This is a genomic window from Bradyrhizobium sp. 197 (assembly GCF_023073375.1).
GTDB lineage: Bacteria > Pseudomonadota > Alphaproteobacteria > Rhizobiales > Xanthobacteraceae > Bradyrhizobium.
In genome coordinates this window covers 57,672-172,111 of record NZ_JADPJJ010000186.1, presented here as the reverse complement: position 1 = coordinate 172,111, position 114,440 = coordinate 57,672, and the positions used below count along the sequence as shown (strand labels likewise).

General features: G+C 62.1%; 111 protein-coding genes and 4 pseudogenes (1 of these 115 only partly in view). 42 read left to right on the top strand and 73 right to left on the bottom strand.

Annotated elements, in window-relative coordinates; translation table 11 throughout:
• From IVB27_RS41020 to IVB27_RS41005, 4 genes and pseudogenes are all read right to left on the bottom strand, one after another.
• Positions 1–720, bottom strand: a 720-nt coding sequence (locus tag IVB27_RS41020; RefSeq protein WP_524536565.1) for an ABC transporter ATP-binding protein, incomplete at its 3' end; no start/stop codon positions are given.
• A 212-nt stretch (positions 721–932) separates the two neighbouring features.
• A complete protein-coding gene (locus tag IVB27_RS41015; RefSeq protein WP_247448214.1) occupies positions 933–1,598 on the bottom strand; it encodes a nitroreductase in 666 nt (221 codons plus the stop codon).
• Positions 1,599–1,798: 200 nt separating this feature from the next.
• A pseudogene (locus IVB27_RS41010) lies at positions 1,799–1,996 on the bottom strand (NmrA/HSCARG family protein); the annotation flags it as partial.
• Positions 1,997–2,292: 296 nt separating this feature from the next.
• On the bottom strand, positions 2,293–3,174 hold the full coding sequence (locus IVB27_RS41005; RefSeq protein ID WP_247448210.1) for an SDR family oxidoreductase: 882 nt from the start codon (positions 3,172–3,174) through the stop codon (positions 2,293–2,295).
• Positions 3,175–3,285: 111 nt separating this feature from the next.
• Between IVB27_RS41005 and IVB27_RS41000 the strand changes: the two genes are divergently transcribed.
• Positions 3,286–3,906 (top strand): TetR/AcrR family transcriptional regulator, encoded by a 621-nt coding sequence (locus IVB27_RS41000; protein ID WP_247448209.1) that lies wholly within the window; start codon positions 3,286–3,288, stop codon positions 3,904–3,906.
• A 72-nt stretch (positions 3,907–3,978) separates the two neighbouring features.
• Here the strand turns inward: IVB27_RS41000 and IVB27_RS40995 are convergent, their stop codons facing one another.
• The gene (locus IVB27_RS40995) at positions 3,979–5,406 is read right to left on the bottom strand and encodes an aminotransferase-like domain-containing protein (protein WP_247448208.1); all 1,428 of its coding nucleotides are present in this window, start codon (positions 5,404–5,406) and stop codon (positions 3,979–3,981) included.
• Between the two features lie 79 nt (positions 5,407–5,485).
• Between IVB27_RS40995 and IVB27_RS40990 the strand changes: the two genes are divergently transcribed.
• Both IVB27_RS40990 and IVB27_RS40985 read left to right on the top strand, forming a co-directional pair.
• Positions 5,486–6,766 (top strand): hydroxymethylglutaryl-CoA reductase, degradative, encoded by a 1,281-nt coding sequence (locus IVB27_RS40990; RefSeq protein WP_247448206.1) that lies wholly within the window; start codon positions 5,486–5,488, stop codon positions 6,764–6,766.
• Between the two features lie 47 nt (positions 6,767–6,813).
• Positions 6,814–8,031, top strand: a complete 1,218-nt coding sequence (locus tag IVB27_RS40985; RefSeq protein WP_247448205.1) for an ABC transporter substrate-binding protein — start codon at positions 6,814–6,816, stop codon at positions 8,029–8,031.
• 399 nt (positions 8,032–8,430) lie between these two features.
• Here IVB27_RS40985 and IVB27_RS40980 read toward each other — a convergent pair whose 3' ends face one another.
• The 12 genes from IVB27_RS40980 to IVB27_RS40925 form a co-directional block, all read right to left on the bottom strand.
• Positions 8,431–9,327, bottom strand: a complete 897-nt coding sequence (locus IVB27_RS40980) for an HpcH/HpaI aldolase/citrate lyase family protein (protein WP_247448204.1) — start codon at positions 9,325–9,327, stop codon at positions 8,431–8,433.
• Positions 9,324–9,776, bottom strand: a complete 453-nt coding sequence (locus tag IVB27_RS40975; RefSeq protein WP_247448203.1) for a MaoC family dehydratase — start codon at positions 9,774–9,776, stop codon at positions 9,324–9,326. The genes IVB27_RS40980 and IVB27_RS40975 overlap by 4 nt, the downstream gene beginning before the upstream one ends.
• A gap of 429 nt (positions 9,777–10,205) precedes the next feature.
• The gene (locus IVB27_RS40970) at positions 10,206–11,261 is read right to left on the bottom strand and encodes an ABC transporter ATP-binding protein (RefSeq protein ID WP_247448202.1); all 1,056 of its coding nucleotides are present in this window, start codon (positions 11,259–11,261) and stop codon (positions 10,206–10,208) included.
• Between the two features lie 41 nt (positions 11,262–11,302).
• Positions 11,303–12,151: a fumarylacetoacetate hydrolase family protein gene (locus IVB27_RS40965; protein WP_247448201.1), complete on the bottom strand. Its 849-nt coding sequence runs from the start codon at positions 12,149–12,151 to the stop codon at positions 11,303–11,305.
• A 22-nt stretch (positions 12,152–12,173) separates the two neighbouring features.
• Complete coding sequence (locus tag IVB27_RS40960) at positions 12,174–12,845, bottom strand: DUF4286 family protein (RefSeq protein WP_247448200.1); 672 nt, start codon at positions 12,843–12,845, stop codon at positions 12,174–12,176.
• Positions 12,846–12,850: 5 nt separating this feature from the next.
• Positions 12,851–13,615, bottom strand: a complete 765-nt coding sequence (locus tag IVB27_RS40955) for a 2-keto-4-pentenoate hydratase (protein WP_247448199.1) — start codon at positions 13,613–13,615, stop codon at positions 12,851–12,853.
• Complete coding sequence (locus IVB27_RS40950; protein ID WP_247448198.1) at positions 13,612–14,619, bottom strand: Gfo/Idh/MocA family protein; 1,008 nt, start codon at positions 14,617–14,619, stop codon at positions 13,612–13,614. The genes IVB27_RS40955 and IVB27_RS40950 overlap by 4 nt, the downstream gene beginning before the upstream one ends.
• A complete protein-coding gene (locus tag IVB27_RS40945) occupies positions 14,619–15,269 on the bottom strand; it encodes a Gfo/Idh/MocA family protein (protein WP_247448197.1) in 651 nt (216 codons plus the stop codon). The genes IVB27_RS40950 and IVB27_RS40945 overlap by 1 nt, the downstream gene beginning before the upstream one ends.
• Complete coding sequence (locus IVB27_RS40940; protein WP_247448196.1) at positions 15,266–15,691, bottom strand: Gfo/Idh/MocA family protein; 426 nt, start codon at positions 15,689–15,691, stop codon at positions 15,266–15,268. Before IVB27_RS40940 ends, IVB27_RS40945 begins: the two co-directional genes overlap by 4 nt.
• On the bottom strand, positions 15,684–16,478 hold the full coding sequence (locus IVB27_RS40935) for an SDR family NAD(P)-dependent oxidoreductase (RefSeq protein WP_345947004.1): 795 nt from the start codon (positions 16,476–16,478) through the stop codon (positions 15,684–15,686). The genes IVB27_RS40940 and IVB27_RS40935 overlap by 8 nt, the downstream gene beginning before the upstream one ends.
• 30 nt (positions 16,479–16,508) lie before the next feature.
• Complete coding sequence (locus IVB27_RS40930) at positions 16,509–17,285, bottom strand: SDR family NAD(P)-dependent oxidoreductase (protein ID WP_247448194.1); 777 nt, start codon at positions 17,283–17,285, stop codon at positions 16,509–16,511.
• Positions 17,278–18,066 (bottom strand): IclR family transcriptional regulator, encoded by a 789-nt coding sequence (locus IVB27_RS40925; RefSeq protein WP_247448193.1) that lies wholly within the window; start codon positions 18,064–18,066, stop codon positions 17,278–17,280. Before IVB27_RS40925 ends, IVB27_RS40930 begins: the two co-directional genes overlap by 8 nt.
• Positions 18,067–18,255: 189 nt before the next feature.
• Between IVB27_RS40925 and IVB27_RS40920 the strand changes: the two genes are divergently transcribed.
• The 4 genes from IVB27_RS40920 (at position 18,256) to IVB27_RS40905 (ending at position 22,154) form a co-directional block, all read left to right on the top strand.
• Positions 18,256–19,149 (top strand): carbohydrate ABC transporter permease, encoded by an 894-nt coding sequence (locus tag IVB27_RS40920; RefSeq protein WP_247345739.1) that lies wholly within the window; start codon positions 18,256–18,258, stop codon positions 19,147–19,149.
• A gap of 82 nt (positions 19,150–19,231) precedes the next feature.
• Entirely contained in the window at positions 19,232–19,990 is a 759-nt protein-coding gene (locus IVB27_RS40915; RefSeq protein ID WP_247448192.1) for a carbohydrate ABC transporter permease, read from the top strand.
• A 30-nt stretch (positions 19,991–20,020) separates the two neighbouring features.
• Positions 20,021–21,331 (top strand): extracellular solute-binding protein, encoded by a 1,311-nt coding sequence (locus tag IVB27_RS40910; RefSeq protein WP_247448191.1) that lies wholly within the window; start codon positions 20,021–20,023, stop codon positions 21,329–21,331.
• Positions 21,332–21,482: 151 nt separating this feature from the next.
• Complete coding sequence (locus IVB27_RS40905) at positions 21,483–22,154, top strand: GDSL-type esterase/lipase family protein (protein WP_247448190.1); 672 nt, start codon at positions 21,483–21,485, stop codon at positions 22,152–22,154.
• Positions 22,155–22,260: 106 nt separating this feature from the next.
• On the opposite strand, the gene IVB27_RS40900 is transcribed toward IVB27_RS40905, so the two are convergent.
• The 10 genes from IVB27_RS40900 to IVB27_RS40855 form a co-directional block, all read right to left on the bottom strand.
• Entirely contained in the window at positions 22,261–23,760 is a 1,500-nt protein-coding gene (locus IVB27_RS40900; protein ID WP_247448189.1) for a tripartite tricarboxylate transporter permease, read from the bottom strand.
• A 12-nt stretch (positions 23,761–23,772) separates the two neighbouring features.
• On the bottom strand, positions 23,773–24,240 hold the full coding sequence (locus IVB27_RS40895) for a tripartite tricarboxylate transporter TctB family protein (RefSeq protein ID WP_247448188.1): 468 nt from the start codon (positions 24,238–24,240) through the stop codon (positions 23,773–23,775).
• A 2-nt stretch (positions 24,241–24,242) separates the two neighbouring features.
• On the bottom strand, positions 24,243–25,043 hold the full coding sequence (locus tag IVB27_RS40890) for a carboxymuconolactone decarboxylase family protein (protein WP_247448187.1): 801 nt from the start codon (positions 25,041–25,043) through the stop codon (positions 24,243–24,245).
• Positions 25,040–26,560, bottom strand: a complete 1,521-nt coding sequence (locus tag IVB27_RS40885) for an SDR family oxidoreductase (RefSeq protein WP_247448186.1) — start codon at positions 26,558–26,560, stop codon at positions 25,040–25,042. The genes IVB27_RS40890 and IVB27_RS40885 overlap by 4 nt, the downstream gene beginning before the upstream one ends.
• A gap of 35 nt (positions 26,561–26,595) precedes the next feature.
• Complete coding sequence (locus IVB27_RS40880; protein WP_247448185.1) at positions 26,596–27,369, bottom strand: SDR family NAD(P)-dependent oxidoreductase; 774 nt, start codon at positions 27,367–27,369, stop codon at positions 26,596–26,598.
• Between the two features lie 15 nt (positions 27,370–27,384).
• A complete protein-coding gene (locus tag IVB27_RS40875; RefSeq protein ID WP_247448184.1) occupies positions 27,385–28,341 on the bottom strand; it encodes an acyl-CoA dehydrogenase family protein in 957 nt (318 codons plus the stop codon).
• Positions 28,342–28,418: 77 nt separating this feature from the next.
• The gene (locus IVB27_RS40870) at positions 28,419–29,630 is read right to left on the bottom strand and encodes an acyl-CoA dehydrogenase family protein (RefSeq protein ID WP_247448183.1); all 1,212 of its coding nucleotides are present in this window, start codon (positions 29,628–29,630) and stop codon (positions 28,419–28,421) included.
• 79 nt (positions 29,631–29,709) lie between these two features.
• Positions 29,710–30,939, bottom strand: coding sequence for an ABC transporter substrate-binding protein (locus IVB27_RS40865; RefSeq protein WP_247448182.1), 1,230 nt, complete (start codon positions 30,937–30,939; stop codon positions 29,710–29,712).
• A 55-nt stretch (positions 30,940–30,994) separates the two neighbouring features.
• Complete coding sequence (locus IVB27_RS40860; protein ID WP_247448181.1) at positions 30,995–33,127, bottom strand: acetate--CoA ligase family protein; 2,133 nt, start codon at positions 33,125–33,127, stop codon at positions 30,995–30,997.
• A gap of 2 nt (positions 33,128–33,129) precedes the next feature.
• Positions 33,130–33,963 (bottom strand): enoyl-CoA hydratase/isomerase family protein, encoded by an 834-nt coding sequence (locus IVB27_RS40855; RefSeq protein WP_247448180.1) that lies wholly within the window; start codon positions 33,961–33,963, stop codon positions 33,130–33,132.
• A gap of 144 nt (positions 33,964–34,107) precedes the next feature.
• Between IVB27_RS40855 and IVB27_RS40850 the strand changes: the two genes are divergently transcribed.
• On the top strand, positions 34,108–35,088 hold the full coding sequence (locus tag IVB27_RS40850) for a tripartite tricarboxylate transporter substrate binding protein (RefSeq protein WP_247448179.1): 981 nt from the start codon (positions 34,108–34,110) through the stop codon (positions 35,086–35,088).
• A gap of 36 nt (positions 35,089–35,124) precedes the next feature.
• Here IVB27_RS40850 and IVB27_RS40845 read toward each other — a convergent pair whose 3' ends face one another.
• Positions 35,125–35,805 carry a TetR/AcrR family transcriptional regulator gene (locus IVB27_RS40845; RefSeq protein ID WP_247448178.1) on the bottom strand — a complete coding sequence of 227 codons (681 nt, stop codon included), beginning with the start codon at positions 35,803–35,805 and terminating at the stop codon, positions 35,125–35,127.
• 125 nt (positions 35,806–35,930) lie between these two features.
• Between IVB27_RS40845 and IVB27_RS40840 the strand changes: the two genes are divergently transcribed.
• Positions 35,931–36,818 (top strand): SMP-30/gluconolactonase/LRE family protein, encoded by an 888-nt coding sequence (locus IVB27_RS40840; protein WP_247448177.1) that lies wholly within the window; start codon positions 35,931–35,933, stop codon positions 36,816–36,818.
• On the opposite strand, the gene IVB27_RS40835 is transcribed toward IVB27_RS40840, so the two are convergent.
• A complete protein-coding gene (locus tag IVB27_RS40835; protein ID WP_247448176.1) occupies positions 36,815–37,729 on the bottom strand; it encodes a LysR family transcriptional regulator in 915 nt (304 codons plus the stop codon). The genes IVB27_RS40840 and IVB27_RS40835 overlap by 4 nt on opposite strands.
• 127 nt (positions 37,730–37,856) lie before the next feature.
• Here IVB27_RS40835 and IVB27_RS40830 point away from each other — a divergent pair, with 127 nt between their 5' ends.
• From IVB27_RS40830 to IVB27_RS40815, 4 genes are all read left to right on the top strand, one after another.
• On the top strand, positions 37,857–38,948 hold the full coding sequence (locus IVB27_RS40830; RefSeq protein ID WP_247448175.1) for an LLM class flavin-dependent oxidoreductase: 1,092 nt from the start codon (positions 37,857–37,859) through the stop codon (positions 38,946–38,948).
• A gap of 42 nt (positions 38,949–38,990) precedes the next feature.
• A complete protein-coding gene (locus IVB27_RS40825; protein WP_247448174.1) occupies positions 38,991–39,497 on the top strand; it encodes a flavin reductase family protein in 507 nt (168 codons plus the stop codon).
• Between the two features lie 56 nt (positions 39,498–39,553).
• Complete coding sequence (locus IVB27_RS40820; RefSeq protein ID WP_247448173.1) at positions 39,554–39,871, top strand: hypothetical protein; 318 nt, start codon at positions 39,554–39,556, stop codon at positions 39,869–39,871.
• Between the two features lie 177 nt (positions 39,872–40,048).
• The gene (locus IVB27_RS40815; protein WP_247448172.1) at positions 40,049–41,245 is read left to right on the top strand and encodes a Bug family tripartite tricarboxylate transporter substrate binding protein; all 1,197 of its coding nucleotides are present in this window, start codon (positions 40,049–40,051) and stop codon (positions 41,243–41,245) included.
• A 530-nt stretch (positions 41,246–41,775) separates the two neighbouring features.
• Here the strand turns inward: IVB27_RS40815 and IVB27_RS40810 are convergent.
• The 8 genes and pseudogenes from IVB27_RS40810 to IVB27_RS40775 all read right to left on the bottom strand — a co-directional run.
• Positions 41,776–42,042 (bottom strand): annotated as a pseudogene (locus tag IVB27_RS40810) (aldehyde dehydrogenase family protein); the annotation flags it as partial.
• A gap of 627 nt (positions 42,043–42,669) precedes the next feature.
• On the bottom strand, positions 42,670–43,125 hold the full coding sequence (locus IVB27_RS40805) for a Zn-ribbon domain-containing OB-fold protein (protein ID WP_247448171.1): 456 nt from the start codon (positions 43,123–43,125) through the stop codon (positions 42,670–42,672).
• Positions 43,122–44,060 carry a thiolase C-terminal domain-containing protein gene (locus tag IVB27_RS40800; protein WP_247448170.1) on the bottom strand — a complete coding sequence of 313 codons (939 nt, stop codon included), beginning with the start codon at positions 44,058–44,060 and terminating at the stop codon, positions 43,122–43,124. The genes IVB27_RS40805 and IVB27_RS40800 overlap by 4 nt, the downstream gene beginning before the upstream one ends.
• A gap of 254 nt (positions 44,061–44,314) precedes the next feature.
• Complete coding sequence (locus IVB27_RS40795; protein WP_247448169.1) at positions 44,315–45,607, bottom strand: CaiB/BaiF CoA transferase family protein; 1,293 nt, start codon at positions 45,605–45,607, stop codon at positions 44,315–44,317.
• Between the two features lie 68 nt (positions 45,608–45,675).
• Entirely contained in the window at positions 45,676–46,899 is a 1,224-nt protein-coding gene (locus IVB27_RS40790; protein WP_247448168.1) for an ABC transporter substrate-binding protein, read from the bottom strand.
• A gap of 34 nt (positions 46,900–46,933) precedes the next feature.
• Positions 46,934–47,947: a PDR/VanB family oxidoreductase gene (locus tag IVB27_RS40785; RefSeq protein ID WP_247448167.1), complete on the bottom strand. Its 1,014-nt coding sequence runs from the start codon at positions 47,945–47,947 to the stop codon at positions 46,934–46,936.
• A gap of 3 nt (positions 47,948–47,950) precedes the next feature.
• Positions 47,951–49,270, bottom strand: coding sequence for a Rieske 2Fe-2S domain-containing protein (locus IVB27_RS40780; protein ID WP_247448166.1), 1,320 nt, complete (start codon positions 49,268–49,270; stop codon positions 47,951–47,953).
• A gap of 39 nt (positions 49,271–49,309) precedes the next feature.
• The gene (locus IVB27_RS40775) at positions 49,310–49,642 is read right to left on the bottom strand and encodes a hypothetical protein (protein WP_247448165.1); all 333 of its coding nucleotides are present in this window, start codon (positions 49,640–49,642) and stop codon (positions 49,310–49,312) included.
• A gap of 115 nt (positions 49,643–49,757) precedes the next feature.
• On the opposite strand from IVB27_RS40775, the gene IVB27_RS40770 reads away from it, so the two are divergent.
• A complete protein-coding gene (locus tag IVB27_RS40770; protein ID WP_247448164.1) occupies positions 49,758–50,324 on the top strand; it encodes a MarR family winged helix-turn-helix transcriptional regulator in 567 nt (188 codons plus the stop codon).
• Positions 50,325–50,354: 30 nt separating this feature from the next.
• On the opposite strand, the gene IVB27_RS40765 is transcribed toward IVB27_RS40770, so the two are convergent.
• The 6 genes from IVB27_RS40765 to IVB27_RS40740 all read right to left on the bottom strand — a co-directional run bounded on the left by IVB27_RS40765 (position 50,355) and on the right by IVB27_RS40740 (position 57,019).
• Entirely contained in the window at positions 50,355–51,170 is an 816-nt protein-coding gene (locus IVB27_RS40765; RefSeq protein WP_247448163.1) for a cytochrome P450, read from the bottom strand.
• A gap of 87 nt (positions 51,171–51,257) precedes the next feature.
• The gene (locus tag IVB27_RS40760) at positions 51,258–51,587 is read right to left on the bottom strand and encodes a cytochrome P450 family protein (RefSeq protein WP_247448162.1); all 330 of its coding nucleotides are present in this window, start codon (positions 51,585–51,587) and stop codon (positions 51,258–51,260) included.
• A gap of 90 nt (positions 51,588–51,677) precedes the next feature.
• Positions 51,678–52,877, bottom strand: coding sequence for a CaiB/BaiF CoA transferase family protein (locus IVB27_RS40755; protein ID WP_247448161.1), 1,200 nt, complete (start codon positions 52,875–52,877; stop codon positions 51,678–51,680).
• 11 nt (positions 52,878–52,888) lie between these two features.
• Positions 52,889–54,919 (bottom strand): acyl-CoA dehydrogenase family protein, encoded by a 2,031-nt coding sequence (locus IVB27_RS40750; protein WP_247448160.1) that lies wholly within the window; start codon positions 54,917–54,919, stop codon positions 52,889–52,891.
• A 218-nt stretch (positions 54,920–55,137) separates the two neighbouring features.
• A complete protein-coding gene (locus IVB27_RS40745) occupies positions 55,138–55,950 on the bottom strand; it encodes an enoyl-CoA hydratase/isomerase family protein (RefSeq protein WP_524536564.1) in 813 nt (270 codons plus the stop codon).
• Between the two features lie 58 nt (positions 55,951–56,008).
• Positions 56,009–57,019 (bottom strand): FadR/GntR family transcriptional regulator, encoded by a 1,011-nt coding sequence (locus IVB27_RS40740; RefSeq protein ID WP_247448158.1) that lies wholly within the window; start codon positions 57,017–57,019, stop codon positions 56,009–56,011.
• Here IVB27_RS40740 and IVB27_RS40735 point away from each other — a divergent pair.
• Both IVB27_RS40735 and IVB27_RS40730 read left to right on the top strand, forming a co-directional pair.
• Positions 56,957–58,096: an acyl-CoA dehydrogenase family protein gene (locus IVB27_RS40735; protein WP_247448157.1), complete on the top strand. Its 1,140-nt coding sequence runs from the start codon at positions 56,957–56,959 to the stop codon at positions 58,094–58,096. The genes IVB27_RS40740 and IVB27_RS40735 overlap by 63 nt on opposite strands.
• A gap of 96 nt (positions 58,097–58,192) precedes the next feature.
• Positions 58,193–59,347, top strand: coding sequence for an ABC transporter substrate-binding protein (locus IVB27_RS40730; protein ID WP_247448213.1), 1,155 nt, complete (start codon positions 58,193–58,195; stop codon positions 59,345–59,347).
• 29 nt (positions 59,348–59,376) lie between these two features.
• Here the strand turns inward: IVB27_RS40730 and IVB27_RS40725 are convergent, their stop codons facing one another.
• From IVB27_RS40725 to IVB27_RS40695, 7 genes are all read right to left on the bottom strand, one after another.
• Positions 59,377–60,528 carry a CaiB/BaiF CoA transferase family protein gene (locus tag IVB27_RS40725; RefSeq protein ID WP_247448156.1) on the bottom strand — a complete coding sequence of 384 codons (1,152 nt, stop codon included), beginning with the start codon at positions 60,526–60,528 and terminating at the stop codon, positions 59,377–59,379.
• Positions 60,529–60,603: 75 nt separating this feature from the next.
• On the bottom strand, positions 60,604–61,266 hold the full coding sequence (locus IVB27_RS40720) for a nitroreductase (RefSeq protein WP_247448155.1): 663 nt from the start codon (positions 61,264–61,266) through the stop codon (positions 60,604–60,606).
• A gap of 14 nt (positions 61,267–61,280) precedes the next feature.
• On the bottom strand, positions 61,281–62,327 hold the full coding sequence (locus IVB27_RS40715; RefSeq protein ID WP_247448154.1) for a phosphotransferase family protein: 1,047 nt from the start codon (positions 62,325–62,327) through the stop codon (positions 61,281–61,283).
• 5 nt (positions 62,328–62,332) lie between these two features.
• Entirely contained in the window at positions 62,333–63,577 is a 1,245-nt protein-coding gene (locus IVB27_RS40710) for an acyl-CoA dehydrogenase family protein (RefSeq protein WP_247448153.1), read from the bottom strand.
• A gap of 41 nt (positions 63,578–63,618) precedes the next feature.
• On the bottom strand, positions 63,619–64,404 hold the full coding sequence (locus tag IVB27_RS40705) for an SDR family NAD(P)-dependent oxidoreductase (RefSeq protein ID WP_247448151.1): 786 nt from the start codon (positions 64,402–64,404) through the stop codon (positions 63,619–63,621).
• A gap of 10 nt (positions 64,405–64,414) precedes the next feature.
• Positions 64,415–65,176 (bottom strand): SDR family NAD(P)-dependent oxidoreductase, encoded by a 762-nt coding sequence (locus IVB27_RS40700; protein ID WP_247448149.1) that lies wholly within the window; start codon positions 65,174–65,176, stop codon positions 64,415–64,417.
• Positions 65,173–66,831 (bottom strand): AMP-binding protein, encoded by a 1,659-nt coding sequence (locus IVB27_RS40695; protein ID WP_247448148.1) that lies wholly within the window; start codon positions 66,829–66,831, stop codon positions 65,173–65,175. The genes IVB27_RS40700 and IVB27_RS40695 overlap by 4 nt, the downstream gene beginning before the upstream one ends.
• Positions 66,832–67,011: 180 nt before the next feature.
• Between IVB27_RS40695 and IVB27_RS40690 the strand changes: the two genes are divergently transcribed.
• Entirely contained in the window at positions 67,012–68,031 is a 1,020-nt protein-coding gene (locus tag IVB27_RS40690; RefSeq protein WP_247448147.1) for a zinc-binding dehydrogenase, read from the top strand.
• 77 nt (positions 68,032–68,108) lie between these two features.
• Here IVB27_RS40690 and IVB27_RS40685 read toward each other — a convergent pair whose 3' ends face one another.
• The 5 genes from IVB27_RS40685 to IVB27_RS40665 are packed head-to-tail and all read right to left on the bottom strand — an operon-like array spanning position 68,109 to position 72,642.
• Positions 68,109–69,326: an ABC transporter substrate-binding protein gene (locus IVB27_RS40685; protein ID WP_247448146.1), complete on the bottom strand. Its 1,218-nt coding sequence runs from the start codon at positions 69,324–69,326 to the stop codon at positions 68,109–68,111.
• A gap of 35 nt (positions 69,327–69,361) precedes the next feature.
• On the bottom strand, positions 69,362–70,057 hold the full coding sequence (locus IVB27_RS40680; protein WP_247448145.1) for an ABC transporter ATP-binding protein: 696 nt from the start codon (positions 70,055–70,057) through the stop codon (positions 69,362–69,364).
• The gene (locus IVB27_RS40675) at positions 70,054–70,752 is read right to left on the bottom strand and encodes an ABC transporter ATP-binding protein (protein ID WP_247448144.1); all 699 of its coding nucleotides are present in this window, start codon (positions 70,750–70,752) and stop codon (positions 70,054–70,056) included. The genes IVB27_RS40680 and IVB27_RS40675 overlap by 4 nt, the downstream gene beginning before the upstream one ends.
• 1 nt (position 70,753) lies before the next feature.
• Complete coding sequence (locus IVB27_RS40670) at positions 70,754–71,788, bottom strand: branched-chain amino acid ABC transporter permease (protein WP_247448143.1); 1,035 nt, start codon at positions 71,786–71,788, stop codon at positions 70,754–70,756.
• Entirely contained in the window at positions 71,785–72,642 is an 858-nt protein-coding gene (locus IVB27_RS40665) for a branched-chain amino acid ABC transporter permease (protein WP_247448142.1), read from the bottom strand. The genes IVB27_RS40670 and IVB27_RS40665 overlap by 4 nt, the downstream gene beginning before the upstream one ends.
• Before the next feature lie 389 nt (positions 72,643–73,031).
• Here IVB27_RS40665 and IVB27_RS40660 point away from each other — a divergent pair, with 389 nt between their 5' ends.
• Complete coding sequence (locus tag IVB27_RS40660) at positions 73,032–73,898, top strand: MaoC/PaaZ C-terminal domain-containing protein (RefSeq protein WP_247448141.1); 867 nt, start codon at positions 73,032–73,034, stop codon at positions 73,896–73,898.
• 26 nt (positions 73,899–73,924) lie between these two features.
• On the opposite strand, the gene IVB27_RS40655 is transcribed toward IVB27_RS40660, so the two are convergent.
• Complete coding sequence (locus IVB27_RS40655; protein WP_247448140.1) at positions 73,925–75,097, bottom strand: phosphotransferase; 1,173 nt, start codon at positions 75,095–75,097, stop codon at positions 73,925–73,927.
• Between the two features lie 260 nt (positions 75,098–75,357).
• Here IVB27_RS40655 and IVB27_RS40650 point away from each other — a divergent pair, with 260 nt between their 5' ends.
• The 3 genes from IVB27_RS40650 (at position 75,358) to IVB27_RS40640 (ending at position 78,177) form a co-directional block, all read left to right on the top strand.
• Complete coding sequence (locus tag IVB27_RS40650) at positions 75,358–76,554, top strand: ABC transporter substrate-binding protein (RefSeq protein ID WP_247448139.1); 1,197 nt, start codon at positions 75,358–75,360, stop codon at positions 76,552–76,554.
• A 76-nt stretch (positions 76,555–76,630) separates the two neighbouring features.
• Positions 76,631–77,788, top strand: coding sequence for a thiolase family protein (locus tag IVB27_RS40645; RefSeq protein WP_247448138.1), 1,158 nt, complete (start codon positions 76,631–76,633; stop codon positions 77,786–77,788).
• Positions 77,788–78,177, top strand: coding sequence for a Zn-ribbon domain-containing OB-fold protein (locus IVB27_RS40640; protein ID WP_247448137.1), 390 nt, complete (start codon positions 77,788–77,790; stop codon positions 78,175–78,177). The genes IVB27_RS40645 and IVB27_RS40640 overlap by 1 nt, the downstream gene beginning before the upstream one ends.
• A 39-nt stretch (positions 78,178–78,216) precedes the next feature.
• Here the strand turns inward: IVB27_RS40640 and IVB27_RS40635 are convergent, their stop codons facing one another.
• Together IVB27_RS40635 and IVB27_RS40630 are read right to left on the bottom strand one after the other, a co-directional pair.
• Positions 78,217–79,407 carry a CaiB/BaiF CoA transferase family protein gene (locus tag IVB27_RS40635; protein WP_247448136.1) on the bottom strand — a complete coding sequence of 397 codons (1,191 nt, stop codon included), beginning with the start codon at positions 79,405–79,407 and terminating at the stop codon, positions 78,217–78,219.
• A 26-nt stretch (positions 79,408–79,433) separates the two neighbouring features.
• Entirely contained in the window at positions 79,434–80,732 is a 1,299-nt protein-coding gene (locus tag IVB27_RS40630) for an enoyl-CoA hydratase-related protein (protein WP_247448135.1), read from the bottom strand.
• Positions 80,733–80,857: 125 nt separating this feature from the next.
• On the opposite strand from IVB27_RS40630, the gene IVB27_RS40625 reads away from it, so the two are divergent.
• From IVB27_RS40625 to IVB27_RS40605, 5 genes are all read left to right on the top strand, one after another.
• A complete protein-coding gene (locus IVB27_RS40625) occupies positions 80,858–82,039 on the top strand; it encodes an acyl-CoA dehydrogenase family protein (RefSeq protein ID WP_247448134.1) in 1,182 nt (393 codons plus the stop codon).
• 65 nt (positions 82,040–82,104) lie between these two features.
• Positions 82,105–82,863 carry an SDR family oxidoreductase gene (locus IVB27_RS40620; RefSeq protein ID WP_247448133.1) on the top strand — a complete coding sequence of 253 codons (759 nt, stop codon included), beginning with the start codon at positions 82,105–82,107 and terminating at the stop codon, positions 82,861–82,863.
• 29 nt (positions 82,864–82,892) lie between these two features.
• Complete coding sequence (locus IVB27_RS40615; RefSeq protein ID WP_247448132.1) at positions 82,893–83,684, top strand: enoyl-CoA hydratase-related protein; 792 nt, start codon at positions 82,893–82,895, stop codon at positions 83,682–83,684.
• Positions 83,685–83,727: 43 nt separating this feature from the next.
• A complete protein-coding gene (kce, locus tag IVB27_RS40610) occupies positions 83,728–84,657 on the top strand; it encodes a 3,5-dioxohexanoate:acetyl-CoA acetone transferase (protein WP_247448130.1) in 930 nt (309 codons plus the stop codon).
• Positions 84,658–84,680: 23 nt separating this feature from the next.
• Positions 84,681–85,826 carry an acyl-CoA dehydrogenase family protein gene (locus IVB27_RS40605; RefSeq protein ID WP_247448129.1) on the top strand — a complete coding sequence of 382 codons (1,146 nt, stop codon included), beginning with the start codon at positions 84,681–84,683 and terminating at the stop codon, positions 85,824–85,826.
• 17 nt (positions 85,827–85,843) lie between these two features.
• Here IVB27_RS40605 and IVB27_RS40600 read toward each other — a convergent pair whose 3' ends face one another.
• The 3 genes from IVB27_RS40600 to IVB27_RS40590 are packed head-to-tail and all read right to left on the bottom strand — an operon-like array spanning position 85,844 to position 88,351.
• The gene (locus IVB27_RS40600) at positions 85,844–87,028 is read right to left on the bottom strand and encodes an acyl-CoA dehydrogenase family protein (RefSeq protein WP_247448128.1); all 1,185 of its coding nucleotides are present in this window, start codon (positions 87,026–87,028) and stop codon (positions 85,844–85,846) included.
• Positions 87,021–87,902, bottom strand: a complete 882-nt coding sequence (locus tag IVB27_RS40595) for an HpcH/HpaI aldolase/citrate lyase family protein (protein ID WP_247448126.1) — start codon at positions 87,900–87,902, stop codon at positions 87,021–87,023. The genes IVB27_RS40600 and IVB27_RS40595 overlap by 8 nt, the downstream gene beginning before the upstream one ends.
• Positions 87,899–88,351, bottom strand: a complete 453-nt coding sequence (locus IVB27_RS40590; RefSeq protein WP_247448125.1) for a MaoC family dehydratase — start codon at positions 88,349–88,351, stop codon at positions 87,899–87,901. Before IVB27_RS40590 ends, IVB27_RS40595 begins: the two co-directional genes overlap by 4 nt.
• A gap of 127 nt (positions 88,352–88,478) precedes the next feature.
• On the opposite strand from IVB27_RS40590, the gene IVB27_RS40585 reads away from it, so the two are divergent.
• Entirely contained in the window at positions 88,479–89,492 is a 1,014-nt protein-coding gene (locus IVB27_RS40585; protein ID WP_247448124.1) for an NADP-dependent oxidoreductase, read from the top strand.
• Between the two features lie 11 nt (positions 89,493–89,503).
• On the opposite strand, the gene IVB27_RS40580 is transcribed toward IVB27_RS40585, so the two are convergent.
• Positions 89,504–90,379, bottom strand: coding sequence for an SDR family oxidoreductase (locus tag IVB27_RS40580; protein WP_247448123.1), 876 nt, complete (start codon positions 90,377–90,379; stop codon positions 89,504–89,506).
• Between the two features lie 138 nt (positions 90,380–90,517).
• On the opposite strand from IVB27_RS40580, the gene IVB27_RS40575 reads away from it, so the two are divergent.
• Positions 90,518–91,321: an enoyl-CoA hydratase/isomerase family protein gene (locus IVB27_RS40575; protein WP_247448122.1), complete on the top strand. Its 804-nt coding sequence runs from the start codon at positions 90,518–90,520 to the stop codon at positions 91,319–91,321.
• Here IVB27_RS40575 and IVB27_RS40570 read toward each other — a convergent pair whose 3' ends face one another.
• The 3 genes from IVB27_RS40570 to IVB27_RS40560 form a co-directional block, all read right to left on the bottom strand.
• Positions 91,322–92,947 (bottom strand): AMP-binding protein, encoded by a 1,626-nt coding sequence (locus IVB27_RS40570; RefSeq protein WP_247448121.1) that lies wholly within the window; start codon positions 92,945–92,947, stop codon positions 91,322–91,324.
• A gap of 126 nt (positions 92,948–93,073) precedes the next feature.
• Positions 93,074–93,874, bottom strand: coding sequence for an enoyl-CoA hydratase/isomerase family protein (locus IVB27_RS40565; RefSeq protein WP_247448120.1), 801 nt, complete (start codon positions 93,872–93,874; stop codon positions 93,074–93,076).
• Between the two features lie 52 nt (positions 93,875–93,926).
• A complete protein-coding gene (locus IVB27_RS40560; RefSeq protein WP_247448119.1) occupies positions 93,927–94,808 on the bottom strand; it encodes an SDR family oxidoreductase in 882 nt (293 codons plus the stop codon).
• Between the two features lie 307 nt (positions 94,809–95,115).
• Between IVB27_RS40560 and IVB27_RS40555 the strand changes: the two genes are divergently transcribed.
• Entirely contained in the window at positions 95,116–95,568 is a 453-nt protein-coding gene (locus IVB27_RS40555; protein WP_247448118.1) for a MarR family winged helix-turn-helix transcriptional regulator, read from the top strand.
• A 46-nt stretch (positions 95,569–95,614) separates the two neighbouring features.
• Here the strand turns inward: IVB27_RS40555 and IVB27_RS40550 are convergent, their stop codons facing one another.
• Positions 95,615–96,517 (bottom strand): SDR family oxidoreductase, encoded by a 903-nt coding sequence (locus IVB27_RS40550; RefSeq protein ID WP_247448117.1) that lies wholly within the window; start codon positions 96,515–96,517, stop codon positions 95,615–95,617.
• A 25-nt stretch (positions 96,518–96,542) separates the two neighbouring features.
• Positions 96,543–97,721, bottom strand: a pseudogene (locus tag IVB27_RS40545) (ABC transporter substrate-binding protein); the annotation flags it as partial.
• Between the two features lie 215 nt (positions 97,722–97,936).
• On the opposite strand from IVB27_RS40545, the pseudogene IVB27_RS42920 reads away from it, so the two are divergent.
• Together IVB27_RS42920 and IVB27_RS42915 are read left to right on the top strand one after the other, a co-directional pair.
• Positions 97,937–98,560 (top strand): annotated as a pseudogene (locus IVB27_RS42920) (FAS1-like dehydratase domain-containing protein); the annotation flags it as partial.
• A 115-nt stretch (positions 98,561–98,675) separates the two neighbouring features.
• Positions 98,676–98,801, top strand: a complete 126-nt coding sequence (locus tag IVB27_RS42915) for a hotdog family protein (RefSeq protein WP_345947002.1) — start codon at positions 98,676–98,678, stop codon at positions 98,799–98,801.
• A gap of 1 nt (position 98,802) precedes the next feature.
• Here IVB27_RS42915 and IVB27_RS40535 read toward each other — a convergent pair whose 3' ends face one another.
• The 3 genes from IVB27_RS40535 to IVB27_RS43495 form a co-directional block, all read right to left on the bottom strand.
• Positions 98,803–99,777: a Bug family tripartite tricarboxylate transporter substrate binding protein gene (locus IVB27_RS40535; protein ID WP_247448116.1), complete on the bottom strand. Its 975-nt coding sequence runs from the start codon at positions 99,775–99,777 to the stop codon at positions 98,803–98,805.
• 173 nt (positions 99,778–99,950) lie between these two features.
• Positions 99,951–100,349: a hypothetical protein gene (locus IVB27_RS40530; RefSeq protein WP_247448115.1), complete on the bottom strand. Its 399-nt coding sequence runs from the start codon at positions 100,347–100,349 to the stop codon at positions 99,951–99,953.
• A 93-nt stretch (positions 100,350–100,442) separates the two neighbouring features.
• A complete protein-coding gene (locus IVB27_RS43495; protein ID WP_345947001.1) occupies positions 100,443–101,075 on the bottom strand; it encodes an amidohydrolase family protein in 633 nt (210 codons plus the stop codon).
• A gap of 32 nt (positions 101,076–101,107) precedes the next feature.
• On the opposite strand from IVB27_RS43495, the gene IVB27_RS43490 reads away from it, so the two are divergent.
• From IVB27_RS43490 to IVB27_RS40475, 11 genes are all read left to right on the top strand, one after another.
• Positions 101,108–101,491, top strand: a complete 384-nt coding sequence (locus IVB27_RS43490) for a hypothetical protein (protein ID WP_345947000.1) — start codon at positions 101,108–101,110, stop codon at positions 101,489–101,491.
• 107 nt (positions 101,492–101,598) lie between these two features.
• On the top strand, positions 101,599–102,843 hold the full coding sequence (locus IVB27_RS40520) for an NAD(P)/FAD-dependent oxidoreductase (protein WP_247448114.1): 1,245 nt from the start codon (positions 101,599–101,601) through the stop codon (positions 102,841–102,843).
• Entirely contained in the window at positions 102,840–104,111 is a 1,272-nt protein-coding gene (locus IVB27_RS40515) for an aromatic ring-hydroxylating oxygenase subunit alpha (RefSeq protein ID WP_247448113.1), read from the top strand. Before IVB27_RS40520 ends, IVB27_RS40515 begins: the two co-directional genes overlap by 4 nt.
• Before the next feature lie 14 nt (positions 104,112–104,125).
• Positions 104,126–104,611, top strand: a complete 486-nt coding sequence (locus IVB27_RS40510) for an aromatic-ring-hydroxylating dioxygenase subunit beta (protein WP_247448112.1) — start codon at positions 104,126–104,128, stop codon at positions 104,609–104,611.
• 11 nt (positions 104,612–104,622) lie between these two features.
• On the top strand, positions 104,623–105,384 hold the full coding sequence (locus tag IVB27_RS40505) for an SDR family oxidoreductase (protein WP_247448111.1): 762 nt from the start codon (positions 104,623–104,625) through the stop codon (positions 105,382–105,384).
• A gap of 10 nt (positions 105,385–105,394) precedes the next feature.
• Positions 105,395–105,709, top strand: coding sequence for a non-heme iron oxygenase ferredoxin subunit (locus IVB27_RS40500; RefSeq protein WP_247448110.1), 315 nt, complete (start codon positions 105,395–105,397; stop codon positions 105,707–105,709).
• Between the two features lies 1 nt (position 105,710).
• On the top strand, positions 105,711–106,394 hold the full coding sequence (locus IVB27_RS40495; RefSeq protein WP_247448109.1) for a TetR/AcrR family transcriptional regulator: 684 nt from the start codon (positions 105,711–105,713) through the stop codon (positions 106,392–106,394).
• Entirely contained in the window at positions 106,391–107,299 is a 909-nt protein-coding gene (locus IVB27_RS40490) for a VOC family protein (protein ID WP_247448108.1), read from the top strand. Before IVB27_RS40495 ends, IVB27_RS40490 begins: the two co-directional genes overlap by 4 nt.
• Positions 107,296–108,156: a VOC family protein gene (locus IVB27_RS40485; RefSeq protein ID WP_247448107.1), complete on the top strand. Its 861-nt coding sequence runs from the start codon at positions 107,296–107,298 to the stop codon at positions 108,154–108,156. Before IVB27_RS40490 ends, IVB27_RS40485 begins: the two co-directional genes overlap by 4 nt.
• 46 nt (positions 108,157–108,202) lie before the next feature.
• The gene (locus IVB27_RS40480) at positions 108,203–108,982 is read left to right on the top strand and encodes an SDR family oxidoreductase (protein WP_247448106.1); all 780 of its coding nucleotides are present in this window, start codon (positions 108,203–108,205) and stop codon (positions 108,980–108,982) included.
• An 837-nt stretch (positions 108,983–109,819) separates the two neighbouring features.
• A complete protein-coding gene (locus tag IVB27_RS40475) occupies positions 109,820–110,056 on the top strand; it encodes a hypothetical protein (RefSeq protein ID WP_247448105.1) in 237 nt (78 codons plus the stop codon).
• 470 nt (positions 110,057–110,526) lie between these two features.
• Here the strand turns inward: IVB27_RS40475 and IVB27_RS40470 are convergent, their stop codons facing one another.
• The 3 genes from IVB27_RS40470 to IVB27_RS40460 all read right to left on the bottom strand — a co-directional run.
• Complete coding sequence (locus IVB27_RS40470; RefSeq protein WP_247448104.1) at positions 110,527–110,724, bottom strand: hypothetical protein; 198 nt, start codon at positions 110,722–110,724, stop codon at positions 110,527–110,529.
• Between the two features lie 320 nt (positions 110,725–111,044).
• Positions 111,045–113,456: an ATP-binding protein gene (locus IVB27_RS43485; RefSeq protein ID WP_247448103.1), complete on the bottom strand. Its 2,412-nt coding sequence runs from the start codon at positions 113,454–113,456 to the stop codon at positions 111,045–111,047.
• Positions 113,457–113,484: 28 nt separating this feature from the next.
• Positions 113,485–114,440, bottom strand: the 3' portion of a protein-coding gene (locus IVB27_RS40460) for an esterase/lipase family protein (protein ID WP_247448102.1). It continues 529 nt past the right edge of the window; only the last 956 of its 1,485 coding nucleotides appear in the window; its start codon lies off the right edge, out of view; its stop codon occupies positions 113,485–113,487.

Below are 114,440 nucleotides of genomic sequence, written 5' to 3'. Positions count from 1 at the left end.
TTCCGCGAGCTTCTTGCCGAAATTCAGCGCGACGACGTGGTCGGCGATCGACATCACGAGGCCCATGTGGTGCTCCACCAGCAGCACGGTCATGTGGCGGTCGTCGCGGATGCGGCGAATGAGATCGCCGAGAACGTGGACTTCCTCGTGGTTGAGGCCGCCGGCGGGCTCGTCGAGCAGCAGGATCTTCGGATCTGCAGCGAGCGCGCGTGCCAGCTCGACGCGCTTCTGCGTGCCGAAGGGCAGGCCCGAGACAACGGTGTGGGCGACGTCCTCGAGGTCGAGATAGGCGAGGATCTCGTGCACCTTCTTGTTGACGTCGGCCTCACTGCGCCGAACCCAGGCGAGTTTCAAGGAGTCGCTGATGATGTCGCTGGAGGTCTTCGAATGGGCGCCGACGCGGACGTTGTCCATCACCGACAGGTTCGGAAACAGCGCCACGTTCTGGAAGGTGCGGCCGATGCCGATCTCGGCGATCCGGTGCGGCGGCCGCGACAGGATGCTTACGCCATCCATCAGGATATCGCCGGCCGACGGCTGGTAGAGTCGCGACAGGCAGTTGAAGAGCGTGGTCTTGCCGGCGCCGTTAGGGCCGATCAAGCCGAGGATCTGGCCCTTGTGCATGTCAAAGGACACGCCGTTGAGCGCGACGATGCCGCCGAACACGACGCTGACGTCGCGAACCGCGAGCAGGATATTCACGGTTGCGGATGCGCGCAAAGTGGCTAACCTCATTCGATAGCAGACAGTATCTTTATGCGCGGTCGGGCCCTTATCAGCGGGCGAGCTCGTGGCTGAGCTGGGAGACCGCCGAACCAACGAAGTATGGACGTCGACAATCCAGCCCGCAGACGGGATCTCCCTCGCCCGGTTATCCGATCGGGATGAACCCTTTCCCGTCGAATCGCGTCACTGGCCAGATGCCCCGGCGATCAAAATCCGCGAAAAGTTGCGAGTTCTTCCAGCGGCACGCGATCGGTCATGAACTTGTTGATGGGGTGAGCCAGATCCGCATAGCCCAGGGACATTCCGCAATAGACGACGAGGTTTGAAGGCAATCCCAAATGCGCAGATACGGTTTTCGGCCAAGCGGACCATGCCTCCTGCGCGCACGTACCGAGGCCAGCTTCTTCCGCAAGCAGCATCACGGTCTGAATGAACATTCCGAGGTGCACCCACTGCGGCTTGTCAAAACAACGATCGATCGCAAAAATCAGCCCTACGGGAGCACCGAAAAACTCGTAATTCCGTGCGAACTGCTGCAGACGTCCTGCCTTGTCTTCGCGCGGCACCTCTATCGACGCGTAAAGATCTTCGCCATTTTTCTTGCGCCGGGCATTGAACGTGTCCGGCAACTGGTCCGGATACACCTTGAACTCCCCACCCTCTCTTTCTCCTTTGAGGCTTTCGCGAGTTTTCCTCTTCAGTTCAGCCAGATCGTGACCGGCCATCACGTAAACGTTCCATGGCTGCAGATTGCCCCCTGACGGGGACCTAGCCGCAGTTTCCAATATGCTTCGCAATAGATCTGCGCTCACTGGCTTATCAATGAACGCCCTCGTCGATCTCCTCGCCCGCACGGCTTCGCTCACAGACATCATTCCGTCTCCTCCCCGAATGCGCAGCGCCCGAGCGACGCGGGTCTGCTTCATAATTTTCAATAATGGCGCCGCCGGTTGCAATCAGGTCGGTCCCAGGCTCATTTCCGCTCCTACTAAGATACATCTTTTTCCTACTTGATCAACCAGCTTCTTTTGTTGATCATGGCGACCGTTCAGCGCGCAATTGATAGACCTGATCAGGCCGAGGCCGCAATTTCGGCCGCAAAGTCGCGATAGGAGCGCAGCGGGCGGCTAAGCAGGGTCGCTAAACGCTCGACGTCGCCCTCCTCGGGAATTATTCCATCGCTCAGAAAGCGCTCACTCATCAGGCGCATGTCGAAGGCCATCCGGTGCGGCATGAAGTTTCTGAGATTCTGCTCGAACGCTGGGGTCTCCGCCACTGCGGCCGAAGCCGCGATGATCATGCAGCAGGATGACAAAAAGCCCACCTCTGCGAAAACGACGGCGAACGGCTCCAGCCCGTGGTGGATAGAGCCGCCGAAGCCGTGGGCCATCGTTCATTGCCGGATGAGGCCCCTTCCTATCGGGCGCGAACGGCCAACCGTGAAGGGAAATGCCGCCCTCCGCCGGAATGAAGACATCGAGTTTGCTAGTCATGGAGCACCACTCGTGTCATAGATCTTGCAACATCATATGGGGCCCTCCCCCAAACTGGCGCCTTCTCTTTGATCTACTTCTGAAACTTCGAGATGTTTTCGCTCAGCCAGCCCGCGACAGACCGCGGTGCGTGGCCCGTCAAGTTTTCAACCGTTGACGTCGTTTCAGCGAGCGCCGAATCGTGGAAAAGACGATCAAGTCCGACCAGCAAGTCCGCCACAAATTCATTCAGCCCCGAGGCGAGCAGTTTGTCGCGTTGCTCCGCGGCGCTTCGCTGCTGATATGTGACCGTCCGACCAAGGAGTTTCGAGATTTCTTCGGCGATCTCAGCCATGCTCACCGCGCGTGGCCCGGTCAAGTGATAGGTGCGCTGAGCAGTCGGGTGCGCGTCGTCCAGAAGAGCAACGCGCGCGGCATCGGCGACATCGCGGGTGTCGATCAGGTTCACCACTCCGTCGCCCGCCGCGCCACCCCAGGAGCCATCGGCAACTTGAGTGCCGGCCCGCGCCAGGATGTCGACGAAGGTCGATGGCCGCAAAACCGTGTAGCCGATGTCGAAGGTCGCAAGATGCGCCTCGATTTGCATGTGCCAGTCCATCGGGTGCAACCGTGAGGGCGGCCCCATCGCCGACAATTTCACGAGCTGGCCGACGCCTGCGGCGACAGCCGCGTCGATCAGTGCAATCTCGTTGGCAACCTGACGAGGCGACGTGCCATGGGCCAAAAAAAGCCGATCGGCACCGCGCAAGGCGTCCTCGAGACTGGACCGCACATCGAAGTCTACCCTCGCGAGAGAAACACCGGAGGGGACGCGTTGGGCGCTCGGATTTCGGGTCAACGCCACCAAATCGAAAGGTTCAGATACTAGGCTCGCGAGGAGCGCGGATCCAACGCGGCCTGTTGCGCCGGCGACGGCGATCCGGGGGCGGCTGTCGGGCCGTGAGGACTTGAACATTGAGGATCTCCGAGTATCTTGGAACGATCAGTTCAAGATAGTTGGAACGATTGTTCCAAGGAGTCAAGCGGGAATTCAATGAGCGGAAAGCCCCAATTCGATGACGACACCGTGATCAATTCCGCGATGGAGATCTTCTGGCGCCACGGCTACGCAGCATCGTCGATCGATCAACTCACGACGGCGATGGGTCTGTCACGCTCCAGCATGTACAAACGGTTTCGGGACAAGGACGGTTTGTTCCAGGAGGTTCTTTCGACTTACGCCCAACGTGTCCTGAAGCGGATGAATGCGGTTCAAGCCGGTACGAAGCGCGAGCAGCTTGAATCTCTCTTTTACGAGTTCTTGCCGCGAGACGGCAAGACGGCGCGCCCCCCCGGCTGCATGCTCGCTCGATCCTGCATGGAAATGGCCGGTCTGCCACCCGCGAGCCAGGCGGTCGCGCGGGAGGGTGTCTCAGGCCAGCGCGCCATCATCAGCAAGATCTTGCACGATGCGGTCGCCAGCGGAGAATTGGCCCCCGCGTCCGACATCGACGGTCTGTCATGGCACTTCCTCGGCGTGCTGCAGGCCATGATGAACTTGCCGCAGGCCGGCGCCACGTCGGGAGAGCTTCGCCGAGTTGTCGAACTTGCAATGCTGGCGTGGCCATCGGTGCCAGCCGCTGCGGCACCTCAACGGTCTGGCAAACGGAGATCGTCCAGCGCAGGGCCTGGCGAGAAATTACGGTGACAGTCCTGGACTGTCACCGTATTTCCGAAGCGGATGTCATCTTGGTGCAGTATCTGCTGCACTTTAACTCTCCTATTGAGAATTCATCTTTGAAATAAAATCGGCGAAGCGCGGGTCGCCGACATAGGCGATGTTGACACGCATGCCAGGCCACGGCCGCGAATCGGGGATGAAGGTCGATCCGGGCGCCAGCAGGATGCTTTGCTCGGCGGCGCGGCGCGACAAATCCTTGTCGTCCGTGTCGCCCGGCAAGCTACACCACATGTAGAAGCCGCCCAGCGGCCGGCCGAAGACTGGCAGGCCGAGTTGCGCCAGAGTGTCGAACGCCTCGCCGGCGGCGGTCTCGATGCGTCGGATCAGCCGCTTGAGATGGCCGCGATAACGCCCGCTGGTGATCAAATCGTAGATGATCTGCTCGACATAGCCCGAGGAATTGCCCCTCGTGATCATCTTCAGGTCGACCAATGCGCCGATCGTGTCAGCATTGGCAGCGACGAAGCCTGATCGTAGGCTTGCCGACAACGTCTTCGCGAACGTGCCGACATAGATCACGCGCTCGAGCTGGTCGAGCGCGGCAAGGCGCGTACTGCCCGGCGGCATCACATCCGCAAAGGGATCGCTATCGACCACGCGGATGTTGTGCTCGGCAGCGATCCGCATCACACGATGGGCGATCGGCAGTGTGACCGAACAGCCAGTCGGATTGTGGGCCAGCGACTGGGTAAAGAAGACTCGCGCGCCGGTGCGCGCTGCCTGGGCGGCGAGATCGTCTGGATCCGGACCGTCGGCGTTGCGCCGCACGCCGACAAGCTCTGCGCGCGCCAGCCGCAACTTCCCGAACAGCGGATAATAGCCGGGACTGTCGACCAGGACCGGATCGCCCGGAGCGATGAAATGGCGGACAATGATGTCGAGGGCGTCGTTGGCGCCCTGCGTCAGCAGAACTTGCGAAGGCTCGGCGTTGATCGAGCGCTCGGCCAGCATGCCGGCAATGCGCTCGCGCAATGGCAGCAGCCCGTAGGGGCTGCCATAGCTCTCCGGCAAGATACGCTTGCCCGGCTGGCTGACCGGTCGCAGATAGCGCCCGACCTCGGAGCCCTCCATCCAGGCTGCGGGCGGCCGTCCGTCGCCGACGCGCACCTCATAGCGTTTCTCGAGCTGCTCGCGCAGCAACCAAACGTGATCGAACGTTTCGATCTTCGCCGCGTCCGGCTGCTCGGCTGTATTTGGGCGATGCAATGAGACATAGAAGCCGGAGCCAGGCCGGCTCTCGACGCGGCCGGTCGCCACCAGCCGCTCATAGGCCTCGACGATGGTGTTCTTTGAGGCCGCGAATGTCTCGGACGCGGTGCGGATCGACGGCAGACGCTCGCCGGGACGCAAATGGTTGCGGTCGAGCCGCGCCACGATGGCCGCGACAATGGTTTCGACGCGCGATCGCGCGCCGTTCGATTGCGATTTTGGCCCAACTGTACCCATCGAACGGATGGTACGGGTCACGTCCAGATTATGCAAACCGTTCCTTGTCGGCACCGCTGTCTGGGTACAGTTTCCGCCGAAAGGCTCGACGGGAGGCGACATGACGGTTCGGCACGGCGCAAATCGCACATCGCGTATCAGTGGATTCCACCTCAAATCCCCGCATGCACGGCTCAACCAGGTCGCTTCCTTTGCGGAGCTCGATCCGGCTACCGTGGCGCATCTTGCGAACACGGGCAATCTTTCGCCTGAACTCGCCGACAGGATGATCGAGAACGTCATCGCCACGATGAACGTGCCGATCGGCATTGCCACCAACATGAAGATCGATGGCGAGGATGTCCTCGTCCCAATGGCGACCGAGGAATCCTCCGTGGTCGCCGCGGTCTGCAATGCCGGTCGCCAGACCTACGAGTCCGGCTTTACGACCTCGGTCTCGGGTACGCTGATGATCGCGCAAGTGCAGGCCGTCGATGTGCCCGATCCGCACGCGGCCCGTCTGCGTCTTCTCGAAAAGCGGGACGAGATCAAGGCCATCTGCGATAGCTGCGATCCACTGCTGGTCAAGCTTGGCGGCGGCTGTCGCGACGTCGAGATTCGCGTTCTCGATACGCTCGGCGGCACCATGGTGATCACGCATCTGATCGTCGACACGCGCGACGCAATGGGCGCCAACGCCGTCAACACGATGGCGGAAAAGATTGCACCGCAGATCGCGGCCTGGAGCGGCGGTCGCGTGTTCCTGCGAATCCTGTCGAATCTGGCGGATCGGCGGCTGGCCCGCGCGCATGCGGTCTGGAAGCTCGAGCAGATCGGCGGCGCCTCGGTTCGCGACGGCATGCTCAGCGCCTACCATTTCGCCGAGGCCGATCCGTACCGCGCCGCCACCCACAACAAGGGCATCATGAATGGCATCAGCGCCGTCGTGCTGGCGACCGGCAACGATACCCGCGCGGTCGAGGCCGGCGCTCATGCCTTCGCTGCGCGGAGCGGGCGTTACACCAGTCTGACCCGCTACGAAATCAACAAGGATGGCGATCTCAGCGGCTCAATTGAATTGCCGCTGGCGGTCGGGCTGATTGGCGGCGCGACCAAGATCCACCCAACCGCACAGGCCTGCCTGAAGATCCTCGGCGTCACGACAGCCGAGAGGCTGGCGCGAATCATCGCCGCCGTCGGTCTCGCCCAGAACTTCTCCGCCCTGAAGGCGCTGGCGACCGTTGGGGTGCAATCCGGACACATGGCGCTTCACGCTCAGAACGTAGCAATCATGGCCGGCGCGATCGGCAACGAGATCGACATGGTTGCGCGCGCGCTGGTCGAGAGCGGCACGGTCCGCATCGACGTGGCGCAGGCAGAACTCGCGAAAATCCGGACCTGACCGCCGTCAAGTATGGATAGAAAGCAAAAAGCAACAGGGAGGACTTCATGTTCAAATCAAGCCGCGGGCTGCTCGCCGGTGTCGCGATATTGGCGCTGCTGTCGGGTCCGGCGACGGCCGAGATCGCCAACAACACGCTAAAGCTCGGCGTGCTGACCGATCTCAGTGGCCTGGCCGCCGACTCTGCCGGGCCCGGTTCGGTCGTCGCGGCAAAACTCGCGATCGAGGACTTCAAGGCCGAGAAGCCTGACCTGAAGATCGAACTGATGCAGGCCGACCATCAGAACAAGGCGGACATCGGCGCATCGCTGGCGCGCCGCTGGATTGATGTCGATAAGGTGGATGCCATCCTCGACGTGCCGTTCTCCTCCGTTGCGCTGGCAGTGCAAGAAGTGGTCCGCGGCACCAAAACGGCGTTCATCGCCTCGGGCCCCGGCACGTCACTTCTCACCGGCGGGAAATGTTCGCCTAATACCGTGCATTGGACCTACGACACCTGGGCCTTGGCGCACGGCACGGCGCTGGCTCTGCTACGCGCCAAGAAGGATACCTGGTTCTTCGTCACGGCCGACTACGCCTTCGGTCATGCGCTCGAAAGCGACGCATCCGAGGTGGTGAAGAGCCAAGGCGGCAGGATTCTGGGCTCCGTCCGCCATCCGACCGACGCATCCGACTTCTCGTCGTTCCTGCTGCAGGCGCAGGCCAGCAAGGCGAAGATCGTCGCCCTCGCGAACGCCGCCGGCGATACCGTCAATTCGGTCAAGCAGGCCTCCGAGTTCGGCCTGCAGGCCGGCGGACAGGAGTTGGCGGCTCTGCTGATGCAAGTGACCGACGTCAATGCCATCGGTCTCTCGATCGCAAAAGGCCTGTATCTCACCGAAGGCTTTTATTGGGACGCCAATGACGGCACCCGGAAATTTGCTGATCGCTTTGCCGCGCAGATGAAGGGCAAGCGGCCGACGGCGATCCAGGCCGGCGTCTATGCCGGTACCCTGCATTATCTGCGAGCAGCCGCAGCTGCGGATTCTTCGGACGCGCAGACCGTCGTCGCAAAGATGAAGGAGTTGCCGTCGAAGGATCCATTGTTTGGCGAAGGAAAGGTGCGCCGAGACGGCCGCCACGTCCATAACATGTACCTTTTCCAGGTGAAGACGCCGGCCGAATCTAAAGCGCCTTGGGACTTCTATAAGTTGGTCGAAACAATTCCGGCGGCGGAAGCGTTCCGTCCGATCGAGCTGGGCGGCTGCCCAATGGTCAACAACTAAGGGCCGAGGCCTGGCGAGGTCAGCATGCCGAGGCGCGCCAGCAGGAACGAAAAACGCACATAACAGAACCCTCCACATCCGACTAGAAACGTCCGCCAAGCCCAAGCCCCAGGCGAGACCAACTTGGATGGGCGGTCGCTCCCAGGAAGCCCTGTCACGCCTCACTTGCTGGCAACGATCCAGCAAGCGTCTGCGCCTCTGACTTGATGCCGCCCTCTGCGCCTGCCCGTCGAAGCCCGTTCTGATGGTTGAAGCCAACAGCCCGCCGTGCAATTTGCCCTGATCCTCAATGAAGGGAACCGCGACGGCCGCGGCCTCCGGATCGTGCTCGCCGAGCGAAACGCAATAACTCTGCGCCATCACCTGCAGAAGCACAGATCGGCTGCCGCACACACCAGTTCAGCCGCTGGCCGCTGGTTCATGAGAGAGGCCTTCCCCGATCGACGCCAAGGTTCGTCGTGCTGCAATCAGATGCGGCATGTCGTACATCTTGCCGTCAATGCCGACGGTCCCGACATCCGGATCCGCCGCGAACGCAGCCACGACTTGGCGAGCATGTTCGATATCAGCGTCCAACGGCGTGAAACATGCATTAATGGTTGCGACCTGATCAGGGTGGATGGCGATTCGGCCGACAAATCCGTCCCGTCGCGCGATCTTGCAGCTCTCGGCCAGCCCCTGCTGATCCCTGAAGTCGACGTACAGGGTTTCGAGCGCCGCAGCATTGGCAGCGCCGGCGGCAAACAGGCACTGCGCACGCGCCACCTGATAGGGAAAGGTCCAGCTTCCATCGGCTTCTCGCGGCGTCAGCGCCCCTAGCTCCGCGCTCAAATCCTCGCCGCCCCAAGTCATCGCCACGAGGCGCTTGTTCTTGCGGGCATAGCCATTGAAGCCGATCATCGCGGCCGGCGTCTCGGTTGCCACGACCAGCAGCTTCACGTGACCAGGCACGACGCCGGTCGCGACCTCCAGCACGTCGACATAATGCGAGACCAGATCGACATCCTCGATGCCGTTGACCTTGGGAATCAAAATGCCGTCGAGCCCCGGACGAACCACGGCGGCCAGATCTTCCAGCGTCAACCCCGTGCCGAACGGGTTGATGCGGACCAGGAACGACCAATTCCGCGTCCCTCCGCCCAGCAACACCTTGACGGCATCACGGGCAAAGGCCTTACGGCCGGGCGCAACGGAGTCCTCGAGATCGAGGATCAGCGCATCGGCACCGACGCCGCCTGCCTTTGCGAATTTGCGTTCGCTGTCGGCCGGCACGAAGAGGAGCGAACGTAGTTTCATGCCGGCCTCCGCATCATCAATCCGTTCCTGCGGCAGTAGACCACCTCCTCGTCGCGCTGATTGAAGCCGCGATGCTCGAAAGTGACGATGCCCTGCGTCGGACGCGACTTGCTCTCCCTGACCGCGACGACCTTAGTCTCGGCGCGCAGCGTGTCGCCGGCAAACACCGGACGCGGGAATCGCGTGTCTTCCATGCCAAGATTGCCGACGGTGGTTCCCAGCGTCGTATCCTGGACCGACAGGCCGATGATGAGGCCGAGCGTGAAGATCGAATTCATCAGCGGCTTTCCGAACTCGGTACTCGCAGCATAGTGATGGTCGATATGAACCGCCGCCGGATTGTAGGTCAGCGACGAGAACAGGATGTTGTCCATGTCGGTCACAGTGCGTCGGATCTCATGGACAAAGGTTTGCCCAACCGAAAATTGCTCGAAGTAGAGCCCCGCCATTTTGCTTGCCTCTTTATGTCTTGCCGGGATCCCGAGGCTTTCAGCCGGCCGGGACGTCCTTGTCTCCCGCCCGATTTCTACCGTCTAGGCGTATCGTTCACAAGCGTACGAACGAGCGTTGGTCCATCCGAGTCTCGATGAGGCATTCAAACACGGTCTGCGAGAGGCCTACCGCTCTCTTGATCCGCTCGCATTGCTGGCGCAGATGGGGATGCCCAAAATGAGTTCGGAATGGGGTCGATCGGCGTAGCTAGAATCTCAGGAATGACGGTCGCGCCGGTGCGGATTGACGTGGTGGCTTTTGCCCGGGAGCTCTGCGATGGTTGGAACGCGGGCGAGCAGCGGATCATTCATCGACGCCGCTCTGTGCGGCGCAGGCCTGTGCCGCATCGGCAATGATCCCTCGCGAAGACGTGCGCGGCATAGCCATCAGTTCAGCCGCTGACCACTGGCCGAATCAAAAAGGTGGAGCGCTTGCGCATCAAAGCCGATGCCGATCTCCTCCCCGGGCTTCGCCGCAACACGCTCCCTGAACACACAGGTGAGCAACGTCCCTCCCAAGTCGACGACTACCTGCGTTTCGGAGCCAGTCGGTTCCACCACATGGACATTTGCCTTGAGGCCCGCATTCTCGATACGCACGTGCTCCGGCCGAATGCCGATCGTCACCTCGCGCCCACTTGCGATCGCGGGCGTACCCGCAAGGCTCCATCCCACACCATGGCCATCGATCAGCTTTCCACCATCGATCCTTCCCTTGACGAAGTTCATAGACGGAGAACCGATAAAGCCCGCGACGAACAGGTTCTGCGGCCTGTCGTATAGTTCAAGCGGCGCGCCCATTTGCTCGACCACGCCATCATGCATCACGACGATCTTGTCAGCCATGGTCATAGCCTCGATCTGGTCATGTGTGACGTAGACGGTGGTAGTCTTGAGCCGCTGATGCAGCTCCTTTATCTCTGTGCGCATTTGCACACGCAATTTAGCGTCGAGATTTGACAATGGCTCATCAAACAAGAACACCTGCGGATCGCGCACAATCGCGCGGCCCATGGCGACGCGTTGCCGCTGACCACCGGAAAGCTGACGCGGGTACCGATCAAGCAGTTTTGTCAGACCGAGGATTTCGGCCGCCGGTTGGACACGCGCATGGATCTCGCTTTTCGAGGCGCGGCGAAGCTTTAACGAGAACCCCATGTTCTCCTCGACCGTCATATGCGGATAAAGCGCGTAATTCTGGAGAACCATCGCAATGTCGCGCTCTTTTGGCGGCATGTCGTTGACAATCTTGTTCCCAATACGGATTTGACCGGTGGTGATGCCCTCCAGCCCTGCGATCATGCGCAACAGCGTCGACTTGCCACAACCTGACGGGCCAACGAGAATCACAAATTCACCGTCCTTGATGTCGATATCGACGCCATGAATAACCTTCACGGTACCGAACGCCTTCGCGATGTCCTTGATTTCAACCGACGCCATGGAGTTCTCCCTTTTCCGCGCTCTTTCGCGTCAAACAGCAGTTACGACGCCCGTGCAGCGACACGCTGCGTCTGCTTGCCGAGACCGGACACGCCAAGCGTAACGACGTCTCCAGCCTTCAGAAACATCGGTGGTTTCATGCCGAGCCCGACACCGGGCGGCGTGCCCGTCGTAATGACATCGCCCGCTTCTAGCGCCATGAAGCAGGAAATGTAGGAGACCAGCATCTTTACGCCGAATATCATGGTCCTGGTGTTCCCGGTTTGCCGGCGCACGCCGTTAACGTCGAGGAATAGGTCAAGATTCTGAACGTCCGCGATTTCTTCCTTGGTCACGAGCCACGGTCCCAAAGGGCCGAAGCCGGGCGCAGACTTGCCCTTCATCCATTGCCCACCGCGCTCGACCTGGTGGGCACGCTCCGAAACGTCGTGGCAGACGCAATAACCGGCAACATGATTAAAGGCTTGATCCTCGGGAATCTCGTAACCGCCCTCGCCGATCACGATCGCAAGCTCAACTTCCCAATCGGTCTTCGCCGAGCCCTTTGGCAGCATGAAGCCGTCATCCGGCCCGCTGATAGAAGAGACCGCCTTGTTGAACAGGATTGGCTCGCCCGGAATCGGCGAATTCGTCTCATGCGCATGGTCAATGTAATTCAGGCCGACAGCGATGAAATGACCAACGCGCCCCACCGGCGGGCCGATGCGCGGCGCCCCCGGAACGATATCGAGTTGCGACACCTGCAGGCTTGAGATTCGCGACAAACCTTCACGCGAAAGATGCTCACCCGACAGATCCGCAACGATGCCGGAAAGATCGCGGATACATCCAGCATCGTCCAGCAGGCCGGGCTTTTCGCCGCCCGGCGGACCATAACGCAACAGTTTCATTATTCGTCCTTCGAAGAAGCCGTCAGCCGGCCGCCCAGGCCGTCTTCAGCCGGGTATATTCATGAAGATAAAGACCAGCGCTTGCTGCGCGCAGGGTGGGATGATCGTTCAGCGAGGCACGTGCGCCCGCCAACGCTTCGACCGAACACGCTTCGACGAGCATGACCCAGCGGGCGGGTTGCTCGATATCCTTGCGATCCTTGCTCTCGGCAGTCTTGGTGCCGGAGGCTTCGTCATCCCCCTTGAGAAGGTGCGCACCCGTAACCTCTGGAAGCGCCGCGATCTTCATCACGATTGATGCCAGTGTCTCTCGCTCGCCTTCCTCAACAGGAACGTCGAACCGCAAGGTGAGAAGCACGCCGCCCGAGCCGACTCCGAAGCTCGCGATCACACGTGCCAGCGAGCGGGATGTTGTCTTGAAATGAGCAGTGGCGCGCTTCGTCCATGACGTCGGCGCGTTCAGCCGATTGAAATAGTCCACACTTTGCGTGACTTCGAAGGTTTGCGTTTCGTACAACGTGAAGAATTCGGGATGCGTCTTCTCGTCGGCGGCGCGATAACGCCGTCCCCGCAGGAAGCCGGGTATGCCCACCCTCTCGGGCATGTGCTCGGACAGATGCCACGCGTAGAAATCCGCGCGGCCCTCATCCGAGATTCCATTCCAGATCGCGATCGCTCCCTCACCGGCCAGCATGTGCATCATTCCTGGTTTACGTGTTGAACTGCTACGGCAAACATTGCGACGGGCGCGAAGCCTTCAAAGCGGGCTTCGACGCGTTGTCCGGCGTTGGCGTGATGAACACCGGCGAAGGCGCCGGTCATAACAATCTGACCCGGCTCCCAAGAGCGCCCACGCCGCGCGAGATGGTTAGCGAGGAGGACAATTGCTTGCAGCGGATTTCCAATCGGATTTCCGCCGCGCGTTTCGAGAATTGATTCACTGCCGATGCTAAGAGAAACCCCGATGTTCCCAAGTTCGAGGCCGTGCCAATCGTCGCGTGACGTTCCGAGAACGACGCCGCCATTTCCGAGATTGTCGGCAACAAGCAACGGGCGCGGGGACTGAAATCCCTGCTCGGTCCTGCACGACAGCAGTTCGAATGCCGCCATGGCCTCACCGATTGCCGGCAGGACATCGTCGATAGCGTATTCCGTTCGAGAAACGACGGGCAGCCGATGCTTCACTCTGAACGCCAATTCGCACTCAAAGCCGTGTGACATCCGGACTTCCAGCGGCACATTGGCCCCCGATCGGAACACGCCATCGTCAAGGATTGGGGCGGAGATCACCTCGCCCTCGGGTGTCCGGGCGACCTTCCATCCGGCAATCGGTCTGCAGAGCAGAGCCTGGACGAGATCCTGAACGGCATAGCCCTGCTCGGGGCTCGGCACTTCCGCAAACCCGGCAGTCAGCCATTGCCCGCAACGTCGTGCCGTAACGAGCGCTTCAGCCAACTCTTTCATGGCAGAGTACTCAATTGTACGGGCATGCCCTGGCGTGATGCTGACAAGTAGGCTGCCTCAACGACCCTAAGAGCACGCGACACATCGCGGAGCCCGGCGACAGGCGCCGATCCCGCTCGGACTTCCTCGAGAACGCGGCGAACAAAAGCCGGATAATAGACATCGGTCTCGAGACGTGCAGGAAGTCTTCGCGTTTCAATCGGTCCATCGACCGACTTCGATCGGACAAGGATTTGATCATCGGCGGATGTGTAATAGGCATCCGGCGACCTGATCGAGAAGGCAAACTCCCGCTGAATTGTCTTGTCGCTCGGGAAGATGTAGCCGCATTCGATGGTGCAGATGCGGTTCTGCTTCGTCACCATTCGCACGCTGATGACGTCTTCGATGGAATGGCCGTTGATTTCCGACGATGACACCGCGGAAACCGACTCGATATCGTCCTGCGCGAGAACAGAAAACAAATCGATGAAATGAACCCCAAGGTTGATCAGCGGGCCGCCGCCGGCCAGTTCCCGCCGCAGCATCCACGGTGTTCCCGCGGCTTCGTAGCGCGAAGGTGGGCCAGCCATGAAGCGGAAGCTGGCGAAATCCGGGCGGGTATTCGTGTGTCCGACGATGTCCAGGGTATCGCTCAGGCGGAAGATCAGGGGTACGGCGACATAGAGCTTTTTTGCTTCCGCGCTAGCTACAAGACGATCGACGTCGATCGCTCGGACACCACAGGGCTTCTCGATCGCAAACGCGATGCCGCGCGCAATCAGTTTTCCTGCCAGTTTCGGCATATCGATATGGCGACCAAACACGAATGCAAAATCGACCGTCTGCGCATCCAGAAGGCCGTCCAGATCGCGATAAGCCTCGCAGCCGAGTCGCTTCGCCAAAGCTGCGCCGGTTTTTTGGGCGCTGTCCGTGACGCCGACCACGCGCAAGCCCGGGGCCTCGAGTGCATCTAGATACAGCGGCACGTGCCAATGCGTCGATTCGACGATCGCAATCCTCATTATGCTGCCTCTCGAATTTCGGAGGGATTGATCGGCTGGCCTGTTGCGGCCGACTTCAGGATTGCAGCGGTTACCTGCAGACTGCGACGTGCATCCTCTGCGTCGACCAGTGGCTCTTCATATCCGTCGATGTCCCGGCAGAAATGTCGCAATTGGCAACGATAGGCATCCTGGGGCATCACTACGCGCCCTTCCCGACTGATCGGCTGCGTCCAACCAGCCTCTCCGTCGACGCGATATCGCCATAGATGCAGGTCTGGAAACTCGAGCGAACCATCACTGCCAAGAAAGTGGTAAGAGTTTTCCCGGCTCACCGGGATCGCAGGGTTCTCGCCGCTATTCGCATCCCAGGACCAGGGCGATGGGCTGGCGTCACAACCAGTGATCGTGCCGAGCGCTCCGCTTTCAAAGTGCAGCAGGACCGCAACGGTGTCCTCGACTTCGTGCCCACGCGCTGACCGACTGGCAGCCGCCATAACGTTCACGATCTCCCCGCACATGAAACGCAGCAGATCAACGTCATGAACAAGATTGGTCAGGACGGGCCCAGCACCAGCAGTCCGCCGCCACCGCGGCTCAAAATAGCTTCGGGGCTTCAAGACAGCCCACAACACGTTCACCGCCAGTAACCGGCCAAGTTCGCTTCTCATAATCTCGCGCGCTTGCTGAACGACCGGGTTATGTCGCCGATGATGCCAACCAAAATCTTTGCGCCTGTTGAATTGGCTGTTGCAATCAACTCCGTCACTTCGGCCGGGAGCTCGGCAATCGGCTTCTCGATCAACACGGCGATTCCACGTCGAATTGCAGTCAGCGCCACCTTGCAATGCAGCGGCGTCGGAACCGCGACGATAATCCCGTCGACGCGCTGAGCATCCAGCATGTTTTCCAGAGACCGATAGTGAGCTACGCCAGACTCGTGGGCGAGGGCCGCGGCCTCTTTTGCCGAATCAGCAATGCCAATGAGAACCGTTGCGGGCTCTTCGATGCAGTACTGCACGTGGCGGCGGCCGATCGCGCCCGCTCCTACGACACCGATGCGCACGGCCGTCTCGGTTGCGCGATCAACCACCGGCGGCCTCCATCGGCAACGCATCCGCCTTGCGGGGCGCGACGCCCGGGATCCGGTCGAGCACCGAAAGCGTGAGACCGCCGTCGACCATGATGTTTTCGCCCGTGATATAGTAATTTGTTCGATCGATCAGAAACGAGACCGTCCGCGCCACGTCTTCGGGCGTGCCGATCCGCCGCAACGGCACGATGGCTTCGCGCTGCCGGGCCACAGAATCGTCGAGGTACATGGCTTGGGTCATCGGCGTCATGATCATGCCGGGCGAAACGCTGTTGACCCGGATCCCATGCTCGCCCCACTCGAGCGCCATTTGCTTGCACAGCATGATGAGCGCCGCCTTGGCGGCGCTATACGCTCCGGTTTGCCGGTGCGGATACACGCCGGATTGCGACGAGATGCGGACAAAGGCGCCTCGGCTAGCCTTCAAATGCGAGAATCCGGCTTTGGCCAGTAGCCAGCTTGCGCGGCATGTCAGCGCAAACATCTCATCCCAAACCTGAAGCGACATCGATTCAAGGGAAGTCGGATCAACCGCACCTGCATTCGATACAATTGCATCGAGTCCCTTGAACTGCGCAGCGGCCGTCTCCACGAAGCGCTCAGGCACCGACACATCTCGCAGGTCGCCCTCCATCACAAGTATCTTGCATCCGCGACTCTGGAGTTCGGCGGCAAGCGGGTCAACTTCCGCGCGCTTCCGACGTACGCACATCGCAATTGCGGAATCCGGCACGCCGGCGATCTGGCGGCAGATGGCGCCGCCGATACCCTCGCTCACTCCTGTCACAAGTACACGCACTATCGATTATCCTTCTGGCTAATCGAGATAGGAGCCGCCATTGACGTTGATGGTTTCGCCGATGACGTAGCTCGATGCATCGGACAACAGAAACAAAACAACCGAAGCAATCTCATCCGGTCGAGCAAAGCGACCCAGCGGAATTCGCGAAATGGTCGTCGTTTGATGCGACTGACTCATCTCTCGCGTCAGCTCCGTGTCGACGATCCCGGGCGCAATGGCATTGACACGCACATCGCAAGGAGCAGCCCAGGCCGCAAGGGACTTTGTCAGCCCGATCAAGCCGGCTTTTGCCGCGGTGTAATGCGCGTTTCCGATGAAATCGCCTCGCTTTCCAGCGACCGAGGAAACATTAACGACGCGGCCAAAGCGGCGTTTCAGCATGTCCGGCATCACGGCATGGCAGCAGTTGTATGCACCTGTGAGGTGGACATTGAGCATGCGATCCCAGCGCTCACGGGAGATTTGCGGAAACGACACGAAATCGCCGATGCCGGCGTTGTTCACCAATAGATCGATCGCACCAAGCTCGCTTCCGATCTTCCTGACCGCGGCCGTTACCGCCGCGGTATCGCCGACATCGCATGAGATGGCGGTCGCGTCGGCTCCGGTGGAGCGAAGGCTCGCGGCGAGGTTATCGGCGGCCTCCTCGTCGCGGTCGGCGACTACAACATGCGCGCCGGCCGCAGAAAGCACCCGCGAAATGCCCTCGCCGATACCTTTGGCGCCTCCCGTGACAACGGCGATTCGACCGTTGATGCTCGGATCGATCTGAATGGCGCGCGATTCAGGCATTCGAGGTCCTCTTGAGCGCACGGCTGGAAACAAAATCCATCACGCGACGCGCTGGCCAAAGGTCTGCGATCTCGCTGACCGTCGCTGCGAGATCCGGCGCCACATCTTTCATGCGCTCCGGCGTGAAGCGCGAGGCTGGACCGGCGATGCTGACGGTGCCAACCGCAATCCCATCACGGCCGAGAATTGCCTGCGCCATGGCGCAAGTACCGGGCTCGCCTTCTTCTATCGCCATGCCATAACCACGGGCGCGGGTTGCGGCGAGCTCATTGATCAGGGTCGCCTCATCGCGAACAAAGGGTTTGCCGAAACGTACTGGGACCACATATCCACGCCTCTTGACGAGGCTGGCTGCGGCTTCATCGTTCATCGTGGACAGCCACGCCTTGCCGGTCGCGGTGGCATGCAACACGACAGCCTGTCCGAGATCGGCGTCATATCTCAGGCCGGACAGGGCGCCTTGCGATTTGGCAATCCAGTACAGCGTATCGCCTTCGGCGAGCGCGAGACGGACGAGCTCGCCCGTCCGAATGGCCAGCCTGTCCAATGACGGTTGGCAGATGTCAGAGGTGCCGGCCCCCGAAAGCACGCGAAAACCAACTGCAGCAAGCTTGACGGTCAGCCGATAGCGCTGACTGGCATCGTCCTGCACCGCAAAGCGGCGATTGACCAAGGACGAAAGCAGCCGATGCGCAGCACTTTTTGGCATATCGAGGCCACGCGCGATCTCGCTCAGCGGCAAACCATTCGGCTCGTCCGCAAGGAGCTCGATGATGTCCATCACCCGATCGACGAAGTCACCCAGAGCCATTCTCATATCCTATAGAACAGCGTTCTATTCGCAAAATGCCATCTCGTTGTCAAGCGCCGGTTTTTGGGGCCAAAACCTTCTGATGTCCGCGGAACTCGGCTCTGTTGACACGACGATCGGAAAGGAAATGGAACATCGTTCCAACAAATAGGAGGAAACATGGGACCATCGACCAAGGCTGATACAAGGTCGATCGGCCGTGATTGGGCCACGCCGATCATTTGGTTCGGTCCTGCGCTGGTCCTGCTACTGGCTGTAACTCTCTATCCGACAGCCTTGGTGTTGTGGCTCAGTCTCAGCCGCACGCGTTTCTACGACGTCACCGGCTGGGCTGGCCTGGGCAACTACACTGCCGTGCTGACCTCCAGCGCATTTTGGGATCTCACCTTCAACTCCCTCGTCTATGTGACGGGGTCGCTCGCCATCGTGTTGCCGGTCGGGCTGCTCTGCGCCCTTGCGTTGCAAACGATGAAGCGCGGCGCCTCGTCTTTTCGGGCAGTGCTGCTGCTGCCTTGGACGCTATCCATGGCGGTCGTCGGCTGCTTTTGGCTATGGCTGCTGAATCCATCTTACGGCCCGATTAGCTACGCGATGAAATCCGTTGGACTGACGCCCGGCTTGATGCTTGGCGATCCAGGCATCGCACTATTGTTGCTGATCGTGGTGACGGCTTGGTGGTCGTTTCCTTACGTCATGGTGATGATGAGCGCCGCCCTGCAAAGCATTCCGGGCGAACTCTATGAGGCCCTCGATATCGACGGCGGTGGATTTTGGTCGCGCCTGCGTCACGTGGTCTGGCCTCATGTCAATGCTACGCTCGGCAGCACCGCGCTGGCCCTGAGCATCCTGTATCTCACGCTCGTCACGCTCATTCTCGTTCTGACGGGGGGCGGGCCGCTCGGCGCGACGGGCACGTGGAGCTTCGAGGTTTTCGTCACCGCCTTCAGGTCGGTCGACGTCTCTCCATCGGCGGTGATCTCGATCATCGTCCTCATCGTCAATCTACTGCTCGGCCTCGTCTATACGCGGCTGACAGGCCGCGTTTCAGGATAGGTTCACTATGCGCAAAACACCGGCCGAACGCCTGCTCTCGCCCTTGACGATCGGCGTTCTGGTCGCGGCCGTTGTCGGTCCCATGGCATGGGCGCTGGTGACGTCGCTCAAGACCGAAGCGAACGTCATCACATTCCCTCCCTCCTTGCTGCCGTCACCTGCGACGCTTGCCAGCTATGTGGCCGTCTTCCGGCAGCAGAATTTTGTGATCGAGCTTTTCAACTCCGTCTTCTACGCAATCGCGTCGATCGCGCTGACGCTGGCCGTTTCAGTGCCAGCCGGCTATGCCGCATCAAGGCTGACGTTCCCGGCCAAGCGCGCGGTCATGCTTCTCATATTGGCAACGTCGATGATTCCCGGCGTCGCGCTGCTGATACCGACATATTTCGTCCTCGACGCAATCGGGCTTCTAAACAATCCTATCGCAATCATCGTTCTCCAGGCCGCGCGACTTGTGCCCCAGACGATCTGGTTCATGCAGAACTTTGTGGACGCGGTGCCGATCGAGCTCGACGAAGCTACCGAGGTCGACGGCGCCACGCGCTGGCAGACTTTTGCGCAGGTCATATTGCCGCTGATCAAGCCAGGCATCGCGGCGACCGCAGTGCTCGGCATCATCACAACATGGAATGACTACATCACGGTTGCTGCTTTCGCGCCCGACGTCGCCCGCCGTACACTTCAGGTTGCGCTGGTGAACCAGGTCTTCGACAGCATTGGCGTCACCTGGTCGTATGTCATGGCGTTCGCAATCATCTCGTCGATCCCAATGGTTGCACTCTTTATCGTCGCGCAGCGCTGGTTCATCGCCGGTCTGACAGCCGGCGCTATCAAAGGTTAGTTTCACAATTAGTGCAATTGGGAGGAGAACATGTCTGACAAAAAACATTTGAAGCTGTCTCGCCGTTCGGTCGTCGCCGGCCTTGCCACCGCAGGGGCCGCAACGACGCTTGGGCTTCGGCAATCATCTGCGCAATCCGCCACCGAAGTCAGCTACAATAGCTTCCTCGATCCCGCCAATGCGAACGATCCGCGCTCGGCCGCGCAGAGTCGTATGATCGAAGCTTTTGAGAAGGCAAACCCGAGCATTAAGATCAAAGTCGTCGTGGATCCGGCCGGCGCCAATGGCATTCGCGCCGCGCGCACCAAATCGGGTTCACCCGACGTCATCCGCGTCTCGAACTTCCAGCTGGCAGAGTTTGCCGCGACTGGTTCCATCCTGCCGCTCGATGAGCTCGTCGTCCGCGACAAGATCGATGCCAACGACTGGCTGATTCCACTAGAGCAGACCAAGGTCAACGGCAGACTGTTAGGACTGCAGCAGGATTACCGGATTCCGATCCTGATCTATCGCAAGAGCCGCTTCGCCGATGCTCAGGTGACGACACCGCCGCGTACCTATGACGAGGTCGGTGCTCTCGGCGCCCGGCTCACCAAGAACAACACCATTGGCTACGCCATCCCGATCGGCCTCACCGGGGGCATCGGAGGTGCCCAGGCCTTCGTCGAATTCATATTGAGTTCGATCGTCGCCGGCAATACAGATCCATTTTTTGCGCCCGACGGCCGCAACATCGGCTTCTCAGATGAACGTCTATTGCTTGCCGCCACGGCGGTTCGCGACCTTTTCGGCAAGTACAAGGCGTCAACGCCCGTCACGCTACAGTTCGGCTACAACGAATTGCAGGACGGGTTGCGCGCCGGCACCGTAGCATCGGCCTCGTTCGGCCTCTATCGCTACAAGGGCCTGGAGCGCCAGGTTGCCGACAACGATCTGGCATGGGCGGCAGCGCCGTCGATGAGCCCGGCCGACAAGCACGCCGTTTACGGTTTCCAGCTCAGCATCAATGCAAATTCGCCGCGCAAGGACGCCGCCTGGGAATTCGTCAAATACATGACCAGCCCGGCCGCGCAAATGATTGCCGCGCGCGGCGGTGAAGTCGTTGCCCGGGCAAGCGCCTACGATGATGCCTACTTCGTGTCGCCCGAGGCTGCCGATCAGCAGGGCTGGAAGCAACTCGTGCAGCAGCGCGGACGTGTCGTCACCTACTCCGTGATTCAATCAACTTTCAACCAGATTGCCGGAGAGGCCTTCCAGCGCATGATCCTGCGCAGCGGCACTCCGGAAAGCGTGGTTACGGAAATCAAGACCCGTTACGCCGAAGCTCTCGCCAAGGCCTGATACGCCGCAGTGCGTCGCGTCCCCGATTGGGACGCGACGACGCGCGCCCGAACGGCACATTCCTACCGCTCAGCGCCTTGTAAACCGACCACCGTGACGTCGCTGTCAAACATGAGCTACCGGCGTCATTGCAAGCAATGGGAAGGGCTATATGGAAAAGACGCCAGACGCATATCCACCGGATTGTCGTCTTTTTCGAATTATGGCATTTGGTGACTCGAACACCTTCGGCACAGGGTCGGTTGCTGTCCCGCCAAGCTTGCGCCTGGCACCTGAAGATCGCTGGCCACGGGTGATGCAATCTTGTCTCATTTCCGCAGAAGTAATGGAGGAAGGCCTGCCCGGCCGCACGACCGATTTGGAGGATCTTGGAGAACCCGTCCAAGGCGGCGTGACCTATAGCGGCCTGCAGCATCTTCCAACAGCGCTAGCTTCTCATCAGCCCTTGGATCTGGTTATCCTCATGCTTGGCACCAACGATGCCAAGACGCGCTTCGAACGCGACGCCCACGATATCGCCGCGGGCATGAGACGCTTGGTATCCACCGTTAAGTCATTCCAATCAATTGTGGGCTACACGGCGCCAAGCGTACTCGTCATCAGTCCCCCGGCCATTGCGTCCTCGGTCGTCAACGGCCGCCTCGGAGAGATGTTTGCGTGCGGATCACAGCTCACCGCAGCACTGCCCGATCTCTACCGAGCGATTGCCTGGGCGGAGCCACGATCTGCGTGCTGCTGCCGGTCACGATTCAGAATCAACCCGTTGCCTTGGGGCTCGGCGGCGTTACCGAGCGGATCAAGCGGAACGCCAATCACTACCTGAGCGTTCTGCAACAGGCCGCCAGATCGGTCAAAGCAAACGACGTGTCCGGTCGGTCGGCCGATACCAGCGCTTGATCTTGTGTCGGCCCAGCCGACGCGCGACGCCTTCACTCCTGTAACGCCTCCTCCCGCCGCGTGCGGATCGTGGGCAGCATGATCAGGATGACCGCGATCGCGGCTGCGGCCAGCAGCGCGGCCGACAATGGCGATGTCAAGAACACGGTCGCATCGCCGCGCGAGAGCACCATCGCACGGCGGAAATTCTCCTCAATGGCGGGCCCGAGCACCAATCCCAGCAACAGTGGTGCCGCCGGCAGCTGCAGCTTGATCAGCAGATAGCCGAAGACGCAGAACACGGCGGCCTCATAGACCTCGAAGGTCCCGCTGTTGATCGAGTAGACGCCGATCGAGCAGAACACCATGATCGCCGGAAACAGGTAACGATAGGGAATGGTGAGCAGCTTCACCCACAATCCGACCAAAGGAAGATTGAGGATCAACAGCATCAGATTGCCGACCCACATCGAGGCGATCAGGCCCCAGAACAAGGTCGGGTTCTTGGTCATGACTTGCGGACCGGGCTGGATGTTGTGAATGTTCATGGCGCCGACCATCAGCGCCATCACGACGTTCGAGGGCACGCCGAGTGTCAACAGCGGAATGAAGGAGGTCTGGGCTCCCGCATTGTTGGCCGATTCCGGACCGGCGACGCCTTCGATCGCGCCCTTGCCGAACTGCTCGGGGTACTTCGACAGCTTCTTCTCCAGCGTGTAGGAGGCGAACGACGACAGCACCGCGCCGCCCCCCGGCAGCACGCCGAGCAGCGTGCCGAGCGCGGTGCCACGCAGAATGGCCGGAATCATGCGCCGGAAATCCTCCCGCGTCGGAAACAGATTGGTGATCTTCTGCGTCACCAGCGACAGCTTGTCGTCCTGCTCGAGGTTCTTCACGATCTCGGCAAAGCCGAAGATGCCCATCGCCAGCGGCACGAAATCCAGCCCGTCGAACAGCTGCGGAATGCCGAAGGCAAAGCGCTGCGTTCCCGAGCTAAGGTCGGTGCCAACAAGGCTCAAAAGCATGCCGAGCACGACCATCCCGATGCCTTCGATGAAGGGACCGCTCGAGAGCACCGACGCCAGGATCAGGCCGAGGATCATCAGGGCGAAGAATTCCTTGGGACCAAACAACAGGGCCGCCGCCGTAAGCGGCCCAGCCAGCGCGGCAAGCGCCAGCGTCGCCACGCAGCCCGCGAAAAACGAACCGATGGCAGCCGTCGAGAGCGCGACGCCGGCCCTGCCCTGCTTTGCCATCTGATACCCGTCGATGGTGGTGACGACAGACGACGACTCCCCGGGCAGATTGACCACGATGGCCGTGGTCGAGCCGCCATATTGCGCACCGTAATAGATCCCCGCCAGCATGATCAGCGCCGCGTCCGGCGGCAGCGAATAAGTGATGGGCAGCAGCATCGCGATGGTGGCGAGCGGACCAAGGCCCGGTAGCACCCCGATCAGCGTGCCCAGCAGACATCCAAAGAAGGCGTAGAGCAGATTGGCCGGCTGGGCCGCGGTGGAGAAGCCGAGCGCCAGATTATGAAAGAGATCCATCAGGCTCCGCCTTCAATTGAACAGCGCCGGCCACACCGGCAGTTGCAGCCCGAGGCCATAGACGAACACCGCGAGGCACAGCGCAATCAGGAGGGCCGCGTTCGCCAGCGCGCCCTTCCAGGTGAACTCGGAACTGGCCCTGCTCGACACCAGGATCAGGACGAAAAGCGCGCCCACGAGGCCGAGTGGAAACAACAGGAGTGCAAACAGGGCAACCGAACCCGTGACCCAGGCGAGGCCTTTCATGTCCCATTTCAGCAAGGCCTGCCGTTCGGCGGTCCGCCTCACGGCTCCCATCATCACGACCAGCCCGATGGCCGCGAGCACGATCGCAAGTAGCCGGGGGAAATAGCCCGGCCCCATCCGCGCCGCGGTGCCCGCCGGATAGTTCAGCGCGGTCACAAAGAAGAAAACAGCAAAGGCGAGAAACAATGCACCCGAAGCGAAGGCGCGCTGGTCGCGGATGATCGGCCCGGTCATCTTCATCCTCCCACTGTTGTTTTGTACGCGCCGACAGCCGGCGACTTGCTCGCCGTCTGACCAATCGCATCCATCAGGAGCGGCACGCCCATGGCGCAGGCATGTACGCCCAGATGGGCCGTCATCTGAAGAACCTGGAGAATTTCGCGCCGATCGATCCCAAGCCGCAGCGCTCGTCTGATCTGCAAGCGAAGCCCGTGCGGATTGAGCGCCGTGAAGCATCCGTTCAAGGCGAGCGTGATCAGGCAGCCCGATCGTTCGTCGAGACCGCCGGCCTGACGCCCCACCGCCAACAAATCGAGTATCGCGGCGAAATAGCCGGGATCGGCACGCAGCCACAGGTCACAGAAGTCCGGCCAGTCGCCGAATTGGGCGACATAGGCGTCACGAAGCGCTTGCTGCTCGTTCGAGATCACCGCTTGGTCCGAATCGAGCCCCGCCATGGCCAGCTCTTCAGCGAGAATACCGACACCGACGTAACAGCCCTCCAACCCCTGCGCCGTGGCGAGCCGCAACACGTCGACGATCTCCTGCGCGCTTGCACCTTGGTCGAGCGCCAGCTGCATGTGCAAGGCAAGTCCCGAACGAAACAGATGCGTCGCCGATCCGTCCAGCGCGACATAGATCAGTTCGCACATCTTGCGCGACAGCGGACCGGTTTCGGCGGGATAGCCGCCATAGCGGGCATAGGTTGCAAGAAAGCCCGGATCGAGCCGCAGCAAGCCCTCCGTCCACGGCCGCCAGTAACCGCGGGCGCGCATGAATTCTTCCTTCAGGGCCTGCTCTTCGGAGGTAAGAGTCATGAGAGGTCTCCTGCAACGGCACGATCGGGGCCCGCATAGACGCTGAGCCCACCGTCGACTGCGATGACGCTGCCGGTGACATAGGCGGCGTCCGGGCTGAGCAGAAACGCCGCCGTCTCGGCAATATCCTGCACGGATACTGCGCGCCCCAGCGGCATCCGGCCAATGGCGCTCGCCGCCGTTCCCTCGATCGGTCCCGCGGCGATTGCATTGACGCGAATGCCGCGCCCGCTCCATTCACACGCCAGTGTGCGCGTGAGCATCGCGACCGCCGCGGCGCTGGCTGCGACCTCAGCGTCTTCGCCGAATGCGACCTCCCCGCCGACCGATGTCAGGTTGAGCAGCGTGCCAAAGCCCTGTCGCTGCAGGACGGGTCCAACCGCCTTCGCGACGCGGAGTGCTCCCGTCAGATGGACGGCGAGTGCGCCACCGGCAGCGGCTACGGCATCCGCGCCAACCGCATTCACCACTCCATCGACGCGCCCGAACCGGCGCGCAATGCTGGCGATCGCCTCCGCCATGGCGGGCTCGTCCGAAATGTCGACGGGGAGCGCGTGGCATTCGGGTCCTGCTGCGGCAAACGCCGCCAATTGCTGGCCGTCGGGATCGAGCACCACGACCGTCGCATCTTCATCGGAGAACCTTCGGGTCATCGCCTGGCCGAGCGAACTGCAGGCACCGACGACAACGTAGGTCGGCCGTCCAGACGGCGCCTCGTTGCCGTTGGCTTCTCGCATAACGCCATGACCGGCGACGTGCGATCCACCATCAACAAGAAGGGTGGAGCCCGTGATGGGCGATACGCGCGGCGAGGCCAGAAATGCGATTGTCGCGGCAATTTCCTCGGGCGCCGCCATGCGACCAAGCGGAATTCTTCGGGCCACAGCGACCGGGTCGATGCGGCCGCGCGCGATCAGCGCTTCGACGAGTTCGGTGCGGGTATAGCCCGGCGCAACCGCGTTGACCCTTATTCCATCGCGCGCCCAAGCGCAGGCATGATGCCGCGTCATCGCGAGCACGCCCGCCTTGGAGGCGCTGTAGCCGTTTCGAAACGGCACCGGCCGCAACGCCGCCCCGGACGCGATGTTGACAATGGCGCCTCCGCCGGAGCGCCGCATCACCGCTGCTGCCTGCTCCGCGGCGACAAGGCTGCCGCGCAAATTGACCGCTACGAGGTTTTCAAAGACGGACACCGGCTGGTCCACCAGACCAACCCCATCCGTGTCGGTACGGCCTGCATTGTTGACGAGCACATCGAGGCCACCGAGCCGACCGACGCAATAGCGCACCATCTCGGCGACCTGCTCCGGCTGCGCCATGTCCACGCCGAAGAATCCATGCGCTGCCCCAAGCTCACCGGCGCGGATTGCGGCCTTGTCGGCTTCGATGTCGGCGATCAGCACCCGCGCGCCCTGAGCAGCAAAGCGCCGCGCTGCGGCCCAACCGATTCCGGCTGCCGCCCCCGTGATCAGGACGACACGTCCGCTCAGTCCGACTTCCCGTTCCGCTCGCGTCACAGCCAGTCCCCGCGATGCACCTGCGTCGCTTGGCGCTAGGCGATGTTGGTGACGGCAATCCCGCCGTCGACCGTCAGCACCTGCGCCGATATGAATCCGCTATCGTCGCCGGCGAGGAAGGCGATCGCCCTGGCGATATCGTCCACCGTGCCAAGCCGCCCCAACGGCGTGCGTGCGATCCGGCGCGCGTCGAGTTCGGCATTGCGGTTTCGCATCGTGCCTTCGGTCGGAATCGCCGAGGGCGCCACGGCATTCACCCTGATGTTGCGTTCGCCAAGCTCCGCCGCTGCCGCACGCGTAATGCCCATCACGCCGGCCTTGATGCCGCTATAGACGATGCTGTTCTTCGCCGAAATCAATCCGGCGACCGACGCGACATTGATGATCGCGCCGCCGCGCTCCGCATCCATGGCCTCGGCAGCCGCCTGAATGCCCCAGATGATCGCCTTGAAGCCGATATTGAGCATGCGATCCACGGTCTCAGGTGCAATGTCGAGCACCGACTGGTAGCGGACCCAGGCGGCATTGTTGACGAGGATATCTAGACGCCCCTGCCGCTCCGCATAGCCGAGAACCGCCGCGCGCATTCCATCGCGGCTCGAGACGTCCTGCGTGACCGCAGCAGCGTTGCCGCCGGCCGCCTTGATCGCGGCCACGGTTGCATCGACGAACTCGGGCTTCAGATCATTGATGCCGACGATGGCGCCGCGCGACGCCAAAAGCATGGCGGTGGCCCGTCCGATTCCGTTGCCGGCGCCGGTGACGAGTGCAACCTGGCCTGCGAGGGTTTTGTCTTTCGATTCCGTCATGGCGACTTCCCTTCTTTATCCTGACGCTGCAGCGTCGGCGACTGGCACAATTGCGTCGATGTAACGGCGACCGAGCGCGGCCAAGGTCGCGCTGGCTTCTCCCTGCGCCTGCAAGGCGCGGACACGGCGCAAGTGCCGGTGCACCGGCACGTCCCACGTGAAGCCCATGCCGCCATGGATCTGCAGCGCGCCTTCGCTGATGGCGCTGCCATAGACACCCGCGGCGAGAAACGCCGCCTCGCGCTGGAGCGGGCCAGCCACGTCGCTCACGCTGCGCGTGATGGCATGCCGGATGCCCTCGAGCCCGAGTTTCTGTCGGGCCAAGGCATGCCGTATCGCCTGATTATAGGACAGCGCACGGCCAAACTGGCGGCGCGTCGAAGCATGTTCATGTGCGAGCGTCAGGCATGCTTCGGCAGACCCCAAAATTGCGGCCGCGCGCAGCACGTTGGCGTCCGAGCACAGGAGTTTCCAAGTGCCCTCGGGGAGAACGCTGGCCGCCGGGATGGTGACGCCCTGCAAGCGGACGCTGTGTTCCGGCACTGTCAAATCCAGGCCGCTGGCGTCCTCGATGATGACACCTTCGCTATCCGTCGGAACCAGAGCCGCCGCGCCGGTGCCGACCCGCACCAGCAGGCTATCGGCCTCGGCGGCCCAGGCCGCGCGCGCAACCCAGCCGTTGAGCACAATCGATTCGCCTTCACGCTCAGCACTGACGCTGCCCTGCCAGGCGATCGTCGCTAGCATCTCGCCGGTTACGACGCCTTCAGCCGCGCGTGGCAGCGATCCCTGCAACGCACGACCAAGCAGCAGAGCTTCCATGAGGGGAAAGCCGAGCAGGCCCGAGCCGGCGGCCGCGACCACGGGCACCGCAAAGGCCAACGGCAAATCCAGCCCGCCCACGTCCTGCGATGCGATCACCCCGAGCAGGCCGTCATTGGCCAAATGCCTTGCCTGCTCGCGCAAACCCAAGGCCGCGCACTCCGCAACCGCGCGTGACGCGGTGACGGCGAACTCGCTTGGCTGCAATCCTTCGCCGCTCAATGTCATCATTTGCCTTTCGAAAGCTGCAGGATCCTGTCGGCAATGATGCCGAGCTGAATTTCGGTTGTGCCGGCATAGATGGTTTCGGCGCGCGCTTGCAGATAGATCGCCTCGAAGCGGCGGCGCGCCAGTTGCACGGCCGGGAGCTGGGGCAGCGACGCCTGCGCGAGCAGTTCGAGCGCGAGCGCGGCAAAGCGCTGGTGCGCCTCGCTCCAATGCAGCTTCGCCAGGCTGCCGCGCGCACCGATCTTGTCGCCGTTCGCGAGCGCGTCCACCGCAGTCTCGACATGCGCCTTCAGCACCTCGATATCGACGACGACTTCGCCGAGCTTGACCTCGTAGTGGCGCTCAGTGACCAGTTGCGCCAGCACGGGATCGCTCTTGCAGGCCGAGATCAGATGGCGAAGCTCGTTCTCGAAACGCCAAGACCGGTACATACGGTTGGTCGCCCGCTCGATCTCGAGCACGCGGATCGCAGCGTTCCAGCCTTCATCGGGTGCGCCGAGCGCGCCGGACTGCAAGACCTCGACATCGTCAAAGAAGACCTCGCAAAAACTCTCGCGTCCGTCGATCGACTTGATCGGCCGCACCCGCACGCCCTTGGCATCGAGCCGCACCGCAAACATGGCAAGGCCGCGATGTCGATCTTCCAGCGGTCCGGTTCGCGCCAGCACCAGGCAGCGCTGGGCGCGGTAGGCCCCGCTGGTCCAGATCTTCTGACCGTTGATCCGCCATGTGTCGCCATCGCGCGTGGCGCGTGTCCGCAAGCCCGCGAGGTCCGAACCCGCTTCCGGCTCGGAAAAGCCCTGACACCAGACATCCCGCATCTCGAGGATGGCGGGGAGAAAGCGGTGCTTCTGCTCCTCGGTGCCGACGGCGAGAATGATCGGACCCGCGAGTTCCTTTCCGATCGAATTGACGCTCTCCGGCATCGCGAGCGCACCGATCTCCTGGTTCGCGATCAAGTGCTCGCGCAAGGTCCGGCCGTGGCCGCCATAGGCCTTCGGCCAGGTGATGCCGGCAAGCCCGGCGCGATACATCGCCGCTTCCCAGGCAATCGATTGCGACAAGGTCGGTGATGCGAATGCCGCGTCGTCGCTGCGAAAGCTCGCAGGCAGATTAGCCCGCAGCCAACGACGCATCGCGACGCGATACGCCTCGCCGGACAACTCACCGGCCGTGGCAGCTTTAGGCTGCGCTATTTCAATCACTGTCATCGTCGACGTCCCGCTTTGGCTTACCCTGCAGGGACCGACACCGGCCGAATATCAGCCGGGTCGCCCCATGATCACCTGCTCATTGCGACTTGAGCAGATCGCACACGCTCTCCGAGGCCGGCCGCCAGGCCTCCTCGGCGGGGATGGTCCCCGTGATCTCGTAATAGTCGTAGGTGTATTTGGACTCGGCCGGCGTCTTGATGCGGGCAACGTAGAGCGGACGCATAACCTGCCCGTCGGCGCGGATGCCGACATCCTTCATCTCGAAATCGTTGATCGGCGTGTTCTTCATCTGCTTCATGACGGCGTCCCCGTCATCGGTACCTGTTGCCGCTACGGCCTTGAGATAATGCGTGATGGCACTGTAGGTGGCGGACTTGGCTTCGTTCAGGATCTGGCCGTTGAACGCCTCGCCAAAGCGCTTGGAAAAGGCGCGCGTTTCGGGATTGAGGTCCCAATAGAACGGCGTGGTCAGGCGCACATTCTGCAGGTCGCGCAGTCCGATGCCGTGCGCCTGGTTGATCATCAGTCCCAGCGGCACGAGCAGTTGCTTCGTCGACAGTCCGAATTCCTGCGCCTGCTTGATGGCGTTGCCGAAGTCGGCTCCCGAATTGGCGAGCGCAATCGCCTTCGCGCCGCTCGCCTGCGCCGTCAGCAGGAACGAGGAGAAGTCCGATGAGTTGAGCGGATGCAGCACCGAGCCGACGACCTTGCCGCCGCCGGCCTTGATGAAGTTCGTGGCGTCAGCCTGCCAACCCTTGCCGAAGGCATAGTCGACGGTCAGGAAGAACCAGGTATCGACGCCCTGAGCCAGCAAGGCCTTCACCGTGGCCTTCGGCTGCGCATACGTGTCCACCATCCACTGCGTGGTCATGGGCGAGCATTTGTCGTTGGTGAAGAACGAGCCGGCCGTCCCTGCCAGCATGTAAGGCTTCTTCCGCGCCTTCATGATGTCCTGCACGCCGAGTGCGATCGACGAGGCCGAGCAGCCGACGATGGCGTCGATGCCCTCATTGTCGAGCCAGCGCAGCGCGACCGCGACGCCGATATCGGGCTTGTTCTGGTCGTCAGCGACGACAAGCTCGATCTTCTTGCCATTGACGGCGCCGCCGAAATCGCTGACCGCGAGTCTCGCTGCGGCCACGGAACCCGGCCCGCAATTGTCGGCATACGGACCGTTCTGGTCGTTCATGATGCCGATCTTGATCACGTCGCCGGAAACGCCTTGCGCACGCAGCGGTGTCGCAAGGATCAACAGAGCTCCCAACATCACGGCGATGCTGAGAAGACAGGTATTGAGCTTCGTCATGGGTTCCTCCCTGCAGTCATTTGAGCCGACTTCGCGGCTCTTGTTGATCGATGCCTCAGTGGTGATGCGCCGCTTGGCCAGCGTGCGGCACGAGCAGTGCATCGAGCGCGACGGTGCCCTCGCCTTCCGCTTTCAACAGCAGCGGATTGATATCGATTTCCGATACCGTGTCCGCATGCGCGACGGCAAAGCGCGACAGCGCGACGATCGCGTTCGCCGCGGCCTTGAGATCGGTGCGCCGCCGTCCGCGCGCCCCATCGAGAACCGCGAACGTCTTGAGCGATTTCAGCATCGCCATCGCCTGCGTCTCGTTCACAGGCGCCATCTGCACGGCGGTGTCCTGGACGATCTGCGCGAAGATGCCGCCGAGGCCGACCATCACGACCGGGCCGAACACCGGATCGATCCGGCTGCCAAGGATGAGCTCGGACAGGCCGTGCGCCATCGGGGCAACGATGACGCCATCGATCACCGCGCGCGGCGCCTTCGTGGTAACACGCGCCAACATCTGAGAATGGGCCTGCCGCACCTCTTCATCGGAGCGAAGGCCGACAGCGACACCACCGACTTCCGTCTTGTGCGGCAGATCGGGCGAAGCGATCTTCAGCACCACCGGAAAGCCGATTTCGCGCGCGGCACGCACCGCGGCATCGGCGTCCGACACCAGCCGCTCGCCAAGCACGGGGATACCGGCCTCCGCCAGCGCGCGCTTGGCGCCGAGCTCATGGCGGAATGCATCGGCGGCGAGCAGCGAAGCCTTTGCAATGGCGGGCTGGCTTGATTCCCTTGGCGCGATCGCCAACGCCTGCAAGCGCGCCAGCGCCGCAATGATGGCGCAGCAGCCGTCAAAGCTCGCAATCGTCGGATAGCCCAAGACATGTAATTCAGCGAGCGCATCCGGCGGGCCCTCGACACACAGAATGACGGGCCGATCGGGATACTGCGCGCGGATGGTGCGCAAGGCCTCCATATAGACCGAGCGCAGGCGCGGCATGTGCAGCGAGAACGGAAGCGGCAGCACGATTACGTCAGAACGGTCGTCAGCCACCACCGCCGACAGGATCTTCTGCAGCATATCGGGTCGGCTGGACATCTGGGCGGTGGCGTCGACCGGATTGCGCGCCGACGCAAACGGCACGAGCTCGAGGATCGCGCGCTGCGTCGCTTCGCTCAGCTCCGGCAGCGACAGCCCAACAGCCTGCGCTGCATCGGCGAGCAACACGCCAAAGCCGCCCGATGCCGTCACGACCGCAAGACGCGGCCCCTTCGGCAACCGATCCGGTGACAGGATGGAGGCGGCATGACCGAGATCGATCAATTCCTCGATGCTGCGTACCCGAACGGCACCGCAACGCGCCAGCAACGCATCAAACACCGCGTCCGATCCCGCCATGGCCCCGGTGTGCGACGCCGCCGCAGCCTGCCCCGCCTCCGACGTGCCGACCTTCAGAGCAATAACCGGCTTTCCGGCATTGCGGGCCTCGGTCAGCGCGGCGATGAGCCGGCCGGCATCGCGGCAAGCCTCGAAGCAGCACAGAATGACTTTGGTGGCGGGATCACGGGCCATCCAGGCGATGCCGTCGGCAATGTCGATGTCGCACTCGTTGCCGGTGGTCATGAAGCGGCTGATGCCGGCGCCGCGATCACTCGCCATGCGCATGGTGTAGCTGCCGAGATTGCCGCTTTGCGAGACGATACCGAGCGAGCCGGCCGTCGGCATGCTGTGCTCGAGCACGATCGAGAAGGTGGCGATGGCGCGTTCGGCGACACTGACCGCGCCGAGACAATTCGGTCCCAACAGCCGCATGCCGGTCCGGCGCGCCGCCGTTTGCAATCGGTCCTGCATCGCGCGGCCCTGCTCGCCGAGTTCGGCGAAGCCGGAGGAGAACACAACGACGCTGCGAACGCCGCGCGCAGCGCATTGCTCGACCGCTTCGGCCGCCCTCTCGGCGTCGACCGCGATAATGGCCAGATCAGGAGCTTCGGGTAATTCAGCCACAGACGCGTAGGCCTGGAGTCCCTGGACCACCGCGGCCTTCGGATTGACCGGATAGATCCGGCCCGCATAGCCGTAGCGGCGCAGCAGATCGACCGGCCGACCACCGATCTTGGTCGGCTCCTGAGATGCGCCGATGACCGCGATCGAACGCGGCGACATCAACGCGTCGAGACCCTCTCCCGGCCGCATGATCAGCGTCCCTTGAACACCGGCGCCCGCTTCTCCAGGAAGGCCATGCGCGCTTCCTTGGCGTCCTCGGTTTTCGACAGCGCCATGGTGATGTTCTGCTCGAAGCGATAGGCATCGCGCGGCGGCATCAGCTCGACCATGTTGGCCGCATTCTTGGCGTACTCGATCGCAATCGGACTCTTGGCAGCGATCTCGCGCGCGATCTTCATCGCCTCGGGCATGAGATCCTCCTTGCTGGTGCAGGCCTCGATGATGCCGAGGCGATAGAGCTCGGCCGCCGGCACCCGGTAGCCGGTGAAGAACATCCGCCGCATCAGCGAGCGGCCGAACAGCGTGTTGAGCATCGCCGCACCGCCAGCGAGACCGACATTGATCTCGGGCATGCCGAACACGGCTTCTTCGGAGGCGTAGAAGATATCGCACGACGCCATCAGGCCGAGGCCTGCACCCAATGCAACGCCGTTGATCGCGGCGATGACGGGCTTGGAACATTCGCGGATGCAGTTGCCGGTTTCTCGGGTGATGCGGTTGTGGTCGTGGAACGCGCCGACCTTCGCGGGATCCGGACGATCCTTGAGGTCGGCGCCGCTGCAGAAGATCTTGCCGTTACCGGTGAGGATCGCGACGCGAACGTCGCCGCGCTCGGAGATCTCGTCGAACACACTGACGATACGATCGCGCATCGCGCGATTGAGCGCATTCACCGGAGGACGGTTCAGCGTCACGATGGCAATATGGTCGGATACTTCGAGCGTCACGATGTCATCGGACATGGCTTCCTCCTGGCTTTGCTTGATCTTGACGTCGTGGTCTTCGACGTTGGCGGCGATTTTCATCGCCTGACCGATCGGTCAGTCGATTGGCTCATAACACCAAGGTTGCTGGCTTGCAATAGCTGCGACGACAGGGCTGTTGACTGACCGATCGGTCAGGACGTAGATTTAGACCAACCGCCAACGAACTCACCGGGAGAAATCGCCATGGCCAAAATCAGCCGGCGTCAGGCCGCAACCCTCATGGCCGGCGCCATCATCGCGCCGTTTGCCGCGCCCTCGATCGTGAGGGCGCGCTCGTCGCAGACCATCTTCATCATCGTGCCCTATGCCAGCGGCGGCTCGATCGACGGCCTGATGCGCTCGATCGCAAAGGGAATGTCGGAGACACTCGATCAACCGGTTCTGGTCGACAACAAGCCCGGCGCCAACGGCATCGTCGGATCGCAATATGTGGCGCGCGCGCCCAAGGACGGCAGCGTCCTGCTCGCCGGCGGCACCGGCCCGATCTCGCTGAACGTCCTGTTGCGCAAGAACCTGCCCTACAGGCTCGCGGATTTTGCATCCGTTGCGATGCTCTGCAACGGTCCGCTGTCGCTGACCGTGAACGCGAAGATGCCGGTCACCGATGTGAAGAGCTTCGTCGCCTACGCCAAGGGCCGCGACAAGCCGCTGTTCTACGCCACGCTCGGCCCCGGCAGCGTGACGCATCTGTTCGGGATCATGATGGGAAAATCGATGGACTTTGCGGTCACCGACGTCGCCTATCGCAACAATCCGGCCTCGATCATGGAACTGCTGTCGGGCGAATGCGACCTCAATTTCGCAACGCCCGCCGCCGTCGTGGAGCACGTCAAATCGGGTCAGTTGCGCCTGCTCGCCGTCTCCTCGGACAAGCGCATGCCGAACCTGCCTGATGTTCCGACCTTCGCCGAGTCAGGTTACCCCGAACTCTCGGCATCGTTCTGGACCGCGCTGCACGCGCCCGCAGGCACGCCGCGCGAGCCGATTGAACGGCTGAATGCGGCAGCCAACGCCGCGATGCAGAAGCCCGAAATTGCAAAGCAGCTGGAAACCGATGGATTGCAGGCCGATACCGGCGCGCCGCAATTGCTCGATTCCCAACTAATCAAGGACGCCGCCCTCTGGGGACCCGTGATCACGGCGCAACATATAGCGCTCGAATGAAGCGGGCTTGCCCTCGCTTACGGGATCGTCTCGGCCTCAGTTGCCAGCGCGCTTTCGTCGGGCAGGCTTGGGCTGCTCACCGGTCGGCGGCACTCCAAAATCCGGGTTACGGAGGCCGTTGAACACCATGTCGAAGAAGATGTCGGCGATCTGCTCGGGCGTCGCCGTCTTGTTGGGATTGTACCAGCGATGCATCCAGTTGAGCGACGACAGGATCAAGCGCCCTGTCATGGGAACATCGAGCTTGCGAATCTCGCCGGCGTCGATCGCTTCCTGAATCAAGCCGCGCAGGAAGTTTTCGAACCGGTCGCGGCGCGTCAGCCTTTCCTTCTGCCGATGACGATCCGGATCGTTCCAGAAGGCGGTCGTCGACGCGATCCAGGCCCAGCGATAGCGCCGGAAATATTCGGCGGTGGCGACCATGAAGGCGCGGATCTTCTGCGACGGCGGGCCATCCGGAACCCGGTCGCGCACGAACAAATACAATTCGAGCGTGGAGCCGACTGCCACGCGCGCGTAGATTTCATCCTTGTTGGAGAAGTGATGATACAGCAGCGATTTCGAGATGCCGCAGGCGACCGCGATGTCGCGCATCGACGTCCCGTCATATCCCTTGGTGGCGAACAGCCGGGCAGCTTCCGCGAGAATCTGCAGGACACGATCGGACTGCTCCGCCTGGTTGGCGGTTCCGTCCTTTGTCGTCGATAATTCAACCATCGAACCCGCAATCTACCCTGGCACATCCAAACAGGCCGAACACCGACCATCACATGCAAACAACCGTAGTTTTTCACCGACCGATCGGTCAAGCCCGCTCTGTCCTGGAGATCAACGATGCCCCGATGAGCACGATCCCGCGCATCACGCGTATCGGCGAAACCACGGACCAACTCGGCGAGAGCCCCGTTTGGGATGCCCACACGCAGTCGCTGTACTGGACCGATTCGCTTGCCGGGGTGATCCACAGATTGTCTCCCGCGACCGGTGCGATCGAGGAGTTTCAGGTCCCGGCTCCGGTCGGGTCGATGGCGCTGGCGCACAATGGCGACGCCATCCTGGCTTTGCGCCACGGCTTTGCGCGCTACGATTTCCGGACGCGAAGCCTGACCACGGGTGCCTCGATCGGCCTCGATCACGCGATGCTTCGCCTGAACGACGGCAAGGCGGACCCTTATGGTCGTTTCGTAGCCGGCACTATGCATGGGGGGCGGGCCGAAGACGAAAAGCCGCTCGGCGGCCTCTATCGCATCGACGCCTCGGGCGCGATCGAGCACCTCGAGTCCGATCTCGCCGTGGCCAACGGTCCGTGCTTCAGTCCCGACGACAAGACGTTCTACCTTGCCGACACGGTGCGGCGCGTGATCTGGGCTTACGACTACCACCGCGACGGGCCCCTCGCGAACAAGCGTGTTTTCGCCGACATGGATCCGCTCGGCTCGGGCGGCGATGGGGCGACGGTCGATGCGGAAGGCTATTTGTGGACCGTGCTGGTCCGCATCGGGGCGATCGCGCGGCTGGCGCCAGATGGAACGGTGGTGCGCCGTGTCGACATGCCCGTCCGCCATCCGACCAGCGTAACGTTCGGCGGCGCCGGCCTCGATGTCCTCTATGTGACGTCGATCTCGCGCAGCACCCACCTCAGGGACGATAGCCCCGGCGCCGGTGGATTGTTCGCCGTCGAGGGTCTCGGCGTGACGGGGCTGCCGGCCCACAGGTTCGACACGCGCTAGGGGGATCGCTTGATCTGCCGCGGCACGCTTTCCGCCATGTAGTCGACGAAGACCCTGATCTTTTCCGGCAGGTAGCTGCTTTGCTGGAAGGCGGCGTAGATACCCTCGTCGAACGTCGAATTGGTGACACGGAATCCGGGCAGCAGCCGCACCAATCGCCCGCCCTTCAGCTCGTCCGCGACCGTGTAGTCGTCGAGCAGCGCGATGCCATGACCGCGCACCGCGAGATCGCACAGGATGATGCCGTTGTTGCTGCTGAACGAGGACGGAACGACGATCTCCCGAAGCCTGCTCTTGCGCATGAACTTCCAGACCACATCGTCCGGCCCCATCCAGTAGGTCAGGCAGTTGTACCCTGCCAGATCATCCGGCCCGCGCAGCTTCGGCATTCGCGCGACATAATCCGGTGACGCCACCAGGATGCGTTCGCTCCGCACCAGGCGGCGCTGCATCAGGCCCGGGTCCTTCGGCGCGGCGATCTGGAAATCGATATCGAACTCCTCCTCGCGGAGGAGGACACGTCGCTCGGACAGCCGTAGCTCGACCTTCAACTCCGGATACAGCTTCTGGAACTGCGGAATCAACGGTGACAGCACCTTGATACCGAACAGCGTCCGCGAATGAACCCGAAGCGTTCCGCGCGGCGTGCTCTGCAGGGAAAGCGCCGCAGCTTCTGCATCTTCGATGCCGTGCAGCACCTGCTCGGTTCGCTGGAAGAATATCTTGCCGGCCTCGGTCAAGCCGAGATGGCGAGTGCTGCGATTGATCAACTGCACCCCGAGCTGGGCCTCGAGCTCACCGACATAGCGCGAGACCGACGCCGGCGAGAGCCCTGCCCGGCGGCCGGCCGCGGAGAAACTGCCCTCGCGGACGCTGCTGACGAACAATTCCATGGCTTGGAGGCGATTCATCGATCTTTTCAGATTCTGCAAAAGACATGCTCAGATTACGCCAATTGTTCGAAAAACCTCAAGGCCATATCCTCGCTTCAACCGGTCGAAAACGGCCGCAGCGCAATATGGTGGAGGAATGCATCCCATGGAATTCGGCGTTTTCATCCTGGCGCAGCAGCGCGGCTATCACCAAACCTCGCAGCAGGTCATCAACAACGCGGTCGAGCAGACAGTCGCCGCGGAAGCCGCCGGCTTCGATACGGCGTGGTATGCCGAGCATCATTTCAACAATTACAGCCTGTGCCCGTCGCCGCTAATGATGGTCGCGCATTGCGCCGGACTGACCAAGCGCATCAGGCTCGGCACCGCGGTCTGCGTACTGCCGCTGTATCATCCCGCACGCCTGCTGGGCGAGATCGGTTTTGCCGACACGGTCTCGAACGGCCGCCTCGATCTCGGCATCGGCTCGGGCTACCAGCAATTCGAGTTCGATCGTTTCGGCGTCGACCTGAAGAACTCACACTCGTTGTTCGCCGAGCTCTACGACGTGCTTGAAGCCGGCATGAAGGAACACGTCTTCTCCTATTCCGGCCAGCATCTGCAGATTCCGCCGACCTCCATCGCGGTGCGTACCGTGCAGAAGCCGATGCCGCCGATCTGGGTAACGTCGGGACATGCGGAGACGCTCGGCCGCGCCATCCGCGACAACCACAATCTGTTCGTCACCGCCCTGCTCAACGGCACCGACGCCATCAAGGCGCTGCGCGAACGGCTCGAAGGCATCGCTGCCAAGGAAGGCCGCTCGATCGACGACACGCGCTTCGGCTTCCTGCGCTGCGCCTACGCCAGCGACAATGACAGCGAGATCTCCTCCTATCTCGACAACGCCCGCTTCCAGCGGCGGCTGTCCGAAAGTTTGAAGTTCAGGCGCGCCCAGAGCGACGACGGCTATTTGATCAAGGAAGAAGCCGGCCCAAACGACATGAGCCTGGAGACCATGCGCAGGAATCTCCCTGTCGGCAGCGTCAACCAGGTGATCGATCGCATGCTGGAGGAGATCGGCATCCTCAAGCCGACCCATATCGCCGTCCAGACCCAGCTCGGCGATTTCGACCGGCGCACGATGCTGCGCCAGATCGAGCTGTGGGGCAGCAAGATCATTCCCGCGATCCGGAAGGAGCTGACATCCGCTACCGCCGGACGCGGCAAGATCGCGGGCGAAGCGGTTTCCGCGTAGCCCTGGTACCCTCGCATAGGGAGGAACGTCATGGGATGTCAAATGGCTCAAATGACCGATTTCCGCTCGGTTGAGGCCGCCGAATTCCGGCTCGCCATGCGGAACCTCGCCGGCGGTGTCGCGATCGTGGCGACGGGACGTGAGACCGCACGGCGTGGATTGACCGTGAGCTCCGTCACCTCGCTGTGCATGGAGCCGCCCTGCCTGCTCGTCGGCGTCAATGCGAGCTCCGAAACGCATGCCGCCATTCTCACCAACGGCCGGTTCGGGGTCAGCCTGCTCGGCCGAGGGCAGGAAGATCTGGCGCTGCGTTTCGCGGGCGGCGCCAATGGGGTCGAACGCTTCGCGACAGCACCTTGGCAGCAAGGCGTCCTCGATGTCCCCCTGCTCGAACCGGCGATCGGCGTCTTGGAGTGCGTGCTGCATCATCACCAATTGGTCGGCACGCACGGTCTCTTCATCGGCAGAATCGTCGCAACCCGCGGCGGGAACGGCGATCCCTTACTCAACTATCAGGGGACGCTGCGCGCGTTGCCGCAGGCATGTTGACGTTCGGTGCTAGCGAAGCGGCATAATGGCAACACGAATAGAAGGATAGCGGCTCCGTGATCATCGAATGCTTCGACGGCGGCATGGTCCAGCTGAGCGAGCCGCTCGACTTCCGAAACTTCAAGCTGGTGCTGCATGCCGATGCAGGATCTAAAGCGCAGGGGTGGCAAGGGATTACGCTGCTCGACAATCGGGATGCGCTCGTTTCGATCGATCTCGTTCCAACTCTTGCCGGTTGCCCCGACGGGGCCAGTTGGGCTCAAGGCTACGCGGACATGATCGCCAAGGCCGGCGAGCATGGCTGGATTGATCCGGAACGGAACGCTATCCGGGCTCATATCGAACGCGCGGCCGAGACGAGTGGCCTCAGTTAGCACGCGCAGAACCGCTGGCCTTCACGTCGGTCGGCGTCGACGTGAGCTCGGCGACGCACAACGACGCTCCCGTCAACATTCAGAGTTCAATTGCGGACGATGCCTCAATTTTTTGATCGCCAAGAATGGAATGTACGAATGACCACAGAGTGTCCGGCTGCAGACGATCTACAACTGATGGAGCCGTCTGATTTCCCGACGTTCGAGGGATCGCTGAAGGATAACGCAGGCATCCAATCGCTTGAGCAAGCCAGGATGATTATCATTGATGACGGCAATGTCCTCGCGCCCACGGCGCTGGTTCCGGCCCTGCTCGGCGGTCCGCCCAGCCCTGCTGCCGCATTTGGCACGCGCCGCGGCCTGAGCGGGCGCCGCGGAGGGATGGTGGCGAGCGCTCTCCGATGTCTCGTCGTCGCGACGACGCTGGTGTTTCAGACGAGCGCTGCGACGGCACAGACGGGGGCGGAAACTTGGCCGAACCGAGCGATCACCTGGGTGGTACCGTTCGGGGCTGGCGGCGTCACTGACCTCGTCTCGCGCAAGATCGCAGAGCTGCTGCGGATGCGCCTTGGGCAGCCCGTGGTGGTAGAAAATCGACCCGGCGCTGGCGGGACCATCGGGACGGAGTTCGTTGCCCGGGCCCAGCCTGACGGCTACACCGTGCTCTACGCCTCGGGCGGGCCTATGACGATCCAGCCAAACCTGGGGATGACGAAGCTGAATTACGACCCGCTCAAGAGCTTTGTTCACGTCCGTGGCGTGAGTTCGTCAAATCAGATCCTCGTCGCGACTGCAGCAGCGCCATACAACACGCTAGCTGAGTTCGTGGCCTACGCGAAGGCTAACCCCGGCAAGATCAATTTTGGCTCCCCGGGGCCCGGCACCGCCCAGCACCTCGCCGGCGAGATGTTCCAGGCGGCCGCCGGGATCACGCTGACCCACGTGCCCTACAAGTCGGGCTCGAGCCAGATGACCGACATGATGTCCGGCATCCTGGATGTGTCCTTCGACTATCTCAGCGTGCTCAGGCCGCTGATCGACACCGGCAAGGTCAAGGTGCTCGGCACCACCGGTGCGGCGCGGTTAGCCGCGCTGCCCGATGCGCCGACGGTCCTCGAGGCCGGCTACCCGGACGCCGTCAGTGTCGGCTCAACTTGGGTCGCGGTCCCGGCCGGGACAGACCCGAAAATCGTAAGCAAGCTCTCTGAGGCACTCAGCTCTGTCCTTGCCGACCCAGGCCTCGTCGCCGACCTCGTCACCAACGGCCAAGTGTCGATTGCCGACAAGGGACCGGCCGAGATGGTCCCGTTCATCGTCAAGGAGACCGCAAGTTACAAGCGGGTGATCGACAGCGCAGGCATCGCCGTCCGTTAGCTCTGGCGCACGGGGTCAAACACCGGCCACAGCAGCGCCGCCGTTCGCACGAATGTCGTGTTCAGCGAATTCTGAGAATGTCTTGCCGCGGGGGCAAGTATTTCAGCGACGAGTGCGGGCGCTCCGCCACAACAGCAATTGGTTGGGTCAGGTGAGAATGCCGCTCGTGCTGATGTGATGGCTGCTATTGGCCCCCTTTGGCGTTCGCCGTGGATCACCCGACGACTCAGCTTCCTGCTATGACTAAAGCGAATCCGCCCACGCGGTGCATCGAAGGTTAGTGTCCTGAGGTACAGCCGAGAATTGGGATACGTCAGTTGGCATGCTGCCGCCGAGCTTCTCAAGCATAAGCATGATGGTCTTGTCGTTATCGTATCCGAGTGACGCGTTGATCTCCGCGTCTCGTTGAACATTTGCCGGTATGCCGAGACGAACCTGGGGTTCGCCGCGTTATCCGAAGCCGGAAGGTAAGACGCGACGAACTTCGAGCCGTAGACGAGGTCCCCAAGAGCCCGCCAAGCAGTCTCTGTCATGGGAGCAGGGATCGGCACGTTGACGCTGACCATGCCGACCTCGATCTGATGGGCGAATTCACGGGCGGCATCGCAGTCACGTGTGAGGGTCGATGTCACGTTGCCGAATTCGTGCTCATTGATCAGCCGCGCGGCCATCGCATAATCCGGCGCTCGCACGACTGACAGCACGGGCCCGAAGATCTCCTCCTTGTAGATCTTCATGCTCGGCTTGACGTGCTCGAACAAGGTCCCGCCCAGAAAGAAGCCGTTCTCATAGTCCTGCCGCTACGTCGGTCACCGCCTGATCTACCCTCGAGCCAGCCGACAGAGATCGGCAGTACGAGCCTTTGCAGATTGGCTCGTGGCGCAACTCGGCAGAGAAGACGCTAGTTCCTCGGACTGAGACGCGGTCTGGTCAAGCCTTATCGAAAGCATCCGAGCGCCCGCTATTCACTAGGCGCTTGCGCCAATCCACGGCGACGCTGCGCACTTCAGAACGCCTGCTCACATTGGCGGTCGTTAGATTTTCTTTGGTCTCCCGGCGCACACGTCGTGCACACGGCGCGTTCTAACCGATTGAAACACTTGAACTCTTGCTCCAATCCATCATGAGCAAGTTTGAGCTAACTTCAGCAGGCAAGCTCCAAACCGATTGCATGAATTTGGAGCGGGTGAAGCGCTCCGCTTCAAATTTTTTCATCTAATTATGCAAGCGATACAGGTCACTTACGTTTCCAGGCAATTTTTTCGCTTTTGGCCGTTTTGTTGGACGTTTCATTAGACACTCGTCCGCCGCTCGTCCCCTTACAGAAATCCACATCGGACCTGACAATGACGATTAGCAGAGGTCGACAGCTGCTAGCCTCAGGCTGGCTGCCGCCTTATAGACGCCGGCGAGTCAGACGCTATCTATGATTGCACTCGCCATTGCAGAAGGGAATAGGTCGGATCGGACTCCGCGTGATGTTCGAATACACCTTCGACATCGGTTCCAATCACGACGCTCTGCAGTGGATCGTCCAGCAGGTTGCCCACCATCCGGACACCGCCGGCCTGCGGAATCTCGACAAGTATGACGAGGTAGGGGCCGTGTTGCGCTAGCGCCACGTGCGAGGGATGCCAGACTCGCTCCCAACTGAATATCCTGCCCCGTGGCTCGACTTCAGTCCACTGGGGGTCAAAGGCATGGCAACGATGGCAGATCCACTCCGGCCCAAATTGCCACGTGTTGCAACGACTGCAGCGCTGAACCAGAAGACGATTTTCGCGTAACCCCGCCCAGTAAGGCGCTGACAAACCGTCGGGCTCGGCGATCGGGATTGGCAGGCCCGCAGGAAGATAGGTCGGGATTGTCTTGCTGCTCATAAGCTCGCTTCCGAACCGAGAAGAAGATTGCTGACCGGTGTGACCATCGGACCGCCGATGACCATCGCCACATCATTCCTTTGCACCTGGCTCGTCGACGTGCCGCGCACCTGACGCACGGCCTCCAACACAAGCTCGAAGCCGTGCATGTAGCATTCGGCTAAGTTACCGCCGCTCGTATTCAGTGGGAGCCGTCCAGATGGAGCGGTCAAATTTTCGATGGTTAGAAAGTCGTTGGCTTCCTCCGGTTTAAAGAAGCCATGCTCGGCCAACGCCATCACAACACCGCCAGTGAAATTCTCATAACTTTGAACAACGCCAACATCGGTTGGACCGATGGCTGCCATCCGGTATAGGTCGGATGCGACCGTATCGAAGCTCGCACTGGCATAGAGCGGCGAATTGTGGGGCATAGCCGCAGTGCGATATCCGGAACCGACCGCCGCACCGAGCACGTAGACCGGCTTGCTCCGGAATTCCCCGGCGCGCTCCGCAGCCACAAGCACGAGCGCGGCGGCGCCGTCATTTTCCATGCAACAGTCGTAGAGATGGAACGGCTCGGCGATCCAGCGCGACGCGTCATACTTGGCCGCGTCCAACGGCTTGCCATACATGACTGCACGCGGATTGGCCTGCGCATGATGGTAGGATGCCAGCGCAATTGCCCGCAGCGCGTCCTGCCGCACGCCATGCTCGTGCATGTAGCGGCGCACGCGCATGGCAAAGCGCTGTGGAGGCGCCAGCACGCCATGCGGCATCAGGTACGCCCTCTCGCCGGAGATCGTGTCGATGCCGGTGGTCTGCCCAAAGCGACCATACTGTCCCTGCGCGAGCGAGCGAAACACGACGACGCAATCTGCAAGACCCGCGGCGATGGACGCGGCGGCGTTGGCAACCGCCGCGCAGCAGCCACCACCTCCTCCGCCCCATTGCATTGTCGTCGCACGAAGCTTTCGCGTACCCAGCGCTGCGGCCAGCCGTGATGCATCGCTTCGCTCGTCGCTGTAGGAGGCAAATCCGTCGATCTCGCGCGGGTCGAGCCCTGCATCCGCGCAGGCCGCCAGGATCGCCTTCAGAGCCAGCTTGAACTCCGGATCCGGCGATGCCCCATGGCGATGATAGTCCGTCTCGCCGATCCCGATGACGGCGACGCGGCCCCTGAGCGTTCGTTGGGCTTGCGCCCGTACCATCATGTCTTGCCGTCCTGCCGTGGCGGTCTTGCCGCATCGGCACCGAACGCTCCCGCCTCCGTCAGCCGTGCGAGGCGCGCGTCGTCATAACCCAGCAGCTCGCTCAACACGCTTTCGGTATGCTGTCCGACCGCGGGTGCCGCAACTGGATCGACGATCGGCGTGCGCGAATACCGGATCGGCAGGTTGACGTTCGGAATCCAACCCAGACTGTGGTGCGGAATTCGCGTGACGAGGCCGCGCTCGCGCGCTTCGGCTGACCGGATAGCCTCCCCGACAGTCCTCACCTGGCCGCAGGGAACGCCGGCCGCCCGCATCCGCGATTGCCAGTGAGACCAGGGTTGCTGCGCAAACGCATCGCCAAGGATCGCAAACAGCTCATCCCGTCGCTGGATGCGATCGGGTCCGGTCGCATAGATGTCGGCCACGGCGAGATCGGCCCGATCGATCACCTGCGACATCAGGCGTTGAAAGATCTTGTCATTGCCGCAGTTGATATAGAAGGAGCAATCATGCGCCTGAAACACACCCGATGGGCAGGTATCCGGGCTGGTGTTACCGTGGCGCTGCGGATTCGCGCCGCTGAACAAATGCTGCATTGTGGCATACCCGGTCATCAGCACAGCATTGTCGAACAGCGATACCTCGACAGCCTGGCCCATGCCGCTCCGCTCGCGGACAACGAGGGCGCCGAGGATCGCGTTGCAGGCCATCATTGCCGTGCTGATGTCCATGACAGGCGATAGCGCCCGCACCCCCTCGCGATCGGCATAGCCGTTCATGGATACGAAGCCACTCTCAACCTGCGCGATCGGGTCGAAACCGAGCCGGTCCGCAAATGTCCCCTCTCGTCCGTAGGCTGACACCGAGCAATAGATGATCTCGGGCCTGATCTTGCGGCAGGCATCATAGTCCAGCCCGAACCGCTCCATGACGCCGGTCGAGAAGTTCTCGACGACGACATCCGCAGTTGCGACCAATTCGCGCGCAATCGCAACGCCCTCCGGCGACTTGAGGTCAAGGGCAACGCTCTGCTTGTTGCGATTGGTCCAGACGAACGGCGCGCCGTGCTTGAGCCCCGGATGCACGGGCGGATAGCGGCGAAGATCGTCACCGCGACCGGGCGCCTCGATCTTGATGACCTCGGCACCCATGTCCGCCAGGATCATTGTCGCAAAGGGCCCGGCGATGAAGTGGGAGAAATCGACTACCCGTATCCCCTCAAGCGCTTTCGGCGCATGGGATGGGCGCGGCGTATGCTCGGGAAAGTCCGCTTCGATGTTGTCCAACATTATGCTTATCCAGTAATTTTGTCGTCAGACGATGAAGTTCGATCACGGCGGGCCGGCAGCGCTGGTCGTCAGTTGCCTTTCGATTGCTCAATCATCGCGCATCCACCCTGATCGATCGGCCGAAATGCCTCCGGGCCGCTCAGGACACCGACGTTCTCCAGAAGATCCCACTTGGTCCTCGACGCTTTGGCGTCCTTCACCTTCAGGATGTACATATTGTGGATGGCACGGCCGTCTGTACGTACGACGACCGGTCCGAACAGCTCGTCATCGATCGGTGCCTCCTTCATCTTTCGGATGACCGCCTGCGCGTCGTTGGTCCCCGCTGCCAGCGCCGCATTCAGATAGGCAAGCACCGACGAATAGACCCCGGCGTGGAACGCGGTTGGCGACTGCCCGTGTTGGCGCGCGCTAAACCTCGCCGACCAGGCTCGGCTGGCATCGTTCAGGTCCCAATAGAACGGCTGAGTGATAATGAGCCCCTGCCCCACGGCGAGACCGCTCGCCTCGACATCATTGGTCGTCGTCAACAGCGCTGCAAAGGTCTTTCCGTTCTGCTTCAGCCCGAACTCCGATGATTGCTTGATCAGGTTGACAGTGTCGCCACCTGCGGTCGCGAACGCGATCACGTCGGCACCCGAAGCGTCCGCCTGGAGGATGAAGGAGGCGTAATCGGCGTTGTTGATAGGCACATTGACCGATCCGAGCACGGCGCCGCCACCCGCGCTGATCACCGACGTTCCATCGCGCACCATGGACTTTCCAAGCGCATTGTCGGTCGCGATGAAATACCACTTCTTGCCGCCGTGATGGACGAGGTAGTTGCCGATCGTGTGCGACGCCGCCCAGGTGTCGAAGGTCCATTGGATCGTGTTGGGCGAACAGTACTTTCCGGTGAGGTCGGATGAGGCTGCGCTGGATGCGATCAACCCCGCCTTGCTGCCACGAACGACCTCGTTGACGGCGAGACCCACCGCCGAGTTCGGCACGTCGGCGACGGCGTCAACCTTGTCCTGATCGATCCATCGACGCGCAATTGCGGCTCCGACATCGGCCTTGTTCTGGTGATCGGCCGATATGATCTCGACCTTGAAATCGGGATGCCGCTGCATGAAGTCCTCGGCCGCCATCTTCGCCGCGGTGACCGAGCCCTCGCCCGCATTGTCCGAATACGGACCTGACGCGTCGTTGAGGATACCGATCCTCATCGTACGCGCCGCATCTGCCTGCGCAGACGAGTACGCAGTGATGGCGAGCACGGAGGCTCCGAAAATGTACGCAAGAACTTTCATGACTTTCCACCCATTGTCGACGTCAATTGTTCTTTCAGAGATCGAGGAGGAGCGTGCGTGATCTGGCACCCGAGCAGCAGATCATCATGGTCTTGTTCGCCGCCTGCTCTTCTTTGCTCAGGAACTGATCGCGATGGTCAGGAGTGCCTTCGAGCACACGCGTCTCGCAGGTGCCGCAGATGCCCTCGGTGCAGGCGTAATTGGCGGCTATCCCGGCGTCCAACAGAGCTTCGAGAATGGTCTTGCCCACGCCGACTTCGATCGTCCTGTTGCTCCGCGCAAGCTTGACCTCGAAACCGCCTTCGGTCGCCGGTGCTTTCCTAGCCTGGAAATATTCAACGTGCACATGGTCGGCAGGACGATCCGCTGTCGCCGCCTCGAAAGATTCGAGCATCGGCAGCGGGCCGCAACAATAGAGGTGAGCCCGCGCCGGCGCATTTCTGACGAGTGCGGGAAGATCGAACATTCGCCCGGACCGCTCATCGTCAAGGTCGACACGCACCTTCGCCGGCCCGTTCGATCCAAGCCCATTGAGGTCGTCGAGGAATGCCGCGGCGCGACGCGTCCTGGCGGCATAGAAAAGCTCCCAGGAGCGTCCCAGGGCCTCCAGACGACGGACCATCGACAATAGGGGCGTGATCCCGATCCCGCCGGCAATCAGGACCGAGTGTTCGGCCTCTTCATCAAGCGCAAAGTTGTTGCGCGGATGGGACACCGTGACGATGTCGCCCGCCCTGAGATTGTCGTGGACGAAGCGCGAGCCGCCCCTGCTGGCCTGATCCTTGTTGACCGCGATGACATAGCGATGCCGCTCGCGCTGATCGTTCACCAGCGAATAGCTGCGGATGATGCCGTTCGACAGATGGAGATCGATATGGCAACCAGCTGTGAAGGGGATGAGATCGTCGCCCGCCGGAGACGTCAATTCGTAGGAGTTGACGTTTTCAGCCTCATAACAGATGCGCTTGACCAGGACCTCGATCACGCCCTCAGCCATCGAGCAGGCCTCCGCATGGAGACCAGCGAACGCATCTTGGGTGGTTTGCATCGCTCACAACTCGTACCCGAAATCGGCACCCAGCCTTGCGCGTATGAAGGGTGCGCCGGCGTCGACCCAGGAGTCCTCCGGCGGTAGCCGCAGCGATACCGCTCGCACCATGAAGACGTCGGGATCGGTCACGCCTTTCGGCTTCGTTCCGTGGTCGCGATAGGCACCGAGCGCCTCCAGGATGAATCGCCGCGTCATCGCGATTCCGGTGTCGCTCGAGCAGAGGTTCTCCCTGGTTCGATCGAAGATCGGTGACACGCCGCTTTGGCAGGCGCCGTCCTGGACCCAGAGTCCCGGCAGGCCGGAGAACCAGGTCGTTTGCTGCGCCTCATGGTCGAACTGGAAGCCGTTCTGGGGATTGTATTTCGTCCAGTAGCCCGCGTACGGGACCGTCACCGGATGCTGGACGAGTGAGTGGCGGCTGGCATGTCCGCTCTCACGGCCATTGTGCCCTTCGGCGAAGATCTGACGCGTCTTCGGCAGCAGCGGCTCCGAGGGATGATACGAGAACATGATGCAGAGTGTGTTCTCGTCGTCGATCGGCACCCAGGCATGGCCGCTCAGATCCGGGAACGGCGACAGCGGCGGAACGAGCGTATAGAACGGCAGCAGAAACTGGTTGACGCGCCAATACAGTGTGTTTGCGTCATAGTTGCGCCGCGCAGCGATGCTCATCCCGAAGTCTTGCTTGATGCACTCGAACGTCGGGCGCAGGTCGCGCTTCTGAATCCAGGCACTCGTCGTGCCCTGCGAATCCAGCCGGCCGTGCAACAACGGCGCATGGGCGGAATCAATTTCGCCTTCGACTGCCTGGAGCCAGTTGCATTCCTGGACGCGGACCGAAATATGAACCTGCTCCTGCGGAACGAGATTCCACTCAACGTTCGGCAAGGACGGAAGATCGCCTTCGTCCGGACCCATATAGGTCCAGATCATCCCGTTACGCTCCCTACAGGGATACGCCTTGATCCGAACACGCTCCTTGAGGCGGCTGCGAGCCGGCTCGGCCGGCATATCCGTTACGGCGCCTGTCACGTCGAATTTCCAGCCGTGATAGACGCATCGTAGCCCGCAATCCTCGTTTCTGCCGAAGATCAGCGGAGCACCGCGGTGCGGACACGCCTGGTCGACCAGCCCGACGCGGCCCTCGGAATCTCTGAACGCGACCAGATCTTCCCCAAGCAGCCGGATGCGCTGCGGCTGCCCGTCATTGACGAGATCTTGCGACGGCAGGAAGGGTATCCAATAAAGCCGAAAGAGGTCGCCGAGCGGCGTGCCCTTTCCCACCCTGACCAGGCGTTCATTGTCTTCGCGCGAGAGCATGACCTTCCTTTATCGAATTGGCGGCGCGTACCGAGCCGCCTATTTATTTGGACGCGCCAAAAGCGCAGCGACACGCGCGGACAATCCGAGATCCTGGGCGGTCCAAAGCGGATCGGCTGCGGCGAGCGGCTTCCGAGGGACCGGAGGCTCCCGGTTCGCCTGCACCAGGCTCACGATCATTTCGATCCGGCGCCGCTCCAATTCCCTCAGCGCGTCTTCGACGACGGAAGCTTCCGCCGTGCAGCCCGGCAGTTCCGGATAGGCGACCCGCACGAGCCATTGGCCGGGCGCGGTTTCGACCGCCTCAGCTTCGAGAAGGTAGGGAATCGACAGGATCGCGCAGATCCAAACAACCCTCTCTTGCGACGTCATTTCGTTACATCGTCTCTTGTTACGTATACGTACTACTTTGTCGAACGGCTTGCAATGGGCATCGGGAGCGGGGTCGGAGATTCCGAGGACCCCGCTTGCCGCTTCAGCCCCGGGGTTGAGAGCGATCGGTCAAGCTGCTAACGGCTATCTATGTGATTTCAAGGCGATCAATCGGGTCAACGACGGCATGTCGGCCGACAAGGCAATGAAAACGAGCGCGGCAGATATCGCGCGCAATTGGCGGCTGGAGGGCGGTATCGGATTTCTCCTCCGATTGCTCGAGGCACGTTATGACGTGCTCTATCAAGACCTGACGGGCCAGAGCGACGTCACTCCTCGGCAGTTCGGCGTGCTCATCGCACTTTATCAAAACGGGCCCCTCACTCCCTCCGCTCTTGCAGACCGCATCAGCTGCGACCGAAATACGCTGAGCGAGATGCTCAGGCGAATGACGGCGCGGAAGCTGATCTCCAAGAGAAACAATTCGGCGGACCGCCGGTCGATCCAGGTCCAGATCACCGCAAAGGGCGAGGAAGCCCTTCTGGCCGTCGTTCCGGCCGCAGCAGAGTTGCAAAACACCATGCTGGCGCCCCTGAACAGAGAGGATCGCGCGCATTTCCTCAAATGCATGCTGGCGATCACAAAGACCTCACCGGCTGGACCTTCCTCCTCAGACGATTGACGAAGGCGCGCCAGCGTTTGAACGTTTCGCCTACCGCGCGCGATACCGCACCGGCAGACGCTTCACGCCGCCGAGGAAGGAAGTTTCCGTCCAGGCCGGCTTGCCCGCAAGTTCGATCCGGTCGACCCGTCTGAGCAATTCACGAAAGAACGCCACGACTTCCGCCTTGGCCAGGTGCCTGCCGATGCAGGCATGAATGCCAAAGCCAAAACCGAGATGACGGTTGGGCGAGCGCTCCGGAATAAACTCGAACGGACGATCGAAAGCTTCCTCGTCGCGATTACCGGACGGGTAGCTGATGAAGAGACTGTCGCCGGCCCTGATCGTCTTGTCGCGAATTTCGTAGTCTACCGCCGCCGTCCGGAAGAAATGCTTGACCGGCGATACCCAGCCCACCATTTCCTCCGCGGCATCGGGCAGCACATCGGGATGGTGCTGGAGGCGCGCCATGCAATCCGGATTCTCGATCAGTGCGAGCAGACCACCGGCTATCGTCGCGCTCGTTGTGTCGTGGCCGAGGCTGGCGAGCGCGACATAGTATGAATAGGCCTCAAAATCCTCGATCGGCCGACCGTCGATTTCCGACGTTGCAACGACGGTTGCGACGTCGTCCTTCGGGTTTTTCCGCCTTTCCCTCACGAGGTCCTTGAAGTACTCGACATAGGCGGTCGTTGCGTCGATCAGGTCCGTGCCCTTCTGCATCTCGGGATCACCGCCACCGAAATAGGCCTGAGTGATCTTCAGGAGGCGTTGCTCGTCACTGCGTGGCAGTCCAAGAATCGTCATCAGGACGCGCAGCGGATAGTAGATCGCGATCTCACTGTAGAAATCGCATTCGTCACCCATCGCAAGAAGTCGATCGATGCTCTCCTGCCAGCGCTTCCATGCGCTCTGCCAGGGTCCGGATGTGGCGGGGCTGGAACCAGGCGTGGGTCAGGTTCTGATACTTGCGTGATCCGGATTATCCATCTGCGGTAAGGCCCGCACCAGCATGGGCTTGCCATTCATGGCTTCCCGCACCTTGCTCTCGAACTCGGTGCTCAGGAGTTTCGTCCGCGGCGCGTTGATGAACCGATCGGCCTGACGCTCGATCTCGATGATGTCGGCGTATTTGGTGATCGTCCAGAATGGACGGTAGCCGTCAGGCTCTATCCAATGGACCGGATCATCGCGGCGCAAGCCCGCAAAGAGGCGATGCTGAAGGTCGACGTTACCGTAGGTCTTATGATCGGCGATTGCATTGTCCAATGCGATATCGAGCATACCTGCGTCTCCCCACTATTTTATGATTTGTGCCGCACTTCCATCTCTCACATTTATCAGCAGACCACCCCGCTTCGCCCTCTGGCGCCGCTATGAGGTCCGCCCCCCACCGAAAGCTCCCGCCTCGGCGAGGCGAGAGATCGCCTCGCTGGAAAGGCCGAGAACCCCCGACAACACCTCATCGCGATGCGCGCCGATTGCGGGAATGTCGCGCTGCATAGAGGTCGACGCGCCCGACATCTTCCAGGGCGCATTGACGCCCATGAATTCTCCCGCTCCGTCCGCAACTTTGGTGAAAGCCCCGCGCTGCAACAGGTGCGGATCGGTCAATGCTGCACCCGGATCGCGATACTCGGCGCGGGGAACACCGGCCTGGTCGAGCGCTTCCATGCACTTGCGCACCGTATGCCGCTCGGTCCACTTCTCGATCACCTGCATCATCGCGGTCCAGTTTGCACCCCGCCCGGGCACGGTCTTGAATCGTGCATCATTGGCGAGCTCACTCTGCCCCGTCACCTCGCAGAGCGCGGCAAAGTTTCGCGGCGTGATCGGAGCGATCAGAACGTCACCGTCGAGAGCGCGCACCGGACCATACGCCGCGCGCGGCGCGCTGATCGGGAATTGCGCTTCCTGCAACTCGTAGACGAGCAGATTGAGCATGCAGTCCATCAACGCAACGTCGATTCGCTGCCCGACCCCGGTCCGCGCTCGATGAACCAGCGCCGTCTGGATCGCAGAGTAGCCGAAGATGCCACCCAGGACGTCGGCAACAAAGATCGCGCCGGCCGCCGGCCGATCCCGATCTCCGGCGTATCGCATCAAGGACCGGTCGAAGCCGCTCTCGGCATGGACAATCATGGCATAGGCCGCGCGTTCAGCGGCGGGACCGGACTGCCCGTAGCCCGAGATCGAGCAATAGATCAGGCGCGGATTGATCGCGCGCAGCGCCTCATAGCCAAGGCCGAGGCGGTCCATCACGCCAGGTCGGAAATTTTCGACCAGGATGTCGGTTTCCGCCACCAACTGGTGCACCAGCTTGATTGCCTCGGCGCTCTTCAAGTCGAGGGCAAGGCTACGCTTTCCCGCATTGAGCTGACCGAAATAGGCGCTGTGGCCATCGCGAAGCGGTGTCCGCAACCGCATGTCGTCGCCTTCGGGTGGCTCGATCTTGATCACCTCGGCGCCGACATCGGCGAGCAGTCGCGCGCAGTACGGGCCGGCCAGCATGATCGAAAAATCGAGCACGCGCATGCCGGCGAGAGGCGCGGTCGGGGCTTGCTGCTCCTGCATGCGATTTGCTCCTATCTGGGCAGCCCTAGCGCACGTTGGGCGATGAGGCTGCGCTGAATCTCATTGGTGCCGATGCTGATGACCCACATCAACGAATGGCGCAGGTTTTGCTCGAACCGGCCATTGTCGATCGCACCCGGCATCTGTTCGGACAGCGCTGCGCGCATGCCAAGAATGTCGAGCGCCGTCTCGCCGAAGCGCTCCATCAGTTCGCTGGAATAGACCTTGCTGATGGCGCCATATTCCGGCGGCGTCACGCCATTCGCAGCAAGGTCCGCGCAGTGCATCATCAAGAGGCGTCCGACTTCGATTTCGGCCGCAAGCGTCGCCATCTTGTCGCGAACAATCGGATCGTCGCTCAGCGCCGACCCGTCAGCGCCCTTTGCCATGACGTGCCGACGCAATTGCTCAAAAGCGTGGGCAATTTTCAAGACGATGCCGCCGCCAACCAAACCGCGCTCGAAAGCGAGCGCGCCGGTCAGCACCTTCCAGCCGCCATTGACGTCGCCGACGAGGTTCTCCAAGGGAATACGGACGTTGTCATAAAAGATGTTGGCGAAGGAGCCGTCGTACATCGTGGTCGCCGGCCGGATCGTGACGCCTTCGGCGTCCATCGGCACGATGAACATGCTGATGCCGGCATGCGGCGGCTTCGCCTCCTTGTCTGTCCGCGCGGCGAGGAACATGTATTTGCCCCACCACGTCGTGGTCCAGATCTTCTGACCGTTGATCACCCAGTGATCGCCGTCACGCACCGCGCTCGTACGCAGCGCCGCGAGGTCGGAACCGGCCTGCGGCTCGCTGTACCCCATGCCGTGCATGGCTTCACCACGGAGGATTTCGGGCAGGTATTTTCGTTGCTGCTCGGGCGTCCCGAACATCATGAGGGCGTTGGCCTGGATTGCAGCGCCGATTCGCGGCGCCTCGCCCCGCTCCATCGTCTCCATGAAGGCGATTTGCTCGAGCGGCGAGCGCTCCTGGCCGCCGAATTCGCTGGACCAACCGAGACCGATCCACCCCATCTTGCCGATGTCACGTGCGAAATCAGCATCAAACTCCCGCTTCGCGAACGGCTTGCGATCGAATTCGGCCTTCCGGTCACCCGACCAGTTCTGCTCAAGCCATCCCCGCACCTGCCCGCGCAGCGCGTTGCCGGCCGGACCGAGATCATATTCGGGCAATCCTGGACTTTCGGGCTGCAACAGGAACGACGCCAGCAGCCGCTTCGCATGCCGCGATCCGCCCAATGCGATGGTGTCCAGATGCACGCGCTTGAAGTGCAGTGGCGCTTCATGTTCGTCAGCGTAGCCGATGGCGCCGAACGCATGGTGGGTCTCAAGCGAAACCCGCCGGAGTGCGTCGGTTGCAAACACGACGGCACAATTGGCGAAATGGCGCCAATCGCTGCTGCCCTGGTCGTGCAACATCGCTGCATGATCGAGAATCAGACGCACGCCTTCGAGGGCGATGAGGCCATTCGCGAGCTTGTGCTGGATTGCCTGGAATCTGCCGATCGGCTGCCCGAACTGATGCCGCTCTCTGGCATAGTCCGTCGCCAACTCGAATGCGCGACGCGCCGCTCCATGGGCCCGCGCCGTCAGCGCCAGCTTTCCCCTGAGCAGGAGATCGTCGAGGACGCCGTCTTCCAGTGCAATGAGGGTCACTGGCGCTGAACTCAGCCGGACCTCGTAAAAACCCCAGGCGCCCATGGCACGCGTCGGCGCTATGTCCACGCCTGCGGCATCCAGCGCGACCAAAGCAAGGACGGACTGATCGACCGCAACGAGCAGCTGGGTGCAACTCCCCGCAGCCTCGACAAATCGAAGCAATCCGGCCGCACGGCCTTCCTTGATCCGGATCGAGCCGGTGCCCGAATCAGGATCGAGCGACCCAAATGAAAACGCAACCCGGGCCGAGCCCGCGTGCAGCTCTTTCAGAACATCGGCGGCCACCCCGGATTGCAGCGTCGAGAGCGCGAAATTGACGAGCGCCGCCGACCACATCGGGGCCGGACAGGCAGCGCGGCCGAGTTCTGCGAGCACAACCGCTATCTCGCGAAGCCCACCTTCATCAGGATTGCAGCCGAGCGCGGCGATGCCCTGTCCGACGAGTTTGCCCCAAATCGTTGCAACATCGAGCGGAGAGGGTCCATGCCTGACGCAATCGGCACTCCACTGCTCGCCGAGAAACCCGCGCAAGGAATCCCGGAGCATCTGCCTGACGTCGTCACCTGGGACCTCTGCCGCGTCCATCGGCGGAACTAGCGCTGGCCGAATTTGGGCTTGCGCTTCTCCTTGAACGACATCGTCGCCTCCTTGTGGTCGGCGGTTTCGAATGTCACCTGCTCGAGCGCCATCGAGGCCTCGAGCAGCATGTTCACGCGATCCTTGAGGATCTGATTGATCGACAGCTTGGTCCAGCGGATGGCCCAGGTCGGACCGTTCGCGAGCTCGATCGCGATCTCACGGGCTTTCGCCAGCACCTCCGTGCGCGGCGCGATATGATTGACCAGGCCGATCCGCTCGGCCTCCTTTCCCTTCAAGAGAGTGCCGCGAATGAGGAATTCCTTGGCCTTGTTGATGCCGATAAGCAGCGGCCAGATCACCGTGCCACCATCGCCCGCAACCAAGCCGACGCGCGACACATGGGTATCACCAATGCGCGCATCTTCGGCCATCACGGTGATATCGCACAGCAGCGCATGGGTCGCCGCAAGACCAATCGCGTCGCCATTGATGGCGGCGATGAGCGGCTTGTCGAGATCGAGCTGACGGGTCACCCCGCGACGGCTGATCATGGGGTCGTGAACTTCCCCCTCCTCCAGAACGTCGCCGCCCGGCCGCTCGGACATTGCCTTGACGTCGCCGCCCACGCTGAAGAATTCACCGGCGCCGGTCAGGATGACGACATTGACGGCGTGATCGTCTCCCAAATCGTCCCAGATCGTGCGCAGTTCGCGGATCAGCTTTTGATTGATCGCATTACGCGCCTGGGGCCGGTTCAACGTCACGGTCGCGACCTTCTCGGAGACGTCGACAGTCAAGCATTCATATTTGCTATATCGGGACACCATTTCCTCCGTTCCTATTATTGTTGAGCACGATCAGCACTATCGTCGGGCGCAGGTTTTCTCACCGCCTCATGCCGGGCTGCATCTCCGCCAGCGCAACTTGAAGCGACATCGCACCGGGATCCTGCTCCAGCATGCGTTGCACGGCCTCCAGGTGACTGCGCATCAAACGGGTCGCGGACGACGCATTTCGTTCACGAAGCGCCGTCAAGAACTTCCGACGCCTCTCGGACAGCCCCGCCATCGCGACACCGCTCGACGCCACCTTGGCATAGACGAAGCGCATGTGAATCTCGGTGACGGAATCCATGATCATGGCGATCACCTTGTTTCCGGTCGCCGCAGCAAGGATCTTGTAAAATTCTCGCGAACATTCCACCCGGTCCAGCAGCCGGCCTTCCGCGGTCGCGATATCCGTACGCTCGATATTGGCCTCCAGTGCCGCGAAATCGGCCTGCCGCGCGTTCGCGCAAGCCAACCCCACGACAAGATCCAGAACGTGGATCCGCGCCTCCGATAACTCGCGCACCGAGATCGTGCCGAGGCTCAGCATGTCCTGCATCACCACGTTCATTCGGCTGGTGTCGCCCGACTGAATGAAGGCGCCTCCCTTGACGCCCTTCTGCAATCGAAGCACGCCAGCCATTTCAAGACTGCGAAGAGCCTCTCTCAACACGTTGCGGCTAACGCCAAGCTGCTGCGCGAGATCGCGCTCGGGCGGCAACTTGTCGCCCGGCTTGAGAACACCGCGCGCCAGTTGCTCGCGAATGCGCTCGCAGATTTCCTCGAAGGCCCGGCGCGTGTGAATGGGCCGAAATGTCAATGGAGCGGGTGTACCCGCTGCACGGTGATCGGGTGCCCTTTCCCGTCGCTTCAGCGACGGCGATCGGGGGTTGGTGGGTGCGCGGGGGCTTGACTTGGACGACATGCGGTGAATTATTAAATGGATCACCCATTCAATGGAAGCCCCTTTTTGGGCTTTCTGACAAAAAACAATCCGGGGTTCTCCATGAGCTTTACCGAGGAGCAGATCGCCTTCCGCGACAACGTCAGAAGGATGGCGGTCAAGCACGTGGCGCCGATTGCAGCCGAGATCGACGAGACCGACCGTTTCCCGCTCGAGATCGTGAAGCTGTTCGGCGAGATGGGGCTGATGCAGCTCTGGGTCCCCGAGCAATATGGCGGGCCGAACGGCAATCTGACCCTGGCGTGCATCGCGCGCGAAGAGATCGCAAAGATATCGCCGGCTTGCGCCTCGATCGCCTGCCTCAACACCATGTTCATCATGCCCCTCCTCCATTTCGGCTCGGAGGAGCAGCGGAAGAAGTTCCTGCCGATCATCGCCAGGGGCGGCGTGGTGACCGCGATTGCGATCTCGGAACCTCAGGCCGGCTCCGATGTCACCGCCATCAACACCCGCGCCAAGAAGGACGGTGACTGCTACGTTATCAACGGCCGCAAACAATGGTGCAGCTATGGCGTCGTCGCCGACTTCATCGTTGTGATGGCACGAACGAGCGACAGCTCCGGCGCGGACGGCATCAGCGCCTTCATCGTCGAGCCGAAGACCATGCCAGGGATCACCTTCGGACGCCACGAACGCAAGATGGGCTTTCGCGGCGCACCGAATACGCCGATCTTCTTCGACAACGTCCGGGTCCCGGTCGAAAATCTCGTCGGAGAGGAAGGCAAGGGTTTTCGCGCCTCGATGCGGGCGCTCGACCTCAACCGCCCGACCATCGGCGCTCAATCGGTTGGACTGGCTCAGGGCGCCCTCGATGCCAGCGTTGCCTATGCGAAGGAGCGCAAACAGTTCAAGAAATCGATCTCCGAATTTCAGGGCGTGCAGTTCATGCTGGCCGATATGGCCATGCAGATCGAGGCGGCGCGAGCACTGGTCTATGAATGCGCACGCGCTGGCGATGTCGGCGACTGGAAGCGCCTGAACGTCCTTGCCAGCATGGCCAAATGCGTCGGCAGCGACATGGCCATGAAGGTGACGACCGATGCCGTGCAGATCTTCGGCGGCTACGGTTACACGATGGACTATCCCGTCGAACGCATGATGCGCGATGCCAAATTGACCCAGATCTTTGAGGGCACCAACCAGATCCAGAGGATGGTCATCGCCCGCGAACTTCTACGATAAGAGCTACAAAAAAAAATAACATTGGGAGGAGACGTCTTGAACAGCAACATCTGTGGGATTCTGAGCATCATCGCAGCATCAGCAGCGCTGGTGTCGATGCCGGCCCAGGCGGAAAAGGCCTACGGTCCGGGAGCCAGCGACACGGAGATCAAGCTCGGGCAGTCGACGCCGCTCAGTGGCCCGGCGTCGGCGTTCGGTGCCGGCGCAGGACGCGCCGTCGTCGGCTATTTCGAGATGATCAACGAGCAGGGTGGCATCAACGGACGCAAGATCAGCTTCACGCAGCTTGACAATGCCTACAGCGCGCCGAAGGCGGTGGAGCAGTCGCGCAGGCTCATTGAGGACGTCGGCGTCCTCGCCGAGGTCGGCACCATTGGCACGGTCCCGAACGTCGCAATTCAGAAGTATCTGAACTCAAAGCAGGTCCCCCAGCTCTTCATCACTGCCGGCGGGCGTCGCTTCAACGATCCAAAGACGTTCCCCTGGACGGTGCCCCTCTATCCGGATTTCGAGACCGAAGGCCGGGTCATCGCAAAATACATTCTGAACGACAAGCCGGATGCGAAGATTGGCGTCCTGTTCCAAAACGACGATTACGGGCGGGACTATGTCAGGGGACTGCGTGCCGGCCTGGGATCGAAGGCATCGCAGATCGTCGCCGCGGTGTCTTATGAGCTGGCCGACCCGACGATCGACTCCCAGATCGTTCAGCTCAAAGCGGCGGGCGTTGACACGCTGATCGAACAATCCTCGGCCAAGGCCGCGGCCCAGTCCATCCGCAAGGTGCATGAACTCAACTGGGATCCTCTCCACGTCATCGGCGGCTCGACGGCATCGGTCGAAACTGTCCTGAAGCCGGCAGGCCTCGACGCATCGAAGGGACTGGTCACCACGCAGTTTCTCAAGCAGCCCGGCGATCCCGCCTGGGCGGACGATGAAGAGATGAAAACCTACAAGGCGTTCCTGAAGAAGTACGCGCCGTCGGCCAATCCCGACGACTACTCCGTTCTGGTCGCCTACATGAACGTGAACGCCCTGACCACGGTGTTGAAGAAGTGCGGGGACGAACTGACCAGGGAGAACCTCATCAGCCAAGCGACTTCTCTTCATGGCACGCGAATGCCCCTGATGCTGCCTGGTGTCTCCATCAGTACGGCGCCCGGCGACTACACGCCGTTCAAGATTCTTCGCATTGCCAAATTTGATGGAACGAGCTGGACACTCACTGGCGATCCGGTGTCGGCGGAGTAGTGCTGCATCCCTGACGGCGGTCGCCGCCGTCAGGCCTCCGCCATCGCACCAACCGCCCTGAGTGCGTCGATCTCGTCCCGCGGAATACCCCAGTCCGTGAGCACCTCCCTGCTGTCGCGCCCCGGCGCCGGTGGCGGCCGACGCAGGTCGGAACGGGTCCGGGAAAAGCGCGGCGCCGGGCTCGGGTGCCGCAGCCCATCGAAATTGGCATAGAGGTTTCGCGCCTGCATCTGGGGATGCGCGGGTGCCTCATCGACCGTCAAGACTGGTGCAAGACAGGCGTCGTGTCCCATGGCGAGGGCGACCCACTCGTCACGCGTTCGTCCGGCGAATATCCTGGCGAAGCGTTCGCGCATCTGCGGCCATGCCGCCCGATCGTTCTGGGCCGGAAGACTCTCCCCGCTGAGACCCATCACCTCGAGCAGGTTGGCGTAGAAGTGCGGCTCGATCGCTCCGACCGCCACGAACCTGCCGTCGCTGGTCGCGTAGCTTCGATAGAACGGCGCGCCGCCATCGACGATGTTGTCCGACCGGCGCCCGGTCCAGCTTCCTTGCTGACGGAAGGCCTGAAAGGCCGACATCAGATGCGTCACCCCGTCGATCATGGCGACATCTATCGTCTGCCCTTGCCCGGATCGCTGTGCCTCCATGGCGGCCGAAAGCAGTCCGACGGTCAGGTAAAGCGCTCCGCCGCCGAGGTCCGCGACGAGATTGAGCGGCGGCGGAGGCGGACGGTCGGCATCGCCCAGGCAATGCAGCGCTCCGGTCAATGCCAGGTAATTGATGTCGTGTCCCGCTTCCTGCGCCAGCGGGCCGTCCTGTCCCCATCCCGTCATGCGCGCGTAGACCAGACGCGGATTGGCGGCATGGCACGGTCCAGGTCCAAGCCCGAGCCGCTCCATCACCGAAGGACGGAACCCTTCAATCAGCGCGTCCGCCTGCGCCACGAGTTTCAACACCGTCGCGATCGCCCGCGGTTGCTTGAGATCGAGCGCAACCGAGCGCTTGTTGCGATTGTAGAAGTCGAACTGCGCCGGCAGGTCCGGTTCGACGCCCGGCTTCGCAATGCGATCGATGCGGACAACATCGGCGCCGAGATCACCGAGCAACGCGCCCGCAAACGGTGCCGGGCCGATCCCGCCCATTTCGACGACACGAAAACCTTCCAGGGGGCCGGTCACGACGAACTCTCCTCTTTCCCAGACGTCAGGGGACTTCAGCTCAAGGTGGTCCAACAGCGCTCGTGACCAACAACCTCAGCGGTGAAAGCGCACAGCGTCATCGATCGTTGCCCGGTCGACGCGTGCCGCATTGGCCTCGACGTCGCGGTCTTCATAGCCAAACGAAATGCCGAACAGCAGCTTGTAATGGTTGGGAACCTCAAGGTGCTCGCGGGCGATGTCGGGAAATAGTCCGAGCGCCCCTTGCGCGCAGGAGGCGATACCGCGCGCGGTGAACGCCAGCATCAAGGTTTGTGCATACATGCCGATATCGGCCGCCTCGCGCGTGTCGAACGGTTCCCGCATGAAGATGAGGACCGCAGGGGGGGCATCGAAGAAGGCATGATTGCGGATATAGGCCATCTTGCGCCCGACTGTGTCGTTCCGCGCAACGCCCATCGCGCCGTAGAGAGCCTGCGCCGCACCCACCTGCCGCTCGCGATAGACCCCGGTGAACTTACCGTCGGCCGGCCAGTCCGGCTTGATCGGCTCGTCACGCATCCCCGCCGCGACCAGCGCCTCACGGAGGCGTTTGAGCTTCTCCCCCGATACGACATGCGGCGTCCATGGCTGCACATTGCAGTTCGACGGCGCGCATTGCGCAAGCGCAAAGACCTCCCGCAGCGTCGCTTCTGGCACCTCACGCGCGAGGAAGCCACGCACCGATCGGCGGAGGCGGATGGCCTCGTCGACGCTCATCGCCGGGCGCTCCTTCACGGACATGCCTCGCTCCCGATCAATGCCATCCCGCGCGTCGCATAGGCGCGCGCGAGCCGGCGCCCCACCTTCGCGGCATCGGGCAAAACGTTGTTACCGAGATCGCCGCGCGCCGCCACGCCGGCGCTTCCGACCGCACCTCGAAACATCGCAAAGACCTGATGGAAAACGGTTAGGCGTTCGGCCGCCTCTGCGCCTTCATAATAGCGATCGAGATAATCACGCTCGCTGGGGATTCCCATCTCATCGAGCGGCAGCCCGAGTAACCCTCCGTTCTCGTCCGGCGCCATTCGCCAGGCCTGGCTGTTGAAGGCGAGATCGACGAGGGGATGACCGAGCGTCGACAATTCCCAATCCAGCACACCGATCACGCGCGGCTCGGTCGGGTGGAACACAAGGTTCGCCATGCGGAAATCGCCATGGCAGAGCGCAAGGCTCTCGCTCGTCGGTACTCGCTCGGATAGCCAGCGCACCATCTGGTCCAGTGCGGGGTTGTCGTCGTCGCTGCGCCGATACTCCGCCCACAATCTGGACCAGCGATTGAGCTGACGTGCGAAGTAATTTCCGGGCTTGCCGAAGTCACCGAGCCCCACTGCCCGATAGTCGAGGGTATGAATGGCGGCGAGCACAGCACACATCGAGCGATAGCATGACGCCCGCTCATCGCGCGCAAGACCGGGCAACGCGTAATCGTAGAACACACGCCCATCCAGCCATTCCATGAGATAAAAGGGTGTTCCCAGCACGGCACGATCCGCGCAGTAGCGATACGGCTTCGGCGTCGGGACAGCGCTACCCTGAAGTGCCGTCAGCACCCGGTATTCGCGATCGATGGCATGGGCTGACGGCATCAGCGCGTTGTTCGGCTGCTTGCGCAGCACCGCACGCCAGTCGCCCCGCGTCACGAAGTAGGTTGGATTCGACATTCCGCCGCTGGTGCGGCTCACGCACGCCGCGACGTCGCCTCCCTGCCAATCCTTCAGGCAGGCGTCGAGCCGACCAAGGTCGAAATCGACATCGCCATCGCTCGCCTGCGCGCCCATCGCGGTTAGCTCGCGCTCTTGCCGCTGAAGCCGAACAGGTACTGCGCGACGCGGCGCATCTGCACCTCCTCCGTTCCCTCGGTGATGCGGTAGCGACGATGATGGCGATAAATGTGCTCGAACGGCAATGCGCGGCTATAACCCATGCCGCCGTGCACCTGCATGGCGCGATCCGCCGCCTCGCAGCACAGCCGGTTGGCGCGGAAATTACAGATCGAAACCATGTCGCTGATGGACAGCGGATTCTGACGATCCATCTGCCAGGCTGTGCGGAAGATGAAGTTGCGCACCATCTGATAGTCCGCCCAGAGTTCGACCAGGGGAAACTGAACGGCCTGCTTCTTGGCCAGCGGCTCGCCGAAGACGACACGCGATTTCGCGTATTTGACCGCCTCCTGGATGCAATAGCGCGCGGCGCCCGCACTGGCCGCGGCCTGGCGGATGCGGTTTTCATGCACGAAGCGTTGTGCGACGACGAGGCCTTCGCCTTCCCGGTGCAGGATCGCGCTGTCGGGCACCCGCACATTGACGAGTTCGGTCTCCGCGTGATCGCTGGGCATGTTGAAGGTCCAGTGATTATAGAGGATGTTGTGACCGGGTGTATCAGTCTGCACAATGAATGCGGTGATCCCCTTGGCCTCGCCCGGTTTGCCCGAGGTGCGGGCAAACACCAGATTGGCATGCGCGCGTGCCACCTGGCTGTTCCACCGCTTGCGGCCGTTGATGACCCAATGGCTGCCGTCTCGCACGCCTGCGGTCTCGAGCCAAGTCGCATCACTGCCATGTCCCGGTTCAGTCAGACCGAAGGACAGGTGCTTCTTCCCCGTGATGATGCCCTCGATATAGGTCTTCTGCTCCTCCGTCCCGTAATCGGCAAGCGCCGGGACGATCGGAAAATTGCCGACGATGGAGGATTCATCTTGCAGATCGTTGTGCAGCCCCAGTCCGCGGGCAGCCAAATGCTCGCGGATCGCGGCGATCGCGAGGTTCGAGGCGCCCTGACCGCCGCACGATTTAGGCAGGCCGTAGCGCAGATGCCCGGCCTTGTCGGCAAGGAGCTCCATTTCGCTGATCAGCGCTCGCCATTCATCGCGGGGGCGGCCGTCATTGTCCCAGTCGGTGCGGGCGTTCTCACGACGATGGTCGAAGAACTGCTTGTTGTCGCGCTCGAGCGGCTTGATCTCAGCTTCGATGAAGGCGTCGAGTTCTGCGAGCTTGTCGGTGATGTCCTTCGGCAGTTCGAAATCCACGGCGCCTCTCCTGTTCTGTTCTTATTGGGCAGCTGGCGGTACTAGAGCGCGATCCGGCCGTAGGGATGGGTGCTGCTGACGCCGCCATCGACCGACAGCAGTTGACCGTCCACGTAAGAGGAATCGTCGCTGGCCAGGAATGCCGCGGCAGCCGCAATCTCCTCGGGACGGCCCGGACGTTTCAGCGGCGTCACATGTCCGAGCTTGGATTCGACGCCGCGCGCGCGGGCATCCTCGAACACCTTGCGTGTCAATTGCGTCTCGACGAGCCCCGGCAGTACTGCGTTGACGCGCACGCCGGTCCCAGCGAAGGCATTGGCCGCCGTCTGCGCCAGATTGTTCACGGCCGCCTTGCTTGCGCTGTAGGAGATCGCACCGGCGTTGGCGCGCAGTGATGCGGCCGATGAGGTCAGAATGATGGAGCCGTAACCCTGCGCCGTCATGTGACGGCCGGCATATTTGATGGCGAGAAAGCAGCTGATCGTGTTGATGCGGTAGACTTCCGACCACTCTTCCACCGTCTGTTCCAGCAGCGGCGTGTTGGTCCCGGTGACGCCGATATTGGCGAAGAAGATCTCCATTCCCCCGAATTCCGAGACGCAGCGAGATACGATCGCCGCCACGCTCTCCTCGATCGAGGCGTCCGTGATCAGGGCGGATGCCACGCCGCCCTCGCCCCGGATGGCCTCGGCGGTTTCCTCGGCATTGCGGGCCCGGCCGACCACCAGGACAGCTGCGCCCTCGCGCGCGAAACGAATAGCGCTGGCGCGGCCGATGCCGCTTCCGCCGCCGGTGACGACCGCACGCTTGCCCTCGAGCCGCTTCATGCGTCTTCTCCTATCTGGCAGGAATCGTCCAACCGCCGTCAGCGGTGATGACCGCGCCCTGGATGTAACTCGCGTCATCGCTCGCAAGGAACGCTGCAAGCGCGGCTATCTCTTCCGGAGCGCCGAAGCGGCCGGCCGGCATCTCGGCCTGCCGCGCCGCAATGGTCACCTCATCGAACTGCGCGATGGAAGCAGGTGTCCCGATCATGCCTGGCGCGATCACATTGACGCGGATCTTCTTTGCGCTCAGCTCGATGGCAGACGCGCGCGAGAGACCGACGACGCCAGCCTTCAGCGCGGAATAGGCAATCGAGTCCTTGGCCGGGTGAAACGCCGACACCGAGCTGAGATTCACGATCGAGCCGCCGCCGCGCCGCTCCATTTGCAGAGCCACGGCCTGCGTCGCCCAGATCAAGCCATGCACGCCGACTGCGAACATCCGCTCGACCGTGTCGACCTCGATCTGCTGTAATGGTTCAAACCGCGCCCACACGGCATTGTTGACGAGTACGGCCACGGGTGCATTGAATTCGCGTTCGACGCGTTCAAAGAGTGCGTGCACATCGTCCCGCTTGCCGATATCGACCTCGTATCCCCTCGCCTCGAACCCCATGTCCTTCAACTGGCTGACCGCGGGCTCCAGCCGTCGCGCGCTGACATCGACACAGGCAAGACGTCCGCCCTCCCGGCCGAAGCGCTCCGCGATCGAAAGACCGATCCCGCGCGCGGCGCCAGTGACAACGCAGACGCGGTCCTTGAGACGGGCGTTCATGCGCGGGCCTTGTGTGCCGGTTCGGCGAATGCCTTGGCAATCTCGCGCAATTGATACTTCTGGACCTTGCCGGCCGGGGTCTTCGGCAGGTCGGTGACGATTTCAACGCGCTCCGGCCAATATTGCTTGGCGACCTTATGCTCGGCCAGGTGGGCCTGGACGCCCGCCAGATCGAGCTTCTCGCCTGGACGCAGCATGATGAAGGCACAGGCCCGCTCTCCCAACCTCGGGTCCGGATAGCCGACGATTGCGACGGAAAGCACGGCCGGATGCTTGAACAGCAGATTCTCGATGTCGAACACGGGAACGTTCTCGCCGCCGCGGATGATGATGTCCTTGATGCGGCCGTCGATCCGGATGTAGCCCTCGTCGTCCATGTAGGCCATGTCGCCGGTGTCGAACCATCCGTCGGCGTCAAACGGCTCCATGTCCTCACGCTTGTAGTAGCCAAGGAACATCTGCGCGCCGCGGACCTTGAGCAGGCCCTTCTCTCCGACCGGGGCTGGAGATCCGTCCATGCGCACCACCTTGACCGCGACGCCCTCCACTGGACGCCCGTCGGTCTTGGACGATTTCTCCAGCGCCCGCTCCGGCTCAGTCAGTGTGCTCGACAACGATTCCGTCATGCCCCACAGCGAGCACACCTTGAGGTCCAGCTCGCGATAGGCGCGATCAATCAACGCTGGCGGAATCGGCGCGCCCGCGCAGAGGAACTTGCGCAGTTGGGTCGGCTTGGGCACGCCGGCTGCGACGGCCTCGCACATGTCGGCAAGGAACGTCGCTGCACCTGCGGAATAGGTGACGCCTTCCCTGGCCATGATCGAGACGCCGCGCTTGGGCTCCCAGATGTCCTGGAAGATCACAGTCGCGCCGATTTTCAGACCGAGCAGCATGCCCGCCGCAAAGCCGGTCATGTGGCCGAGCGGCGAGCAAACCAGCATTGTGTCGCTTGCGTCGAGGCCAAATCGTCCGGCAAGCCCGATGCAGCAGCCCATCAGCGTATTCAGGCAATGCATGACGCCCTTGGGCGAGCCCGTGGTGCCCGAAGTGAACATCAGGACGGCCATTCCATCGGCGGGAAGCGCGCCGAGATCACCAACCGGTGGCGGGCCGAGACGCTCATTACCGGACAGCAGGGCCTGATCGAAGCTTGCAGGCCCCTCGCCGTCGACGGCGATGACGTGCTTGAGCCTCGGTAGCCCCGGCTGGAGCGAGCGGGCCATGACCTCGTGATCATATCCGCGAAACAATTTCGGAACGACCAGCAGCTTCGTCTCGGCGAAGCCCAGCATGTAGGTGAGTTCATGTTCGCGGAAAATCGGCATCAGCGGATTGACGACCGCCCCAACGCGAAAGGCCGCAAGCGCAATGACCGCAAATTCCCACCAGTTCGGCAACTGGACCGACACGACGTCCTCCTGGCCGATCCCAAGACGGCGCAGCGCGGCGGCCGCACGCGAAATCAGATCCCCGAGTTCCGCGTAGGTCAGACGCTTCGGCTCGGTCCGGTCGGCGCGATCCGCCATCAGCGCCAGCTTTTCAGGCGTTGCGGCAATCGTCTGTTGCAGGAACTCGTCGAAGCTCTTGTCGACCCAGAATCCGCTCGCACGCATCGCGCGCGCATGCGCCACGGGATCGAACCGATTCTCGCTCATGACGTCGCCTCCAGGTCGATTGATCGCAGCACTTGACGGCGCTTTAGTGCGCTAGTGTATTATATTAAGAATGGACTGCAATACCTAAATGGATGGAGTTACCCAGGTTTCGAAGATCGGCTTGTTCTCAATTTCGTGTGCTAGTGCATTAGTTATTCCGAACCAACAAGGGAGGTCGCAATGAAGGCGGCGGTTCTGGAACGGCGTGGGATCGATGGCGTGACCTGGCGGGATTTTCCGGATCCCGTGCCGGCTCCGGGAGAGTCTGTGCTCAAGGTGGCGGCCTCCTCTGTCAATCGCGTCGATCTCTACATGCGTGACAACGGCAACGGGATCACCCATGTGTTGCCGCAGGTGATGGGGGTCGAAGCCGCCGGCGAGATCGTCGAGGCCGCCCCTGGTACCGGACTGAAACCTGGCATGAAGGCTGTTCTCTTCTCCGAGGCCTATTGCGGCAGATGCCGTTACTGCCAGGCAGGCGATCAGCCGCTCTGCGAGAACGTGAAGATTATGGGCGAGCATCGGCATGGTGGCTTTGCCGACTACATTGCCATGCCCAGCACCTGCTTCTTTCCGCTCCCCGAGGATGCTGATCTGCTCGCAGCGGGTACCCTGATGACAGGCCATCTGACGGCCTGGCGGATGCTGTTCGGCAAACGGGCGCTGCAACCCGGCGAAAGCGTCTTGATTGTCGGCATCGGCGGAGGCGTGGCAGTTGCCTGCCTCCAATTGGCGAAAATCATGGGCGCCCGCGTCTTCGTCACCTCCTCCAGCGACGAGAAAATCGCCAGAGCGAAGGCGTTAGGCGCAGACGGCGGCGTCAATTACCGGCACGATCGGGTTTCCGCTGCCGTCCAGGAGATGAGTGGCGGCGGCGTCGACATGGTGATCGACAGCGTCGGCGAAGCGAGCTGGGGCGAATCCTTGCGCTCGTTGCGCCGCGGCGGCCGGCTTGTCACCTGTGGCGCCACGACCGGCTCCAATCCACCGGCCGATCTGCAACGCGTGTTCATTCGCCAGCTCGAAATCTATGGCTCGACCGGCGGCAGCGTCAGCGAATTCCGCCAAATGCTCGATGTATTCAATCGCGGCTTGGTCAAGCCCGTGATCGATTCATCGTTTGCAATGGCAGAGGTCGGCTCGGCCCTCGCGCGCCTCGCCTCCGGTGCACAATTCGGCAAAGTGTCGCTCGTCGCCTAGCCAATCGCGCCGAGCCCTTATGCCACTGAAGCGTTCGGCGCCGCACCGAAACAGGATCGGCAACGGCGCCGAGACGGTTACATCTTGCAGGCGGGATCCACCGGCGGAATGATGTCCTGCCCTGGCTCAAGCTTCTTGATCTGGTAGCCGGGCTTTCCGTCCGGCCCGATTGCGATCTGACTGATCGCCATCCGGCGCGCGGTCTGATGATCGCCCGCCCGGACTTCGACATCGCCGAGAACCGTTTCAGTCTTGAGGCCTGATAGCGCCGCGCGCACCGCGTTGATATCGGTCGAATTGGCCTTCCGAAGCGCGGCAGCCATGAGCTCGATCGCCGCGTATTGGTCAGCACTGGTGTAAGGCGGCAGCTCGCCGTTGTATTTTTCCTTGTAGGCTTTCACGAAAGCTTCGGCTTGAGCGCCGGGAAAACCGGCGACGAAGCCGATGTTCTGATAGACGCCCAGCACGGTCTCGCCTTGCGCGGGAAGCGTTTGCGGGATCACGAAGGAATTTCCCAGTACCATCTTGTACTTCTTGAACAGGCCGAATTGCTGCTGCTGCTTGGCGAGATTGATGGCATCGCTGCCGAAGATCGTCACGAACAAGCCGTCAGCGGGGTCTGCCCCCAGTTCCGAAATCTTGGCACCGAAGTCAGGCGTACCAGACGGAGAAAACAGCACCTTGCCGACGGTGCCGCCCTGGGAGGTCACCAAGGCCTTGAACTTGTCTGCGGAGTCTCTTCCGGCGGCATAATCGACAGCAAGGATGTCCCACTTCTTGATACCCTGATCCTTCAGGAACTCCCCGAAAGCGCCCATGATCATCGAGTCATTTGCGTTGACCCGGAAGAAGTTTGGCGAACAGTTCTTTCCGGTCAGACCGTCGGCGTTGGCCATCACCTCCAGCATCAGGACTTTCAACGTGGGAAGCTTGGCTTGCAGAGCCGGCGTCACCGCCGACGTGTCCATGCCGGTGATGAACATCGCGCCGTCCTTCTGGACCGCGCGGGTGGCACCGTCGACCGCCGTGTCCGGCGTGCCCGGATAGGAAATGAAGGTCGCCTCCAGCTTCTTGCCCGCGGCCCCGCCGGCAGCGTTGATCTGTTCGATCGCAAGGTTGACCGCCTTGACCTGGGTGTCCTTCAGCCCGGCGAGCGGTCCACTGTCGATCAGCAGAACACCGATCTTGACGGTGTCCTCGGCCAAAGCCGCCGTCGTGACTGCAATAGACATTGCGGCGCCGATCGTTACCGCGCGCAACGCACTGAAAGCTGGACCGATGGACGATGTCTTCATTTTCTCACTCCCCTCCACTTTTTTCTGATGCTCGGCTATACGGCCATCAACGCCTGGTTCTCCGGCTCACCGATGGAGCCGATGGCGCCTGCCCCGACGACTTCTCCCTTCGCCAGGATCACGAATCGATCCGTCGCGCGCTTCACGAGGCTGAGGTGCTGCTCGACCACGAGCACGCCGGTGCCGGCACCGCGAATGCGGTTGAGCGTCTCGACCAGTCCATCGATCAGCACGGGCGAAAGACCTTCCGACGGCTCATCGAGAAGAATGAGACTGGGATTAGCCATCAAGGCGCGGCCGATCGCCAGCATCTGCTGCTGACCGCCGCTCAGCATGGTGCCGAGCCGGTCGGCGCGCTCCTCCAGCACCGGGAAAAGATCGAAGATGGTCTTCAGGCTCCAGCGCCCTGCCCTGCCGGTCGCCCTGCCGAGCAGCAGGTTCTCCTTGACTGTGAGGTTCGGGAGGATGCGGCGCCCCTGCGGCGCAATGGATAGACCCAGCTTGGCGGCCATGTAGCCGGGCAAGCCATCGATGCGACGATCATGCACCCAGATGGCTCCCGAGATGATGTTGGTCTCGCGAAAGACCGACAGCAGTAACGTAGACTTGCCGGCGCCATTGCGGCCGACCAGGGCAACCGATTCCCCTTCTTCGACCGTGAGGTCGATGCCGCGCAGCACGGTCGATGCGCCATAGCCGGCAAACAGGGATTCGATCCGCAATGCGCTCATGCCGCGGTCCCCAGATACGCCGCGATGACCCCATGATCGGCCCGGATGGCTTCGGGCGCGCCTGTCGCGAGATGCCGGCCGAGATCGAGCACGGTGACCATGCCGCAACAGGCGAACACCGCGTCGACATCGTGCTCGACCACGATGGCCGAGATCCTGCGCTCGCGCACGAGATCGCGCACATGCTCGAACAGGCGCAACGTCTCCGTGGCAGACAGGCCGGCGCCCGGCTCGTCCATTAACAGAAGCCGCGGCCGCCCGATCAAGGCCAATGCCACATCGACCCGCCGCTGCACACCGTAGGCAATGCGCCCCGCCTTCTGGCCGAGATAGCCGCCGAGGTCCATGACCTCGATTACGTCATCGAGCCTGTCGTCCCCGAGATGCTGCGCAACCAGTTGGAGTTGTTCGTGGACGGTGAGGTCCTGGAAGATGCTGGTGCGCTGGAACGATCGCGCCATACCCTGACGACGGCGCCAGCTGATCGAACGTCGCGTGATATCCTCGCCGCAGTAGCGAACGCTTCCAGCGGTCGGGCGCCGGCGGCCGCAGATCGCATCGAGCAGCGTGGACTTTCCGGCACCATTGGGCCCAATGACGCCGTGAAGCAGGCCATCGCCGCGCACATCGAGATCGACGTCCGTTAGCGCCCGCACCGAGCCATAGCTCACCGACAGCTTCTCGATCGTGAGCATGTCAGGAGGCCTCCCCGCGCGAGCCAAGCAGCCGTAACGCGCTCGACAGTCCGCCGACGACACCGCGCGGAAACACGACGATGAACACGACGATGGCGATACCGGTCAGAAGCTGCGTCAGCCCGCGTGCCCCGAATTCATCCTGTGCGAAGGAGAAGATCAGCCCACCCAGGATCGGTCCGAGCGCCCCGGAAATGCCGCCCATCAGCGCTGCGACCAAAGCGTTGGTGCTGACAGAAAGGCCCAGGCTCTCGGGCGAGACGAAACCGGCGTTGAGCACATGCAGGAAGCCGGCGACCGCAGCCACGACATTGACAAGCACATAACCGATCAGTCGCGGCACGAAGGTGTTGAAACCGGAGAAGCGCATGCGCTCGTCGTTCTCCCGTACCGCGCGGAGGATCGCGCCGAGACGGGAGCGCGCGACGACCCAGAACGCCACTCCGACGAGGACGGCCACGATCCAGGCCATGGTCCAGAACCGCGCCGGATCGGTGAACGCCGTGACGTCGATGCCCAGAATCGAACCCTTCAAACGGACAACCAGCCCGTCGGCACCCCCGGTATAGTCACGCAATCCCTCGAGCAGGACAGCATGGCTGAGCATCTCACCGGCTGCGAGCGTCAGCATCATGAAGGCGAGCGGATTGGTCCGCACGATCAATGCACCCAGGACGGTCGCGTAAGCGATGATGACCAGAAACGCGGTGCACAACGCCACCGTCGGTGTCAGGTCCCACTCGCTCATGCCGATCGCAAACAGATATCCGGCGCCGCCATAGATGCTGGCGGCGCCAAGCGCCACCAGCCCTGCCTGACTCATCATGAAGGCGACGCTGAGCGCAAGCATGCCCAGCAGCAAACCTTCACTGCCGAGGCGAAGCACGAAGTCGCTGGCGAGGTATGTCGGGACAAGAGCACCGGCACCGAGCCCGATTGCGCCGGCGACAATCGCGAACGACATGCGCGAGATATGGCTGCCGAGCAGCCCGGTCGCAGTCCCGTGCAAGTCGCCGGTCATCGCGCCATTGCTCAACTCAGAACCCTCCCGCGTCCGATGCCGCCGGGCGCGACGAGCAGCACGACCATCAGCAGGATGTAGGGAACGAGCGCCGCAAGGTTGGGCAGGAAGACCGATCCCGCCACCTGAACGAAACCGAACAGCAACGCCGCAACGATCGCGCCCCCGATGCTGCCGGTACCGCCGATCACGACGATGATCAGGCAGTTCACGATCATCGCAACGTCCATCCCCGGATCGATCGACAGATAAGGCCCGGCCAACACGCCGGCGATCCCCGCGAATGCGGTGCTGAGGCTGGTGACGAGCAGGCTCAGGCGATCGGCATCGATGCCCATCATCCGCGCCACAGACGGATCCTGGCTCACCGCGCGGACATACAGTCCAGACGGCGTATACCGGAGCCAAAGCGCAAGCAGCGCGCACGAGCCAAGCCCCATCACGATCAGAAAGAGGCGATAGACGGGGTAAGAGAGGTTCAGGACGGTAATCGAGCCGGAGAGGATTTTCGGCGCATCCACGCTGCGCGCCTCGCCGCCGTACAAATAGATGATGACCTGCCCGAGGATGATGCCCAAGCCCAGGGTGACCAGCGCCACCTCGATGTGCGACCTTCTCTGGAGCGGCCGCAGCGCCAAATATTCGAATGCGATGCCGAGAAGCGCGAGCAGGATCGGAACGACAAGCAGCGCCAGCCAGAACCCGCCGACGAGGGCGATGGTGTAGCCGAGATAGGCGCCAAACATATAGATCGCACCGTGGCCGAAATTGATGACGTCGCGCAGGCCGTAGATCAGAGCGAGTCCGCTCGACAGCATGATCAGCAGCGAGGCGAGCGCCAGCGAATTCGCGATCAGCAGCGCGATCACGATAGCGCTCCCCTGTCACGTTGCATCACACGACGGCACGCAGCCATCCGGTGCACCGCCAATCCGCGCGCCTGACCTCGCAAACGGCCCTCCCGCCATTGCCCGACGTCCGCCGCCGACATTCAAATCGGGCGCAACGCCAGCCTTCAGCATTTCCCCGTCCTGCCGGACGATTTCGGATTCGATGCCCGATTAGTACACTGGCTTATCATATACTGATGTTTGTCGCAAACCTTAATCGAACTGGCCCGCTGCGGCATCGTGCGCTTCCCGGCATCCCGCCTCCATGATCGCCTTGACGAAACTCGTACGCACCGCAACGATATTTCAGGACTTCGGCCAGCGCGGCCGCTTACGCGCCCTACCGAGCAATTTCGGGAGCACCTGCCATGAATCTGGATCACGTCATCTCGCGACACTTCGCGCCGAACCATCAATCCTACGATTGGCGCGATTGCGCCCTGTATGCGCTCGGGCTCGGCATTGGCTACGATCCGCTGGACGAGGACGAGCTGGCTTACGTCTACGAGGGCCGCGATCAGCGAGCCGTGCCCAGCATGTGCGTGACGCTCGGCTGGCCGCCGCTCTGGATTGCTGAGCCGCAGACCGGGATCGCCTGGACCAAGGCACTGCACGGGGAGCAACGATTCACGCTGCATCGCCCCCTCGCCGTCAGCGGATCTGTCCGCGCCGAGCATCGGATCAGCGCCATCGACGACAAGGGGCCAGGACGAGGAGCCCTGCTCTATTTTGATACCGAGCTGCTCGACGCGGTGAGCGGCGAACGATTGGCCAGCCTGCGCGCGACGGAGTTCCTGCGTGGCGACGGTGGCTGCGGCAGCTACGGCACGTCACCTGGCGACATCACAGGGATCGGCGCCGATGCAAGGCCGAGCGCCGAGATCACGTACCGCACGCCGCAGCAGGCGGCCCTGCTGTATCGACTTGTCAGCAGGGATTACATGCCGATCCACGCCGATCCCATCATGGCCCGCGAAGCCGGGTTTAACCGACCGATCTCGCACGGCTTGAACACGATGGGTCTGGCCTGCCGCGCGGTCCTGAAGCGCTACGCGCCGGGGTATCCGGAGCGGATAGGCGCAATGGCGGTGCGGTTTGTCTCGCCCGCCTTCCCCGGCGACACCATTCGGATCGAGCTGTTCGAGGACGGCGAGACCGTTCGCTTCAGGGCGTGGGCGGTCGAGCGGCAAATGATGGTGCTCGATCGCGGCGAATGCCGGCTTGCGCCAACCTGAGGCGTCGCGCCGGCTTAAGGAGCATATCAGCTGCGAAGCGAATCCAGGTCGGCCATCGCGATCGAGATCCGCTCAATCATCGCCAGTGTCGTCTCCTCCGATTGCATGTTCGGCAATAGCGGAGAGTGACACAGGGTGATGGTCCACATCAACAGCGCGTGCACCATCTGCTGCCGATAATGCAGGAAACTCCGATCAAAGTCCGGCCTGGCACCGGTCAATGTGGCAAACCGGTCGAGATAGCGAAGTAGCAGATCCTTCTCCCACTTGCGGCGATCGTCGGGTGTGAGCGCCGCCGTGACGGCATAGGCAAAGTCTCGCGACCAATGGCCGCGCGCAAGGCATTGCCAGTCGCACAAACCCATTTCCCCAGCTCCTGTGCGGTACCAGTTGCCGATATGCACGTCGGAATGAATCAATCCCTGCGGCTCGCTGTCGTGCACGGCCAGAGCCTGCACCGCAGCCGGCCAGACTGCATCGCGTTGCGCCAGGATACTTTCAGGAATGACGTGAGACGCAGCGTCGAACGCCTTTCGCGTATAGTATTCCAGGCTCATCTTTTCCGCACCGATCGTGAACCAGCGCGGATAGCTCGCGACAAAGCGGTATTGCGTGGCGAGCTCAGCATCGCCGTGGAAACGCGCGTGCAGTGAGGCGAGAACGTCAACCATGTCCTCGGCCGTCTCGCGCGAGACGTAGGTCCGGTAGTTGCAAAATGTCGCCGATTTTGTTGCAACCATATCCTCAAGAAGAAGAATCGAGGCAAACGTCTGGCGGTCCGACGCGGCGTGATAGCCGATCGGCGCTTCGATCTCGAGCTGCGGCCGCAGCTGCATGTAGAATCGGCCTTCGACCCGTGCGGTGCCGTTGAACCCGCCGATCATGCGCGTGACGACGCTGGGCAACGACTTGGTGAACATCGACCTTGGCAGACCCGCGCGCTGGCCGGCCTTGTTGTAACTGACAAGCAGTTGATGGCGTTCGTGCGTTCCCGCGCTGGCCGGTTTGACGACGACTCCCGTCACGACGGCTTCAGGGACCTTCTGGCAGAGCACGGCCGTCAGCCACTCGGGCGTGATGGCGTCAGGCGAGCATGGAACATCCTCGAGCCGGCGCGCCTTCGGCCGAACCAGCCGCTCAAAGGCAACGCGTCCGCCGATCTTCAGTGCAGCCAGCGCCGTTGCGCCCGAAGCAGCCATGGTTCCTCCCTTCGCCGGCGGCAACCAGTCTCGAGCGTGGCGCAGCCGATAATTAGTACACTTATGTACTATCTATAGCACAATCGAACTCGGGTTCAAGACGGCGCGTTGGTTTTCATGCGCCGCAATTCTGCGACGCCGCGGGAGGGCCGGCGTTTTTCGGCGCCTGTCTATTTTCGTTTTCATACAATATGATATACAAGTGTACTTGTTGCGCAGCCGCGTGCGGCTGCACCAAAAAGAACGATATGGGAGAAAACATGAGGATCGCGATACTGGCCGGCGTTTCGGCCCTTGTCCTCGGCAGCGCTGCCTTCGGCGCTCGTGCCGGTGAAAAACAGTATGGCCCGGGTGTCACCGACACAGAAATCAAGATCGGCCAGACCATCCCCTACAGCGGGCCCGCCTCCGCTTTTTCCAGCTATGGCCGCGTCATGACCGGCTATTTTCAGATGCTGAACGAGAAGGGTGGCATCAACGGCAGGAAGGTGAACCTGATCTCGCAGGACAATGCGTTCAGCCCGCCAAAAGCGATCGAACAGACCCGCAAACTGGTCGACGACGACGGTGTTCTTGCCGAAGTAGGAACAGTCGGCACCGTCCCCAACATCGCCGTCCAAAAATACCTCAACCAGAACAAGGTGCCGCAGGTCTTCATTTCAGCCGGCGGCCGGCGCTTCAACGACCCGCACAATTTTCCCTGGACCGTCCCGTTCTATCCGGCGTTCGAGATGGAGGGCGCCACATTCGGCAAGTTCATCGTTAAGAAGATACCGAACGCAAAGATCGCGGTGCTCTATCAGAACGACGACTACGGCAAGGACTACCTCACCGGCTTCAAGGCCGGCTTGGGCCCTGACAGCACGGCGAAGATCGTGGCAGAGGCGTCCTATGAGCTGAGCTATCCGACCGTCGATTCCGAAGTCCTCAAGCTCAAGGCCGCCGGCGCCGATACGATCATCTATTTCGCAACGCCGAAGTTTGCGGCGCAGGCGATCAAGAAAGCCAATGAGTTGAACTGGAAGCCGGCTCAGTTCCTGGCGAGCCCCGTCAACTCGATCCAGGGCGTTCTCACGCCCGCCGGACTCGAAAACGTCCAGGGGGCCTACACAACCCAGTTCACCAAGCAAGCTGGCGATCCGACCTGGGCCGACGACCCGGACGTGAAGGACTACGTCGCCTTCATGAAGAAATGGGCACCGAACGACAGCCCGAACGATTTCATCGCGCTGTCCGGATACATCAATGCGCAAGCCATCGCGAAGGGCCTCGAGCGGTGCGGCGACAATCTGACACGTGAGAACCTGCTGGCCCAGGCGACGAGCTTCAACAAGGAGCGCGTCGGCATGCTGCTTCCAGGAATTGAGCTCACCAATTCGAAGGAGAACTACGCGCCCTACCGCACCCTGCGCATGGCGATCTTCGAAAAGACGTCCTGGAAGCTGCTCGAAGAGTAGCGTCGGGATCAATTCCAGGCCTGCCGGGCATCGCCCGGCGGGTCCAACCGAGCAGCAAACGCCAGCGGAGAGCGAGTTGACCATCAGGGGTAAGGCCTACATCGCCGGGATTTACGAGCACCCGACCCGGCATGCGCCGGACAAATCCACCGCCCAGCTCCATGCCGAGGTCACCAAGGGCGCGATCGAGGACGCCGGGCTGAGCAAGGACGACATCGACGGTTATTTCTTGTCCGGCGACGCGCCGGGCGGCGCCTGGCCGATGGTCGATTATCTCGCTCTCAACACCAAAAAACTTCGCCAGATCGACAGCACCGATACCGGCGGCTCCTCCTACATCATCCAGCTCGGCCATGCGGCCGAAGCCATTGCCGCGGGCAAATGCTCGGTTGCCCTGATCACGCTCGCGGGCAAGCCGCGCACCAGCCACACCCCACCGCGCGCCCCTGGCGCCGAGGCCGATTTCGAGACGGCCTATGGCGCGACCACCCACAATGCCTATGGCATGTGCGCGATGCGTCACATGCACGACTATGGCACCACCTCCGAGCAGCTCGCCTGGATCAAGGTCGCGGCCTCGCATCATGCGCAGTACAATCCGCATGCAATGCTCAAGGACGTCGTCACCGTCGAAGACGTGTTGAACTCGCCGATGATCTCCGATCCCTTGCACCGGCTCGATTGCTGCGTCGTCACCGATGGTGGAGGCGCATTGATCGTGACCTCTCCGGAAATTGCCCGAAGCCTGAAGAAGCCGCTGGTCCGGTTGATCGGTCACGGCGAAGCGATGAAAGGTCCGAACGGTGGCAAGGATCTCGATCTGACCTATTCCGCCGGCATCTGGTCGGGCCCGCGCGCGTTCGAGGAAGCCGGCGTGACGCCAAAGGACATCAAATATGCCTCGATCTACGACAGCTTCACGATCACCGTGCTGATGCAGCTCGAAGACCTCGGCTTCTGCAAGAAGGGCGAGGGCGGCAAGTTCGTCGCAGACGGCAATCTGATCTCGGGCGTCGGCAAGCTGCCGTTCAACACCGATGGCGGCGGCCTCTGCAGCAACCATCCGGTCAACCGCGGCGGCATGACCAAGATCATCGAGGCCGTCAGGCAGCTACGCGGCGAGGCGCATCCGAAGGTGCAGGTTCCGAATTGCGATCTCGCCATCGCCCACGGCACCGGCGGCCTTTTGGGCGTTCGCCACGCCGCCTCGACGGCCATTCTGGAGCGCGTGTGATGAGCGAAGCAAAAAAATACCCGGCCCCGGTGACCAATCCGGAGACCGCGGCGTTCTGGGACGCGGCCAAGCAGGGCAAGTTCATGATCAAGCGCTGCACCACCTGCGGCGAAGCGCATTACTTCCCCCGCGCGATCTGCCCGTTCTGCTATTCGGACAAGACGGTGTGGGAAGAGTCTTCCGGCGAAGCCACGATCTACACTTACAGCCTGATGCGGAAGTCGCCGACCGGCCCTTACGCGATCGGCTACGTCACGCTGAAGGAGGGGCCGTCGCTCCAGACCAACTTTGTCGATTGCGATCTGGAGAAGCTCAAGATTGGCCAGAAGGTGAAGGTGGTGTTCAAGCCGACCGATGGCGCACCACTGCCGTTCTTCACACCCGTCTGACACCAAGGAGTGCCGCAGCGGTTACCGGCGCCCGGATCGTCAACTGATGATCTCATCACGGCGCAATTCGGCAATGCTCGCGTCCGAAAGGCCCATTTCCTTCAGGACATCATCGGTATGTTGCCCGAGGGTAGGCGGCGGCAGCCCGGGAGCGCGCTCCTCTCCGACGAATGTCACGGGATGGCCGACGCAATTCAGGCGGCCAGCCGCGGGATGATCGTACTGCATGATCAGCTTGTCCGCTTTCGTATGCGGATGATCCAGGAGTTGGGCAAGCGTATTGATCGACGAACAGGGAATGCCGACCTCATTCAGCGTCTCATTCCAGTACGCAACGGTGTTGGTGGTGATCACCGATTGCACATGCTGAAGGGTCTCGGCGCGATGCTTGACCCGTTCCGCATTGGTCCGGAACTTCGGGTCATCCACGATCGCATTCAGGCCAGCGACGCCGCAGAATTTGCGCCACAGATTGTCGTTGGCGACCCCGATCATGATCGGTCCGTCCGAAGCCTCAAACGCCTGATATGGGCATAACGATTCATGGCTGGAACCACACTTGGCGGGTTGCGTCCCCCGCTCCCAGTAGGTCTGGAGATTGTAGCCCAGGATCCCAAGCGCAGTATCGAACAGCGACACCTGGATCGCAGCGCCCTTGCCCGACTTCTCGCGCGCAAACAGGCTGGCCAGTATGCCGCTGAAAGCATGCACGCCTGTCATCTGATCGATCGGGGAAATCGGGCTGCGGATATAGCCGCCGCCCTCGTCGCCGGTCATCGACATGATGCCGCCGAAGGCCTGGAGGATCACATCGTAACCAGGAGAGTTCTTGAGAGGTCCGGTCCGGCCGAACCCCGAGATGCTGCAATGGACCAGCCGGTCGTTGAGCGCACAAAGGCTCACCGCATCGATGCCCAGCCGCTCGGCAACGCCGGTGCCGAAGCTTTCGATGGCGACATCGGCGGACTTCGCGAGCTCGTGCACGAGCAACCGCCCCTTGTCCGACTTCATGTTGATCGCGATGCTTCGCTTGTTGCGATTGGCACTCAGAAACACCGTGCCGAGGCCAGGCGCGGGAAAGGGCGGCCAGCCGCGCGTCTCATCTCCCTGCCCCACCGCTTCGACCTTGATGACTTCGGCCCCGAGATCGCCGAGATATTGCGCGCAGAGCGGACCTGCGAGCACCTTCGAAAGATCGAGAACCTTGATACCCTCAAGAGGTTTTGACACGATTTCTCTCCTTGCCGAAGGCGCGACTAGTTCAGTCCGGCGGCGAACAATCCGCCGAGATAGGCGGGAAAGCCCGCCTGCGTGACCAGGACATAGTCGGCGGCCCGCCGCTCCGCCTCGTCAAGCTGTGTGCGCCAGCCTGCGGCTGCGGCTTCGGCGTCAGCCAGCCGCGCGCGCAAGAGATCCTTGCCCCAGGTTCTCGGCTCGTCGTCATGCCAATAGACGGCATCGGTGATGCGGCCGTCGAAGTCGGCCCGGCGCGGCTGCTCGACGCGAAAGCCCGCACGCGCGAAGGCATCGGAGAGTTCCTTGCCGCGCTCGGAATGAGCGCCAAGCACTTTCGAGATCTCGGCGACCGCTTCCGTGATCTGGGGATTCATGCCCTTCTTCTTCAGCCGTTCGTAGTCGAGCCTCCCAAGAAACAGCGCCCGGATCATATTGCGAGGCTCCCGCCGCTGGATCAGCTTTGCAAAGATCTGCATCTCGGTCCGGATCGCGCTATCAAAGTCCTGCGAAAGGCCTTGCTCGACGCAGTCGAGAATGGCCGATGGTGCCGGATAGTGGCCGAACGTCTCTGCCAACATTTTGCTCCGGCTCGCACCGATGATTGCCGCGACGCGCGATGTGTCAGCCGCATGCCAGTCCGGCCGGTCCCACGGCTGTATGGCCGCCGGTTGCGACAAGACCCAGCGCTCGGCGGCGGCCACCTCTTCGCCCGGTCCCACCAATTCATCCGCAAGTCCAGCCGCAATGGCCGCCTGCCCTCCGATGCGTGCGCCGTCGAGCAGCACCGGCAGCGCAGCCTCAATCCCGATCAAGCGCGGCAACCGCTGGGTTCCGCCACCGCCGGGCAGCAATCCGACCAGCGACTCCGGCAGACCGAAGGTCGCCTGAGGGTGATCGGCGATCACCCGATGATGCGCGGCAAGAGCGAATTCGCAGCCACCGCCCAGGGCAAGACCAGCAACCGCCACCGCAACGGGCTTGCCGGCAGTCTCGAGCCGGCGCAAGCCGTGGCTGAGCCGGAAGAAATGATCGAAAGCGAGACGATCGCGTTCGGCCGCAGGCGCCGCCATGATCATGTCATAGGCGGTCTCCAGCTCAGCGAGATCCGCGCCGGCGCAGAACGCCGTGGGCTTGCCGGAGCTGATCACGACGCCTATCACATCGCTTTTCTTGAGCCAGTCTGCGAACGGGCCAATTTCATCGATCGCGGCGTTCGAGAACACGTTCATCGAGCGGTCGGGCATGTCGAAGATCAGGTGCAGGACGCCGTTCGTCGACATCTCGATTCGAAATTGCTTCAGCTGCGCTCCGATCACCATCGCTCCCTCCTCCCACAACAGTTCATTGGTGTACGATCGTACTTGCCTTCGCCGGTTTTCAGGTTGTATACCCAAGCCTAATACTGTACACTAGCAAACTAAATCAGACGGGACGCTTTTTGACAATGATCGAGCGCACGATCTTTCGCGAAGAACATGAGATTTTCCGGCAGACGGTACGTCGCTTCGTCGACCGCGAGATCGTTCCCTTCCACGCCCAATGGGAAGAGGACGGCATTGTTCCGCGAGACCTCTGGCTGAAGGCCGGCGCCGCCGGCCTCTTGTGCTGCACTGTGCCCGAGGAATATGGCGGCATGGGCCTCGACTACCTCTTCGATGTGGTCGTGTTCGAGGAGCTCTGGCGCGCCGGCGCGAGCGGCCCCGGTTTTCTCATCCATACCGACCTCGTCGCGACCTATCTGCTGTCGTTCGGCAGCGAGGCGCAAAAGCGCAAATGGCTGCCCAAGATGGTGTCGGGCGAAGCCATCGGTTCGCTCGGTATGACCGAACCCCATGCCGGCAGCGATCTCAAGGCGATCCGGACCCGCGCTTCGCGTGACGGCGATGACTTCGTGATCAACGGCCAGAAGGTCTTCATTTCCAATGGCCAGCTTTGCGACTTCATCGTGCTGGCGACCAAGACTGACAGCCAGGCCGGCGCCAAGGGTGTAACCCTGTTCATCGTCGAGAGCAGCCGGGATGGCTTCAAGCGCGGCCGGAATCTGGAGAAGCTCGGCATGAGGGCGCAAGATACGTCCGAGCTATTCTTCGACAATGTCCGCATTCCCGCCAGCAACATGCTGGGCGCGGAAGGCAGGGGCTTTGCGCAGATGATGACCAAACTGTCGCAGGAGCGCTTGGCACAGGCCATTCGCTCGGCAACCGTTACCGAGACCGTGATCGACTGGACGCTGCAATATACCTCTGAACGGAGCGCGTTCGGCCAGAAACTCGCCGACTTCCAGAACACCCAGTTCAAGCTCGCCGAGCTCAAGACCAAGGCGACCGTCGCCCGCGTCTTCACCGACAAGTGCATTGCCCTGTTCATGGAGGGCAAGCTCGACCCCGTCGACGCGGCAATGGCCAAGATGTTTACATCCGAGCTGCACTGCGAGGCGGTCGACGAATGCCTCCAGCTGTTCGGCGGATGGGGCTATATGTGGGAATATCCGATCGCCAGGGCCTATGCCGACGCACGGGTGGTGAAAATCGCCGGCGGATCGATCGAGATCATGAAGACGATCATTGCGCGGCAGATGTATTCTCAGCGCGGGTATGACATTCAGAAGAACGGGTTGGCCTCATAAGCCGCCCTCTCCTTCGAGGCATCGAAGGTCGCCGGCAAAAATACAAACGACAAGGGAGATCAGCGTTGAAGGGCCTATCTGGAAAAGTTGCCGTCGTGACCGGTGGCGGACAGGGCATCGGACGGGGATTGACGCTGCGGCTCGCCGAAGAAGGCTGCAAGATCGCGATCTTCGACATCAATCCGCAAGGCGGCGAAGAAACCGCAAAGCTCGCGCCGCAGGCGGTCATCAAGACCTACGCGGTCGACGTGGGAGATGCCGCTTCCGTCGAGGCGGCGGTTGGCAAGGTCGAAGCCGAGCTCGGTCCGATCTGGCTCCTGGTCAACAATGCCGGCTGGGACCGTCCGATGCCGTTCCTGAAGACCGACAAGGAGCTTTGGGACAAGATCATCCGGATCAATCTCTATGGACCGCTCAACACCCACAAGGCGATTGCGCCCTTGATGGCCGAGCGGGGCGGCGGCCGCATCGTCAATATCGCCTCCGACGCCGCGCGCGTCGGCACCAGCGACGAGGCCGTCTATTCCGCCTGCAAGGGCGGGTTGATCTCCTTCACCAAGTCGCTGGCGCGCGAGCTGGCGCGCAAGAACGTCCTTCTCAACGCTGTCTGCCCCGGCCCGACCAACACGCCGATGATGGCGTCGGTCCTTGGCGAAGGCGAGCACGCCGTAAAATGGAAGGACGCCATGGTCCGGGGCATTCCGCTGAAGCGGATGGGCGAGCCGGACGACTACGGCGGGATCGTCGCGATGCTTGCTTCCGACGACGGCAAATTCATCACCGGGCAAACCATCTCCGTCTCCGGCGGAATGAACATGATCTAAATCGCGCCAAGAAACGCCAAGGAAACGCCATGACCGACCCCAAGCAATTCACCGACGTCATCTATGAAGTGCGCGACCGCGCCGCGTGGATCATCATCAACCGGCCCAAGGTCTACAACGCCTTCCGCGGCCAGACGCTCGAGGAGCTCATCCAGGCCTTCCACCTTGCCGCCAACGACCGGCAGGTCGCGAGCATCGTCTTAACCGGTGCTGGCGAGAAGGCGTTCTGCACCGGCGGCGATCAATCCGCGCATGAGGGCCAATATGACGGCCGCGGCGTGGTTGGATTGCCGATCGACGAAATCCAGGGATTGATCCGCGACGTGCCGAAACCGGTGATCGCTCGGGTCAACGGCTTTGCGATCGGCGGCGGCAACGTGCTCGCAACGCTTTGCGATCTTACCATTGCTGCGGATCATGCCCAGTTCGGTCAAGTCGGCCCCAAAGTCGGTTCGGTCGATGCCGGCTGGGGAACGGCGTTCCTGGCCCGTCACGTCGGCGACAAGAAGGCGCGCGAGATCTGGTTCCTCAACGAGCGTTATACGGCCGAGCAGGCGCGCGATATGGGCCTCGTCAACAAGGTCGTGCCCATGGCGCAGCTTGACGCGGCCGTGAAGGACTGGACCGACAAGCTCGCGCAGCGATCGCCAACCGCGATCGCGCTCGCCAAGCGCTCCTTTAACGCCGATTCCGACAACATCCGCGGTATCAGCAATTTCGCGCTGCACGCCGTCAAGATGTTCTACGACACGGCGGAATCGAAGGAAGGCGTCGCGGCCTTCAACGAGAAGCGCGACCCGGACTTCCACAAATTCACATGATGGCCCATGCGCCGATAGCGATCGCAAGCTGAGAGATCACGCCATGGCGCCCCACAAGGTCATCATCTCCTGCGCGGTCACGGGATCAATCCACACGCCCTCGATGTCACCGCATTTGCCGGTGACGGCGGCCGAGATCGCCGAGTCCGCACTCGGCGCCGCGGCCGCAGGGGCTGCGATCGTGCATCTGCACGCTCGCAATCCCGCCGACGGCGGGCCAGATCAATCGCCTGAGGCCTTCGAGCCGTTCCTGCGCGTGATCAAGCAGGGCTCCAATGTCGTCGTGAACCTGACGACCGGCGGCTCGCCTTACATGACGGTGGAGGAGCGCGTGCGCCCGGCGGCGACCTGGAAGCCGGAGGTCGCAAGCCTCAACATGGGCTCGATGAATTTCGGCCTGTTCCCGATGCTCAAGCGCTACAAATCGTTCAAGCATGACTGGGAGCCGCAAATGCTGGAAGGCTCCCACGATCTCGTCTTCCGCAACTCGTTCAAGGATATCCGTTACGCGCTGGAAACTCTGAACAGCTCCGGCGCCCGCTACGAGTTCGAATGCTACGACACCAGCCATCTCTACAATCTGCACTACTTCTGGACCGAGGGGTTGGTGAAGGCGCCGCTGTTCATCCAGACCTGCTTTGGATTGCTCGGCGGCATCGGCTCCCATCCGGACGATGTCATGCACATGAAGCGGACCGCCGATCGCCTGTTCGGCGATAATTATCGCTGGTCAGTGCTCGGCGCCGGCCGCGCCCAGATGCAGGTCGCGGCAATGGCGGCAGCGATGGGCGGCAATGTCCGTGTCGGCCTGGAAGACAGTTTGTGGATCGGCTCCGGCCGTCTCGCCGAAACCAATGCGGCGCAAGTGACGCAGGTCCGCAAGATCATCGAAGGCCTCGGGCTCGAGATCGCGAGCCCGGACGAAGCACGCGAAATCCTCCAGCTCAAGGGCGGCGACAAGGTCGCCTTCTAGGCTCAACCGACGGCTCCACAGACATGTTGCCACATCGCCCGGTCTACGACGAAGAACACGCACTCCTGCGCGAAAGCGTCCGCCGCTTCGCCGCGGCGAAGATCGCGCCGCACTTCCAGGAATGGGAAAAGGCCGGGATCGTCGATCGCGCGTTGTGGCCGGTAGCCGGCCAGGCCGGCCTGCTCTGCCCCCAGGTTCCCGAGCAATATGGCGGTATCGGTGGCGACTTCCGCCACAACGCCGTCGTCATCGAAGAGCTCGCCTATTCTGGCTTCGCCGGGCCAGCGACCGACTTCTCGGTCCACAACGACGTCTGCTGCGGCTATCTCCTGAGCTACGGTACCGAGGAGCAGAAGGCAAAGTGGCTGCCGCGCATGGTCTCGGGCGAGATCGTCTGCGCGATCGCGATGACGGAGCCCGGCACCGGCAGCGATCTGCAAGGCATTCGCACGCGCGCGGTTCGGGACGGCGAGGACTATGTCATCTCCGGCCAGAAGACCTTCATCTCGAACGGCCAGATGTGCGACCTCGTCATCGCAGTCGTGAGAACCAATCCGGACGGCGGATCACGCGGCATGAGCCTGGTCCTCGTCGAAACCGCCCGCCCTGGATTTCGGCACGGCCGCAACCTCGACAAGCTCGGTCATCTCTCCTCCGACACCTCGGAGCTGTTCTTCGACCAGGTCCGCGTTCCCGTGAACAATCTGCTGGGGTCCGAAGGTGGCGCGATGGGCGCGCTGATGAGCGAGTTGCCGCAGGAGCGGTTGACGATCGCGCTTCATTCGATCGCGTCGGCACAAAAGGCGTTCGACATCACCAAGGCCTACGTGCTTGAGCGCAAGGCGTTTGGACAGGCGATCGGAACCTATCAGAACACGCGCTTCAAGTTGGCTGATCTCAAGTCGGACCTCCAGGTCGGCTGGGCCTATGTCGATCAGTGCCTGAGCCAACACGTCCGTGGTGAGCTCAGCACCTATGCCGCATCGACGGCAAAGCTCTGGGTTACCGAGATGCACGGCCGCCTGGTCGACCAGTGCCTGCAATTCTTCGGCGGCTACGGCTTCATGCGCGAGTACGAGATCTGCCGGTTGTTTGCGGATGCGCGCGTGCTGCGTATCTATGGCGGCACCTCGGAGATCATGCGCGAGTTGATCTCGCGCAATCTCTGACGCGCCCCGCTTGACGCTCAGTAGCTCTTCGGCAGGTCGAGCACCTTCTCAGCTATGAAGCAGAGGATGAGCTGCTCCGTGATCGGCGCGAGCCGGGTGATCGAGACTTCGCGGAACAGCCGTTCGACGTGATACTCCTTGGCATAGCCGAAGCCGCCGTGGGTCATGATGGCCTGCCAGGCCGCATCGTGGCCGGCGCGTGCACCGAGCAATTTGGCGCTGTTGGCTTCGGCACCGCACGGCTTGTCCGAATCGTACAGCCAGGCGGCACGCATCGCCATCAGCCAGGCCGACTCCAGATACATCCAGTTCTCGGCGAGAGGATGCTGGATCGACTGATTTTGACCGATCGGACGGTCGAACACCACGCGCTCCTTGGCATAGCGCGTCGCCCTGCGCAGGGCGTCCTGACCGATGCCGATGGCTTCGGCCGCGATCAGGATACGTTCGGGATTGAGGCTGTGCAGGATGTAGGAAAAGCCCTTGCCTTCCTCGCCGATCCGGTCGGCCTCGGGAATGAATAGACCGTCGATGAAGATGGCGTTGGAATCGACCGCCTTGCGTCCCATCTTCGGGATTCGGCGCACCTCGATCTTCGAGCGATCGAGGTCAGTGTAGAAAATGGTGATGCCGTCGGTCGGCCGCTTGCAATCCTCGAATTTAGTGGTGCGGGTCAGCAGCATGATCTTGTTGGCGATCTGCGCCGTTGACGTCCAGACCTTCTGGCCGTGCACGAGATAGCCGCCCGGCACCTTCTCGGCGAAGGTCTTGATGCGCGTGGTGCTCAGCCCGGCGTCCGGCTCGGTGAAACCGAAGCAGCACTGGTCGTCGCCTGCGACGAGCCGCGGCACCCAGCGCCGCTTCTGGTCGTCCGTTCCCTTCACCACGATCGGGTGCGGTCCGAATAGGTTGATATGCACGGCGGATGCCGACGTCATGCCGCCGCCATGGCTCGCCACCTCGTGCATCATGATCGCGGCCTCGGTGACGCCCAGACCAGAGCCATCATATTCCTCCGGCATCGTGATGCCAAGCCAGCCGGCATCCGCCATGGCGCGATGGAACGCGCGCGGAAACTCGCCGTCCTCGTCGCGGGCAAGCCAATACTCGTCGTCGAAGCGCGAGACGACGGCACGAACACCCTCGCGGATCGCAGCATGATCGTCCGGCACGTCGAGCTGGTTGGCGAACGACCTATCCATTGAAGTGACCCTCCCCAACCGACGCCAGCGTTCGCCGAGCCGCAGTCAGATGCGGCATATCGTACATCTTGCCATCGACGCCGATCGTGCCAACATCCGGATTTGCGGCGAACGCGGCGACGACGCGGCGCGCATGTTCGATATCAGCGTCCGACGGCGTGAAGCATGCATTGATGGTTGCGACCTGATCGGGGTGGATCGCGATTCGGCCGACAAATCCGTCCCGCCGCGCGATCTTGCAGCTTTCAGCCAGCCCCTGCTGATCCCTGAAGTCGACGTACAGGGTTTCGAGCGCCGCAGCATCGGCAGCGCCGGCGGCAAACAGGCACTGCGCACGCGCCACCTGATAGGGAAAGGTCCAGCTTCCGTCGGCTTCTCGCGGCGTCAGCGCCCCTAGCTCCGCGCTCAAATCCTCGCCGCCCCAAGTCATCGCCACGAGGCGCTTGTTCTTGCGGGCATAGCCATTGAAGCCGATCATCGCGGCCGGCGTCTCGGTTGCCACGACCAGCAGCTTCACGTGACCTGGCGCGATGCCGGCCGCGACCTCCAGCACATCGACATAATGCGAGACGAGATCGACATCCTCGATGCCATTGACCTTGGGAATCAGGATGCCGTCGAGGCCCGGACGAACCACGGCGGCCAGATCTTCCAGCGTCAATCCCGTGCCGAACGGGTTGATGCGGACCAGGAACGACCAATTCCTCTTCCCTCCGCCCAGCAATTCCTTGACGGCATCACGGGCAAAGGCCTTTCGGCCGGGCGCAACGGAGTCCTCGAGATCAAGGATCAGCGCGTCGGATCCGATCCCATTGGCCTTTGCGAATTTGCGTTCGCTGTCGGCCGGCACAAAGAGCAGCGAACGCAGTTTCATGCCGGCCTCCGCATCATCAGCCCGTTCCTGCGGCAATAGACCACCTCTTCGTCGCGTTGGCTGAAGCCGTGGTGCTCAAAGGTCACGATACCCTGGGTCGGGCGCGATTTGCTCTCGCGCACGGCGACGATCTTGGTCTCGGCACGCAGCGTGTCGCCGGCAAACACCGGACGCGGAAACCGGGTGTCCTCCATGCCGAGGTTACCGACGGTGGTTCCCAACGTCGTATCCTGCACTGACAGGCCGATGATGAGGCCGAGCGTGAAGATCGAATTCATCAGCGGCTTTCCGAACTCGGTACTCGCAGCATAGTGATGGTCGATATGAACCGCCGCCGGATTGTAGGTCAGCGACGAGAACAGGATGTTGTCCATGTCGGTCACAGTGCGTCGGATCTCATGGACAAAGGTTTGCCCAACCGAAAATTGCTCGAAGTAGAGCCCCGCCATTTTGCTTGCCTCTTTATGTCTTGCCGGGATCCCGAGGCTTTCAGCCGGCCGGGACGTCCTTGTCTCCCGCCCGATTTCTACCGTATAGTCATATCGTACACAAGCGTACTAACTATGAGGATCGCTCATGACCCTTCGTGAAAATCGGCAGGTGCGGCTCGTGACCCGGCCGCGCGGGATACCGCAAGGCGAGCACTTTTCGCTGGTCACCGAACCGGCCGCCACACCCGGCAAGGGCGAGATGCTGATTGCAAATCGCTACCTCTCCGTTGATCCGGCACAACGCGGATGGGCCAATGATGAGGGGAACTATAGCGCACCCGTGCCGCTCGACACGCCGATGCGTGCGCTCGCGGTCGGCGAAATCCTCGAGAGCAACTTGCCGGAATATAGCCCCGGTGAGCACGTCTACGGATGGTTTGGTTGGCAGCGCTATTGCGTCACGACGCCGGAATCGGTGCTGCGCCGCGTCGTTCCGTCCAGCCTGCCGCTCAGCGCCAATCTGAGCGTACTCGGCATGAACGGCATCACCGCCTATCTCGCCTTTCATGGTCTGGGCGATCCCAAGCCGGGCGAGCATGTGCTGGTATCGACGGCAGCCGGCAGCGTCGGAAGCTTTGTCGGCCAGCTCGCGCATATCGCAGGCTGCCGTGCGGTCGGGCTGACCAGCTCGGACGACAAGGCTGCGCACGCAAAAGCGCGCTACGGCTATCAGGACATGATCAACTACCGCGAGGCGACTGATCTCGGCGAGGCGATCCGCGCGGCGTGTCCTGACGGCAACGACATCTTCTTCGACAACACCGGCGGAACGATCGCCGACGCCGCGATCCGTACCATGCGGCTGCGCGCGCGCGTGATCCAGTGCGGCACCGCCGCCAATGCGTCCTGGACCCCCGTTCCCACCGGTCCGCGTCCCGAGCGCGAAATTCTCACCCGCCGCCTGCGCTGGTCCGGCTTTATCATCTTCGATCATCTCGCCGAGTTCGAAGCGACCGCGGCCCGCCTCGCCGAACTGGCGCTGGCGGGCAAGATCGTCCACGACGAAGAGATCCTGCCGGGTCTCGAACACGCGCCCGGCGCCATCGCGCAACTTTATCGTGGAGAGAACCATGGCAAGCTGATCATCGCGGTCGACTAAGCAGGAGCCGGCTAAGCGCTGGCCTTATGCTTCATCACCTCGGGCAGCTTCGCGCGATGGAATCCTTCGAACGGCGCGCTGCGGCTGTGCGGCTCGAGCTTCCATGTTGTGCGCGCATTAGGCGTACCGCCGTCGACGCGAAGACAGGACCCGGTGATATAGGCCGCCGCCGGCGACAGCAGGTAGGTGATGGCGGCCGATATCTCCGCTTCCGTTCCAAAGCGTTGCAGCGGCACGCGCTCGGTGAAATCATGCAGCTTCTTCTGCATCTCCGGCGTGTAGGTATCGAAGCCGCTCGACACGATGCCGCCGGGCGCGACTGCGTTGACGCGGACACCCGAGCCCGACCATTCGCAGGCGGCCGTCTCGGTCAGGGTCAGCATGCCGCCGCGGGCGGCGGCCGAGTGGCCGAACTCGGGCCAGCCGTGCCAGATGTCGGCGATGATGTTGACGATCGCCCCGCCATTGGCCTCCATCCAGCGGTTATAGACCTCGCGCATGAAGATGAAGCCGCCGGTCAGATTGTTGCGCACGACGGCCTCGAATCCCTTGGTCGAGATCGCCTTCAAGGGCGCACGAAACTGCCCGCCCGCATTGTTGATCAGGCCATCGATGCGACCATAGCGCGCCAGCACGGCGTCGACGGCGCCGACCACCATGGTCTCATCGCGGATGTCGCAGGCATGGCTCATCGCCTGCCCGCCATCCTCCTCGATCTCGCGCTGCACCTCGACGAGCTTCTCCACGGTACGACCGAGGATCGCCACGTTGGCGCCGAGGGCGGCGAGTTCATGGGCGGTGCAGCGCCCGATCCCGCTGCCGCCGCCGGTGATGATGATCGTCTGCCCCTTGAATAGATCCGGCCTGAACACGGATTGATATGGCATGCTTCGGCTCCCTGAAGATTATTGGCGAAAGCCGTTGCGGCCCACGATCGGTCGGAGGCTTCGACGAGCATTGCGCTCGATGATCGTACACTATATTACTATATGCCATCAAGGACAATGAACGATGGGAGCGCGAACGTGACGCAACCGAACACCATCACGATCGAGAGCCGCGGCGCGATCGACATCCTGACATTGAACCGCCCGGCCCAGCTCAACGCCGTCTCCCCGGACATGATCGCGGAATTGACCGCCTACTTCGCTGACCTGCACGATCGGCCGACCACGCGCGTTGTGGTCCTGCGCGGCAACGGGCCTCAATTTTCCGCCGGCGCCGAACTCGGATCGGATGCGTTTGCTGCACCCGGCAAGGGGCGGCCGCAGCGGCAACTCAAGATGCAGCAAAGCTACTCCGGCGTGATCCGGCTGATGCGGTCGTGTCCACAGCCGATCGTCGGGCTCGTGCACGGCGCCGCATGCGGCGCGGGCTTTTCCTTCCTGCTCGCCTGCGACGTCCGCTTCGCAGCACCGGACGCGCGGATGAATGCCGCCTATATCAGCATCGGCGTCGGCGGCTGCGACATGGGCTCGGGCTATCTCCTGCCCCGTCTCGTTGGACTGTCCGTGGCCTCGGAGTTTCTGCTCACGGGGCGCTTCATCAAGGCCGAACGCGCGAAAGCAATCGGACTGGTCAGCGACATCACACCGGCTGATGAACTTCTGGCAAAGGGAATTGCGTTCGCCGAAGACATGCTACGCGTGTCACCCATGGGGCTACGCATGACAAAGCAGGCGCTCAACACGTTGATCGACGCGCCGAGCCTCGATGCGGCACTGATGATCGAAGACCGGCAGCAGGTCATTCTGCTGGAGACCCATGATCACGCGGAGGCCGTCGCCGCGTTTCGCGAGCGACGGGATCCGACCTATTCCGACCAATGACTATTTGGCGTCGGCAAACGTAGCGGCGAACTCGCGCAATTTGAACTTCTGGATCTTGCCGCTCGCCGTGCGCGGCAGCTCGGCCACGATTTCGACCCGCTCGGGCCAGAACTGCTTGGCCATCCTGGCCTCACTGAGATAGCTCTGCACCGCCGCCAGGTCGATCGTGCTTCCCGCGCGCGGAACGATGAAAGCACAGCCGCGCTCGCCGAGCCGGGCATCCGGAAAGCCGACGACAGCGACCGCGGACACGGCCGGATGCTTGTAGAGCAGGTTCTCGATCTCGACGACCGGCACGTTCTCCCCGCCCCGTACCAGAATGTCCTTCACGCGGCCCGAGATGCGGATGTAGCCGTCCTTGTCCATATAGGCGAGATCCCCGGAATCGAACCAGCCGTCACCGTCGAACGTCGGCAGCTCGGGCCGCTTGTAGTACCCCTTGAACATCTGGGCGCCGCGAACCAGGAGCCGTCCCGACTCCCCTGTCGGCACCAGTTGTCCCTTGGTATCGACGATCCTGACTTCCATCCCGTCCTGTGCCCGGCCATCCGTTTGGGCCGATTTCTCCGCAGCGCAGGCGGGCTCGGTGAGCGTGCCGGACAGAACCTCGGTCATGCCCCACAACGAGCAGACTGTGAGGCCGAGTTCGTCGGCCGCGCGCCCGATCAGGACGGACGGGATCGGTGCGCCGCCGCACAGGAAGGAACGCAGGCTGCTCGGATCGGGGGCTCCGGCCTTGACGGCATCGCAGATGTCGCTGAGGAACGGCGTCGAAGCTGCGGTATAGGTAACGCCTTCGCGGGCCATCAGGTTGACGCCGCGCCTGGCTTCCCAGATGTCCTGAAGGATCATCGTGCCGCCGAGATAGACCGAGAGCAGCACGATCGCGGCGTAGCCCGTCATGTGACCGACCGGAGAGGCGACCAGCAGCACGTCGCCCGCATCGAGTCCGAACCGCCCCGACAGTGCCTTGCAGCAGGCAATCAGCGAATTCGAGCTGTGCATGACGCCCTTGGGTTCACCCGTCGTGCCCGAGGTGAACATCAGCACGGCCATGTCGTCCGGACGCAGGCCCGCTGGAAGCCTGCCGGGCTCGGACGACAGCAGCATCCGCTCAAAGCCGGTCTCGTCCTCGCCGTCGGCGACGATGACGTGCTTGAGATGGGGCAGATCGGGGCGCATGCCTTGCGCCATCGCAGCATAGTCGAACCCCCGATAGCTCTTCGGCACGATAAAGACCTTCGCCTCGCAGAAATTCAGGATGTAGAGCAGCTCGCGCTCCCGCAGGATTGGCATCACCGGGTTCATCACTGCGCCGACCTTGCCGCAGGCGAATGCCGTGACCACGAATTCCCACCAATTGGGCAGTTGCACGGTTACGACATCGCCGCGGCCAACTCCGAGCCGCAGCAGCGAGCTCGCGGCGCGATCCGCGAGCCTTGCCAGCTCCGCGTAGGTGAACCTCGGCGCCTGTTCGCGATCCGCCCGGTCGGCGACGATCGCGACCTTGTCGGGCGCTCTCGCGGCGGCCTCGGTCAGCAACTGATCGACACTTTTGTCGAGCCAATAGCCGGCTTCGCGAAAGCTGGCGTGAGGCGCGTTTCGTAAGGCGGCGGCCACGGTCATGTCTCCCTCCTGCGGTGTCGTCATCTCCGACTTCGCGCCGGATTAATTTCGTTTATCGGTGTACCTTATTGGCGCGTACGATCTGCTGCCCATGGTCAGATTGTCGCTCTGGCGCCACCGCGAGCGTCACGTCCCGGTAAACACCGGCTTGCGCTTCTCGACGAAAGCCCTGACGCCTTCCTGCGCATCCGCCGTTCGCGAAATCGCGGCGAGCGTCTGCGCCTCCTCCTCGAGCTGGCTTTCGAACGATCGATCGTTGGTCTGGGCGAACAGCCGCTTGATCGCACCAAACGCCTCGGTCGGGCCGGCAGCGAGCTCCTTCGCGATCCGCGCCGCCTCGGACGGTACTGCATCATCCGGAACGACGAAGTCGACGAGGCCGAGCGACAGCGCCGTCGCAGCATCGAACGTCTCACCGAGCAGGAAAAATCGTCTTGCGCGCGCGACACCGATCCGGCGTGTGAGCGTCGTGGTCGACCCACTGTCCGGACAGAAGCCGATTTTGGAGAACGCCGCCGAGATCCGCGCCGATTCCGCCATCACCACGAGGTCGGCGGCCGCGATCAGCGACACGCTGCCGCCCGCGACATTGCCGTGAACGGCGGCGACGACCGGCGCGCGCATCCGGACCATCCTTGCCATGGCCACATGAATGTCGGCGGTCCAGGCCTTGATCGTTTGGGGCAGCGCATCCCCCTGCTTCACCAGGGACGTCAGGTCGCCGCCGACGCTGAACAGCCGGCCGCGCGCGGAGAGCAGCACCGCCCGCACATCGGCACGCTCGCTCAATTCCGCGATAGCCAGGCCAAACTCGCGACAAAAATCACCGTCGATCGGATTGCCGCGGGTGGGCTGATCTAGAATGATATGGGCGAGACCATCAGCGATAGTGCATTCGAAACTCTTGGTCGATATGGCCAGTCCCATCGGCATTCCTCCCTTCACGACAAAGCGCTTGCAGGTCTTTCCGCCCACCGGCTCAGATCGACCGTGCCTGCTTTTCCTTTTGCACCGAAGCCTGGATGGCTTCGCGGGCGCGCTGCCAGTCGGCGGGCGACAGTTTTGACAGCCCGGCAAAAGTGCTGGGCGCGGCCAGATGATGACCGCCATCGATGCTGATCGTATCGCCGGTGATGTAGCTACAGCCATCCGACATCAGGAAGATCACGAGATTGCGCAACTCGTCCATCTTGCCGAAACGGCGCAACGGAACGTCGTCCGCCTGCGTCGCGCCAACACCGGTCTCCGCCAGCGGATTGAGCTTGTCCCAGGCCCCCTCGGTCGGAAACGGTCCGGGGGCGATCGCATTGACACGAATGTTCTTGGGGCCCCACTCGACCGCGAGCGACATGGTCATGGCATGGACTGCCGCCTTCGCCATCGCCGCCGGCACGACAAAAGCCGATCCGGTCCACACCCAAGTGACGAGGTTGCTGATGATGACGCCCGGCAGGCCAGCCAAGATCCACCGCTTGCCGCAGGCGAGCGAGGTGTAAAACGAGCCGTCCATCACAGTCGACCGGACCGCCTCATAGCCGCGCGGCGACAGCGTCTCGGTCGGCGCGAGGAAATTGGCGCCGGCGTTGTTGACGAGGCCCGAGAGCGGGCCATCCGCCCAGATGCTGGTCATCATCGCTTCGATGCTGTCGGGCTCACGCACATTGGCGAGCAGCGCGGTCGCCTGCCCTCCCGTTCGCGTGCCAATCTCCTGGGCGGCCTGATCGAGGACGTCCTTGCGCCGTCCGCAGATGTAGACGTGCGCACCATGAGCGGCGAAGCCGATCGCCATCTCCTTGCCGAGGCCGGTTCCTCCACCGGTAATCAGGATGCGCTTTCCCTTGAGCACGGCGGCGTTGAACATGGGCGGCTTCCTTCCTGCGATCGATTTTCGTTGCGGTCGGCGCGTCCCGGCTGGACAGAGCAAGCGCCGCGCCCTGACCAATTTAATACACTAGCGTACTTATTTTGTAAATCGGTCGACGCCTGCGGCGCCGGAAAGCCGTTTCCACGCTCATTTCATAGCCTTCCCTTTAAAATACGCTGGTGTATGGTATTAGTTGAACCTCCGGCCGCGACTCGCCTCAAGGGAAACATCGATGGTTGAACTGCCCGATTGGGATCTGCGTCTTGGATATCTCATCCACGATGTGTCGCGGCTCAGGAGGATGATGTTCGACCGCGCGCTGGCGCCGCTCGGGATCACCCGCTCGCAATGGTGGGTGCTGGCGTTCATCTCCCGCAAGGACGGCCTTCCCCAGGTACAGCTCGCCAACGAGCTCGATGTCGGCAAGGTCGCCGTCGGAGCCCTGATCGACCGCCTGGAGTCGTCCGGCTTTGTGATACGCCAGGCTGATCCCGTCGACCGGCGGGTCAAGCGCGTCTATGTGACCAAACAAGCGCGTGGCTTCCTGGAGAAGCTCCGTAAAGAGACTGACAAATTCAACGCCAGGATTGTCAACGGGATCGACCGGAAGCAACTCGAAGCCGCCTCCGATGCGCTGCTCGCCATGAAGCACAACCTCCTCGCCATGTCGGGCGGCACGGAGACCGACAGCAAAGCGAACCAGGAGGAGGATGCGCAGCCGTCCAAGACCCGGAAAAAGCGGCGGGCGGCGGCTTGAGGCCTGCCACCCGCCTGAGGTGCTCCGGGAGGAGTTCCTGGAAGTCTCATGAGACGATGTCGCGTCCCCAGATGTCGGCGTTGGGGCGAGCTTTCCGCATCAATTCCATGACCTGAGGGCCGAGTTCGCTCGGATCTTCGACCGGGTCGATTCCCGGGCCGGCATGCCAACCTTCGGCGACCTTGAGAATCCCGTCGCCGGCCTCAAATACGCGGCCGGTCACATCCTGTGACTCCTCACTGGCGAGCCAGACCACGATCGGGGCGACCCAACGCGGGTTACGTCGCTTGACCTCCTCCTCGGTACGCTCTCTCAGTCCCTCAGTCATCCGCGTCTGCGCCCGCGGCGCGATCGCGTTGACGGTGATGCCATACTGCCTGAGCTCCGTGGCGCTGATGATGGTGAATGCGGCGATGCCCGCCTTGGCGGCTCCGTAGTTGCTCTGGCCGACATTGCCGAACAAACCGGAAGCCGACGAGGTGTTGATCAGGCGGGCGCTGACCGGCGCACCACGCGTCTTGGCCTCCTGCCGCCAATATTGCGCGGCATGGTGCGACGGCGCGAAGGTGCCCTTGAGATGCACCTTGATCACCGCATCCCACTCGGCCTCGGTCATGTTGACCATCATGCGGTCACGCAGAATGCCAGCGTTGTTGATAAGGACGTCGAGCCGGCCAAATGTGTTGATCGCGTCGTCGATCAGCGCCTTGGCGCCGGCCCAGTCGCTGACGTCGTTGCCGTTCACGATGGCTTCGCCGCCATTGCGCTTGATGTCGTCGACGACCTGCTGCGCCGGTGAAAGATCGGCGCCCTCTCCCGCGGCCGTGCTGCCGAGGTCGTTGACGACCACCTTGGCGCCCTGCTCCGCCAGCATCAGCGCGTATTCGCGCCCGAGCCCGCGGCCGCCTCCCGTGACGATCGCGACCCGTCCGGCACATAGTCGTCCCATTTCTCGTCTCCTCTCTAGTTCTTCGGTCGCCGCTTATGACGTCGCCGAACAGATGCCAATTCGTCCCTTCGAAGCGCATCAACTGCCATTGCTTGACCGGTGCGAAATCGCCCGGTGAGGTCTTGAGGCGGATACCGGGAAGCAGCATCCCCAATTCGACGTCCTTCAGGTTCGCCGCGTGCCGCATCACGCTGTCGCGCGTGAGATCGTCGCCGCATTGCCTCAGGAGGTAAACCAGTGCTTGCGCCGTGTTGTAACCGTTCACGATCAGCGTATCGCTGCGATCGGCGGCTGGAAAATAACCATCCAGGAATCCGCTGAGATCGTTGAGGCCGGGATCGCCCCTCCAGGTGGGATCATTTGGATCCTTGAAATAGGCCGCCGAGATCAAGCCCTGCGCGTTCTCGAATCCTGCGGGCTTGATCACGCTGCCGATCGAGGCCGAGACGTAGCTGAGAAAGTGCAGCGGCTTCCAGCCGAGCTCCGACACTTTCTTGATCGCCTGCGCCGCAAATTTCGGCGTCGCAATGTCGAACAATACATCGGAGCCGGTCGATCGCAGTTTGACGAGATGGGAGTCAATGGTCGGCTCCGACACGTCGAACGCCTCTTCCGCCACGATCATTGACGCGGCCTTGTCGCCGAGACCCCGCTTGATCCCCTTGAGATAATCTTTCCCGAAGTCATCGTTCTGGAACAGGATCGCGACCTTCGCACCGGGACGTTGAGCCAGCACATATTTGGCGTAGATAAAGCCTTCGGTTTCGTAGCTCGGGGTGAATCCCATCGTCCAGGGGAAGTTCTGCGGATCGTTCCACTTGGCCGCCCCGCTCGATACGAAAAGTTGCGGCACTTTCCTGGCGTTGAGATATTTTTGTACGGCCGAGTTGGCCGCGGTGCCCATCGCGTTGAAAACCAGCAGAACCTCGTCGCTCTCGACCAGCCGCCGCGTCTGCTCGACCGTCTTGGGCGGCGAATAGGCGTCGTCATAGGACAAGAAGACGATGCGCCGCCCGTTGATGCCGCCTTCCGCATTGATCTTGCGGAAATAAGCCTCCTCGGTCTTAGCGACCATGCTGAAGGCGGAGGCCGGACCGCTGTAGGGCGACGTGTTGCCGATCCTGATCTCGGTGTCATTGACACCCGGGCCGTATTTCTTCTCGCCGGCCGCAGCTTGTGTCGCGAGCACGCCGGCCAGGATCAGCGCGGTGGCCCACGCAGCGCCGCGACTGCCGACTCCTCGCGAGGTCCAATGGCCCGATCGGCCAGCGTTGCAAACCACGGCGTCACTCCCCGTCGGCACACCTGGCGCCGACTACTTCTATTTCGTACACTTGTGTACTATATGATGGAACATCTTTGCAACCGCCATTGGCGCGATCGTGATCGGTCGCGCCGGCACGCGTGCTGAGCCCAGTTATGGAGGACGCCTTGAATCTCGAAGCCGTCAGGAATTTCCGTTTTGAACCCGTCACGCATAGTTATTCTCGCCGTGACACGATGCTGTACGCGCTGGGTCTCGGATATGGCTCCGAACCGCTCGACCCGGCGCAGCTCGATTTCGTATACGAGCGCGACCTGCACGCGGTGCCTTCGATGTGCTGCGTGCTCGCGCATCCCGGCTTCTGGGCGAAGCGGCCGGAGCTCGGCATCGATTGGCTGAAATTGTTGCACGGCGAGCAAAACTTCGAGATCCATCATCCAATTCCGCCGGAGGGAACGGTCACGGCCAGCTACGAGATCGCGGCGGTGGCGGACAAGGGCGCCGGCAAAGGCGCCATTCTTCATCTCGTCAAAACGCTCCACGACACAAATGCAGGGATGCGGCTGGCGACCATCCGCAGCGTGCTATTCCTGCGTGGAGACGGCGGCTGCGACAGCTTCGGCAGTGTTCCCACCGAGGCCAGCGCCCTGCCCGAACAAATGCCTTCGCAAACCCTGGACATCGCGACGCTGCCCCAAAGCGCGCTGGTCTACCGGCTGAGCGGCGACTACAATCCGATTCACGCTGATCCCGAGGCTGCCGCGAAGGCCGGCTTTGAACGACCGATCCTGCACGGCCTGTGTACGCTCGGCATCGCAACGCGCGCGGTGCTAAACACTTGCGAATGGCAGGCCCGATCGTCTCGGATCGCTGTCGGTCCGCTTCAGCCGTCCGGTGTTTCCAGGCGAGACGATCCGCACGGAGTTCTTCACCATCGGCGGCCAAATCCGTTTCCGCTCCCGGGTGGTCGAACGCGATGTCGTCGTGCTTGATCGCGGCACGATAGCCTTGCGCGATTGAGCTATTTCCTCTCGATCTTCGCAATCCCGACGATTTCGGCCCAACGCCGTGTGTCGGCTTCCTCGAACTTTCCGAGTTCATCGGGTCCGGCCGGAAACGGCTTGGCGCCGACAGACTCCAGATAGGCCGCGATGTCCTTGTTGTTGACGAAGCCGAGCACGACCTGACCGAGCTTTGTCACGATATCGGAAGGCGTCCCGGATCGCACAAAGACTCCGACCCAGGCGCTCAGCTCTGCCCCGGACAGGCCGGCCTGCGCGAGCGTCGGGACATCGGGCAGGCCCGCAAGCCGCTCGCTACTCGTCACCGCGAGCACCCGCAACCGGCCATCCTGGATCAGACCCTGCGCACTGGCGGGATCGGCGAACACGCAATCGACCTCGCCCGCCAGCACATCCGTCAGCGCCTGCGGCATGCCGCGGTACGGGACGTGCTGCATCTCGATGCCGGCGCGGGAACGAAACAGTTCCGCGGCACCCCGGCTCGACGTGTTGCCGCTGCCGAACGACAGCGGCTTTTGCCGCGACTTCGCCAGGGCGATGAATTCGGCAACGGACTTAGCCGGAAACTCCGGCTTCACCGCCAGCATCATCGGAATGGTCATGATCCCGGCCACCGGCGCAAAGTCCGCCTTGGGATCGTAGGGCATCGCGTTGAACAGATTGATGTTGGCCGCCTGGGTCGAGTTAGTGGTGACGAAGACGGTGTAGCCGTCGGCCTCCGCCTTCAAAACCGCGAGCGCGGCAAGATTGCCGTCGGCGCCGGGCTTGTTCTCGACCAGAACCGTCATGCCTGTCTCGATGCGAATGCTTTCGGCTAGGTGCCGCGTCACGGCGTCCGTCGCGCTGCCCGCAGGGAACGGAACGATCAGGTTGATGCGGCGTGACGGGTAGGATTCCGCCGACGCCTGCCGCCAATCCGCCGTTCCGGTCAATGCAGCAACAAGCCATACTGCGATTGCAATGCGAAGCCGCATGGATACTCCCTGAGTCCGGGACGCTTGACGTTTCCACGCTGCGGTCCGGCGCGAAACCGCAGTCCCGATTTGTTCTGATCGTACTCTACTTTACTATTGCTGAGAACATTCGTTTGCAGGCCGAGCGCCGGCGTCCCGGTGCGCCACGTCGCAGTCGATCTCCGAAGACCGATCTACCCGCACGGTTCCGACTCGCCGCTGGTCCGGCTCAGCTCGACACGATCGATCCGTGCAAAGGGCTCATCATCGATCTCAAGGTCCACCGCAAAATGCATGGGATCGGCATGGCCAGAGATCACATTCGGGAAATGCCAGTTCGCGGTGCCCAGGATTTCCTCTCCGGCAAGCACCGCGATCTTCAGCGGATGTCGTGTGCCAACGCCACGCGCGCTCTGGTAACCGTCGGCGATGCAGTAGAGTTCGAGCCGCACCTTGTTCTCGGCCAGGCGTTGAACCGACAGCTCGATCTCGCAAAATCCAAAGGCGGGATCATCTTGGGAGCCCTCGGCGTAGAAATAGAACGCGCCGATCTTGCCGTGCGAGCACGGGCCGAGCTTGCGGTCCTTCGGCACCTGCGGATCCGGCCGCGCCGGCGTGCGCGGCGGCAACGGCCCGAGCGAGGAGAACTGGCGATAGGAATAGCAGCTTCCCAAAGTTCCCTCCCGTTAGCCCTGGCCGAGCCCGAACAGCAGCCTTGCGTTGGCGCAGAGTGTTTCACGCCCAACAGCCAAGGCCTGCTCGGCGAACTGCGAAGGCTTGTCCTGCCTGATCGTGAACGGATAGTCCGACCCGACGACGAGCCGGTCCCTGCCGACCTTGTCGGCCAGATATTGCAGCGCCGGCCCGTCATACAGGATCGTGTCGTAGTAGAAGGATCGAGCGATCTCGGTCGGATCCTTTGCGAACAGACTCTGCAACGGCGGGCCCATCGCATAAGCGTGATGCAGCCGCGGCAGCAGCCAGGACAGCGCACCGCCGCCATGGCTGAGCAGGATCCGCAGCTTCGGAAAGCGCTCGAGCACGCCATGGGTCATCAGTGACACCGCGGCGAATGCCGTCTCCAGCGGAAACGCCGCCACGGCCGCAAGCTCCGGACGACCATCCATTCGATCGAGCCCCAGCGGATGCAGCGGATGGATCATGAGCACCAACCCGGCCTGCTCGGCCGCTGCATAGACGTCGTTCAGGCGCGCGTCGCCGAGCGCCATACCATTGATATGCGTTCCGATCTCGAAACCGCGCAGGCCAAGTGACTTGATGCTGTCGATGCGCCGCACCGCAAGCGCAACATCCTGCATCGGCACCATCCCGATCCCGATGAAATGCCGGGATGATCGGCGCAGAGCGCCGCGATCCCCTCGTTCACGCAGCGACAAAGCGCGTCAGCATCGTCAGCCGGAAACCAATGCGACAACAGTTCCGGCATCGGCGAGATGACCTGCACATCGACATCGTCAACCGCCATGTCGTCCAGCCTTCGGCGCGCATCCCAGCTGCGGGAATCGATTATCCGGAACACCTTGCCGCCGACCATGACGGCGGCGGATGTGTCTTTGAGCTCGATCGACGGCCAGAGCGGATTGCGGCCCGGCTCCGCCGGGATGTGCCGCGGAACGAAATGGGTATGGGTGTCGATTGCTTCGACCAAGACGTTTCCCCGATGTCTTTTTGCGGCGCACGCTCCGACAAGAACCCAGCCCAAGCCACGCTATGAACTTACAAGCAGGTTGGACTGTTTTTATTTTCTATGCAATCCTATATTCGTATGCTAGTGCACGATCAACAAGATGCCGTCGACAACGCATCAGGGAGCGAACGAGCGTGGCGCGAACGATCGAGAACATCGTGATCGCTGGAGCCGGCCAGGCCGGCGCGCGTGCCGCGGAAGCACTGCGGGCGCGCGGTTTCAAGGGCGCCATCACGATGATCGGCGATGAGCCCCACCCTCCCTATGAACGGCCGCAACTGTCCAAGGCCATGTTGCAGTCCCCCGATGCGCCGCTCGCCTATATCAAGCAGCCGCGCGACTGGAACGAAACGCTGGGCGTGCGCCTCGAGACCGGCACGGCAGCTGTCGATTGCGACGCCGACCGCCGTATCGTGTCCACCGCCGACGGCGGTAGCTTTCCCTTCGACCGGCTTCTGCTCGCGACCGGCACGCGTCCGCGACGGCTCGCCGCGCTGGATGGCGGGCCGCTCAACGTCCAGTATCTGCGCAACGTCGAGGATGCGATCCGCTTTCGTCGTCATATCGCGGCCCGCTCGCGCATCGTCATCGTCGGCGGCGGCGTCATCGGCCTGGAAGCCGCCTGCGCCGCTGCAAAGGGCGGATGTCACGTCACGGTGATCGAAAGCGAAGCACGGCTGCTCGCCCGCGCATTCCCGGCGCTGATCAGCGATCTCGTGGCCGACAAGCACCGCAATCACGGTGTCGAATTCGTGTTCGGCGCGACCGTCACCGGGAGTACGTCCCAGTCCGTTCAACTGAGCAATGGCAAAGATATCCCTGCCGATCTGGTGCTGGTCGGCATCGGGGTCGTCCCCTCGGGCGACTTGGCCGGACGGCTCGGCCTGCCCACAGCTGACGGCATCGCGGTGGATGCCTGCGGCCGCACTGCCGCTTCGGACATATTCTGCGCCGGCGATGCCGCCTTGCAATGGAGCCGCTGCCACGGCCGCCCCATCCGGGTCGAGACCTGGGCGAATGCGCAGAACCAGGCCATCGCGGTCGCCGCCAACATGATCGGCGGGACCAGCGAATACAACGATCCGCCATGGTTCTGGACCGATCAATATGACCTGAACATCCAGGTCGCCGGAGACATGCGCGAGGCCGACTACATCGCGCGCGGCGATCCGACCAGCGAAAAATTCTCGGTCATCGCGATGCGCGGCACCGAGATGGTGGGCGCGCTCACCGTCAACGCCGCTAAGGACATGGCGATGCTGCGGCGGATCATCGCCGCCAACGCCAAGCCGCAACGCGGCGATCTGGAATCGCCGGGTTACGACCTCCGAGCCGCCGTTGAGATCACAATGAAAGCTGGCGAGGGAGACCGGCAATGAACGCGTTCGAACGCATGAACACGGCGCTCATGGTCGACGAGACCAGGCAAATCTTCAAGGTCTCGCGGCAAGCGTTTGTCGATCCCGACATCCTCGAAGCCGAGCGCGCGCGCATCTTCGAAAAATGCTGGCTCTATCTCGGCCATGCCTCCGAACTGCCCAAGCGCGGAGATTTCGTCACCCGCCAGGTCGGCGGCCGCAGCATCCTGTTCGCGCGCGATGCAAAAGGGACCTTGCGCGCCATGTTCAACACCTGTCCGCATCGCGGCGCTCAGGTCTGCCGCGAGAAGCACGGCAACGCCAAGTCGTTTCAGTGCTTCTATCATGGCTGGGTGTTCGGCCTGGACGGCGCGCTGCGCAGCCAGCCGGGCGAAGCTTCCTATGCGCCTGACTTCAAGGAGCGCAGCACGTCCAACATGCAGCAGGTGCCGCGGTTCGAAACCTTTCGCGACTTCTGCTTCGTTTGCTTCGACAAGAACGCCGAGACACTCGACAGCTATCTCGGCGCCGTGAAGGAATATCTCGACGTCATTGCCGACCAGGCCGAGATGGGCATGACCATCGTCGGCGGCACGCAGGAATATTCCATGCGCGCCAACTGGAAACTCCTCACCGAGAATTCGATCGACGGCTATCACGCGCTCACCACGCACGCGACCTATTTCGACTACCTCAAGGCCACCAATGGCGGGCTGGCGCCAGTGCCGCTGGAGGGCGCCGCGCGCGATCTCGGCAAGGGCCATGCTGTGCTGGAATACAAGGCGCCGTGGGGACGCCCGGTCGCACAGTGGGTACCGATGTGGGGCGACGACGGCAAGCGCGAGATCGACCGGCTCTACCAGGGGCTCGTGACGCGCTACGGCGAGGAGCGCGCCAAGCGGATCGCGCTCTACAACCGCAACCTGTTCGTGTTCCCCAATCTCGTCGTCAACGATATCATGGCGGTGACGATCCGCACTTATTACCCGCAGGCGCCAGATTTCATGACCATCAGCGCCTGGGCGCTGGCTCCGAAGGAAGAGACGGATTGGGCGCGCAAATACCGCCTGTTCAACTTCCTGGAATTCCTCGGCCCCGGCGGTTTCGCCACCCCAGACGACGTCGAGGCGCTCGAGCAGTGCCAGCGCGGTTTCCGCAACGCCACCGAAGCGCAATGGAACGACATCTCCAAGGGCATGGGCAAGGAGACGCCTGCCTATGATGACGAGCTGCAGATGCGAGCGTTCTGGTCGCACTGGAACAAGAACGTCTTCGCGGCATCGGTGTGAGACGGGAGACGCACATGCAAAATATCTCGCGCGCCGATGTCGAGGATTTCCTGTTCGCCGAGGCGGAGCTGCTCGATGAGTGGCGACTGCCGGAATGGCTCGAGCTGTTCACGGACGATGCGAACTATTACGTGCCGTCGACCGACGTTCCCGCCGATTCTTCGCCGGACAAGAACCTGTTCTACGTCGCTGACGACCGCTTCCGCCTCAGCGAGCGCGTCAAACGCTTGATGAAGCGCACCGCGCACGCCGAGTTTCCGCATTCGCGGACGCGGCATCTCGTCAGCAACGTGCGGATCCGCGGCCGCAGCCACCATGAGATGGAAGTCGCCGCCGCCTTCATCACCTATCGCACCAAGGACGGCATCACCGACACCTATTTCGGCAGCACCCGCTATCGGCTGGTGGCCGAGAACGGCCGGCTGCGGATCAAGGAAAAGCGCTGCCTGCTCGACAGCGACGGCCTGCGCACGCAGGGACGCGTCAGCATCATCCTGTAGGGAAAGCGATCGTGGACAAGAAGTTGAAAAACAACATTGCCGTGGTGACCGGTGCAGCAAAGGGCATCGGCCTTGCGATCGCCGAACGGCTGGCCAAGGACGGCGCCAAACTGGTTCTCGCCGACCTTGACGAGACCGGGCTGAAGCAGGCCTCGGCGTATCTCACCAGCCAGTTCGACACGGAGGTTGCGATCCAGGCTGGCGATCTGTCCGATCAGGGCGTCGCCGAGAAGACGATCAAGCTCGCCTCCGAACGATTCGGCCGGCTCGATATCCTCGTCAACAATGCCGGCGGCGGCATCATCAAGCCGTTCGCAGAGCACACGCCGGAGACGCTGAAGACCACGATCGATCGCAATCTGTGGACCGTGCTGTGGTGCTCCTGGTACGCGGTCACACCGATGCGCAAGCAGCGCTACGGCCGCATCGTCAATCTCGGCGCAGACTCCGTGCGCAACGGCCTCTGGGATCACGCCGCCTACAACGCGGCCAAGGGCGGCATGCACGGCCTCACCACCGGCATGGCGCGCGAATTCGCCAGGGACGGCATCACCGTGAACACGGTGGCCCCATGCGCGGTAAACACGCCGCAGATGGTTGCGATCACAAAGAGCGATCCGGCGCTTGCCGCAAAATTCGTCAGCGTCATTCCGATGGGCCGTCCGGCCGAAATGGAGGAAGTCGCCTCGATGGTGTCCTATCTCGCTTCCGCCGAAGCGTCGTTCGTGACCGGCCAGGTCATCAGCGTCAACGGCGGCAGCACTATGCTCTAGGTCTTTGCTCATGGCTGAAACGGTCATTCTTTGCACTGCCGACGAGGTCGTCGAGGGCGAGATCAAGCAGGCTCCCCTGCCCGACGGCACCCATGTCGCGCTCTATCGCGTGGCCGGCACGATCTACGCCACCGCCGACATGTGCACCCATGGCGAGGCATCGCTCGCGGAAGAAGGCATCATCAACGGCAAAATCGTGGAGTGCACGTTCCACTTCGGAACGTTCGACGTCACCACCGGCGAGCCCACGGGCATGCCCTGCGAGATTGCCTTGAAGACCTATCCCGTCACGGTCGTCGACGGGAACGTCCAGATTGAGGTGTGACATGCCGACCCGCGCCGACCGCACGCCTGCTCCGCTCAAATCCGCGCGCCGCCCGCTGGCACCGCCGCGCCGGCGCACCCAAGCAGAACGAACCGCAGAAACCCGTTTGCGCATCCTGAAGGCCGCGGCCAATCTGATCCGGCGCCGAGGCTATGCGCGGTTTCGCACGGCTGAAGTTGCCACTGAGGCCGGCGTCTCTCGCGGCGCCCAGTTGCATCATTTTCCGACCAAGGACTCGCTTGTCGTCGCCACGCTCGAATACGTCTTCGAGCAGGCGCAAATCCTCAGCCGCCGCCGCGCGGCTGCCATCAATCGCCCACGCGACCTGATCGAGGCCGTGATCGAGGATGCCAAGGAGTTCTTCTTCAGCGCGCATTTCCTGGTGGCAATCGATATCGTGCTCTCGACCTCGACCGACCAGGCGGTGCGCAAGAAGATCCTCGACATCTCGCGAAAGGCGCGCCGTCCGGTGGAGGCCGCCTGGGCGGAGGCGCTGGCCGCCAGCAACGTTCCCCCCGCAGTCGCGGCCGATATCGTGGCGCTCACCCTCGGTGTCGTCCGCGGCATGGCGCTGCGCACGCTCTGGGACAATGATCCGAAATGGTTTGACCATCTGTTCGGGCTCTGGCGGCAGATGATCAAGGTCTTCCTCGAAGCCGAGCAAAAACGAGGTCGGCTGCAATGAGCAGGCAAGCAGCAAACCGAAGCACGCCGCTCATCACATCGGTCTGCTACGTCCGTCATGCCGTCAGCGAGCCGCAGGCCTGTGCGCAGTTCGTTTCCGACATCTTCGGCCTCCAGCAGGTTGCCGGCCACGACGACGAACCGGCCTTCCGCTCCGACGATCGCTTCCGCACCGTGAGTCTCAGCCGCGATCAGCGCGACGGCACCAGCATCGGCATCGAGGTCTGGGATGACGCCGCTCTGAAAGACCTCGGCGAGCGGCTGCGCGCGCAGGATTTTGCCGTGCGGCCGGCAAGCCCGGACGAATGCCGGCGGCGATATGTGCAGTCCGCCCTGCTTGCGGACGACGCCTCCGGCAATCGCATTGATCTCATCACCCGTCCCACCCGCAGCGGCCGGCGCTATTTTCCGCCGCGCGATGCCGGCATCATCCAGTTCCATGGCATCGGCCTGCGCAGCACCGATCACGTCCGTGACCTCTCGTTCTGGCGCCTGCTCGGCGCCGAGGTCACTGACTGGGTCGGCGATATCGCCTACCTCAGTATCGACCATCTGCATCATCGCATCGCGCTCTATCCATCGCGGCGAAACGGCCTGCTCTACGCCGCCTTCGAGGTCGAAGCGCTCGATCAGATCATGCAGAACAGCTACTTCATGCAGGACAACCAGGTGAGGGTCGTGCAAGGGCCCGGCCGCCAGTCGGCCTCGCACCAGATCTTCCTGCATGTCGAAGGACCCGATGGGCTGATCCTGTCCTATGTCCACGGCATGGCCGAAATCGGCGATAAGCCGCGGCCGGCCAGGCAATTTCCGCTTCATGCCACCTCGCTCTGCAACTGGGGCAGCGAAAGCAAGAAGGTTCCCGAGCTTGGCGCGTCCGCATCATCGAACAGGAGCAACGCATGATCCAGTTGAAGGACGTGAGCTATGTCCGCCTCGGTTCGCCCGATCTAGAGCAGGCCGAACATTTTGCCACGGCCTGTCTCGGCCTCCAGGTCGCCGAGCGCGGCGACAAGGCGCTGTATCTGCGATCCGACGAACGTGCGCACACGCTGTGCTACTCGGAAGGCGATCCGCGCGAGCAGACCGTCGGCTTCGAGGTGGAGGACGAAGCCGGCCTGCAAGACGCGGCGGCGACGCTGGAATCGCTCGGCCATCCCGCCCACGCCGGCACCGCGCAGGAGGCCGAGCAGCGCAAGGTCAAGGCCTTCATCGGATTTCGCGACCCAACCGGCAATCATATCGAGCTCGTGGTTCGCGCCGAGCGCAGCGGGCGGCGCTATTTCGCCAGCCGTGACGCCGGCATCACCGGCTTCAGCCATATCGGCCTGAATTCGACCGATCCGGCGCGCGACGAGCGGTTCTGGACGCAAGTGTGCAATGCATGTGTCAGCGACCGCATCGGCGACATCCCGCTGATGCGCGTGAGCGCAATTCATCACACCATTGCGCTGGTGCGCGCGCCCCAGGCCGGCATCCAGCACATCAATCACCAGGTCGAGAGCAATGACGACGTGCTGCGCTCCTACTATTTCCTGAACGAGAGGCGCGTGCCGATCGTGTTCGGCCCGGGCCGGCATCCGACCTCCGGCGCGCGCTTCCTCTACTTCAAGGGACCGGACGGCATGATCTTCGAATATTCGGTCGGCGTCGATGAGATCGCGGATGAAGCGACGCACCGGCCGCGGCAATACGGCTTCGAGCCGACAAGTTTTTGCATGTGGGGCGCAAAACCCGCCGGCATGACGTTGCCGAGCAAATAAGCGCGATCGAAACGCCGCAGGCAGCGGGCAGACCTCACGAGGGAATATGGATCTGGGATTGAGAGGCCGCAGGGCCATCGTGTGCGCCGCCAGCCAGGGCTTGGGCAAGGCTTCCGCCATGGCCCTGGCGCGTGAAGGCGTCGAGCTCGTCATCGTGGCACGACGGCGCGACGTACTAGAGAGTGCCGCCGATGATATTGCGCAGGCAAGCGGCCTTCGGCCCAGTATCGTCCTGGCTGACGTCACGACCAGCGAAGGTCGCGAGGCCATTCTCGCCGCCTGCCCTGATCCCGACATTCTCATCAACAACGCCGGCGGACCACCGCCCGGCGACTTCAGGAATTTCGGGCGCGACGACTGGATCAAGGCGATCGACGGCAACATGCTGTCGCCGATCGCACTCATCAAGGCGACGGTCGATGGCATGATCGCGCGCAAGTTCGGTCGTATCGTCAACATCACGTCGCACGCCGTGAAGGCGCCGGTTGCGATGCTCGCGCTATCGAACGGTGCCCGCACCGGGCTGACGGGCTTTGTCGCCGGGCTCGCGCGTTCCGTCGCCGAGCACAACGTGACCGTCAACAATCTCTTGCCCGGCACGTTCGATACCGACCGGCTGAAATCCAACCTCGCGGCCCTCGCGAGGAATTCTTCGCGCGACGTGGCCGATCTAACTGAAGAGATCAGGGCAAGTAATCCGAGCAAGCGGTTCGGACACCCTGACGAGTTCGGAGCGACTTGCGCATTTCTGTGCTCAAAACACGCGGGCTATATCACCGGACAGAACATCCTGATCGACGGTGGCGCCTACCCCGGCACGTTCTGATCCCCCTCAGCCGGGGATGACCGCGACCGGTGTCGAACGTGACAACTGGTCCGGGCCCTTGGGACCGGCCGAACGCAACCGCACATAGTTCTCGGAGCATCACAGATAGTTTGCGGAGCTGCGCGCGAATACGTGGCGAAGAAGTAACGCTTCCCGCGACCGGCTCGTCCACTTCAGAAAGCCTGCTCGCGTTTGGCTGATGCAAGATTTTTCTTGATCTCCCGGTGCACACATCGTGCACACGCTGCCTTCTAAGCGTTTGAAAAACCTAAGCTCTCGCTCCAATCCATCATGGGCAAGTTTGAGCTAGCTCCGGCAATCGATGTCCGATTGGAGCCAATCAAAGAAACGTTCGTCGACTCCCCTGCCCCACCGTACGTTCAAATCGTGGAGCCGCCGCCGCTTCGACCGCAAAGCGGCTTGGACTTTGCGTGCCGTGCGAAATCCGTCCTACGGTTTGCGTGGACAAGCGGTGGGGCGGAAGGGGTGTCCTGTCAACCTTCTTGAAATTGCACGTTTTTTCGCTTTTCGTCGATCGCAATCCACGGTCCTGACTACGGTCATTTTCGCGGCCTCGCGACCGTAGTTTTCGGCCATCTCACGCAGTGCCTCGGCCTCGCCGGGCACCCTGCTCTCCTCCGCAAGATCTGGGCAAAGCCGCTCCATGCGCGCGAGCTCGTCGATGTCGTACTGATGTTGCCCCATGCGGCCGATCAGACTCCGGCCACGGGGAAAAAGCAATCGGCGACGCGCCGGTGCCGCGTAGGACCTTTAAAGTGCCGCGCGCGTTGAGGGAGGTTGTGATCGGGGCGACCACGAACCCGGGAGTTTCGGGTTATGAGCAATATCCTGCTGGTGTTCGGCGCACTGCTCGTTTTCGGCGGCATCTTGTATATGGCGCGCACTGCTATTTGGTGGGGATCGCTCAGCCGCCCACGTTCTTCCGGACCGGTTCCCGACACTCTCGAGCCCTCAAGGCGCGGCGTGCGATTCCTGGGGCTTGGCGCAAACTGGCCGGGCATTCTACTTATGGCAATCGGTGCAGTTCTGTTGTTGTCGGGTGCGAGTTTCTAACCTTCGGCGCGCTCGCTGATGCGCCTCTCGAATTTTACCATCATACGTCAGTCCTGCCGGGGGTCGCAGGAATTTGCGCAAGCGAGGCCTCATAGGCGTCTCGCACCAATGGATCTTCCATCACCCACTGCATACGTTGGGTTTGAAGGGAAAGATACTTGTACCGAGCAGCGATCTTTGCAGATCAGACAGAAGCTCGGGACCGGATAAGGCCGACGATTTGTGTCCTGAATTGAGTCCCTAACTTCACTGTCTGGCGATCCAGCCAATCAGCTATGGCCACCGCGCATTGCGGATCATCGTAGATCTTGTGGCGCAATCGACTCGGCTCGGTGCTTTCTGAGAGAGTGATAACGGTTAGATCGCCAGCGATCTTGTCCGGCACTGACTGTGAGTTGATGACGCAGCTGGCGGCTCCGATAGCCAATTCTCGGCCGTAGAAGGATTTAGTCGTGGCCTTAGGGCTAAGTCTAGCGAGTGGTCTTCTTCGTTTTCGTCTTTTTGGCTTTTTTCGTCTTCTTCTTTGAAGCTTTCAGCTTCGACAAACGGTGATCGACAACTTTCAAGTCCGCCAAGATTTTCTTGCGCTCATCGTCGAGCAACTTCTGCAGCGACTTTCTATCCTCGTCGCTGAGTGTTCTACCTTTGGTGAACTTGATAAACCCCATGATTACAACCTTGAAACAGGACGTCCTCTCAAACCTAGCAATTGTGCGGCGTGATCGGCCAGGTAGTCAACCCAGAGCGCTACAACGTTAGCGAGCGGTCCAGCCAGAACCAGTCAACCTATGGGCTGACTTAGCCCAAATGCAACTCCGCGTCCCGCAAACAACTACTTCCTGGGACTGAGCCGAAATGGCTTTGTTTCTATCAACTACATCTATGCCTCCAACCAGCCCCGCGGTCCGAATGCGTGAGACGTCGCGGTCGCACGTCGCACGACTCCAATAAGGCGCCATCATCGCAGACAACAGGCAGCGGGTGCACATCAGTTGCTGTTCCCTCGATCGAGCTTGACAAGCAACTTCGCGACATCCTCGGCACGAGGGTCGTCAATATCCTTAAAGATGGCCAGCGCCGCCTGCAGCTGGCTCCTCCCGACTACATAGTCACTCTCTAGCTGAGCTTCCCCTAGATCTTTGCGAGTCCCGCCCTCGTCGCGACGGTTTCCAATCAGCTGGAAAATGCCCAGAGCTCTCTCATAGTAATTTATCGCCTTTCGAGCTTCTTGGATGCCGGCGTAGACAGCGCCTAAACTGCGAAGATGTCGGGCCTCCGTCTGTCGATCATCTATAGCGCGAGAGATTGCCAATCCCTTCTCGTGAAGCTCGATCGCCTTACTGGTCTCACCGAGCCGTGCGTAAATGTTGCCCAGATCATCGAGATCCATTGACTGTGCTTGCCGATCGTCCATCTCTCGCGAGATCGCCAGCGCTTGTTCATGATATTTGATGGCCTTCGAAACGTCACCAAGATCCGCGTAGGCGATTCCAAGATTGCCGAGTACCCTGCCCTCGCTCCGACGATTGCCGCGCGAGAACACTAACGCTTTCTCAAAGTACTCAATGGCCCGGCGAGGTTCTCTAAGGCGAGCATAAGCGAAACCGAGATTGTTGCTAGCGCAGCCCTCGGCTAAGTGATCGCCCATCTCACGCGCGATCAGAGCAGCCTGATCATAGAAGGAGATTGCTTCGCGAATCCGGCCAAGATTTGAAATCGCAATTCCGAGATTGCTAAGATCCTGCGCTTCAGTCCGACGATCACCAAGTTCTCGCGAAAGCGTCAAAGCACTCTTGTGGTTATCGATTGCCTTCTCAGTCTCTCCGACATCTGCGTGCGCGAGTCCAAGATTACCCAGCGCGGCGCCTTGCCCACGAAGGTCTGCGAGCCGAAGCGCGCCGCGTAGAGCGGATTCGTACCATCTGATGCGCTCGCGAGGATGGAGCCTGAGGCTCAAAACGTCTGCTCCAACATCTGCATAAAGCACCTCCAATTTTGCAGCAGCCATAGACCGGTTCTGTTCTGATGCCCATCGCTGCCCGGTTTCAACATTTGTGCGTTCCTGGTCGAATAACGCGAGCCCTTCGGTCGATGCCGAACCATCCTGCGCATAAAGCTGGCTTGCTTGATTTAGGACAAAAAGATAGTGCACTGCATGCTGCTGTGCGGCCGCTTTTGACCGAGCCTTTGGCCAATCTCGCTCTGCCACTTCTCGCAGAAGATCGTGCATCCTATAGCGGTCTTCACCAATCACCTCGATGATTCCCCGCTCCTCAAGCTGAGAAAGGTAGTCAGACGCCGTGCCACTGTCTTCGATCGACCATATCGTGGCGGCGGCTGCCGCGTCGAACCCCGATGGGAAGACCGATAGATCCCGCCATCTTGCGCATAGCGCCTTGTCTTCAGTCCGCAACTGCTCGACGCTTTGGCCTATGACGGCCAAGACATCGTCATAGGACCGCCGTCCGAGCTTCAACCTGGTGCGATCGGCCACGACACCTGCGATATAGTCGGACACGCCACGCCCCTTGTGCCCCTTTAGGTATAGTGCGGCTACTCTAAGAGACAGCGGGTGACAAAAGCAGCAGTCTTTAGCCAACCGGCGGAGATCAGAGTCCGATAATGATCGTTCACCATCTAGGAGCTTCGTCACTAGGGCCATTGCGTCGGGTAACAGTAAGTCGTCCAAGGTCACTCGTTTGGCATCCGATAGAAACAATTCTTCACGGGACGTCACGATGGCTGCGCTTGGGTCAGGCGGAAGCAACACTTCGACCTGCGATCCATCACGAGCGTTGTCGAAGATAAGAAAAACCCGCTTACGACGAAGGAGATCGCGGTAGAGTTCCGAAATGGCTTTTTCTTCCGTTGGAAGCTGCGTACCAGGATAAAAGCGTAGGATCACATTCTCCATCGTCGCGCGTGGTGACGATGGAGCATTGCTCCTGCCGCCTAGATCGAACAGCAGCTGCGCGTCCGGGAACTGAAGGGTGAGACGGTGTCCCACCTTGACCGCCAATGCCGTTTTGCCGGCGCCGCCGATCCCCTTCAAAACTGCCGAGCGATGGCCGGTCAGTACGGAGAGAATTTCCTTTTCTTCCCGGTCACGGCCCGTGAACGTTGACTCGACTGGCGGGAGATTGTGACGGACCGCAGGCAATGAGAGGCGTACCGCCTCGCTGAGCCTCTCTAGGATTGGCTCGGGCAGTTCGACGTTAGCGTCATGTCCGAAATTCAAGACGAAAGTGCTGAGAGAAGAGTTGGAAACTCCGCCAGCAACAGCCATCGCACCATCAGCCGAAGCAAGCACGTCGCCTCTCATCAATGCGTCGATGATGGCGGGGATATCGCCGTCGAGAAGTTGTCCCCTCCTCACTCTTTCAATGATTTCCGCGTGCACAGGTCACTCCATTGACCGCGAAACACTCTCAAGTCTGATTAGCGGGCAGATTTCCGTCATCGTCGGCCAGCACCGCCGCCAATGTCTGACGCACACTTCGCGATTGAAAGAAGGTAACGTGATTCACCGTATGTCCAGAGAATTGGTGGATCCGCTCCGCCGCGAGCGGGAACCCCTTGACGCCCGTTAGATCGTGACATCCTTTGGTGGGCACCACGAGATCATTGGCTTCACCAAAGAAGGCGTCAACCCCAGCTTTGCCGCCCTTCATCAGTAGCCTAGCCAGGGCCGAGTCAGGTTCTGGCGAAAAATCCCCGACAATGGCATAAAGCCGCACCTCACCGAGGTTCTCCTTTCCGAGCGAGGCAAGGAGCTGGCCTCCGGCCTGCATCGCTGCGAGCCCCGGTAGCCCCGGGACCGCGCCACCACCGATAATCTTGACAAGACACAGGACTCCTTCCAACCCGACCGTCGAAACGCTGTCAGGCAACGCGACCAGCAGATTGGTGTGACAATCGATAAAGTCCCTCCAGTGTGTGATGTCGGTCAGGGGCGTGCCACGGTTCGGCGCGCCGATCATCACGAGCTTGCCGATGCGCAGCGGCAATTTTCCCATCGAGACGGCCGCAGCGATCGCGCGCGAGACGAGGCCGCCACGACTGTGACAAATAATATCGACGTCGAGCTTCTTTGATACCGGCAAAGCCTTGCGGAGACGCTCAATCAGTTCCTCGACGTTGTCCTCTACGCCGGCGCTGAGGGAGGGATGGGCGAAAGCCAGGCAGCGCCTGTCGTAGCGGGAAAGAATGGTGTTGAACTCTTCGCTGCCGAACAGGCCATAGAAACCCGCACCGGGCGTGCTGAAAGTGCCATGAACGAGCAGTAGTGTTCGGCCTGAGAGCAGGTTGTCCCAGACAGGTTCGGCCTCCGTCCCGTCACACCCCATCGCCTTCAAGAAATAGGGCCGCCGCTTCTCCTCCCAAG

Bases quoted from the DNA above. Each gene is read 5' to 3' on its own strand.
- IVB27_RS41015 (WP_247448214.1), bottom strand. From the start codon at position 1,598: ATGTCTGTGAGCGAAGCCGTGCGGGCGAGGAGATCGACGAGGGCGTTC.
- IVB27_RS41005 (WP_247448210.1), bottom strand. From the start codon at position 3,174: ATGTTCAAGTCCTCACGGCCCGACAGCCGCCCCCGGATCGCCGTCGCC.
- IVB27_RS40990 (WP_247448206.1), top strand. From the start codon at position 5,486: ATGACGGTTCGGCACGGCGCAAATCGCACATCGCGTATCAGTGGATTC.
- IVB27_RS40985 (WP_247448205.1), top strand. From the start codon at position 6,814: ATGTTCAAATCAAGCCGCGGGCTGCTCGCCGGTGTCGCGATATTGGCG.
- IVB27_RS40980 (WP_247448204.1), bottom strand. From the start codon at position 9,327: ATGAAACTACGTTCGCTCCTCTTCGTGCCGGCCGACAGCGAACGCAAA.
- IVB27_RS40975 (WP_247448203.1), bottom strand. From the start codon at position 9,776: ATGGCGGGGCTCTACTTCGAGCAATTTTCGGTTGGGCAAACCTTTGTC.
- IVB27_RS40970 (WP_247448202.1), bottom strand. From the start codon at position 11,261: ATGGCGTCGGTTGAAATCAAGGACATCGCGAAGGCGTTCGGTACCGTG.
- IVB27_RS40965 (WP_247448201.1), bottom strand. From the start codon at position 12,151: ATGAAACTGTTGCGTTATGGTCCGCCGGGCGGCGAAAAGCCCGGCCTG.
- IVB27_RS40960 (WP_247448200.1), bottom strand. From the start codon at position 12,845: ATGCTGGCCGGTGAGGGAGCGATCGCGATCTGGAATGGAATCTCGGAT.
- IVB27_RS40955 (WP_247448199.1), bottom strand. From the start codon at position 13,615: ATGAAAGAGTTGGCTGAAGCGCTCGTTACGGCACGACGTTGCGGGCAA.
- IVB27_RS40950 (WP_247448198.1), bottom strand. From the start codon at position 14,619: ATGAGGATTGCGATCGTCGAATCGACGCATTGGCACGTGCCGCTGTAT.
- IVB27_RS40945 (WP_247448197.1), bottom strand. From the start codon at position 15,269: ATGAGAAGCGAACTTGGCCGGTTACTGGCGGTGAACGTGTTGTGGGCT.
- IVB27_RS40930 (WP_247448194.1), bottom strand. From the start codon at position 17,285: ATGCCTGAATCGCGCGCCATTCAGATCGATCCGAGCATCAACGGTCGA.
- IVB27_RS40925 (WP_247448193.1), bottom strand. From the start codon at position 18,066: ATGGACATCATCGAGCTCCTTGCGGACGAGCCGAATGGTTTGCCGCTG.
- IVB27_RS40920 (WP_247345739.1), top strand. From the start codon at position 18,256: ATGGGACCATCGACCAAGGCTGATACAAGGTCGATCGGCCGTGATTGG.
- IVB27_RS40915 (WP_247448192.1), top strand. From the start codon at position 19,232: ATGGCATGGGCGCTGGTGACGTCGCTCAAGACCGAAGCGAACGTCATC.
- IVB27_RS40910 (WP_247448191.1), top strand. From the start codon at position 20,021: ATGTCTGACAAAAAACATTTGAAGCTGTCTCGCCGTTCGGTCGTCGCC.
- IVB27_RS40905 (WP_247448190.1), top strand. From the start codon at position 21,483: ATGGAAAAGACGCCAGACGCATATCCACCGGATTGTCGTCTTTTTCGA.
- IVB27_RS40900 (WP_247448189.1), bottom strand. From the start codon at position 23,760: ATGGATCTCTTTCATAATCTGGCGCTCGGCTTCTCCACCGCGGCCCAG.
- IVB27_RS40895 (WP_247448188.1), bottom strand. From the start codon at position 24,240: ATGACCGGGCCGATCATCCGCGACCAGCGCGCCTTCGCTTCGGGTGCA.
- IVB27_RS40890 (WP_247448187.1), bottom strand. From the start codon at position 25,043: ATGACTCTTACCTCCGAAGAGCAGGCCCTGAAGGAAGAATTCATGCGC.
- IVB27_RS40880 (WP_247448185.1), bottom strand. From the start codon at position 27,369: ATGACGGAATCGAAAGACAAAACCCTCGCAGGCCAGGTTGCACTCGTC.
- IVB27_RS40870 (WP_247448183.1), bottom strand. From the start codon at position 29,630: ATGACAGTGATTGAAATAGCGCAGCCTAAAGCTGCCACGGCCGGTGAG.
- IVB27_RS40865 (WP_247448182.1), bottom strand. From the start codon at position 30,939: ATGACGAAGCTCAATACCTGTCTTCTCAGCATCGCCGTGATGTTGGGA.
- IVB27_RS40860 (WP_247448181.1), bottom strand. From the start codon at position 33,127: ATGCGGCCGGGAGAGGGTCTCGACGCGTTGATGTCGCCGCGTTCGATC.
- IVB27_RS40855 (WP_247448180.1), bottom strand. From the start codon at position 33,963: ATGAAAATCGCCGCCAACGTCGAAGACCACGACGTCAAGATCAAGCAA.
- IVB27_RS40850 (WP_247448179.1), top strand. From the start codon at position 34,108: ATGGCCAAAATCAGCCGGCGTCAGGCCGCAACCCTCATGGCCGGCGCC.
- IVB27_RS40845 (WP_247448178.1), bottom strand. From the start codon at position 35,805: ATGGTTGAATTATCGACGACAAAGGACGGAACCGCCAACCAGGCGGAG.
- IVB27_RS40840 (WP_247448177.1), top strand. From the start codon at position 35,931: ATGAGCACGATCCCGCGCATCACGCGTATCGGCGAAACCACGGACCAA.
- IVB27_RS40835 (WP_247448176.1), bottom strand. From the start codon at position 37,729: ATGAATCGCCTCCAAGCCATGGAATTGTTCGTCAGCAGCGTCCGCGAG.
- IVB27_RS40830 (WP_247448175.1), top strand. From the start codon at position 37,857: ATGGAATTCGGCGTTTTCATCCTGGCGCAGCAGCGCGGCTATCACCAA.
- IVB27_RS40825 (WP_247448174.1), top strand. From the start codon at position 38,991: ATGGCTCAAATGACCGATTTCCGCTCGGTTGAGGCCGCCGAATTCCGG.
- IVB27_RS40815 (WP_247448172.1), top strand. From the start codon at position 40,049: ATGGAGCCGTCTGATTTCCCGACGTTCGAGGGATCGCTGAAGGATAAC.
- IVB27_RS40805 (WP_247448171.1), bottom strand. From the start codon at position 43,125: ATGAGCAGCAAGACAATCCCGACCTATCTTCCTGCGGGCCTGCCAATC.
- IVB27_RS40800 (WP_247448170.1), bottom strand. From the start codon at position 44,060: ATGCAATGGGGCGGAGGAGGTGGTGGCTGCTGCGCGGCGGTTGCCAAC.
- IVB27_RS40795 (WP_247448169.1), bottom strand. From the start codon at position 45,607: ATGTTGGACAACATCGAAGCGGACTTTCCCGAGCATACGCCGCGCCCA.
- IVB27_RS40790 (WP_247448168.1), bottom strand. From the start codon at position 46,899: ATGAAAGTTCTTGCGTACATTTTCGGAGCCTCCGTGCTCGCCATCACT.
- IVB27_RS40785 (WP_247448167.1), bottom strand. From the start codon at position 47,947: ATGCAAACCACCCAAGATGCGTTCGCTGGTCTCCATGCGGAGGCCTGC.
- IVB27_RS40780 (WP_247448166.1), bottom strand. From the start codon at position 49,270: ATGCTCTCGCGCGAAGACAATGAACGCCTGGTCAGGGTGGGAAAGGGC.
- IVB27_RS40775 (WP_247448165.1), bottom strand. From the start codon at position 49,642: ATGACGTCGCAAGAGAGGGTTGTTTGGATCTGCGCGATCCTGTCGATT.
- IVB27_RS40765 (WP_247448163.1), bottom strand. From the start codon at position 51,170: ATGGGTGACGAATGCGATTTCTACAGTGAGATCGCGATCTACTATCCG.
- IVB27_RS40760 (WP_247448162.1), bottom strand. From the start codon at position 51,587: ATGCTCGATATCGCATTGGACAATGCAATCGCCGATCATAAGACCTAC.
- IVB27_RS40755 (WP_247448161.1), bottom strand. From the start codon at position 52,877: ATGCAGGAGCAGCAAGCCCCGACCGCGCCTCTCGCCGGCATGCGCGTG.
- IVB27_RS40745 (WP_524536564.1), bottom strand. From the start codon at position 55,950: ATGGTGTCCCGATATAGCAAATATGAATGCTTGACTGTCGACGTCTCC.
- IVB27_RS40735 (WP_247448157.1), top strand. From the start codon at position 56,957: ATGAGCTTTACCGAGGAGCAGATCGCCTTCCGCGACAACGTCAGAAGG.
- IVB27_RS40730 (WP_247448213.1), top strand. From the start codon at position 58,193: ATGCCGGCCCAGGCGGAAAAGGCCTACGGTCCGGGAGCCAGCGACACG.
- IVB27_RS40720 (WP_247448155.1), bottom strand. From the start codon at position 61,266: ATGAGCGTCGACGAGGCCATCCGCCTCCGCCGATCGGTGCGTGGCTTC.
- IVB27_RS40715 (WP_247448154.1), bottom strand. From the start codon at position 62,327: ATGGGCGCGCAGGCGAGCGATGGCGATGTCGATTTCGACCTTGGTCGG.
- IVB27_RS40705 (WP_247448151.1), bottom strand. From the start codon at position 64,404: ATGAAGCGGCTCGAGGGCAAGCGTGCGGTCGTCACCGGCGGCGGAAGC.
- IVB27_RS40700 (WP_247448149.1), bottom strand. From the start codon at position 65,176: ATGAACGCCCGTCTCAAGGACCGCGTCTGCGTTGTCACTGGCGCCGCG.
- IVB27_RS40695 (WP_247448148.1), bottom strand. From the start codon at position 66,831: ATGAGCGAGAATCGGTTCGATCCCGTGGCGCATGCGCGCGCGATGCGT.
- IVB27_RS40690 (WP_247448147.1), top strand. From the start codon at position 67,012: ATGAAGGCGGCGGTTCTGGAACGGCGTGGGATCGATGGCGTGACCTGG.
- IVB27_RS40685 (WP_247448146.1), bottom strand. From the start codon at position 69,326: ATGAAGACATCGTCCATCGGTCCAGCTTTCAGTGCGTTGCGCGCGGTA.
- IVB27_RS40680 (WP_247448145.1), bottom strand. From the start codon at position 70,057: ATGAGCGCATTGCGGATCGAATCCCTGTTTGCCGGCTATGGCGCATCG.
- IVB27_RS40675 (WP_247448144.1), bottom strand. From the start codon at position 70,752: ATGCTCACGATCGAGAAGCTGTCGGTGAGCTATGGCTCGGTGCGGGCG.
- IVB27_RS40660 (WP_247448141.1), top strand. From the start codon at position 73,032: ATGAATCTGGATCACGTCATCTCGCGACACTTCGCGCCGAACCATCAA.
- IVB27_RS40655 (WP_247448140.1), bottom strand. From the start codon at position 75,097: ATGGCTGCTTCGGGCGCAACGGCGCTGGCTGCACTGAAGATCGGCGGA.
- IVB27_RS40650 (WP_247448139.1), top strand. From the start codon at position 75,358: ATGAGGATCGCGATACTGGCCGGCGTTTCGGCCCTTGTCCTCGGCAGC.
- IVB27_RS40640 (WP_247448137.1), top strand. From the start codon at position 77,788: ATGAGCGAAGCAAAAAAATACCCGGCCCCGGTGACCAATCCGGAGACC.
- IVB27_RS40630 (WP_247448135.1), bottom strand. From the start codon at position 80,732: ATGGTGATCGGAGCGCAGCTGAAGCAATTTCGAATCGAGATGTCGACG.
- IVB27_RS40625 (WP_247448134.1), top strand. From the start codon at position 80,858: ATGATCGAGCGCACGATCTTTCGCGAAGAACATGAGATTTTCCGGCAG.
- IVB27_RS40615 (WP_247448132.1), top strand. From the start codon at position 82,893: ATGACCGACCCCAAGCAATTCACCGACGTCATCTATGAAGTGCGCGAC.
- kce (WP_247448130.1), top strand. From the start codon at position 83,728: ATGGCGCCCCACAAGGTCATCATCTCCTGCGCGGTCACGGGATCAATC.
- IVB27_RS40605 (WP_247448129.1), top strand. From the start codon at position 84,681: ATGTTGCCACATCGCCCGGTCTACGACGAAGAACACGCACTCCTGCGC.
- IVB27_RS40600 (WP_247448128.1), bottom strand. From the start codon at position 87,028: ATGGATAGGTCGTTCGCCAACCAGCTCGACGTGCCGGACGATCATGCT.
- IVB27_RS40595 (WP_247448126.1), bottom strand. From the start codon at position 87,902: ATGAAACTGCGTTCGCTGCTCTTTGTGCCGGCCGACAGCGAACGCAAA.
- IVB27_RS40590 (WP_247448125.1), bottom strand. From the start codon at position 88,351: ATGGCGGGGCTCTACTTCGAGCAATTTTCGGTTGGGCAAACCTTTGTC.
- IVB27_RS40585 (WP_247448124.1), top strand. From the start codon at position 88,479: ATGACCCTTCGTGAAAATCGGCAGGTGCGGCTCGTGACCCGGCCGCGC.
- IVB27_RS40580 (WP_247448123.1), bottom strand. From the start codon at position 90,379: ATGCCATATCAATCCGTGTTCAGGCCGGATCTATTCAAGGGGCAGACG.
- IVB27_RS40570 (WP_247448121.1), bottom strand. From the start codon at position 92,947: ATGACCGTGGCCGCCGCCTTACGAAACGCGCCTCACGCCAGCTTTCGC.
- IVB27_RS40565 (WP_247448120.1), bottom strand. From the start codon at position 93,874: ATGGGACTGGCCATATCGACCAAGAGTTTCGAATGCACTATCGCTGAT.
- IVB27_RS40560 (WP_247448119.1), bottom strand. From the start codon at position 94,808: ATGTTCAACGCCGCCGTGCTCAAGGGAAAGCGCATCCTGATTACCGGT.
- IVB27_RS40555 (WP_247448118.1), top strand. From the start codon at position 95,116: ATGTTCGACCGCGCGCTGGCGCCGCTCGGGATCACCCGCTCGCAATGG.
- IVB27_RS40550 (WP_247448117.1), bottom strand. From the start codon at position 96,517: ATGGGACGACTATGTGCCGGACGGGTCGCGATCGTCACGGGAGGCGGC.
- IVB27_RS40535 (WP_247448116.1), bottom strand. From the start codon at position 99,777: ATGCGGCTTCGCATTGCAATCGCAGTATGGCTTGTTGCTGCATTGACC.
- IVB27_RS43495 (WP_345947001.1), bottom strand. From the start codon at position 101,075: ATGCAGGATGTTGCGCTTGCGGTGCGGCGCATCGACAGCATCAAGTCA.
- IVB27_RS43490 (WP_345947000.1), top strand. From the start codon at position 101,108: ATGATCGGCGCAGAGCGCCGCGATCCCCTCGTTCACGCAGCGACAAAG.
- IVB27_RS40515 (WP_247448113.1), top strand. From the start codon at position 102,840: ATGAACGCGTTCGAACGCATGAACACGGCGCTCATGGTCGACGAGACC.
- IVB27_RS40510 (WP_247448112.1), top strand. From the start codon at position 104,126: ATGCAAAATATCTCGCGCGCCGATGTCGAGGATTTCCTGTTCGCCGAG.
- IVB27_RS40500 (WP_247448110.1), top strand. From the start codon at position 105,395: ATGGCTGAAACGGTCATTCTTTGCACTGCCGACGAGGTCGTCGAGGGC.
- IVB27_RS40495 (WP_247448109.1), top strand. From the start codon at position 105,711: ATGCCGACCCGCGCCGACCGCACGCCTGCTCCGCTCAAATCCGCGCGC.
- IVB27_RS40490 (WP_247448108.1), top strand. From the start codon at position 106,391: ATGAGCAGGCAAGCAGCAAACCGAAGCACGCCGCTCATCACATCGGTC.
- IVB27_RS40485 (WP_247448107.1), top strand. From the start codon at position 107,296: ATGATCCAGTTGAAGGACGTGAGCTATGTCCGCCTCGGTTCGCCCGAT.
- IVB27_RS40480 (WP_247448106.1), top strand. From the start codon at position 108,203: ATGGATCTGGGATTGAGAGGCCGCAGGGCCATCGTGTGCGCCGCCAGC.
- IVB27_RS40475 (WP_247448105.1), top strand. From the start codon at position 109,820: ATGAGCAATATCCTGCTGGTGTTCGGCGCACTGCTCGTTTTCGGCGGC.
- IVB27_RS40470 (WP_247448104.1), bottom strand. From the start codon at position 110,724: ATGGGGTTTATCAAGTTCACCAAAGGTAGAACACTCAGCGACGAGGAT.